We start from the raw sequence: 115,041 nt of genomic DNA, 5'->3' as shown, positions 1-115,041 counted from the left end.
ACGGCTGGATCTACGGTATTGAAGATGGCTTGCTGCGTAATCTGAACGTAACCCGCGACCACCTCGAGTCTGTAGACAATATTTACAGTCTCAATCCCACCGCCTTCACGCGTGAAGACTGAGCGGGATGTAACGCTTTCATTCCGACGGGCTCTCTGAGTCGTTGAGTGGGATCAAAAAGCAGTGACTAGCTGCTGTGAATAGCTGCTGTGAATAGCAAGGGGAGCCAATGTGGCTCCCCTTGTTGTTTCCTGCTACCGATTAACGGTTAGCCCAGGTACCGTTGAAGTCCTGGCACAGACGAGACTGCTCAGTGGTCTTGACTGACTTGGAGCGGATATCCAGTGCCAGTGTCTGGCACTGAGTGCGGACACCGATGCTCTTTTCGCGCACGACGTCGGCGGAAAAGTTGAAGAAGGTTACATCTTTGCTGGCCAGAGTACCGGAGAAGGTATCCAGATCGGTCGCGCTGGCTGACTGCGGATAGGGAGTCGGTGCGACCAGCGGGGCATACATATAGCCTACCAGTACACCGTTGCGGCCAACGGCAATCCAGTCGGTGTCAGTTTTACCCAGCGCGGTGAACGTAGTGCCCAGCAGCAGGGTGGCGGCGACAGATGCATCAGTGCTTGGTGCGGTACGGATATTGACGCCACTGGTGGATTTCACCCAGTACGGGATGTTCAGCAGGGTTAATGAATCGACGGGGGTTACTTCAGGCAGGAAGCGCAGCGTCGCGGGTACCAGATTGGCTTCGGCTGATTGAGGCGCGATAGAAACCGAGGTTTTGTTGCGACGGGTTTTCCATGAAGTGGTCTTGCCTTGCAGCAGGACTTTCTGTGTGGCCAGCGCCAGCGCCTGACGATCCTGATCATTGATGTCACCCAGTGACGAGGCGATCGAGCCGGTGCTGTAGTTGGTAGTCAGGGCATCCAGGGTTTGATTGGTCACCTGATCATACTGGGCGCCGACGACGAACTTGGGTCCATTGTCTTCCGACGCGGCGGCAGCCTTATTGTTCTTCTGCTGTTGTCCGGCACAACCGGCCAGCAGGATGGAGGTGGTTAAAGCGGCAACAAGATAGCGGGCTTGCATGCAATACTCCTCTGCATTGGTAAATGTCAGAGAAGAGTCGCGCTTCCATGCAAAGGCGAGGAGGAACCGTCTTCCCTGACGGATTGAGTAACATAACCGGGGCGAAAGTATACCATCAGATACATAATGTTAAATAAGTTTGTTGGCTGTGATGGAGATATATTTTTCTTTACCTTGTGTGTTCGTGCGCGTTTATCACGTTACCTGTCCGGCTCGATGCCTTTCTGGCGGTAATAATCTGTCCACGGAAGCTGCGACGTTTACCAGAGATGACTCTAGCGTTGTTGCCATGCGCCACTGGCAGTCTGACAGACGCGCATATGCTTGATTTTCTTTGCCAGCGGAGTGCTGATGCCAAACTCTAACGTCTGGCAGCCCATGCTCATTTTGACGGTCGTTTGTTGCACCTGCTCATCCTTGAAGTGAAACTCCTGGGTATCGTCTTTCTCCAGCGTGCCCGTCAGGGCATCCAGATCTGTTTCCGCTGTAGACAGCGGGTAAGACACCAAGCCCGCCAGATCAGCCGAAATATAACCCACCAGGACACCATCCCGGCCAATGGCCAGCCAGTGTTCAGGGGTTTCTCCCAAGGCATCGAACGTCGCTCCCAGACGCAGAATGGTAATCACTCGTGCATCCGTCGTGGGGGCACTACGAATATTGGCCCCATCACCAGAGTTGGCCCAGAACGGTACGTTCAGCAGCGTCAGCTCCGTCGGCGGGGTGACGCCCTCAACATGGCGGAGTGTGGCACTGCTGTCATATTGACTGTCGAGCAGATGCTCTACGGCGACTCGGATGTCTTTGCGCTTGTTGATCCACACTGCGGGCTGACGCTGCTGCACTACACGCAGCGTGACCTGAGCCAGTGCCAGCTGATCGCCTGAGCTTGCTCCCTTGAGTAGGTCGGCGAACTCCTTCTCCTGAAAGAGCGTATTGAAATGGCTGACGGTCAGTTCTGCGGCTTTGCCATAGTCGGTACCCAGGGTGAAGGGAGGGAACTCAGGCTGTGCCTCTGGCACATCGGGAAAATGGGAGCGAACGGCCTGTGGCGGCTTGGCACTCTCGACTTCCTGTGGTTGTTGTGGTTGTGGGATTGTGGTGCTTTTTTTTGCTGCACAGCCTGCGAGTAATAGGGCGATGAGTACGACTGTGCTTTTCTTCCAGCACTTCTGCATCTGGTGTGTCCTCTGATAGGGCGATGGCTGCTGGCTGTGCGGTATGGCTGTGTGATACAGCCGGACACTGGCAGAACTGGCAGCTGTCTTCTCAGCTAAGTGGCTATCCATAGGAGTCAGCAACTGTTCATAGGCGCCAGTCACTGGCCCCAGTTGATGGGTATGACCATCGCGTCGGTGCAGCAGTATTGCTGCAAACTGCGCTTTTATCCAGAAAAGCCCCTGAAATGTCTGCGGCTGGCGATAGATTCCTATCTCTCCGCCTGATCTTTAGTCAGCGCTAGAAATGGTCTGGTTCCCTTTGGCTTGCTGGTGCTGACGGGGTCATAACTCAGGAGGGGAGAATCAGAGCGGGGAGGCTAATGGCGGGCAGATTCAAATCGGGAAGTGCCTGCCTCTTGCTCGAAAAGGCAGGCAACCCGCTTAGCGTGTAAATAGGTTCTGCGCGGTACTTACCATCGAACTACTTACTGCCGAACGACCTTGTCTCCCGGCTCGAATTCGGTGGTATCAATAGTGCCGCGGGCATGCAGGAAGTCCTTTAACGCAGCCGCGTCGACAATGCCGGTGTTGACGAAGTCGGCCCGCTGATCAAGCACAGGGTACTTATCGCCACCGGAGGCGGAGAAGCTGTTGATGGACAATCGGTACATCTCATTATCCTGCACCTCACGACGCCCTTTGCCGTACACCACGACATCACTGACGGCACCATTGGCGTATTTGAAGCTGACACCACCAAACTGGGCAAAGGCCCCTGAATCCACCGGCATGGCAGCGATGGTTGCCAGGTAGCCTTTCAGCTCCTTGCCTGTCATTTCCACAAAGCACACGGCGTTGGCAAAGGGTTGTACCTTGAGCACATCCTTGTAGGTGATCTGCCCTGCTTCGATACTGTCGCGTACCCCGCCGGAGTTGACGATACCGAGATCGGCGTTGGCGGCATTCATCTGTGCCACCGCAATCAGTTCGCCAAGGTTGGTGGGATGGAAGCGCACATCTTTGCGATCACCATCCAGGGTGCCATTGCTGCTGGCGACGACGGCACTCAGCTCCTTCTGTCCTTTTTCCTGATAGGGCGTCAGGAACGCCAGCATGGCCGGATCTTCCTGAATACGTTCGCCCACCAGTACGCGCTTGCTTTCGCCATCAACCTTGACCTTTTTCGTCATGTTGATAGGGATGAGCTGATAGCGGTCCAGCGTCAGTTTGCCATCCTTGAAGGTGAAGTCAGCACGACCGACATATTTTCCCCATTCATGGGCTTGCACAATGATGGTGCCGTTCTGCGTGTCAGGAACGCAGGGATCGCCCGGCTGGAAGGCTGCATTGGAGACATTCTCTGCCTGCATGCACACCGGATCCTGCGAATGTCCACCAACCACCAGATCAATACCGGGCACTTGTCGCGCCAGACTGACATCACCCGGTGCATTGATGCCGTGCTGGGCATTGTCGTAGTGGCCCATATGGGTTGCAGCAATGACGATATCGGCCTGCTTGTGCAGGGAAGGCACCAGTTTGGCTGCCTCTGCGATGGGGTTGCGGAAGTCGATGCCGTTAAGATATTCCGGGTTGCCGATCTTGGCTGTGTCTTCCGTGGTCAGTCCCATGACCGCAATCTTGATGCCCTGTACATCGAAGATGTGATAGGGATCAAACAGGCGTTTACCGCTGGCATGGTCATAAATATTGGCGGACAGCAGCGGGAAGCCTGCCCAGTTTTGCTGCTGGCGCAGGACGTTCAGCGGGTTGTCAAACTCGTGGTTGCCAATGGCCATGGCGTCATAACCCAGCATTTTCATGCCTTTGAAGTCTGGCTCGGCGTCCTGCAGGTCAGACTCGGGGACGCCGGTATTGATGTCGCCACCCGACAGTAGCAGCACGCTGCCACCTTCAGCCGCTACTTCCTGACGAATCTGGTCGATCAGTGTTTTCCGTGCTGCCATACCGTATTCTTCATGGTCATTGCGCCAGAAGTGGCCATGGTGATCGTTGGTATGTAGGATGGTCAGGTGGTAGGTCTTGCCAGCGGTGTAGGCAGGATGGTACTGGACACTGGAGCAGGCACTGAGGGCCAGCACGGTGCTGACCGCCAGAGCGGCAAAAGAAAGGCGACGAATCGGCATGGGCGTTCCTTGTGTATGCGGGGGAATTCGTAGTGATGGTGAAATAGTTGATAAAGATTGCAATATTTGTGCAGGTTATCAACCGGGAGGATGGTTTTTCCTTGTAAAGACCGCGTAGCCATGTCGCTTAATGGGCTTTATGGAAGAGCAGAAAAGATTTTAATCCTGAGCGAAGCTGTTAAGATTTCGCCCCACATTGGGCGCCGTTGAATCGGAAGAGCAGGGCTCTTCTTCGTCAAACTGTGCTGGACGATCCATCACCGGGTAAGGCCTGAGCTGAGGTTGACTCCCGCTCGCTCTGGCAGGCGCCGACAAAGACTTTCGGCAGTGAAGCTATCATGATCAAGAAGTTAGTTTGTCTGGCGCTGGCTCTGGGAGTCAGTGGCTGTGATCTCAAACCGCAATCTTTGCTGGGCTCTTCCTCATCGGGTGAGGCCGTACCGCAGAGCACTGATGGCAATGTACAGCCACGTATCAATCAGGATGATTTCATCAACCACGCGGTGGATGCCGTGGTGCCACTTAAAGTGGGTAACAGCTGGAGCTATGTGGTCAATGGTGACCCGGCCAGGCTGGTCAGCTCAAAGGTAGAGAAGATCCAGATGCTCAATGGTCAGCCCTGGTACTACTATGATGTGCTGGGCGCAGGGCACTGGGTGCGTGGCAATGCGGATGGTTCACTGGATGAAGCCGTGGACTTTTATCAGGCGCCTGCACTGACCGAAGCGAAGCCACGTACCGAACAGAACCTCGTTGCACCCGACGGACAGCAGCGCGATTACCAGAATGAAGGCGGCTGGATTAACTATCAGCACTGCAAGTTGCCGTTAAAAGTCCCTGCTGGGGTTTTTGACTGCGATATGTATACCTTCAAGACGGGTATCAATGAGAAGCGGATAGAGTTCTATGCCAAGGGTGTTGGTCTGGTGAAGGTCGAGATTCAGCGTCTGCAGGGCATAGAAACCTATGCGTTGCAGCAATATCAGGTCAAATGAGCCTTGGCTCAACAAGAGCGATACGAAAGCAATGAATGAGTCACAAGACGGCTTGCCGTTCGCCGGGGAGGCTGATCGCACCCTGTTGCAGCACAAGATCAATCTGGAGACGGCACAGATCAGCTGGAAGGAAGTTGAACGCTTTTTTGCCAGTGGTGATCTGGTGTCGGTTGCTGCAGAGCTCGATCTGGTGGCAGTGGCGCTGGCTTTTGCTGAAGACCGTGCTGAACAGATTCAGGGCTGGCTGCGTCAGGGGCTGGTCGGTAAGACTACGGTACCGCAAGCCTTACACTGGCATGAGCATAATGCCTCATTGTGGGCAGTGGTCGTCAAACCCTGGGTTCTGGTTCAGGAAAACGCGACGGTATAAAGGCTGTCCTGCGTAGCAGAGCGCGCCAGGTTATCCGCGATGTTCTGTTCACACCATGTCTACTTTCTACACTTTGCCAAGCCGACGCTGAGGCGTCGGAGATCAGGAGAACGGGTTGGATCGTATATTGCTCACTCCCTACCTCAGCATTGCCGAAGACGAACTGGACTTTCAGGCGATACGCTCACAAGGCGCGGGTGGCCAGAACGTCAACAAAGTTTCCAGCGCAGTACAGATGCGCTTTGATATCCGGGCGTCTTCGTTACCGGAGGAGTGCAAGCAGCGATTGCTGTGTGTTCGCGATGATCGCCTCAGTAAGGATGGTGTCTTCATCATCAAGGCACAGGCCTATCGCAGCCAGCTGCAAAACAAGCAGGCAGCGGTTGAGCGCTTGCGTGATGTCGTGGGACATGCACTGGCGCCACAGCGTCCTCGCGTTGCTACCAAGCCCAGCTATTCTTCCCGACAGAAGCGGATGGAGCATAAGCGTCAGCGCAGTGATGTTAAATCCATGCGGCGGACGCCGCTGTTCTGAACCACTGAGCTGCAGGGCTGCTGCTCGCTGTGTGGCAAGAAGCCACCGTCTGCCGTCTGCTTTCACCATTATCCGGCCATCAGTGGCCCTTGCTATTGTGACGCTGCGGCGTTGCCTTCACTGTTTTCCGAGTTTGTCGTCATGTCGCCACGGATTGGTGCTGCCCGGTTAGTGTGAGATTGCACTTTTACTGTTGTTGGCTGGTAGCTGTCTGTGAATCGATTTGTACTGGATAACCTCCATCTTCCCGAAGTGTCGGAGCTATCACGGGCTGAACTGATCAGTGCGCTCAGTCACGCGCTGGATATGACCGAAGGTCAGCCTCCGGGTCACTGTATGCGCGTATGCTGGATCGGTATGCATATTGGTGAAAAGCTCGGCCTCAGTGATGAACAGATGTGGGAGCTGTATTACACCCTGCTGCTCAAGGACCTGGGCTGCAGCAGTAATGCTGCCCGTATCTGTGAGCTGTATCTGACCGATGATCTGGCTTTCAAGCGTGAGTACAAGTGGGTGAATGGCGGGCTGCCACAGGTGGTCAATTTCGTCCTTAAGCACACCGGACTGGAAGCCGGGCTGGCAGAGCGTTTCCGCCGCGTGCTGGATATTTTTCAGAACGGTGAGGACTACTCCCAGGAACTGATTCGTACCCGCTGTGAGCGCGGTGCTGCCATCGCCCGTCAGCTACGCTTCAGTGACGGAGTGGCGGAGGGTATTCACAGTCTGGATGAACACTGGAATGGTAAAGGTAAGCCTGCCGGGCTCAGTGGCGACGAGATACCGTTGTATGCCCGCATCGCCCTGGTATGTCAGGTGGTTGACGTGTTCTTTCTGGTCTCTGGGCCAAAGGCGGCGCTGCGTGAAGCGCGCTTGCGCACTGGGCTGTGGTTTGATCCTGCGGTGGTGGTGGCGCTTGAGCAGGTTGCCGTAAGGCCCGGCTTCTGGGAGGTGCTGACGCATCCGCAACTGCAGGACTTCGTTGTTAGTCTGGAGCCGGCGCAACACTGGCTGCCGCTGGATGATGATTACATGGATGAGATTGCGGCGGCCTTTGGTCAGGTGGTGGACTCAAAAAGTCCTTACACGGCCGGTCACAGTGAGCGTGTCGGTCTGTATACCGATCTGGTCGCTGAGGAAATGGGCTACTCCATGCCGGTACGGCGCTGGCTCAAACGCGGTGCACTGCTTCATGATGTCGGAAAGCTCGGCGTCAGCAATACGGTTCTGGATAAACCGGGCAAACTGGATCCGCAGGAGTGGGAAGCGGTAAAGATGCACGCTACCTATTCCGAGCAGATTCTTTCGAGGATCAAAGCCTTTTCCGCACTGGCCAAAGTGGCTGCTGCTCATCATGAGCGGCTGGACGGGACAGGCTACCCGCGTGGCCTGAAGGCGGATGAAATTACTCCCTTTACCCGCATTATCACCACGGCGGATATCTTTGATGCGATCTCCTCGGCACGTCCCTACCATGAACCGACATCGACACCCAAAACCCTTTCGATCATGGCGCAGATGCGCGGAACGGCTCTTGATCCCAACTGTTATGCCGCGTTAGAAGCCGCACTGGCACGTATTCCCGGCCCCATCGGCACAGCGGCGGCGGATTAGTTTCTGCTGTATTGACTGTCAGAGTATGGCCTTTTGAACCTGTACACGTTCTGACGGTGACTTTGATAGCATCCCCGCGTACCCTCTGGAGCATTGCGATCAATATGGAGGACAGCGCAGTGCATCACCCCGTTTTGATTCACCCGGGCTTTGGCAACTCTGATGAGCCTCACTGGCAAAGTCGCTGGCAGCAATTATTTCCTTACTGGCAGCGTGTCGAGCAGGATGACTGGCTCCATCCGGATTGCAACCAATGGGTTGCGCGGCTGGATGAGACCCTGGCCATCATGGGTGAGGATACTGTTGTTGTCGCACACAGTCTGGGATGTCTCACACTGGCGCACTGGGCCAGCCAGAGCAAACATCGCATTCGTGCTGCGCTGCTGGTGGCGGTACCTGATCCGGCCATGCCTGCCTATCCTCCTTCCGCGAAGGGATTTACGCCCCTGCCAGCAGCGGTATTACCGTTTCCCTCGCTGGTGGTCACCAGCCTGAATGACCCGTACGGCAGCCCCGAGTTTGCTCACCAGCAGGCGCTGGCCTGGGGGAGCGGTCTGGTTGAGGTTGGGGCATTAGGTCATATCAATGGTGAAAGCGGGCTGGGTGACTGGCAAGAAGGTATTGATTTACTTGAAAATTTGCTGCAGCGACAGCAAATAGACACCTCTTTCGCAGGTTAGGGCAAACGCCTGTCAGCCTGCTCGCAGCACTGCAGAACCTTGGAAACTGTGACGATGTTCACTCTGATTTTTGCCGCCTACAGTGGCACAGGGAAAACCACTTTGCTGGAGCAGGTGGTGCGTATTCTTTGCCAGCGTGGTTACCGCATCGGCGTGGTCAAACATTCCCACCATGATCTTGAACTGGATAAGCCGGGCAAAGACAGCTATCGCCTGCGTAAGGCCGGAGCGGTGCAGGGGGTACTGGTGACCCCCTGGCGTTCGGTAGTATTTCATGAAAATGCTGAAAAGCAGGAAGCCGAGTTGCAGCAGCAACTGGCCCTGCTTGATATGTCGGTGCTGGATATGGTGCTGGTGGAAGGCTTTCGCCATGCGCCCTGGCCAAAAATTGAGCTGCATCGATGCGCACTCGGCAAGCCATTTCTGCATAGTCAGGATGAGTACGTGCAGGCGCTGGTATGGGACGGTGGTTGCGACGCCCAGCTTGCCCTGCCACAGCTGGATATTAACCAGCCACAACAGGTCGCCGACTATGTTGAAAAGTGCTGGCGTGATTACCAAGAATCTAGGCAGGCGAGCACGCCCGGTCTGGACTGACGTGCGGTATCAGGCGTTTTGTCCTGAATTGCCGAGTTCTTTGCTGCGCCCGGCCGCTGCAGGACGGGCAAAGGTCGGAATCGACAAACTGGCAGGATGCGACACCTGATTTACTGCGCGTGTCCCTCTGCTGTAAATGGCGATCATGTTTATCGCCCTCCCTACGTTTATTGTTGTGAAGTCGTGGTTGGGACACTGCACTTCTTGAGTGGTAAGCAGGTAACTATGTCTACAGAGTCTAAGAGGTCTACAGAGTCTAAGAGGTCTGCAGAGTCTACAGGCGACTTCAATAATGCCTCACCGGTCTTGCATCCAGCGTCCTCCTCTGGCGGCGCCACTTCGTCTGCGGATATGCCGTCGCTGATCGACAACTTTGGCCGGCGTGTCAGCTATCTGCGGCTGTCGGTCACTGATCGTTGTGACTTTCGCTGCATCTACTGCATGAACGAAGACACCACATTCCTGCGTCGGGCACAGATTCTGAGCCTGGAAGAGCTGGCGGATGTCGGGCACAATTTTGTGGCCATGGGGGTGAAGAAGATTCGCCTGACCGGTGGTGAGCCACTGGTACGCCCCAACGTGATGTGGCTGATTCAGCAGCTGGGGCAGCTGCCGGGGCTGGAAGAGCTGACGCTGACGACCAATGGCTCGCAGCTTGTCCGTTATGCCAGCGAGCTGAAGGCTGCCGGGGTGAAGCGCCTCAATATCAGCCTGGATACCCTCAAGCCGGAACGCTTCGTTGACATGACCCGCCGTGACAAGCTGCAGCAGGTGCTGTCGGGTATCGAAGCAGCACTGGATGCCGGGTTTGAGCGCATCAAGCTCAATACCGTGGTGTTACAGGGCAAGAACGTCGATGAACTGGATGATCTGCTGAACTACGCCACTGCGCGGGGCATGGACATCAGCTTTATTGAAGAAATGCCGCTTGGTGAAGTGCGCACCCGTGATCTGCAGCACACTTATCTGGGCAACGACGCTTTGCTGGAGCAGTTGCAACAGCGTTATGGTCTGGTGGCCTCGGCGGAAACGACCGGCGGCCCTTCACGTTACTATCGCATTCCCGGGCAGCGCAGCCGCGTCGGCTTTATCTCGCCCCATAGCCATAACTTCTGCAGCACCTGTAATCGTGTGCGGGTGACGGTGGAAGGGCGCCTGTTACTTTGCCTTGGTAATGAGCACTCGGTGGATTTGAAGTCTGTGCTGCGCCGCTATCCCGGCGATGATCAGCGTCTGCGCCAGACCCTGATGGAGGCGATGGCGATCAAACCGGAGCGTCATCATTTTTCTCTCAGCGACGAGCCGCAGGTGCTGCGTTTTATGAATATGACAGGCGGCTGATCCGGCAAGACTGCCACCACTACGATCCTGACAGGGTGTTGTTCGTTGTTGTTACGACAGCCTTATCCCTTTTATAACCCCCGATTTATGGGACATACCATGGCCTTCAGTACTGATCTCACCCCCCTCAATATCGCCGTGCTGACGGTGTCCGATACGCGCACCGCGGCCAATGACACCTCGGGTGATGCGCTGGTCGCCGGCTTGCAGGAGGCCGGTCACATGCTGGCAACCCGCGCTATTGTGAAAGATGACGTGTATCAGATGCGTGCGGTGGTTTCGCAGTGGATCGCTGATGCTGATATTCATGCGGTGCTGATTACCGGCGGCACTGGTTTTACTGCCCGTGACTCGACACCGGAAGCCATGAAGCCGCTGTTCGACAAGACCATTGAAGGTTTTGGTGAGTTGTTCCGGCAGATTTCCTACAGTGAAATCGGCACGTCCACCATCCAGAGCCGTGCGCTGGCAGGGGTTGCCAACCGTACCCTGATTTTTTGCATGCCCGGCTCGACCGGCGCCTGCCGGACTGCCTGGAACAGCATTATTCGCGAACAGCTCGACAGCCGGCACCGGCCTTGTAACTTTGTCGAAATGGTCAAGCCCGTAGCGAAAGAGATCGGGGGGAAGGCATGAGCGACAGCTGTGCGCGCGAACCCCTGAAAACCATTGATGACGTGCTGGCGACATTGCTGGCGCGTGCTCTGCCGTTGACGCCGATCGAAACTCTGCCTCTGCATCAGGCGCTGGGTAAGGTACTGGCCAAAGGGATTATCAGCCCCATGTCAGTACCTCCTGCCGACAACAGCGCAATGGACGGTTATGCCCTGCGCGCTGCAGATCTCGGTGCTGATGGCGTGCTGCCGGTCAGCCAGCGTATCCCGGCCGGTAGTGTGCCCGAACCGCTGCAACCCGGCACGGCCGTCCGTATTTTCACCGGTGCGGTGGTGCCAGCCGGCGCGGATTGCGTGGTGATGCAGGAAGACTGCCGTGCCATCGTGAATGAGCCGGGCAAGGACTCTGTGCATATCCAGATTCAGCCAGTGTCCGGTCAGCATGTGCGCAAGGCCGGTCAGGATATCCAGCACGGTGCCGTGTTGTTTGATCCGGGGGTGCGTCTGGGGGCCAGCCATCTCGGTGTGCTGGCCTCTGTCGGGATTGCCGAAGTGACCGTGTTTCGCCCGCTGCGGGTGGCCATACTGACCACCGGAGATGAACTGATTGCGCCGGGGCAGCCACTGCAACCCGGGCAGATCTACAACTCCAATGCCTTCATGCTGGAGGCGCTGCTGCGTGGGCTGGGGCTGGATGTGATCAATCTCGGCATTGTTCCTGACCGGCTGGCGCTGACCACACAGGCGCTGCAGGATGCGGCCGCTTCGGCAGATGTCATCATGACTACCGGCGGGGTGTCGGTAGGCGAAGAAGATCATGTGCGTCAGGCCGTCAATGAACTGGGCCAGCTACTGGTCTGGAAACTGGCAATCAAGCCGGGCAAACCTTTTGCTTTCGGCAGCGTAGGAGACACGCCCTTTATCGGCTTGCCGGGCAACCCTGCTTCTGTGCTGGTAACGTTCTCTCTGCTGGCTCGTCCCTACCTGCTGCGCTCCATGGGGCAGGAGCAGGTTGCAGCGCCGCGTTTTGAAGTCAGGGCCGGCTACTCACTCAAGAGCGCCGGGCGGCGCACCGAATACGTTCGTGCTGTATTGCAGACAACGGATCAGGGGATCGTCGCCATGCCGGTGGGTAACCAGAGTTCAGGTGTATTGTCGACGGCGAGTGCGGCCAGCGGCTTGCTGGAGATTCCCGCTGGCAAGGTATTTGCCGCGGGAGAGGTGCTGCAGTTTATTCCTTTTCACGGTGTACTGAGCTGAGAACGAGTTCACGTTCTCCGCTCAGATAAGTGTTCTGTGGTGGATGTTTTCTATGTCACAACTTACTCATCTTGATAGTCAGGGCCATGCCCACATGGTGGACGTGACCGATAAGTCTGTCAGTCAACGTGAAGCCAGAGCCGAAGCCGTGGTCAGCATGTCAGCCGAATGCATGGCCCTGCTGGTCGATGGCAAACATCCCAAAGGGGATGTGTTTGCAGTGGCCCGTATTGCTGGCATTCAGGCGGCCAAACGGACCTGGGAACTGATTCCGCTCTGCCATCCCCTGATGCTCACTTCCGTCAAGGTCGAGCTGCAGGCGCTGCCCGAGCAGCAGCGGGTGCGTATCGAAACCCGTGCCAAACTGGCAGGACAGACCGGGGTGGAAATGGAGGCGCTGACAGCGGCCAGCGTGGCGGCTCTGACTCTGTACGACATGTGTAAAGCGGTCGACAAAGGCATGGTGATTGAACACATCAGGCTACTGGAAAAAAGCGGTGGAAAGTCTGGTCACTGGCAGGTAAGCGCGCAGGAGGAACAGGCATGATCAAGGTGCTATTTTTTGCCCGATTGCGTGAAGAGCTGGGGATTGAAGGTTTGCAATGGCCATGGCAGGCCGGGATGACGCTGGCGGAGTTGCTGTCGCAGTTACAGGGACAGGGTGAGCCCTGGGCCAGTTGTCTGGCCCAGCCCAATCTGCTGGCGGCCGTCAATCAGGCCATTGTCGACTCTCAGGAGCCGGTGGACGATGGTGACGAAGTGGCGTTCTTCCCACCGGTGACGGGGGGCTGAGATATGAAGCAGGGGAGCATTCCACCGCAACGCGCCCGGGTTCAGTCTTCACCGCTGGATCTGCAAGGGCTGTTACAGCAGTTTCAGCCGCACGATGGGCAGTCTGACGAGTATCCGACAGGTGCCATCGTCAGTTTCAGCGGGTTAGTGCGTGATTTTAATGAGCGCCCCGAAGTGACAGCTCTGACGCTTGAACACTATCCGGGCATGACCGAGAAGGTACTGCATCAGCTGCTGCTGGAAGCGCAAACGCGCTGGCAGCTGCAGGATGCGCTGGTGGTGCACCGGGTAGGCAGAATGCTGCCCGGAGACACCATTGTGTTTGTCGCCGTTGCCAGCAGCCATCGTAAGGATGCCTTTGCCGCCTGTGAGTACATCATGGATATGCTGAAAACCCGTGCGCCGTTCTGGAAAAAAGAAGAAACCGGCAACGACAGTTACTGGGTGGATGCGCGAGAGAGTGATGCCGAGGCCGCTGCTGCGTGGCTAAAAGACCACGATGGGCACTGACAGTAAAATTTTGTAATTTTTCCCTGCTTCTTATTTATACCGCCGAATTTCTTCTATACCGTGATGGCTTTAACCAGCAGCCGTTGCTGCTCTTCCGGCACGGCGCCAGCGCTGGCTGGCGGCACTGCCGGGTCAAATCTGGAATGAATAAAGCAGTAGCAAAGGATAGGGGAAAAAGTGAAGTGAATAACAAGCGTATTGCGTTACCTGCGCTAGTGATCCTGTCATCACTGGGGTTGGCAGCCTGTGCCCCCTCACCAACCCGCGTCAGCAAAGCGGACGTCGAACCCCCGCCCAAGGTGGTGAACAAGTCCAAACCCGTAGGTATTCCTGATGTCGCGCTGCAATCTGCACCCGATGCCACTCCGATGCCCGCCCCCGAGCTGTCTGCTTCGACCTCCACAATCTCTGCAACCACCGAGGCCAGCACTGATATGAGCCAGGCGAGTTCCAGCAGTGCTGAAGCGGCTGCGGCATCCGTCATGCAGAACTCTATCGTGGCCAATGACAGCGTAGCTCACAACCCGAACGCAGCACCGGTCATGACGGCTGATATGACCAGCACTGCCGAAGCGCCTGCAGAAGCCAATGCAGTGCCTGCAGTAGAAAACAACGCTATGGCTGATGCGAATGCTGCACCTGCCACCCCTCCTGCAGCGGACAAACCCGCTTCGCCACAAGCTGCCATCGAGCTGAGCTACCAGTCTCTGCTGAAGACGGTGGAAGGCTGGCGTGCTGCCTGGTCCAGTCAGGATGTGGACAGTTACCTGTCGTTCTATTCTCCTGATTTCGCCCCGGACAACATGAGTCGCAAGAGCTGGGAGCAGCAGCGCCGGCAGAAAATTTCAGCACCGAAGTGGATCAAGGTTGAACTGGGAGAGCCTCAGGTGGCTATCGTCGACAGCCGGGCCATTATCCGCTTCGAGCAGAACTATTCGGCCAGTGGCTATCAGGACAAGGTCGTGAAGGAGCTGGAGATGGATAAAGAAAACGGCGAGTGGAAAATCGTCAAGGAGACGTCGCTGTAACCCGGCACTCCTCAGCTGCCACATGTGGCATCGCCTTGTACAAGGCGTCTGACAGATAAAGAAATGCCCGGCTAGTGCCGGGCATTTTGCTTCTTAACGTGCTGATAGTTAAGACAATCGGTAGTAACAGAACCTGTTAAGTGCGGGCATTATATAGCCGCATCAAAAAAACAGTTAGTCCCAATATCATGCTACTCGAGGACAGGCGACAGTATGTCGTGGCTCACCCTGCAAGGTGGGTCGCTGTTCTGCACAGCTGGCCACCGCAATCGGGCAGCGGGTACGGAACACGCAGCCTGAAGGCGGATTGATCGGCGATGGCAGATCGCCTTCCAGTAGCTGGATAGTCTTGTTGCGCTCGATATCCGGATCGGGAATCGGCACCGCTGACATCAGGGCTTTGGTGTAAGGGTGTTTGGGGTCGGCATAGAGAGCCTTGCCCTGACCCAGTTCCACCTGATTGCCCAGATACATCACCATGACGCGGTCACTGATGTGCTTCACCACCGACAGATCATGGGCGATGAAGATCAGCGACAGCCCCATTTCCTTCTGCAGCGATTTCAGCAGATTGACCACCTGTGCCTGAATGGACACGTCCAGCGCCGATACCGGCTCGTCACAGATCACCAGCTTGGGTTCAACGATCAGTGCACGGGCAATGCCGATACGCTGGCACTGACCACCGGAGAACTCGTGGGGGTAGCGGTTGATGACGTTAGGCAGCAAACCGACCTTCATCATCATGGCCTTCACCTTGTCAGTGACTTCCTGCTTGCTGAGCCTGGGATAGAAAGTGCGCAGTGGCTCGGCAATGATGTCACCGATGGTCATGCGCGGATTCAACGAGGCCAGCGGATCCTGGAAGATCATCTGGATATCCTTGCGGATTTCCCGCCAACCGTGATGATCCAGCTCCAGCAGCTCCTGTCCCTGCCATTTGATGCTGCCCGCACGGGACTTCACCAGACCGATCAGCGCCCGGGCAAAGGTTGATTTGCCACAGCCTGACTCGCCCACCACGCCGAGTGTTTCGCCGGGATAGAGGTCGAGGCTGACGCCGTCCACCGCTTTCAGGGCGAGTGAGGGCGCCCATGGCCACAGGCTGCTGGTTTTGATATCGAAGTGCACCTTCAGATCGCGCACTTGCAGAATAGGTTGAGTGCTCATCAGGCTTGCTCCTCGGCCAGCCAGTGACAGGCACGCTGACGCTGGTCGCTGGTAGTAATAAGTTCCGGTTCCGTGTGACGGCAGATATCACTGACGTGCTGACAGCGCTCCTGGAACGGACAGCCCTGTGGCAGTTTGAGCAGGTTGGGTGGATTCCCCGGAATGGTCGGCAGTGCCGCCATGTCATCGGCGTCCAGACGCGGAATAGCTGACAGCAAACCCTGGGTGTAGGGATGGCTCGGGCGATAGAAAATATCGCGCGCAGTGCCGTATTCCATGGTGCGCCCGGCATACATCACCAGTACCTTGTCACAGATTCCGGCCACGACGCCCAGATCGTGAGTGATCATGATAATGGCGGTGTTGAAGTCGCGTTGCAGCTCAGACAGCAGCGTCATGATCTGCGCCTGCACGGTGACGTCCAGCGCGGTCGTGGGCTCATCGGCAATCAGCAGCTGTGGACGGCATAGCAGCGCCATGGCAATCATCACGCGCTGACGCATCCCGCCGGAGAACTCGTGCGGGAACATCTTCATGCGCTTGCGTGCTTCAGGCATTTTCACCGCGTCCAGCATGCGCACGGATTCTTCAAAGGCGTCCGCTTTAGTCATGCCTTTGTGCAGCATCAGCACTTCCATCAGCTGCTCACCGACCCGCATATAGGGGTTGAGGGAGGTCATGGGGTCCTGAAAGATCATGGCGATCTTTTCCGAACGGATCCTGTTCAGCTCTTTCTCGCTCAGGCCAACGATGGACTTGCCGTCAAAAACAGCTTCGCCGCTGACCTTGCCGTTTTTGGCCAGCAGGCCCATCAGCGCAAAGGCGGTCTGACTCTTTCCCGAGCCGGATTCGCCGACGATACCGAGGGTCTGGCCCGCCTCCAGAGAAAAGTTCAGCTTATTGACGGCAGTGACGGTGCCATCAGGCGTAGAGAAGTGAACTTCCAGATTCTTGATAGATAACAAACTCATCGCAGGCTCCTTACCGGTCTTTCGGGTCAAGGGCATCACGCAGACCATCGCCCACGAAGTTGAAGCAGAACAGGGTGGTTACCAGGAAACCGGCCGGGAACAGCAGTTGCCAGGGGGCCACCTCCATGGTTTTGGAGCCTTCATTGAGCAATGCTCCCCAGCTGGTCATGGGCTCCTGCACACCCAGACCCAGATAACTGAGGAAGGATTCGAACAGAATCATGCTCGGCACCAGCAGGGTGGCGTACACCACCACGATACCGAGCACGTTGGGCACGATATGCCGGGTGATGATGGCCCAGGTGCTGACGCCACAGACGTGCGCCGCCTCGATGAACTCTTTGCTCTTCAGGCTGAGAGTCTGACCGCGCACGATACGGGCCATATCCAGCCAGGACACCGCACCGATAGCGATGAAGATCAGCATGATGTTACGGCCGAAGAAGGTCACCAGCAGAATGACGAAGAACATGAACGGGAAGGAGTTCAGAATCTCCAGTGTGCGCATCATGAAGGAATCGGTACGACCGCCGATGAAGCCTGCCATGGCGCCGTACAGAGTGCCGATCACAATGGCGACCAGCGCGCCCAGCACGCCGACCATCAGGGAAATCTGACCGCCCACCAGCGTGCGCACGAACAGATCACGGCCCAGGCTGTCAGTACCGAAAAAGTGGCCGCTGGAGGCATCCGGGGCGATCTGCATGGCGTTCCAGTCGATGTCGTCGTAGGTGAAGTCACCCAGCTGACTGCCGAACAGGCACAGCAGGATGATCACGGAGAGGGTGATCAGACTGATCATCGCCGCTTTGTTGTGCATGAAGCGACGGCGGGCGTCCTGCCACAGACTGCGCCCTTCCACTTCGGCAGGAGCTTCCTGCAGTTGGGTAGCAAAGCGGGAAACGGCTTCGCTGTTGGGTTTGTTAGTAATCATAGGCTGACTCAGTAACGAATTTTGGGATCGATATAGGCGTACATAATGTCGACGATGGCGTTGAACATGATGGTCAGTGCGCCGATCAGGACAGTAATGCCCAGTACCATGGAGTAGTCACGGTTGAGTGAGCCGTTGACGAACAGCTGGCCAATGCCAGGCAGCCCAAAAATGGTTTCGATCACCACAGAGCCTGTGATGATGCCGACAAACGCCGGGCCAAGATAAGAGATAACGGGCAGCAGGGCAGGCTTCAGCGCATGACGCCAGATGATGTAGCCTGCGGGCAACCCTTTGGCGCGCGCCGTGCGGATAAAGTTGGAGTGCATGATTTCAATCATGCTGCCGCGCATGATGCGGGCGATAGACGAAACATAATGAGCCGCCATAGCCAGCACGGGCAACAACATGTACATCCATTCACCGCCATTCCATCCGCCTGCAGGCAGCCAGTGCAGATGCACAGCGAAGATCAGTACCAGCAGGGGGGCCAGCACAAAACTGGGAATCACCACGCCGGTCATGGCCAGTGACATCACACCATAATCAACCCAGGTGTTTTGCTTCAGAGCCGCGACGACGCCGAACAGCACACCCAGCACAACGGCGGTAAGAAATGCCCACAAACCAATTTCGGCCGATACCGGGAAGCTCTGACCAACCAGCTCATTGACGGAAAAATCCTTGTATTTGAACGAAGGGCCAAGATCGCCCTGTAACAGCCCGCCCAGATAGTGGAAAAACTGGACGTAGAGAGGCTGATCAAGCCCGTATTTGGCCTCGATGTTGGCCAGAATCTCCGGCGGCAGCGAACGCTCACCGGTAAAGGGGCTGCCGGGGGCCGCATGCATCAGCACGAAGGACACCAGAATCAGCACCAGCAGGGTAGGGATGGCTTCAATTAAGCGCTTGAATACAAATTTTAGCATTGGCAAATACCTGACCTTGCAGCGAGGCCGTCGTCCCTGAGGCACCTCCCTTGTGACTGGGGAGGTGTGACGGATTTATCCAGTCCCGCTACACAAAATAGAAAATCACAAAAGCAAATACCGGCGGGCTCGTGAGAGCCGCCGGTATGCCTTCAGGTGTCAGCCCTTAGTGTTTAGCTACGTACATGTCCTTGAAGTAGAAAATATCTTCAGGGTTAGCGGCGGGATAGCCGCCAATGTAGGGTTTAACCAGACGGGTAGTGGAGTACTGATAGATGGGGGCAACAGGCATGTCGCGGTCCAGCAGAGTGGCGGCCTTGTTGTACATCTCGTTACGCTTGGTCTCGTCGACTACGCTTTTTGAGTCGGCCATCAGCATGTCGTACTCGGGGTTGGAGTAACGTGCATAGTTGTTGCCATTTTTAGTGGTCAGCAGATCCAGCATGGTGGAGGCTTCGTTGTAGTCGCCTACCCAGCCGGCACGCGCGACCTGGAAGTCACCTGCACGCTCGGTGGCCAGATAGGTTTTCCATTCCTGGTTAACCAGGCTGACATTCACACCCAGAGACTGTTTCCACATGGCGGCCACGGCGATGGCGATCTTCTTGTGGTTGTCGCTGGTGTTGTACAGCAGTTCAAAGCTCAACGGATGATCAGGGCCGTAGCCCGCTTCTTTCATCAGTTTCTTGGCTTCTTCAACACGTTCTTTCTGAGTCAGTTTGGCCCAGGCAGGAACGACAGGAGTGAAGCCGGCGGTGATATCGGGAACAAAGGCATAGGCAGGGATTTCACCCTGGCCGGTGATCTTGTCGGTAATGACATCACGGTCGATGGCAAAGCTCAGCGCCTTGCGGATGCGAGCGTCATCGAAGGGAGCCTTCTTGTTGTTGAAGCTGTAGTAGTAGGTGCCGACCTGACCTGTAGTGTGGATCTGATCAGGAATATCTTTCTTCAGCTGACGGAAGTGCTCGATGGCAATCGGGGTGCTGCCGTTGGTGATGTCGATTTCACCTGCTTTGTAACGTGACAGCTCAGAGTTTTCTGACTCGATGGGCAGCACGGTGATCTGGTTGACCACGGTGTCTTTGTTATCCCAGTAGTTGGGGTTGCGCTTCAGCACAATGCGCTCGTTGACCACCCAGTCAGTCAGGGTGTAGGCACCGTTACCCACAAAGTGATCAGGGCTGGTCCACTTCTCGCCCCACTGGTCAATGACTTTCTTGTTGGCAGGCACCATGGTGGTGTGGCCAAGCATGCGGATGAAGTAGGGAATAGGCTTATCGAGTACGACCTGCAGAGTGTGGTCGTCCAGTGCTTTTACGCCGAGCTGATCAGGTGACTTCTTGCCGTTGATGATGTCGCTGGCATTGGCCATGGTGGTCATTTCGATATACCAGGAGTAGGGCGATGCGGTTTTGGGATCTACCGCACGCTGCCAGGCAAATACGAAGTCGCCAGCGGTGACGGGGTCGCCATTGGACCACTTGGCATCATCACGCAGGTGGAAAGTGAATACGGTGTTGTTGTCGTTAACGTCCCAAGAGGTCGCTACGCCGGGGAGAATGTTGCCCTTGTCGTCCTGAATCACCAGACCTTCAAACAGGTTGCGTGCAATCCTGGACTCGGGGGTGCCTTCCATTTTCTGTGGATCAAGGGTGGCAGGTTCAGCGCCGTTGTTAAAGACGATTTCCTGCTTGGCAGCCAGTTCGGTACCTGCAGGTACCTTTGCAGCCATCACGGGAGCCGCTACGCCGGCTGCGAGAAGGATGGCCAATGCCAGGCTGGTTTTCTTATGCATACATAATCTCCGGTTTATAACTCAGGACATGGGATCACCATGTCGATCAAACAGAGGCGGGCGGTTAGTTATTGAATGCCGGTCACCCTGTTCACGAGTGTTTAATATTTTTTGACAACTGGCCTATCAGGACTTGCGAGCTAACCAAGTTGCTCGGCCAAGCAAAAGATCAGGGAAGGCAAAAGCATATTATATGCCAGCTGTATATCATGGCCTGTATGTGCTTTTTTTATAGTTTATAAAGCAATGTGCTAGGTTAGGCCGAGGGAAGGATAACGATATGTAACCTGTAGTGTTGAATATATAACGAGTGGTTTGGTTTTTTATTCATCAGTTCGCGGTATTTAGTGGCTCTTTTTCAGCTAGTTTGTTGATTATATTTAACGAAAAAGGCTGTGTAGTGAGCCAGGATCCCACTTCAGTCTGATCGCCGGCTGGTTGCCTGTGAATACCTTGCGTCTTGATTTGGTTACGAAATAGGCGAATGTGAATCACAAAAATTACACATTGTGAGTATTGGGACGTGCCAGAAATGCCTCTGAAGTGTGTGAAAAATAAAATTAAAGTCGCTTATGGAGAAGTTAAAGGAAAGGTGTGGTTGATCCGGCCTCCTGCCAAATTAATTTATGCTCTAGTTTGGTGCGTTGTTGGAAGTATGCCTGTTACGTCTTTATCGTTCTGCAGGAGAAGGTGCTACCAGAGGTGACAGTTCTCATTTGAAATGCTGGCATATTATTGTTGAGCAATGTCGTTATATAGCTGACAGCAGTTGTCAAGACCTGTGCCGCCCCTCGCCGTAGGCTCCCGTTAGCAGGGCACGGCCTGATACAGATCAGACCGTGCTACTTGATGATCATCAGCTGTAACGGAACTGACCTACCTCGGTATTGACGGAGCTGGCCTGCTCCATCACAGCCTGACTGGCCTGGGCCACCGAATGGGCATCGCTGTTACTCTGTTCTGCTAGCTCGGCCAGAGTATGGATACTGCCGGTTATCTCCTGTGCCACAGCAGCCTGCTCTTCGGCGGCACTGGCAATCAACGTGTTCATTTCCGCCATGCGGGCCATGTTATGGCTGATGACCTCCAGCTGCTGGACGGCCTTATCCGCACCGCTCATGGTGTGCTCCAGCCGTGTCAGGCTCTGTTCCATCACCTGACTGGTTGCATCTGAGCCCTGCTGCAGGTTGGCAATCACCTGCTGAATCTCATTGGTTGAGGTTTGGGTACGTTGTGCCAGTGCACGCACTTCGTCTGCCACCACGGCAAACCCACGCCCCTGTTCGCCAGCTCGGGCGGCCTCGATCGCTGCATTGAGTGCGAGCAGATTGGTCTGCTCCGAAATGGTGCGAATAACATCCACAATCGAGCCTATGCCCTGACTCTGGCGCTTGAGGTCGTCCACTGATGTCGCTGTCGAACGGATGTCACCGCTCAGGTGCTGCAAGGCTTGCTGCATGTTGCGAATGTCGGTGCTGCCCTGCGCAGCAGCACGATCCGCTTCCACCGACAGCTGGCTGGCCTGTTCGGCATGACGGGCCACGCCATGAACGGTCTGGGCCATCTCTTCGATAGCGGTGGCCACCTGCTCGGTTTCCTGCTGCTGTTGCTGAATCTGCTGGTGAGAGCCCTGAGCCGTGGATGCCAGCTGGGAGGAGGCTCCACCCATGGAATGGGCGATGTGTGCCAGTCGGCTGATACTGACCTGCAGTTTATCGACAAACTGGTTGAAGGCACTGGCCAGCCGGGTGAGTTCATCCTTGCCTGCGACGGGAAGGCGCTTGCGCAGGTCACCTTCCCCGCGGGCGATATCTTCCAGCATGGCGGAGGTCGCATTGAGGGGCGCGACAATGGAGCGGGCGATGCCCTGACTCAGCAAGACGCCAACGACGACCAGCAATACCACCAGAATCAGGGTGGTGGTGCGTGTAGTGTCGATAACAGTGGTGGTTTGCTGCTGCTGTTCCTGTTTCAGGCTGAGCAGATCATCCTGCAGTGTGCTGGCAGCGTCGTGCAGTGTGTTGCCAGCCGCATCACGTTTACCATAGGCCTCTGCCAGTTGCTCGAACGTCTGAATGTAGGTCTTGCTGTTCTGGTTGATGGTCTGGGCGATCTTGCGACTCTCCTCATCGCCCAGCTCCAGTGCCAGCTTTGCCGAGGTTTCATCGAGCAGCGCGCCGCTGCTGCTGACTACGGTTTTGGCCTCGTCACCCTGGCCCAGCAGAAAGTTCTTTTCGCCAATACGTGCCTGGTAGATCAGCTGAATCAGGTTATTGGTTTCATCAATCTGCCCCAGAATCTTTTGCATGGCAGAGGCGTCGCTGTTTTCTGACTGCATGTCCTGATACTGCATTTCCAGCTCAACGATCAGATCCAGTCCAGCCTCTCTGACCTTCTCGGCGGCTGTCAGCATGGTTTGCTGCGTCTGCTCCAGTGATTGCATTGCCGTGGTAATGCTGTCCAGTGCCTGACTGTACTGATCGACTTGCTCGGTCAGCTGTTGCAGCCGCCCATTCTGGCTGTTGTCCGCTGTATTGCTGCGCGACAGCTCCTGACGCAGGGCATCAATCTGGCTGGCGATACCTTGCTTGCCTTCATCATCAGGCTGCTTCAGATAGGTGCGTTCACTGGTGCGAATGGCCTGCATATCAGAATTGATCTGATCGAAGTGCAGATTCTGGTTGAGGTTGGTGTCGATCAGTTGCAGGTTCCAGGTGCTCAGTCCACCAAGAATCAGGGTGGCGACGATAAGGGTGCTGAACCCCAGCCACAAACGCCCCTGAATGGAAAATAGCCGCATGCATGCTCTCCGGTCTGGCATGAGTCACGAGTTCATCACTCTTCCGGGTGCTGGCGAGGCACAGGCTGGCGGGAGGATGAACAGGTCGTTGGGTATGAAAATTCAAGCAGGGCGGATGCTAAGTCAGCATTGTGATGATTGTGAGTCAGCAAGAGCCAGCACTGCGCTTTATTGGCGCACCGTGCCATTTCATAGTGCTGATCCAGTACACCATTTTGCCGCGCGGATGCCGGTAGAACGGACGAAGCATGCCCAGAGGTATGAAATTCAACCGAGTGTATCAGATTCAGGCAGGGGCGCTTGCAGAAACTGTGCCTGAAGCTGGTCTGCCGGCATGGGGCGGGCCAGCAGATAACCCTGTACCAGATGGCAACCATAGTTTTTGAGAATCTCAAGGGTGTGTTCGTCTTCACACCCTTCTGCCAGCACCCGGATATCAAGTGCATTGGCCATGGATACCATGGCCATCACCAGTGCATCGGCTTCCGGCGTTTTACCCAGTTCCTGCACGAAGCTCTGATCGATTTTGAGAAGGTCGGCCCTGATCTTCTTGATGTACGAAAGTGAAGAATAGCCCTTGCCGAAGTCATCAATGGCCAGACGGATACCCTGATCAACGAGGGAGTTGAGCTGGGCTTTGAGGGTAGGGTTGTCATCGATAAAGATGCTTTCGGTCACTTCAATGGTGACCAGCTCTCTGGCGATGTCGTAATGCTCCAGCAGCTTGATCAGGCGGCTGTAATAGCCAGCATCACCCAGTTCGTGCACGGAAGCGTTGATAGACAGCACACCGGGCTCGAAACCCTGATCCAGCCAGTGGCGTAGTTGCTGCAGACTGGTTTCCTGCACGTAGTGGCCAAGGGACTGAATCAGTCCGGCACTTTCGGCAATGGGAATAAAATCCGCGGGAGAGATGAGCCCGGCTTCGGAGTGATTCCAGCGAATCAGCACTTCCAGACCATAGAGTTGCAGGGTGTCGAGACTGAACTGCGGCTGGTAGACCAGATGCAGCTGGCGCTGCTCCAGCGCACGGCGCAGTTCGGTTTCTATCCAGAAGCGATATTCCGTCTGACGCCCCATTTCACTGGTAAAGAAGGTGAAGGTGTTTTTGCCTGATGCTTTCGATTCATACAGTGCGGTATCTGCACTCTTCAGCAGATCCTGAACCTGCGTGCCGTCTTCCGGGTAGACGCTGACGCCAATACTGGTCGTCAGTGACAGAGGGCCAGTGGACAGGACCACTGGCGTAGTCAGTGCTTCACGCAAGCGGCGGATCAGTGGCAGCAGATGATCCGTCTGGAAGACCTGGGGAACCACCACCACAAACTCATCGCCACCAATACGACACAGCGTCTCGTTGGCACGCAGGGTGTCGGCCAGTCGGGTGGATATCTGCATCAGCACTTCGTCGCCGACATTGTGGCCCAGACTGTCGTTGATGGCCTTGAAGTTATCGAGATCCATCAGGATGAAGGCCAGATGATGCTGATTGCGACTGGCGGACTGTAGCGCCTGTTCGGCGCGTTGCTGGAACGTGTAGCGATTGGCCAGCCCTGTCAGCGGATCCCGGTGTGCGAGGTAATCCAGGCGCTGGGCATTGAGAATCTGGTCTGTTTCATCGAAAAAGACCCCCTCAATCCAGCCCACACCGGTTTCGTTGTCGATCATGCCCTGTCCCTGATTGAGCACCCAGCGCACGTTGCCATCAAGGTCGGTGACCCGGTGACTGAAGGAGAAAGACTCATTGGCATCGGCGGCGTGGCACAGGGTATCGCGCACCAGAATCCAGTCTGCAGGGTGGATGATGCTTTTCAGATTGGGCTGTTTGACCGGTGAGGACTTGGGCAGGGTTTCGCTGCCGATGATGTGCCGGAGGCCTGCGGAAACGAAGCTGACCTCCAGATCCTGATTAGCCTGCACGCGGAATACGGCCCCGGGGATATTGGCCACCAGCACTTCCATACTGCGTTCGCTGCGCTGCAGCTGCTTTTGCATGGTCTGAGTGGCGGTGACATCCAGCAGGATACCGACGGCGCGGCTGCCGGGGGCCTGTTCATCCTGTTCATCCAGTCGGCCACGCAGCAGCAGGGTTTTTTCTGGTACATCGTTGGTGATCACCAGACATTCACAGATGTGTTTGCTGTTGGGAATCTTGATGGAAAAGAAGCGACGCAGGTGGGCGTGGTCTGTATCCCTGATGCCTTCGAGCACTTCATCCAGCTGCAGGCGCAGGGCAATGGTCCTGAGCGACAGGGTATCGGCCAGTGTGCCGTTGATTTCCAGCAGTTCGGTGCGGTAGTCATAAACCCAGATGCCGACGTTACTGAAGTTGGTGATCCATTGCTGGGTTTTGGCGAAACGCGCCAGATGTTTCTCTACCTGAATACGTGTCTGATATTCACGGTCCAGTGAGCTGCGTACTTTGGCAATCTGATAGCGCAGTAGGCCCACCCACAGCAGCATCAGCAGTATGGCTATCAGAATGGCAGCGATGACTGCCAGAATGCTCTGGAAGTTTTCTTCGTAGTAATCCCGGAACCACGTGTTATACAGGTTATCGAACTCACCGGACGCCTTGACCTTATCCAGCCCGGTGTTGATGGCGTTGAGCAGTTCGGTATTCCCTTTCGCCACGGCAAAGACATAGGGGTGAGAGCTGATTTCACTGCCGGTCAGTACAACGTTACTGAAATCTCCCTTGTGGATCATGTAACCAGCAGTCTGGAAGGTGACGTAGCCGTAGGCATAACGGTTTTCATTCACCATGCGCAGAACGTCCCATTCTGAGGGAGCCTTGATCAGCTGCGCATGAGGAAGATTTTGTAGCAGGCTACTTTCACCGTAAGAGCCTGCCTGAACCACGACTTCGCGATCACCGAGAGACGATGGACCCTGCATCGAAGGGGAGTTGACGTTGCGAACCAGAATATAGGAGGTGATGGTAATCGGGTCAGACAGCAGATAGTTGTCGCGGCGTTCAGGAGAGGCATAAACCGCAATGATCTGTGCATCGCCACGATTGAACTCATCCAGCACCAGATGCCATTCGCCCAGTCTGCTTCTTATATTGAGTTTGCTTTCTCTGGCGATAGCCTGCAGCAGATCAATATTGAAGCCAGCGGGCTGACCATCCTGAGTCAGATACTCGTAAGGGGGGAAGCGGGCATCGCCAACGGCAAGGAGCTCTTGATCAGGTGCAGCCGAGGCAGTCTGGGCACATTGCCAGAGCCATAGCAGCACTAACAGCCATAACCTTCTATATCTGCCTGACTTCATACTGACCATCTACAAGCCTCTACCGGGGTCTGGTCGCGGCGCTAGCGAGCGTTTGCTCATCCATCAACGAGAAAGTTTATCGGTCAGGCGCTTACGCCCTGCCAATTAGCATAGGAGATGAGCGGCTGGATTTCGACCTGAGCCATACCATCTCACAGGCGCCACGTGAGAGCTGACGCGATAGCAGAGAAAGGCAGTGAGTGAACAGGGTTTGATTACTGAGAGAAGTATAGATGCGATTTTTACAGAGTCATGTTTCTGTAAAGTGAAGTTTGCAGTTAGTCAGGATCAGCGCTGGCTTTTGCCGGTCGAGCCAAGACGCTGAACACGTCATCTGATAACTAATCAACAGCAGGTAAATACGGCAGTATCAGCATCCAGCCACTCAGTGTCAGCAGTGAGACGAGGGTACTGATAACGATCACCGACGAGACCACGCTGACCTGACGTTCATACTTCAGCGCAAAAACACTGACCATGGCGGCAGCCGGTAACGCGCTTGCCAGTACCACGCCCTCCATCCAGAGACGGGGCAAAGGCCATATCAGTGATGCCAGCAAAAGTGCGAGCAGGGGGTGCACCAGCAGTTTGATACTGCTGATCAGCAGGATGGGCTTCAGCTGACCGCGCACACTTTGGCCATACAGACTGAGCCCCATGGTGAACAGAGCGACCGGAGCGGTGGCTTGTGCCAGCAGCGTCATCAAACCTGACAGGGCTTCCGGCTTGGGCAGGCCACAGGCTGACCAGAGCATCCCCAGCAGAGGGGGCATGAACAGTGGATTCTTCACAAACAGCCGGACGAGCAGTGTTCTGATCCGGGTAGGTTCAGGCTGGGTAAGGTGATCCAGCAACGCCATGCCCAGACCCATAAAAAGAATATTGAACGTCAGCGATGAGACGATGACAGGCAGGGTGCCATGGCTACCGTACAGCAGGGTAAACAGCGGTACGCCCATATAAATAGTATTGGGATTGAGCCCGCTCAGGCTGAGCAGCATTCGATCAGCAGGGTGCTGGATGTTCCAGAAGCGCTTTGCCAGCCACCAGACCAGAGCGCCGCTGAGTAACGATGCGACCAGCGTAATGGCAATAAAGCGGAAGTTGAGAATTTCTGTCAGAGCGACTGAGGCGGTTGACCAGAAGAACAGAGGCGGCAGGCAGATGTACAGGATAAAGGGGTTGAAAACCTGTATGGACTGGCTGTCGAACAGCCTGATATGGCGAGTGAACAGGCCAAGGCCGATCAGGACGAAAATAGGAATAAGGGTGTTGACCAGGACCATGGCTCACTCTCTTGCGGGCGTCTGCTGCGTTGCGGCAGTCTAGCAGAGATGCCCTGCGCACTGGAGCGGCCATCGCTAGCTCAACGGAGTGTTGTCTCGGAGCCAAACAACAACAGGAGCACCAGGCTCCTGTTGTTTATACACACTGTTGGCTTGCAGCTTGCAGCTTGCAGCTTGCAGTTAGGCCAGTTCGCTGATGGCGCTGTCAGCTGCTGACAACGCTTTGCTCTTGGACTCATCGCCCATGGCCAGACCTTCAGCGTAGACGAACTCTACGTCGGTCATGCCCAGGAAGCCCAGCGTGGTCTGCAGGTAAGGGGTCTGGCTGTCTGCAGAGGTACCCTGATACATGCCACCACGAGCGGCCAGTACATACACTTTCTTGCCAGTGATCAGGCCTACCGGGCCGGTCTCAGTGTATTTGAATGTCACGCCAGCGCGGGCAATACGGTCAACCCAGGCTTTGAACTGGGAAGAAATACCGAAGTTGTACAGTGGCATACCGATAACGATAACGTCGCTGTCCTGTACTTCTTTGATCAGGTTGTCTGACAGTGCAGCCACTTCCTGCTGCTCTGCAGTACGCTGGTCAGCGGGAGTCATCCACGCACCCATTTCAGCCAGTGTCAGGTGAGGCAGGGCTTCAGCAACCAGATCACGCTTGGTGACGCTGGAGCCAGCATTCTGTGCCTGATACTTTTGCAGGAACAGGTTGACCAGCTGAGTGGAGTTACCGTTGTCGCCCATCAGGCTGTTATAGAGTGCAAGTACTTTAGCCATTGTGAAGCTCCTTGATGTCCTGTTGCGGATTCAGTGGTTGCGATAGGTGCCATTGTGCACAGCCTGTTTGAACATGAATATCAAAAATAGTTGGCGAACCTGTTCAGAAAATCTGATTGAGTTGTCATCAGATGGTCAACGAGTTTCATGGCTGAGTCATCCTGTCGGGCTAATCTGTTCGGCAGGCTGTCACCTGGCGGGTATTAACGATGCGGAAAACTGGCAAAGGAGAATGATAGTGCAGACCCTTATACTGCCTGATGGTGAGCCGATTGATGTGCTGGTGCAGGGGCAAGGCACGCCACTGGTGCTGTTACACGGCTGGACCTCCGGCCCGCATATCTGGATGCCCTTTATTGATGATCTGGCTGCTGAACATCAGGTCATTGCGTGGCGCGCCCGCGGACACCGCCCGGCACCCTTGCAGACAGCCACGGCGATGAGCCTGGATCAGCTGGTGGATGATCTGCATTTCATGCTTGAACACTTTCAGATTCGTCATCCTGTCATTGTCGGCCATTCCATGGGTGCGATGCTGCTGTGGCACTACATCCGCCGTTTTGGCAGCGATCATTTGCGTGGTGTGGTGTTTATTGATCAGTCACCCTGCTTGCTGAAAAAAGGGGACTGGCCGTTTGCTATCTATGGCCACTTCGATGAGGCTCAGAATCAGGCGTTGCAGGCCGAGATGCAGCAGGATTTTGCTGAGGCGGCACTGCATCTGGCGGCAAGGGGGCTTAATCCTCGTATTACCGCAGCCATTGAACAGGACCATCCGCTGATTCAGCAGCTGCGCACGTACCTGAGTACGCTCTATGCACCAGCACTGATTCAGCTATGGCAGGACATGACCCGGCAGGACTGGCGTGATGTGCCCCCAACCATCAGCGTGCCAGTCGCACTGCTGTACGGAGGGAAAAGCCAGTTTTATCCCGTTGGAGTGGTGAAATATCTTTGCGAGCAGATGCCGCAGGCGCAGGCAACCGTTTTCGCCGAGGCGGACCATTCACCGCAGTTGTCGGCGCCCGATGAATTTCGTGCTGCGCTGCTCAGTGCCCTTTGTACAATGTAAACCAACGAATTTTTTGATGAGTGACTGGGTAAAAACACAAAAGCCGGGAAGATTCCCGGCTTTTGCTTACTACTGGCTGAGTCTCTGAGGCTAGAGTCGGCCTTCCTCCACGCCATGGCATGCAATCAGACGACCTTGCAGGCTTTGCAGCGGCGGTACCTCGCTCTTGCAACGATCCTGCACGAACTGGCAGCGGCCATGGAAAGGACAGCCAGCGGGCGGATTCAACGGTGAAGGCAGTTCGCCCAGCAGTTTCACCTTCTCAATCCGCTTGCTCGGGTCCAGTCGTGGGGTAGATGACAGCAGAGCGCGGGTATATGGATGGCGCGGATCATCAAAGATCGTCGCTGTTGGCCCTTTCTCCACGACCTTGCCCAGATACATCACCATCACTTCATCAGCAATATGCTCCACCACTGACAGATCGTGAGAGATGAAGATATAGCTGAGGCCCAGTTCATCCTGCAGATCCATCATCAGGTTCAGCACCTGTGCCTGAACCGACACGTCCAGTGCCGACACGGGCTCGTCAGCTACCACCACACTGGGGTTGAGCATCAGGCCACGGGCAATGGCGATACGCTGACGCTGGCCACCGGAGAACATGTGCGGATAGCGCTGATAATGTTCTTCCTTCAGGCCCACCTTGCGCATGATGGCCAGCGCCTTTTCCTTGCGCTCAGCCTTGGTCAGTGAGGTGTTGATCACCAGTGGTTCTTCCAGAATGGCACCAATTTTCTGACGCGGGTTCAGCGAGCCATAAGGGTTCTGGAAAATGATCTGGATTTTCTGCCGCAGTTGCGCCAGCTCCTGCTTGCTGGCACCGCTGACATCCTTGCCATCCAGCATCAGCTGACCTGCGGTGGGCTGCTCGATCAGCGTCAGCAGTTTGGCCAGTGTCGACTTGCCACAACCTGATTCGCCGACCACGGCCAGCGTCTTGCCCCGCTCGACACGGAAGGAAACGCCGTCCAGTGCTTTGACCGTGGCGTGAGGTTTAAACGGGCCCTGACGTACGTCGTAATGACGTTTCAGATCGCGGGCTTCCAACAGGATCGGTTCGCTCATACTGCCGGGCTCCCCTCATCATTCAGCGGATAAAAACATTTCACCATGCGTGCGCTGTTACCCGGATAGGGCTGCAGGCCTGGTTCTTCCTTACGGCAGCGATCAGTGGCATAGGGGCAACGCGGGTTGAGCAGACAGCCCTGCGGGCGGTCATGCTTGCCGGGCACTACGCCGGGTAACGCCTGCAACCGTGAGTCGCCGGCAGAGTGCTCTGGCAGAGAGCGCAGCAACGCCTGGGTGTAGGGGTGGCGCGGGGTGACGAACAGCTGATCGGCAGGGGCCATTTCGACGATCTGACCGGCATACATCACCACAATACGGTTGGCGACTTCAGCCACTAGTGCCAGATCATGCGTAATCAGGATCAGGCCCATGCCCCGGGCTTTCTGCAGATTCACCAGCAGATCAATGATCTGTGCCTGAATGGTGACATCCAGCGCGGTGGTCGGTTCATCCGCAATCAGCAGCCGTGGATTGCAGGCGATGGCCATGGCAATCATCATGCGCTGGCTCATACCGCCAGACAGCTGGTGGGGGTAGTTGTCAAAACGGCTTTCTGGTGCCGGAATACCGACCTGCTTGAGCAGCTCAATAGCACGTGCTTTCAACTCTTTCTTGCTGCCTCCACCATGCACTTTCAGGGCTTCGACTATCTGGTAGCCGACGGTGAAGCAGGGGTTCAGGCTGGTCATCGGGTCCTGAAAGATCATGGCGATATCATCACCGGTGATCTTGCGGCGGGCTTTGGCTGACAGGCTGAGCAGGTCACTGCCATCGAATGTCAGCTCATCGGCCTTGACCTTACCCGGGTAGTCGATAAGACCCATGACCGACAGGGAGCTGACGCTCTTGCCTGAGCCAGACTCACCGACGATACCGAGCACTTCGCCCTCATCCACGGTGTAACTGATACGGTCAACGGCGCGGAAAGGGTTATCACCCTCACCGAAGGTGACCGTGAGGTTCTTGATGCTGAGTAATGCCACGGTGCCTCCTTAGTGCTTCAGCTTGGGATCAAGGGCATCACGGAGACCGTCGCCCATCAGGTTGAATGCCAGTACGGTCAGCAGGATCATCAGGCCGGGGAAGGTCACAACCCACCAGGCACGTTGAACGAACTGCAGCGCATCAGCCAGCATGGAACCCCACTCCGGAGTAGGAGGCTGGGCACCCAGACCCAGGAAGCCAAGGGCCGCCATGTCCAGTACCGCACTGGAGAAGCCCAGTGTTGCCTGTACGATGAGCGGTGGTAAGCAGTTGGGAAGCAAAGTGATGAACATCAGGCGCAGCGGGCCAGCGCCCACGACACGGGCAGAGGTCACGTAGTCCCGGCTGATTTCCGCCAGAGCGGCGGCACGAGTCAGGCGAACATAGTGCGGCAGTGACACGATGGCAATCGCCAGTGAGGAGTTGAGCAGGCTTGGGCCAAGAATGGCGACGATGGCGATGGCCAGCAGCAGGCTCGGCAAAGCCAGCATGATATCGACCAGACGCATGATGGCCACTTCCACAACACCGCGGAAATAGGCGGCCAGCAGGCCCAGCACGATGCCGACCGACAGTGACAGTACGACTACTGAACAGCCGATCATCAATGACAGGCGCGCGCCATAAATCAGGCGGGTAAGAATATCGCGGCCGACATCATCGGTGCCTAGGATAAATTCCCAGCTGCCGCCTTCCTGCCAGACTGGCGGTTGCAGCAGGGCATTGCGGAATTGTTCAAACGGCGAATGCGGGGCGACCAGCTCTGCCAGGCAGGCGACCACCATAATGGCGACAATAAACCACAGACCGACCAGGGCACCCTTGTTGGTCCGGAAATAGCTCCAGAACTCACGCAGGGGTGAGGGTGGCTGATTGGCCTGAACAGTGTTTCTAGTCAGGGTGGATTCACTCATCAGCTGTACCCTTCGTTACTTGTTATGGCGGATGCGCGGGTTGACCACGCCATACAGAATGTCCACCAGCAGATTCACCAGAATGATCAGGGTGGCAACGATAAGAATGCCGCCCTGAACCACGGGATAGTCGCGGCGGTGGATGGCTTCGATCAGCCATTTGCCGACGCCGGGCCAGGCGAAGATGGTTTCCGTCAGGATCGCACCTGCCAGCAAAGTGCCGACTTGCAAGCCGATAACGGTGATTACGGGGATGAGGGCATTACGCAACGCGTGGATAAAAATGACGCGTTTGGGGGCCAGCCCCTTGGCACGGGCGGTACGAATATAGTCTTCACCCAGTACTTCCAGCATGGAGGAGCGGGTCATACGTGCAATAACCGCCAGCGGAATGGTGCCGAGCACAATACTGGGCAATATCAGGTGGCTGAGGGTGGAGAGGAACGCACCCTTGTCGTCCGACAGCAGGGAGTCAATCAGCATAAAACCGGTGACATCATCGACCCAGTAGGTCACATCAATCCTGCCGGAAACAGGCGTCCAGCCAAGATTGACCGAGAACACCAGCATCAATAGCAGTGCCCACCAGAAAATAGGCATTGAATATCCGGTGAGGGAAATCGTCATTACAGAATGGTCGAAGACCGAGCCGCGTTTGACTGCAGCCAGAATGCCGGCAGGCAAACCAATGATGATGGCAAACAGCGTGGCGCAGAGTGACAGTTCAACAGTGGCGGGGAACAGGGTCAAAAACTCATGCAGCACCGGTTCACGGGTACTGATCGAGGTGCCCAGATTGCCTCGCAGAACATCGGCAATGTAATGCATGTATTGCACCAGAATGGGCTGGTCCAGGCCCATTTGCGCCATCAGCATGGCGTGGCGGGCAGGGTCAACACCACGCTCACCGGCAAGCAGTTCGATCGGATCACCCGGAATCAGGCGGATCAGAAAAAAGGTCAGGAGGGTAATCCCGATAAAGGTCGGCACCACTAGAAGCAGGCGCCTGAATATGAATTGCAGCATAGTTACATCCGACGATTGCAGAAGAGCCCGCCTTCTATCACTGCGGTAGCAGCAACATCAGGCAGGCTTTTCCTGTACTAACCTGTTGGCGGATCCCAGATAAAAAAAGGCATGGCTTGCACAAGCCATGCCTTCCTTTGCCTGGTAGTGGATTACTCTACGCTGACGCCGTAGAAGATGTGTCCGCCAAACGGGTCGATCTTATAGTCTTTAACTTCCTTACGGACGGGTTCAAAGACTACGGAGTGCGCGATGGTTGCCCATGGCGCTTCACGCTTGAATACTACCTGAGCCTGTTTGTACAGTTCAGTACGTTTGGCCTGATCGGAGACCTGTTTGGCCTGATTGATCAGGTCGTCAAACTCCTGATTACACCACTGGGCACGGTTTGAGCCGCCGACAGCGGCACAACCCAGCAGTACGCTCAGGAAGTTATCGGGGTCACCATTGTCACCGGTCCAGCCCAGCATGAACGCATCCTGCTCACCTTCTTTGGTGCGCTTCAGATACTCCCCCCACTCATAGCTGACAATCTTGGCTTTAACGCCAATTTTGGCCCAGTCTGCCTGGATCATTTCTGCCATACGACGGGCGTTGGGGTTGTAAGGACGCTGTACTGGCATAGCCCAGATAGTGGTCTCGAAGCCGTCAGGATAGCCCGCTTCGGCCAGCATTTTCTTGGCCTGTTCGGGATCATACGGATCGTCAACGGTATCTTCGTTGTAAGACCAGATGGTAGGGGGCAGCGGGTTCTTGGCTACCTGACCAGCACCCTGATATACCGCCTCCAGAATGGCTGACTTGTTGATCGCGGCATTCAGCGCCTTACGCACTTCAGTTTTGGCCATGGGGCCTTTCTTGGTGTTGTAACCCAGATAACCCACGTTCAGACCCGCCTGAGTCATCAGGTTGATATTGGCGTCTTTCTTCATTTCCGCCAGATCAGCCGGGTTGGGATAAGGCATGACCTGACACTCACCCGCTTTCAGCTTGGCGTAACGCACAGAGGCATCGGGGGTGATGGAGAAGATCAGCTTGTCGATCTTGGGCGCGCCCTGCCAGTAGTCCTTGTTGCCTACGTAGCGAATGACGGAGTCTTTCTGATACTGAACAAACTGGAAGGGGCCAGTACCGATAGGATCCATATCGATCTTCTCGGGAGTGCCCGCTTTCATCATGTTGTCGGCATATTCCTTGGACATGATGGAGGCGAAGTCCATGGCGATGTCAGCCAGGAAGGGGGCTTCCGGATGAGTCAGGGTGAACTTGACGGTATAGTCGTCCACCTTCTCGATGCTTTTCAGCAGGTTACCCATGTCCATGGCATCGAAGTATTCATAAGTGCCGTTGGAAACGCTGTGGAACGGATCATCCTTCTTCCACTGACGGTTGAAGGAAAACAATACGTCGTCGGCGTTGAAATCACGGGTTGGCTTGAACAGCTTGGATGTATGGAATTTCACACCTTTGCGCAGATGGAAGGTATATACCGTGCCATCTTCGGAGATGTCCCAGCTTTCAGCGAGGCCTGGAACGATAGTGGTAGTACCGCGCTCGAACTCGACCAGTTTGTCGAAGATGTTCTTGGAAGTGGCGTCGAAGGTAGTACCAGAGGTGTAGAACTGCGGGTTGAAGCCTTCTGGGCTTCCTTCCGAGCAATAGACCAGGGTTGAAGCCTGAGCTGCCGTGGCCATGGCGGCGGCCAGAGCGGTGGCGGCGAAAACGGCTAAACCTCGCTTCATTGTAATACTCCTTAGCTAAACAGGATCTCTGTCAGTAGTGGTTAAGGATGTTGGTTTTTATCAGGCATGCCGAAGGTATGCGTTGTTTTTATTTGACTTTCGCGTTTGAGATCACGAGCAAGTTGAGGATACTAGACACAGTGATCTGCTTTTGTAAACACTTAAGCGAAAAGGATTCACATACATTGAAAAAAACAGGTCGCACCCAGAAACAAGTGCAGTTAAGGGTTTAGATGCAAAATGCCTATCTTGCAAGGTAGTTTTCCAGTCGGTTTGATTCTGCTGGGGTTGGGTATTTTTCTTGCCGGCTGGCTGGTAGCCAGCGCGATTGCCCGCCGTCAGTTTGTGCTGCAGCGCAATGCCTGGGAGCAGCAATGGCAAACGGCTTCTGAACGTTTTCAGGAGGATCAGCACCGTTCCCAGCAACAACTGAGTGAGTTCAGAGAAGAGCGCCAGGCGTTGCAACTTTCGCTTGAGCGGCACAGGCAGGAATTGCGCGACAAGGGGGAGCGGATCATTGCCCTGCAGAGTGATCGCCAGCGGTTGGGTGATCGCCTTGACGAGCTGCGAGAGCGCTTTGACGATGCCGAGGTACAACTGCGTGAGGTGCAGGAGGAAAAGCATCGTGCTGACACCGAACTGGCCCAGTCGCGCGAACGGCTGCTGCATTTCCAGCAGACCCAGCAGGAGCTGACGCAGCTTCGTCAGCATCACGAGCAGCGGCTGCAGCAGCTGACCGATGCGGAAGCAACCATTCGTGAGCTGAATACCCGTATGACCGCAGAGCAACGCCAGCATGAGGAAAAGCTGGCTCTGCTACAGCGTGCTGAAGAACAGCTTAAACAGCAGTTTGAGAATCTCGCACAGCGTATCTTCCACTCCAGTGCCGAGCGATTTACACAGCAGAACAAATCCCAGCTGGATGGATTGATCGCTCCTCTGAAAGAGCAGTTGGGAGAGTTCAAGCGTCAGGTGCAGGATACCTATGAAAAAGAGGCGTTCGAGCGACGCACTCTGCGCCATGAAATAGGTACGCTGAAAGAGTTGAATCAGCGTATGAGTGAAGAAGCGCTGAACCTGACGCGTGCTCTGAAGGGCGATAAAAAGCTGCAGGGCAACTGGGGGGAGATGATTCTGTCCCGTGTGCTATCGGAGTCCGGGTTACGAGAGGGGCATGAATATCACACGCAGGTCGCGCTGAAGAGTATTGATGGTAAAGGTTATCAGCCTGATGTAATCGTCCATCTGCCAGACGAGAAAGACATCATTATCGATGCCAAAGTGTCTCTGGTTGATTACGAAACCTACCACAGCAGCGAGGACGAGCTGATTCGGCAGGAGGCGCTGAGGCGGCACTGTCAGGCGCTGCGCAATCATATCAGAGGCCTGGGGGCCAAGGACTATCAGAACCTCAAGGGAATCCGCACGCTGGACTACGTGCTGATGTTCATTCCCATTGAAGCGGCCTTTCTCACCGCCATTGAGCATGACCCCGATCTGTTCCAGTTCGGGCTGGAGAACAACATTCTATTGGTCAGTCCAACTAACCTGTTGGTAGTGCTGAGAACCATCAATCACATCTGGCAATACGAGAAGCAGAACCGCAACGCGCAGATTATTGCCGCACAAGCCGCTGATTTATATGACAAGTTGCGTGGTTTTGCAGAAGACATGTTGCGTCTGGGGCAGGAGCTTAACCAGAGTCAGGCGGCGTATCAGAAAGCCATGAACAAGTTTTCCGAAGGGCGGGGCAATCTGGTCAGCCGTGCACAGCGTTTCGTTGAGCTGGGTGCCAAGCCCAGCAAACTGATGCCGGTAGAGCTGCTTGATATGGCGGAGATGCAGTTTGATGACGATGCTGAGGTGGCGGGCATCACTGAGGCAGATGCGGGCTCTGACCTGAATTGAGAGGCTTTAGATGCTGCCTGCCTGTCAGCAGGCAGCATAAGGATGCTGACCGCTTATTCTGTTTCTTCTTTATATACCGTCATGCCACGCGCTTTATAGTTGGCCAGAGCGCCCGGGTGGTCCAGCGTGCAGGTGTGCACCCATACCCGATGGGCGCCCAGTGACCAGGCGGACTCAATCGCATGGCTGAGGAAGTAACCACCCAGCCCTGCGCCTGTGAAGGTGTCGACCAAACCAAAATAGCCAATCTCTACATCACCTTCAGCCTGTACATGTAGCTCATAGTAACCGGCAATGGCGCCGTTCTTATAGGCGACCCAGGTGTGTACGTTGCACTCCTCCAGGTACTGTTGCCACTGCCTTTCGCTCCAGACCAGTTTGTCGGTCCATTGCCATGGCTTGCCCACCAATGAGTACAGGAAGGAGTTAAATGCAGGCTGTGGAATGCCAACCTTCTCTACCCGGAAATCCTGAGCCGGGTTGCTCTTGCTGCGTAACTGAGACGGCTCACGCATTTCCAGATAATAGGTGGTTACTACGGAGGTACTGGTGTCAGTCATGGCGTTTCCTGAAGGTTTTTCGATCACTGTGGAACAACTGCGGGTGCAATAGTTTGAAAAGGTGATCAGCAGTTAAAAACAGTAAAGTGTGTAACAGCCTAACTCAAAGTAATGAGCTGACTCATGAGTAGTTCTCCTGAGCTGCCAGATATTTGATGATAACAGCAGCATTGGGTGGTCCTTGAGCGGACTGCTGACAACCGGGAGCGACTGCGGCTACCTGCTTTGTAGTGATGTATTACCAATTTTCATGGTAAGACCAATTTTATGTTCTGTTGTTATGGGAGTGTCCGCAGGGAATGACTGCTTCAACCTTGCTATTGATTGGCGCGATGATGATTACCCTCAGTATCTTGCTGAGTCCGTTGTCAAACCGCCTCGGTGTGCCGGTGCTATTGCTGTTTCTCGTCGTCGGCATGCTGTCGGGAGAGGAAGGGCCGGGCGGAATTCAGTTTAACGACGTCAACACCTCTTTTCTGGTCGGTAACCTCGCCCTGGCCATTATTCTGCTGGATGGCGGGATGCGCACCCGGGTTGCGACATTCCGCGTTGGGCTCAAGCCTGCACTGATGCTGGCCACCTTTGGGGTTGTCATCACAGCTGTCATTACGGGTCTGGTAGCGATGTGGGTGTTTCATCTGTCGCTACTGTCAGGGCTTCTGATTGGTACCATGGTGTCGTCTACCGATGCCGCTGTCGTGTTCGCCTTATTGCAGGGCAAGGGGCTCAATTTAAACGAGCGTGTCGGCGCCACGCTGGAAATTGAGTCAGGCAGTAACGACCCTATGGCGATCTTTCTCACTATGCTGCTGATCAGTCTGATTGGTGAAGCGGGGCATGTGGGATGGTTTGATTCCGCCCTGTTGCTGATCAAGCAGTTTGGCATCGGTGTGGTTGCCGGTGCAGCTGCCGGGTATGTGCTTGCCTGGCTGATCATGAATGTCACGCTGACTCTGGCGTTGTACCCGCTATTGGTCACGGCGTTCGGTCTGGTGGTGTTTTCTGCGACCAATGAACTGGGGGGGAGCGGTTTCCTCGCGATCTATCTGTGTGGGGTGGTGGTAGGTAATCGTAAGCTGAAAGTGCTGCAAGACATTCTGCATGTGCATGATGGGCTGGCGTGGCTGGCTCAGCTGGTGCTTTTCCTGATACTCGGTCTGCTGGTGACGCCATCCAATCTGCTGGTTGTGGCGCCGGGAGCACTGCTGATTGCCCTGGTGCTGACATTCTTTGCGCGACCGTTGTCGGTGTGGCTTGGCTTGCTGCCATTCCACTTTCGCTGGCGGGAGGTGGTATTCATCTCCTGGGTGGGCTTGCGTGGCGCTGTACCTATTGTGCTGGCGCTGTTTCCCTTCATGGCGGGAGTGCAGGAAGCCTACCTGATGTTCAACGTGGCCTTTGTGGTCGTGCTGTTCTCGCTGATTATTCAGGGCTCCTCTCTGTCTACCGTAGCGCGCTGGCTGAAGCTGGAGGTGCCTGCTGCTTATCAGGCCGAGCGGGTTTATCCTCTGGATCTGAAAGAAGCAGGTGATTTTGAGCTCTATGTGTTCAGGTTGCGTGGCAAACGCTGGCAGACGCCCCGGTTTCTGCGTGATCTGGCGCTGCCCAAGGCCACAGGCGTAGCGGCTGTGTTTCGTGATGGACGATACCTGCCTGTGGCACCTGAGCTTGCGGTGAAGGAGGAAGATCTTCTGGCTCTGGTGGCGCAGGAAAATGATCTGCCTAAGTTGAGTGAGCGCCTGACGGCAGAGCAGAAGTCGCAATATCTACAGGAGCTGGATTTCTTCGGTGAGTTCCTGCTCAACGGAGATGCTCGTCTGTCAGATGTTCAGCAGGCTTATGGCGTGACCGTGCCAGATGCTGATCCTGCCATGACGCTGTCTGAATGTATTATTAGCCGATTCCATGGGCATCCTGTCGTGGGGGATAAGTTGGAGCTGGGGTCTGTCACCCTTATTGTTAAAGGGGTGAGTGGTGATCAGGTGACCTCGGTTGGTCTGAAGCTAAACGCATTTTAAGGGAAAGGAAGAGCGAATGTTGTTCAGATGGCGCTGGTTATGGCTTGGATGTCTTGGTGTAGCAACCCTGGCTCAGGCCGATGGTGAGATCTTGCACAAGCGCAATGCGGATTTTGCACAGCCCGGTACCTTTGACAAGGGTTCTGTCGGTTACTGGAATCAAAAGCGTCTGGTGGATGGCGAGGCCTTCGTGATCAGACGTAATGTGCATGGAGAGCCGTGGGCAGGTTGCTTCTCTATCTCTCCATCCGACCCGAAAATCTCAGACGGCCTCAGGGCGGAACTTCGTGACCTCTACGTCGCGTCGCCTGACGAGGCCATTCAATATCGTTTTAATACCTATGTTCCGGCTGCGCCCGTGTTTGATGGCTTGCCGCGTCTGGTGCTGGCGCAGTGGCATGATCGTAAAGAGGATGGCGAGCGAGCCCAGCGTCCTCCGTTATCGCTGCGTGTTATCGATGGCCAGTTAAAGCTGATGGTATGGAACGATGAGGTCTGGAAGCAGCAGGGGCCAAACGGTGATGGTCTGGTTATCTATAGTCAGCCGGTCGGCAGCAAGCCCATGTGGCTGGAGCAGGTCTACAAAGTACGCTGGAGTGCGAATGGCAATGGGCGAGTAGAAGTGTGGTGGAATGGGCATCGTGTAGCCGATTATCGGGGGGCCATTGGTTATGGCGATGACAGCTTCGGGCCCTACTTTAAGTTTGGTGTATATACCACGCACGCGTTGGCGCGGCAGGTCGATATCTGTCATAGCGACTATCAACGTTCCCGCTGGAATTAGTATTCGCTGTAACAGGCATATCGCTCAAAACACCCATGAAAAAGCGGCTCGAAAGCCGCTTTTTGTTTTCTGAACAGGTACCTGAAGTGCTGTTACTGTGACAGTACTTCTCGTGGGCACAGTACTTTCAGGGTATTGGTGCCACCCTGTTGCCACATGATATTGCCTTTGGTGAGGATGATGACGTCATCCATGGCAATCAGCCCTTTACGGACCAGCATTTCACAGACCTCACGTAGAATCTGTTCTTCTGACAGGTCTTTGGCATCGTAGAACAGTGGCTTGACGCCACGGTACAGCGCCATTTTCTGCAGAGGACGCAGATTATGCGACAGGGCATAAATGGGCAGACCTGAGCTGATGCGCGACATCCAGTGTGGAGTAGAGCCTGATTCTGTCAGGCTGACGATAGCTTTCACTCCCTGCAGATGGTTAGCCATGTACATGGCTGACATGGCGATTGCTTCATCCTTACGTTTGAAGGTGCCATCCATACGATGCTTGGACTTGTAGGCGCTCGGGTGTTGTTCAGCACCCAGGCACGCACGCGCCATGGCTTGTACGGTTTCCACAGGGTAGGCGCCTGCTGCTGTTTCAGCAGACAGCATCACTGCGTCGGTGCCGTCCAGAACGGCGTTGGCGACGTCCATAACCTCTGCCCGGGTAGGCATTGGGCTCTGGATCATCGACTCCATCATCTGGGTGGCAGTGATCACCATGCGGTCCAGTGTGCGGGCACGAGAGATAAGGTGCTTCTGTACACCGACCAGACGAGCGTCGCCAATCTCAACGCCGAGATCACCACGAGCCACCATGACTGCATCGGAAGCAATGATGATCTGATCCAGTACGTTGTAGTCATTGACGGCATCGGCGCGCTCGATCTTGGCAACAATTCCTGCTTCACTGCCTGCAGACTGCAGCAGACGACGTGCTTCTTCTATATCACCTGCGCAGCGCGGGAAAGAGACGGCAACGTAATCCAGATCCAGCTCGGCAGCCAGAACGATATCGCGACGGTCTTTGTCGGTCAGAGCAGGAGCGGACAGGCCACCACCTTCACGGTTGATGCCCTTGTTGTTGGAGAGCTTGCCGCCTACCTCGACCTTGCAGTGCATGGCCGTACCTTCAATATGTTCTACCCGCAGTACGACGCGGCCATCGTCCAGCAGCAGGCGGTCGCCCTTGCGGCAGTCTTCAGCCAGTTCCTTGTAGTCAACGCCTACACGGGTTGCGTCGCCAGCGTCACGGTCGAGGCTGGTATCAAGGATGAAGTCCTGATTCACCTTCAGGGTGACAGGGCCATCCTTGAAGCGGGCTACTCGAATTTTCGGGCCCTGCAAGTCACCCAGAATGGCAACATGGCAGTCAAGCTCTGCAGCGGTCTTGCGAACCAGCTCCGCACGCTGGCGGTGTTCGTCAGGGCTGCCATGAGAGAAGTTCAAGCGGACAACATTGACGCCAGCGCTGATCAGCTGACGCAGGACGTCAGGGCTTTCACTGGCTGGGCCTAAGGTGGCAACTATTTTGGTACGGCGCATAAGTCCACTCTCTATTAGCTAATAGGCTTACTTGGCTGACATCAGAGCCAGAGTGTTGTCCAGCATCCGGTTGGAGAAGCCCCACTCGTTGTCGTACCAGGCCAACACCTTCACCAGATTGCCGTTGACGCGGGTCTGGGTGGCGTCGAAGGAAGAAGAACGGGGGCAGTGATTGAAGTCGATGGATACCAGAGGCAGCTCATTGTACCCCAGTACGCCAAGTTTACCCATTTCACCAGCGGCGGCTTCACGGATGATGCTGTTGATCTCATCCTTGGAAGTGTCACGCTTGGCTACAAACGTCAGGTCAACAACAGAGACGTTGATAGTGGGAACACGCACGGCGAAGCCATCAAGACGGCCTTTCAGCTCGGGCAGTACCAGACCTACTGCAGCGGCAGCCCCTGTTTTGGTGGGGATCATGGACTGAGTGGCTGAACGGGCGCGATAGATGTCAGAGTGATAAACATCACTCAGATTCTGGTCATTAGTGTAGGCGTGGATGGTCGTCATCAGGCCGTTCTCGATGCCGATGGTATTATTCAGCGCTTTGGCAACAGGAGCCAGACAGTTGGTGGTGCAGGAGGCGTTGGAGATGATGGTGTGTTCAGCGGTCAGAATGTCATGGTTAACGCCGTAAACTACGGTCGCATCGACATCTGTACCGGGGGCGGAAATGATCACTTTCTTCGCGCCCGCCTGCAGGTGCAGTGCAGCTTTTTCGCGAGAAGTGAACAGGCCGGTGCATTCATAGACGACATCGATGTTCAGTTCGCCCCATTTCAGTTTGGCGGGGTCACGTTCTGAAGAGATAGTGATCGCATCGCCATTAACATACAGCGTGCTGCCTTCAGCCCTGACTTCACCCGCAAAGCGGCCATGAACAGAGTCAAACTGGGTCAGATGGGCATTGATCTTGGCGTCGCCCAGGTCGTTGATGGCCACAACCTGAATGCGATCACGATAGCCGTTCTCGTACAGTGCGCGCAGCACATTACGACCAATACGACCATAACCGTTGATAGCTACTCGAATAGTCACAACTTATTCCTCGCAAGGTAGAACTTAATGCTTTAATTATTTGTAAGAACATTACATCAATGGGGGTAAATTTTCTACAATCGAGGCAGACTCAAGTCAATTTTTTTAGTAATATTACCAAAAACGCTCTGGGCAAGAACAAAACAGGAGCATGTATGCACCCAATTCTGGCGGAAGTGACCGAACGTATTCGTCAACGTAGTGAGGCCAGCCGCTCCGCTTATATAAAGGCTATGAAACAGGCTGAGCAGAAGGGGCCATATCGTGGCACTCTCGGTTGCGGCAATCTGGCGCATGGTTTTGCTGCCTGCGCTCAAACTGATAAGCAGACGCTGAAATTGATGAATCAGGCTAACGTAGCCATTGTTTCGTCATATAACGACATGTTGTCTGCGCATCAGCCTTTGCAATCATTTCCCGAGATCATTAAGCAGGCGGCTCATGAAATGGGCTCCGTTGCACAGTTTGCTGGCGGTGTGCCTGCCATGTGTGACGGCGTGACTCAGGGCGAGCCGGGCATGGAATTGTCGCTGTTTTCACGCGATGTCATTGCCATGTCTACCGCCATTGCGCTCTCTCACAACATGTTTGATAGCGCTCTGTATCTGGGTGTGTGTGACAAGATTATTCCCGGGTTGGTGATCGGTGCGCTTCGGTTTGGTCATCTGCCAGGTCTGTTTGTACCGGCAGGTCCGATGGTGTCGGGGATGCCAAACAAGGAAAAGGCCCGTATTCGCCAGTTATTTGCCGAAGGGAAAGTAGGCAGGGATGAGTTGCTCGAGGCCGAATCTCAGTCTTATCACAGCCCGGGTACCTGTACTTTTTATGGCACCGCTAACTCCAATCAGATGCTGATGGAGATCATGGGGCTGCATTTGCCAGGTGCTGCCTTCGTTAATCCAGGGACGCCGATGCGTGATGCGCTGACAGCGGAAGCGGCACGTCAGGCTGTGCGCAATAGTCATGTGGGTGGCAAGTTCCGTCCTCTTTATGACATCGTCGATGAGAAAGCCATTGTCAATGCCATGGTTGCGCTGATGGCTACTGGCGGTTCAACCAACCATACGCTGCACCTGGTCGCTATGGCTGCGGCTGCCGGTATTTGCATTGACTGGCAGGATTTCTCTGATCTTTCTGCCGTGACACCTCTGCTGTGTCGTATCTATCCCAATGGTCAGGCTGACGTGAATCACTTCCACGCTGCAGGTGGTGTTGGCTTCTTGGTGCGTGAGTTGCTGGATGCCGGTCTGTTGCATGAAGACGTTAAAACCGTGGTGGGTGATAGCTTACGAGACTACGCGAACGAGCCGTTCCTTGATGGTGGTCAGGTTAGTTGGCGCGCGGCGCCTGTGAATAGCCTTGATGAAGCGGTATTGCGTCCGGCGAGTCGTCCCTTCAATGACGAGGGGGGGCTGAAGCTGTTGCAGGGAAATCTGGGGCGTGGCGTCATCAAAGTCTCTGCTGTTGCGGATGAACACCAGATCGTCGAAGCGCCTGCCAGGGTGTTTCATGATCAGACTGAATTGGCAGCTGCCTTTAAAAAGGGTGAGCTGGAGTGCGACTTTGTCGCAGTAGTGCGTTTCCAGGGGCCGGCTGCCTGTGGCATGCCTGAGTTGCACAAGATGACACCTTACCTTGGTGTGCTTCAGGACAAAGGGTTCAAAGTGGCTCTGGTAACCGATGGTCGTATGTCGGGAGCATCTGGGAAGGTACCTGCGGCGATACATGTATGCCCTGAAGCGGTGCATGGTGGCCCGCTGGCTAAAGTGCGTGATGGCGATATGGTGCGTCTGAACGCCAAGACCGGTGAGTTGCAAGTGCTGGTCGGTGACGCTGAGTGGGCCGGTCGTGAACTGGTGGAAGTCGGTGAAGTATCTCATCAGGGTATGGGACGTGAGCTGTTTGCCATGATGCGTCAGGTGGTGAATGGCGCAGAACAAGGTGCCACCGTTTTCGGTCAGCTGGAGGCATATCGCCATGAGTGATTGGGCTCTTGTGGGGGATGTCGGTGGGACCAATGCACGATTCGCGCTCGTGCATCCCGGTAGCGTTGAGCTGTATCACATCAAAGTGCTGCCTTGTGCCGAGTTTGACAATCTGGATGGTGCGGTGCGGGCATATCTGCAGCAAGTAGGTGTAACCGTTCAGGAGGCCTGTATTGCTTTTGCCTGCCCGGTGCATGGCGATGAAGTAAAGATGACCAACAACCACTGGCGTTTCAGTAAGTCGTCCATGCAGGTATCGCTTGGGTTGCAGACACTGAAGTGCATTAACGACTTCACGGCGATGGCGTTGGGTATGCCGCAAGTGCCAGACAGTGATGTAATCGCTGTCGGTTCTGGTGACAGTCTGCATGGTCGCCCTCGTCTGGTGATCGGGCCGGGAACGGGTCTTGGGGTGTCGGCGCTGGTATCCAATGGTAATGACTGGATTCCTCTGGCCGCTGAAGGTGGGCACGTGAACTGGGCTCCGACGTCGGAGTGGGAAATTCAGTTGTGGCTGCACTTCAGGAAGCATTTCAGCCGAATCTCTGCTGAGCGACTGCTGAGTGGTGCGGGTCTGTTGCTGCTGTATCAGGGTTATTGTGCGCTGAGAGGGCTGGAAGAGCGCTGTATCACGCCAGCTGACGTCACTAACGGGGCTTTGCAGGATGGCGATGAGCTCTGTCTGGAGGTGCTGAATCACTTCTGTGGCATCCTCGGCGAGGTGGCAGGTGACGCAGCGCTGACCATTGGTGCTCTCGGTGGCGTGTATATCTGCGGCGGCATTGTGCCGCGTTTTCCAGAGTTGTTTCTGGTAAGTCCGTTCCGTCAGCAGTTTGAAGAGAAAGGCCGTTTCAAGGATTACATGAAAGCAATCCCGGTGTGGCTGGTGAATGCTGAATATCCAGGGTTATTGGGTGCGGCTGCCGGGCTGGCTAACGCTGCAGTGCATTAATTCATCTCTGTTCAATTTTTAACGTGTGTTGACTGGTGGGGAGGGATCCCCGTGTGCCTTGTGCCGAGAGTGAAGCTCTCGGCTTTTTTTTGTCTGCTGTTTGTGTGTCAGTTTGCACTGGGAGTAGGGCAAAACTGACTGAACTGGTCAAAGTTTCGATGTTTGATAACGGCTGAAAACTTGTTGCTCTGGGCGTACTGGCAGAGCTCTTCCGGGTTTACTTCGCTATCTGCGAACTCGACAAGAACAACAGGCTTGTTTTGCGAGGCAAACTGCGTGTAGGCATCGCAACCGTTCCCACTGTAGCAACCCTGAGCAACAGCAAAATCAAAGTCATCGACAAGGATGCCCACCAATTGTGGTGAATCGCGCATGCCGACCAGTAAATGGTGCTGATGTGCCAGTCTGGCCAGATGCAGATTGAAGCTGATCTGGTCGGCTTGAGTCACAGGGAAGCCAGAGTCCTGCTGGTATACGTCGAGATTGGTAAGTTCAACACCCTGATAGCCCTGATCAGCACATTGCTGCATGCGAGCGTCGAGGATGGGAGTCAGGCTGTCTGTGGCGCGAATATCAAGCCACTTTTCACCTTCCCAGCCCGCTGCATCGTTGCCAAGAATGTCATCGGGGAATTGGTCGGCATCTGGTCGCCACTCTTGCCATGTGCCAGCACTGATAGTGCACACCAGCATGGAATTGCGTTGCTTTAGCAGGCTCAGATCGCTGGCAGCAAGGTTTTGAAAATCCAGATCATAGACATCTGCTTCGGGGCTGTTGGCGTAGTCCCCCGAGCTTTGTAATTGCCAGTGCAATATGGGGTTGGGAAAGGAGGCTGCGGAGGCATTAAAGGTTAATGCAAGCAGTATGGCAGGCAGTACGGTATGCCTCAGGTAACTCATAGCAGTTCAATGCCCACAGTAGGAGGCCGAAAGGTGGTGCAAGGATAAACCGCCTAATCAAAAAAGGCGATCGGGATGCGGCAATTGGCGTGACTGGGTAAGATGCTGACGGCTTTACCGTTGATAACGAAAACTTTCTGGCTGGCAAGGTAATCGATGATGACAAACGCAGCGCCACTGGCGGGCATATTCGGTTGTGATGGCGTAACGCTGAGTGCCGATGAAATGGCTTTCTTTCGGGATATTAACCCGCTGGGGCTGATTCTGTTCAGGCGCAACTGTGAAAGCCGTGATCAGCTGAAACGGCTGACAGATTCCTTCCGTGAAGCGGTAGGTAGGGCAGATGCGCCTATTTTGATTGATGAGGAAGGTGGGCGTGTACAGCGACTGCAGCCACCAGAGTGGGTGGCACATCCTGCGGCGCGTGAGCTTGGGGTGGTAGCGGAGAAAAATCTGGAGCGTGGTGTGCGAGCGGCCTATATCAATGCCCAGCTGATAGCGCATGAACTGGTGCAGTTAGGGATTAATGTTGATGCAGCGCCGGTACTGGATTTGCTGGTTGATGGTGCTAATGAAGTGATTGGCTCGCGCGCTTTTTCAAAGGATCCGGAGCTGGTGGCTGCGATGGGGCGTGCCGCATGCGAAGGCTTTCTGAGTGCAGGGGTTCTGCCGATTATCAAACACATGCCTGGGCATGGTCGTGCCAATGCGGACAGTCACATTGCGCTGCCGACTATTGATGTGGATGGAGATACCCTGCTGGCGACAGACATGGTGCCGTTTCGTCGGCTGAACGATATGCCCTGGGCGATGACTGCACATATTGTCTATCCGCAGCTGGATGCTGAGCGGCCTTGTACTCAGTCGCCAATCCTGATTGGTCATTGGTTGCGTGAGCGGATCGGCTTTGGCGGTGTGATTATTACGGACTGCATTCATATGAATGCCCTGGAAGGGACGCATGCTGAGCGGGCTGCCAGGTCGGTAGCTGCAGGTGTCGATCTGGTGCTGAATTCCCATGGCCCTGTAAGCGATATGTATGAAGTGGCCAAGGTGTTGCCAGTACTTGAAGGCATGGTTAAGCAGCGCGTTGAGCGATCTTTGCAGATGATGCAGAAGGGTGAGGAGCTTGATGTGCAGATGTTGATGAAGGAGCGAGAGGATCTGCTAAAAGCGGGGAGATAATCTGGGATCGTGAGCGAGGTTACCGGCCTGCCGATAAGTTTAAGAGCACCCGAAAGCCCTCAGTCCGGTAACCTACTCACAGGGCAGACTTTACTCCTCACAATGTGTGTAGGCAAGATTTTGTTGGTAATTTTAGTAAATTTTTTGCCTGTCTCTAGTGTTTATATAGGCTTGTTTTGGCTTTATAGTGTGCACTCTTCGTTATTTTGTTGTTAATAAAACTACAAATGACAACTGACAAACCTTCTTCGGTGAGTCGAGCTGTCACTTCACCCCATTTTGGAAGTGCGCAAGAGGAAACTCTAAATGAAGTTGAACATGACCCCAGCCTGGCAGGCGTTGCAAGCCCATCGCGATGCGACCAGAGATCTGAACCTGAATACGCTGTTTGCTCAGAATCCGGATCGTTTCGAGCGCTTTTCGCTGGGGCTGAATGGCTTAATGTTCGACTTCTCCAAACAGCTGGTGACCGAGGAAACCCTTCGGCGCCTGGTAGCTTTGGCAAGACAGCAAAACCTTCAGGGGCGTATTGAGGATCTGTTCGGTGGTAAAAAGCTGAACATCACTGAAGATCGCCCGGCTCTGCATACTTTGCTGCGTGACCGGTCCATCTATTCCGTCAATGAAGAAGGGGAAACGGTCAGCCATCAGGTACAGCGTGTACTGGATCAGATGCGTCCTTTCGTTGACAAGGTTCGCTCCGGTCAGTTCAAGGGCTTTACGGGCGAAGCCATTCGCGATTTCGTCCATATTGGCGTGGGTGGTTCCGATCTGGGCCCTAACCTGGCCTGTCTGGCACTGGAAAGCGGTGAGCCGGGCCCTATCAACATGCATTTTGTTTCTGCGATGGATGGGGTACAGATTGTTGATAGTCTCAAACATCTTGATCCTGCGACGACGGCATTCATCATTACTTCCAAGACCTTCACCACCATCGATACCATGGCTAATGCTGATCGTGCCAAGGCGTGGCTGCTGGCTGCCTGCCCTGATGCCGAGAAGGCATGCCGCCAGCTGATCGGTATTTCGGTCAACAAGCAGGCGATGTCGGCTTATGGCGTTGCCAGCAGCCAGCAGTTTGAGTTCTGGCATTGGGTGGGGGGACGTTACTCCCTGTGGTCGTCCGTGGGGTTGTCAGTCGCACTGTATCTGGGCATGCACACCTTTGAGGGATTGCTGCATGGTGCCTTCATTGCCGACCAGCATTTCCGTACTGCTCCGCTGGAGCAGAACATACCGGTCATCATGGCATTGCTGCATGTATGGTATCTGAACTTCTGTAAGTGTGGCTCTCGCGTAGTGTTGCCTTACACCAGTTGCCTGAAGTATTTGCCAGACTATCTGCAGCAGCTGGAAATGGAGTCTTGCGGTAAAAGCGTGAGCAACGATGGTGAATGGCTGGATGTAGAAACCTCTGCGGTTATCTGGGGCGAGTTTGGCCCGAATGGTCAGCATGCTTTCTATCAGTCGTTGCATCAGGGCAATCAGATGGTGCCGGCAGACTTCATCATGGTGTGCAAACCTCCCCGTGCAGACAACTACGATCAGCATCTGCTGTCGGTTGCCAACTGTGTGGCTCAGTCACAGGCCCTGATGACGGGTAAATCTGAGGAGGACGTCCGTGCGCAGTTACAGCGTGAGGGGTTGGATGAAGAACATATCGAGCGTCTGTTACCACACCGCATGTATCCCGGCAATCGTCCCAGTTCAACTATCGTACTGGATGAGTTGAGCCCGAAAAATCTGGGTATGCTGCTGGCGTTATATGAGCACAAAGTCTTTACCCAGAGCATGATCTGGAATATCAATCCCTTCGACCAGTGGGGCGTGGAGCTGGGCAAGCAGTTGTCCAAACGTATGTACGATGAGCTGCAAAGTGGTGATACATCCACCCACTATGATGGTTCGACCAAGGGCTTGATGAATATCTTCCGTACTCACAGCCGCTGATAGCATAAACAGGCCGAGGTTGTGCTCCTCGGCCTGCAAGTATGCAGTTGTGAGTAATACCAAAACAATGATCTTTCCAACTGAGATACATGCCATGCAGTTACCCGAATGGATTACAAGTGAGCGCTGGGGGGAGCATACCCTGCTTCGCGTCAACACGGCGTGGAGTACGTTCTGCATCAGCCTGTATGGTGCCCATGCGTTGAGCTATGTGCCATGTGGCCAGAAAGATCTGTTGTGGTGGTCAACCAGGGCTTTCGCGCAGAAAGGTAAGCCGATTCGAGGTGGTGTGCCTTTATGCTGGCCTGGCTTTGCTGAAAATACTGAGCCATTTCACGGTACTGCGCGTTTACAGGACTGGATCCTGGTTGAGGCAGAAATGACAGAGGACTATGCCCGACTATTACTGGAACCTACGCTCAAACATGAAGTGTTGCAGGTTAGTCTTGAGGTGCTGGTCAGTGATCGGCTTGCACTGCGTCTGCACTCTCAGAACCTTGGTTCCGAAGTGATGGAGTTAACCCAGGCGCTGCATACGTATCTGCAGGTATCTGCATGGAATGACATTGCCCTGACGGGGTTGGATGGCTGTTTGTTCGTCGATAAGTTGAATGCCGGTAGTGAAGGAGTGCAGGCTGGGGTGCTTCATCCTCAGGAAGGAATAGATCGCATCTATGTTCACTCCGGTGCGGTGAAAGTCCTTGATCCGGGGTTAAATCGTGTCATTTGGGTACGCAAGGCTGCCAGCGGTTCGACAGTGGTTTGGCATCCCGCAGAAAAAGCAGCCACCATTGCAGATATGGATTCAGCAGAAGCTGAGCACTTTATTTGCGTTGAAGCGGCTAATACGCATAAAGACAAGGTGAGCTTGCTGCCGGGCGACAGCTGGGGTCTGGAGACCGTGCTGAGTGCTGAGCCGCTGCATGCCTGAAACTGAGGTGAAGCGGACTGCGTCTGCCATTTAGGTTTATTAAAGATACGGCCTCAACTGAGGCCGTATCTTTAGGTGCTTTAGGTGAAAGTTACAGTCGTGTGGTGACGAAGCTACCTGGTGCAGCTTCCAAAGGCGGGTAGCTGCTATTCCCTGGGCTGTCTGGTGCTTCGATCTGCTTGCCTGCCCGACGCTTCAGCCATTGTTGCCAGTGCCCCCACCAGCTACCCGGCTCCTGTGTCGCATTTGCCAGCCATTCATCGGCAGTGTCAGGCAGATTGTTGTTGGTCCAGTAATGGCGGCGGTTTTTGCTGATGGGGTTAATGACGCCTGCCACATGGCCACTCGCACCCAGTACAAACTCAGGCTGGCCGCCAAAGTGACGGGCTCCTTTGTAGGTTGATTTCCAGGGGGCTATATGGTCTTCCGCTGTAGAGAGAAAGTAGCAGGGGATGGATATCTTGCTCAGATCCACAGGCTCGCCGCATAGTGTTAGCGCATCTGGTTGTATAAGGCAGTTTTCCAGATAGAGCTTGCGCAGGTAGAAGCTGTACATGCTGGCTGGAAGGTTAGTCGGGTCGCTGTTCCAGTACAAAATATCAAAAGGCGGCGGCTGCTTGCCTTTCAGGTAGTTGTTCACCACGTAAGACCAGATAAGGTCATTGGCTCGCAGCATGTTGAAGGTAGTGGAAAGGTCTTTACCTGACAGATACCCCGCGCCGTTAACTTTTTCAATGAGCGCCTCTACCTGTTCTGGGCTGATAAAGACGCCCAGCTCCCCGGGTTCGCTAAATTCAGTCAGGGTTGTGAGAAAGGTCGCTGACCCCACACGTCGGTCCTTCTTTTTCTCCATGACAGCCAGCGCAGAGGCTAGCAGCGTGCCGCCAATGCACCAGGCAACCGCATTCACTTTCGCCTGAGAGCCATGAATGTTCTGAACGACTTCAAGTGCTTTGAATACACCCTCTTGCAGGTAGTCATCCCAGTTCAGATGGCTTTGTGCTGCTGTGGGGTTACACCAGGAGACAAGGAAGGTGTGCTGGCCGCTATCGACACAGAATTTGACAAAGGAGTTGTCTGGCTGAAGGTCCAGAATGTAGTACTTGTTGATGCAGGGCGGAATGATCAGTGTGGGGCGCTCGTAAACCTTTTCGGTAGAGGGGGCATACTCAATCAGTTGCATCAGCTCATTCTGGAATACTACCTTGCCGGGAGTGACGGCAATGTTTTCTCCCAGAGTGAACGCTTGTTCGTCGGTCATGCTGATGCGACCTTTTTCAAGGTCGCTAAGTAAGTTTTCCAAACCATCAATCAGGCTTTGCCCCTTGGTTTCCACAGCTAGTTGCATGATTTCCGGGTTGGTCATAAAGAAGTTGCTGGGAGAGATGGCATCAAGAAATTGTCGGGTATAGAACTTCAGCGTCTGCTTCTGCTTGCTGTCCATCTCCGCCTTGTCGGTCATTTCCTCGAACAGGCTGGTCATCAGCAAGTAAGACTGTTTGATGGAGTCAAATACGGGATGTTCATTCCATTGTTTATCCTGAAAGCGTTTGTCGCTGGCGCTGCCGGAAGTGGTTGTATCTTTCTTGCCGGTCATGGCCTGATGCCAGAGGTTGAGCTGTTTTTGTTGATACTCGACCAGCGTCTTCCACCATCTGCCCGGATCGTCCATGGAGCTTTGCAGAAAGTGCTGCCATGACTCGTAGTACTGTTTGAGGATTTCGTCCTGACCCGAGCCGAGGAGCTGCTGGATCTGCTTACGACTTTGCTCGCTGAAGTTTTGTAACCAAACCTCATTCAGCGTATCTGGCCAGGGGGTTTTGGGAGTGGAAGCCGGCATAAACAGTCCTCTGTTATGAATGCTGCATCTATATAAGCATTCCGATTATAAATTGGCCAGATTTGAGAAGGCTGGGCTGCATGAATCCTGGCCTATACCCAAATGGGTATTGTCATAGGGTCTCCCTTTGTTCACCAATAGGACGATGACAGGGCCTGCACGAGACGAAAGCCAATAAAGTGACTTACAAGAAAATTTATTTGTCATATCGAGTATAAAAAATGTTTTTGGCTGAGGTGAGAATCCTGTTATAAACGCCAAAATTTCATCTCTAAACAAGGGAGTTAGCATATGTCCAAGTGGGTAAAAACAATCATCGCCAGTGCGGTATTGGCTACCAGTGCTGCGGCAGTGGCAGCAGAAGAGCCGGTGCTTCACATCTATAACTGGTCTGACTACATTGCTGAAGACACTATCGCTAACTTTGAAAAGGCCACCGGCATCAAAGTGGTGTATGACCTTTATGACAGTAACGAAGTGCTGGATGCCAAGCTATTGTCTGGTAACAGTGGTTTTGATCTGGTTGTGCCTTCTGATTTCTATCTTGGGCGTCAGATAGCGGCAGGCATTTACCAGCCTCTGAAAAAAGACGCACTGAGTAACTATGGCAATCTGGATCCTCAGCTGATGAAGATCATGCAGTCAGTGGATAAAGACAATGCTCATGCCGTGCCCTACATGTGGGGAACCAATGGTATCGGTTACAACGCCGAGAAAGTGAAGGCTGCTTTGGGTGAGAACGCTCCGGTAGATTCCTGGGATCTGGTTTTCAAGCCGGAAAACATGGAGAAATTGGCAGGTTGTGGTGTAGCCTTCCTGGACTCTCCCAAGGAAGTGATGGCGACTGCCCTGAATTACATGGGTAAAAATCCTAACTCCGAAGATCCCAAAGACTATGAAGCCGCCAAGGAAATGCTGCTGAAAGTACGCCCTTATATTCGCTACTTCCACTCGTCTCAATACATTAATGATCTTGCAAACGGCGACATCTGCGTAGCCGTTGGCTATTCAGGCGACATTTTGCAGGCCGCTGATCGTGCTACAGAAGCCGCCAATGGTGTCAAAGTGGAGTATCGCATTCCAAAAGAAGGCGCACAGATGTGGGTTGACTCCATGGCCATTCCTGCTGATGCCAAGCACCCAGAAAATGCCCACAAATTTATCAACTTCATTCTGCAGCCTGACGTAGTGGCAGGTATCTCCAACTATGTGATGTATGCCAACCCCAACGCCAAGGCTACTGAGCTGGTTGATGATGCGGTCAAGAGCAACCCAGGCATTTACCCATCTGATGATGTGAAAGCCAAGCTGTTTATGGTCACACCTGCCTCAGCCAAGCTGGAGCGTGTTATCACTCGTGCCTGGACGACTGTTCAGACTAACCAGTAAGGTTAGCGAACGTCTGGCACGTTAAACTACACCCCGGTAACGGGGTGTAGTTGTTTTGGAGGTGGGTGTATGAAGCTTTATCTGTATGGTACTGAGGGATGTCATCTTTGCCATCTGGCAGAGCAGACAGTGGCAGCGTTGAAAGGGGAGTTTGATCTGCAGGTTCAGCAGGTGGATGTTTCTGCGACCGATGACTTGATGGGGCGCTATGGTATTCGCATTCCTGTGGTACGAGTGGACAAGCGCATAGATGATCTGGGCTGGCCCTTCGATGCTGCTGTATTGCAACGATACCTGTCTGGTGAAGTCATCGTTCCACATAATCCGCAAGAGGCGTTTAATCCTTTTGCATAACAGGTAGCCGGAACAGTCGTTGGGCGTTGGCAGTGGTGCGGATAGCAATTTCCTCTATTGGTTCTGATCGCAACCGAGCTACTTGCTGTAATACCTCTGGCAAAAATGCTGGTTCATTACGCCCGCTTTTGGGCTTCGGGCGCAGTGTCCGGGGTACCAGATACGGTGCATCCGTTTCCAGCAGGAGCTGATCCAAAGGGATATCCTTGATGAGCTGCTGCAATTCCTGACCACGGCGTTCGTCACACACCCAGCCAGTAATGCCAATAGCCAGACCAAGATCCAGGTATGCATACAAAGCTTGTCTGGTACCCGTAAAGCAGTGCTGTACACCGCCGGGAATGTCATCTCTATGTTCTTTGAGAATGGCTAGCTGGCGTTCGAATGCATCGCGTTCATGCAGGAATACTGGCTTTTGTACGTGAGATGCAATTTCCAGCTGGGCATGAAAAGCGCTTTCCTGAAGTATGCGAGGTGAAAAGTCGCGATGGAAGTCCAGCCCTGTTTCGCCGACGGCGACCACCCGGTCAGCTTTGGCCAAAGAGCTCAGCTCTGCAATGGCGATGGCTGACGCATCTTTTGCATCGTGCGGATGAATGCCCGCAGTGCAGTACAGCAGCGAAGCATTGCCATGCACTGTACACAACTCCAGTGCCTGTTGGCTGGATACCAGAGATGTGCCAGTTATGATCAGAGTATCGACACCCGCTTGAGCGGCGCGTGCGAGAACTTCGGCTTGATCTCTATCAAAGGCAGCGTTGGTGAGGTTTACGCCAATATCAATCAGTTTCATGGCGACTCCGCAATTAAGTGAATCTTGACGATTAACTGGGCTATACTCTGACCAGCACTTTAGCTGGGCTGGGGTGCTTTAGATGTACAGACCACAAAGTGCCTGACGCCATATATTGAGCGAATCCAGGCGTAGTGAAAGGGCTGGGATGATAGCAGGCTTTGCAGAGGACAAGTAGGCATGGCCGGTATTCTGGATACTGTTGATCAGCGAACGCAGCTTGTGGGTGAGAACCGACTTGAGCTGCTTATGTTTAAAATGCAGACAAGGCAACTTTTTGCGTTGAACGTATTCAAGGTGCAGGAAGTCATGCAGCTGCCGCGTTTAACAAAAATGCCGCAAAGTCACCCTGTTGTGTGCGGGGTTGCCAGTTTGCGTGGTCAGGCTGTCACTGTTATTGATTTGAGTGCTGCTATTGGCTTGCGGCCAATTGATACGACTAAACCATGTAACCTGATCGTCACCGAATACAATCGTACGGTGCAGGGGTTTCTGGTTGGCAGTGTAGATCGAATCATCAACCTCAGTTGGAATTTGATCATGCCTCCGCCTGCAACGGCAGGGCGAGGTCACTATCTTACAGCCGTCACCCGGCTTGAGGACAACCAGCTGGTTGAGATTATTGATGTTGAGAAAGTGCTGGCCGAGATTGTCAGCTACTCATCAGAAATCTCAGCGGAAGTACTGGATGTAGAAGTGGTCAAGATGGCCAGGGGGATGAAGGTCTTGGTAGTGGATGACTCCTCCACGGCCCGCGCACAGACTGAAGGGATACTCACTAGCTTGGGAATAGAGGTGATCGAAGCAACGGATGGTGCGCGTGCCATACAGATGCTTAAGAAGTGGGCAGATGATGGGCATCATGTGCCTGATGAGTTGTTGATGATTATCACTGATGCTGAAATGCCCGAGATGGACGGCTATCGCTTGACTCGGGAGATTCGGGAAGACCCTCGCTTAAGAGACTTGTATATTGTTCTTAATACTTCATTAAGTGGTAGTTTCAATAAGAGTATGGTTCAGAAAGTGGGATGTGATGAGTTCATCTCTAAGTTCCAGCCGGACTTGATGGCTAGCATCGTGCAAGAGCGCATCAGGACACTGATGAACAACAGCTGATAGTTTCAGCTTCGCGGCGAAATGAGTCTGAGAATACAAAAGGGAGCCTTGACTCCCTTTTGCGTTTTCGCAGCAGCATCTGCTTCAGAGTGGGCTCTTGGCGACAGTGGCGTCAGGCCCTAAATGGCGCTCTTGCGGTTTGATCAACTCTTCAGGGATGCCTAGTTTTTTCTGATAGATAACGGCATAAGTAAGCACGTTTTGTACGTACTTGCGAGTTTCGTTGAAGGGGATGGTTTCTACCCATACATCTGCGGGTAGGTGCCCACGCTCATTTAGCCAGCGCTTAACGCGCGATGGACCTGCGTTATAGGCAGCAGTGGCTAGTATGCGATTGCCAGAGAATGTGTTCTTAACTTCCAGCAGGTAGTGGGTGCCAAGCTGAATATTGATCTCAGGCTTGTAGAGGTCATCAGCGGCGAAGGTGCCAAGGTTGAAGTTCTTGGCTGTGTGCTGTGCCGTCGCTGGCATCAGTTGCATCAGTCCTCGCGCTCCTACAGGTGAGCGAGCATCATTGCGAAATGCACTCTCTTGGCGGGAGATCGCCATCACCCAGTCAGGATCCAGGTTGAGTGCCTTGGCTGAGGGGACGAAGACATTGCTGTAAGCCATGGGGAAGCGAATCTGGGTATCATCCCAGTATTTGGCTTTTGCCATCGTGAAGATGGAAACAAAGTGCCATTGCCATTGAGCGGCCAGACGTGCAGCCGCTACCTTTTCATCCTGTGTCATGTGATCAAGAGCATTGAACCACTCGCGTCTGGATTGCCAGTCCTGCCCTAAAATGTTCAGTTCAATTGCGCGCATCACGGCTGGCATTGACATAACATCACGCTGGCGTTGGCTGCTGATGGGTAGAGGCTGATGATTTAGCTGATAGGGTTGTTTGAGCGTCTGGGCTGCGAGATAGCCGTAGAAACTCCTTTCTTTGGCTAGTGCAGCCAGTGCCTGATTGGCAATGGTGGCATTTTGGCCAGTTTGCAGATCAGCACGAGCACGCCAGTAACGCCAGACCTCATCTTTTTGGATTTCGGTAGGTAGTGCGTTGACTAACTTCAGTACTTCCTGCCAGTTAGGTTGGGCTAGCCAATAACGCAGTACTTTCTCTGCATCATCGTCATCGTAAGGCCGCTGGTAACGCTGTCTGAATAGCTCGTATCGCTCAGGGGTTTGACTGGCAATGCGGCCGAGATAATAGTCGAAAGCGTCGTTCTTGTTTGCTTCATCTATATAGAGGAGCTTGGCTTTCTCGCCTGCCAGGCTGATGGCTACTTCTGGTTGTGAACGACCGTAACGCTTTAATGCATGGGCATAAATGATTGCCAGATCAGCACTGGGGCGCTTTTGTAGTGATCGGATGACCGGGAGAACAGTTTCCGGTTTTTGATAGTAGCCAAGCAGCTGTTTAGCCCTGGGTTGTTCACCTGCTGGGAGAAGCTTGTTTAGATAGGCAGCCAAACCATCATTATCTTTCTCCAGTGCGTGGGCGAAGCGAAGTTGGATCATCGCAGTCGTTTGCTTTCCTCGGCCTTTCCAGGCAGAAAATGCTTTATCACAGCTATCAGGTTGGCTGGTGCCTGTAAGCCAGAGTTGCTGGGTATATTCATCTGCCTGTTTGGTATCACCAACTGCATATAGGGCTGCCGCGCGAAAACACTTTAAGTTATCGTCAGCCCGCTCCTTGTCATAGGCCGCCAAATAGTTTTTCCATAGTCCTTTACCAGCAAGATAGCTCATCCAGCTGGAATAGAGGTTTCCTTGAAGAGGAAAGTCCGGATAGCGTTTCTGGAAGTTGGCAATTGCTTGTTGATTCAAGCCGGGTAGGGTGTACATCAGCTCGCGATAGGCGAGATACGGATACAGAGGATAGGTTTCCAGCTGATGAGTCAGTGAGCGTGCCTGTTCCACTTTGCCCTGGTCGAACAGCGACTGTGCCGTCTGGTATTTTTGTCTGAGTGTATTTAAATCAGCATTTTGAGAGGTGGCGAGAGCATTACTTACGCCTATACAGGTTAGCAAAGTGGTGAAGATGCTCGCGTGAAAGTGCTTGCGGGTTGGCATAAACATAATCTGGCATCCTTTAGGCCATGTCGTGATTGCCAGCATTGGCATGCAGCATTCCTAATATGACCCTGATCTCTGGTGCTTTCGCAGTTTCAAGGCTTTTTCGCGTCGACTACCTATGTCCTACTGGTCTCTGCGCATGCTTTATTAAACAGTTCTTCCCGTTTGTTTACTTTCAGCAGTGAGATGAGCTGGGACCGGCGCGTTGAGTGCTTTAGAATACCTGTCCGCAATTCTCATCGCAAAGGACATCTCCCTATGACTCTGCTCAGGCTCGACGCCGTCAATCTATCGTTCGGAACCGAGACGCTTCTGGACAACGTGACGTTGCACGTAGGTGAGGGAGAGCGTGTCTGTATTGTTGGGCGTAATGGTGCTGGTAAGTCTACCTTGTTGCGATTGATTCAAGGGAAGCAGCGCCAGGATAGTGGTGATATCTGGTTGCGACCAGGGGTCAGAGTAGGGGTCCTGGAACAGGAGTTGCCTGAAGGAGAGGAAGAGACAGTCGCTGAGATTGTGATGCGTGGAGCAGGGCAGACGCATCAGTTGTTGCAGGAATATCTGACATTGTCGGTTTCGGAAGATATTGATCTTAAGCGGTTGGAGATATTGCAGCATGAGTTGGAAGCTGTTGGTGCCTGGGGGCTGGAGCAGCGAGTAAAAACCATGCTGGAAAAGCTGGAGTTGCCTGCAGACAAAACCCTGTCAGAGCTGTCTGGTGGGTGGCGACGCAGGGTGATGCTCGCACGTGCCTTGGTTGCTGAACCAGAGATATTGCTACTTGATGAGCCAACTAACCATTTAGACCTGCTGGCTATTGACTGGCTGGAGTCATTACTGGGTGACTATAAAGGTGCATTGGTTTTTATTACTCACGATCGTGCTTTTTTGCAAAAGCTGGCTAATCGCATCTGGGAGCTGGATCGAGGTCATATATACGACTGGAGCGGTACCTACCGTGGGTTTCTAGAATATCGGGAGCAGCGTCTGGAGGAAGAGGCACGTCACAATGCCCTTTTTGACAAGAAACTGGCTCAGGAAGAGGTATGGATACGACAGGGTATTAAAGCTCGACGCACGCGTAATGAGGGTCGTGTACGTGCATTGCAAGCGCTTCGTCGTGAGCGTGCTGAGCGCAGGGAGCGTGTAGGTTCAGCGCGTATGGCTTTGGAAGAGGCGGGCGGTTCGGGCAAGCTGGTGTTCGAAGCTGAGTCTCTTGGATACTCCGTGGATGGTAAGTCCATCATTCAGAATCTCAATCTGAGAGTTATGCGCGGCGATCGGTTGGGCATTATTGGTGCTAACGGTGCGGGTAAGAGCACGCTGCTTAAATTGCTGCTCGGACAGCTAAGTGTCACCTCTGGAAGTCTCCAGCAAGGTACCAAATTGGAGGTCGCGTATTTTGACCAGTTACGCGACGCGCTCGACCTTAACCTCAGTCCGGTCGACAATTTGAGTGAAGGACGAGAGTTCATTCAGGTCCAAGGGCGTAGCAAGCATGTTATGGGGTATTTGAGCGATTTTCTGTTCACTCCTGAGCGAGCCCGAACTCCGATGCGAGCTCTTTCAGGGGGGGAGCGTAATCGTCTGTTACTTGCCAAACTCTTCAGTAAGCCTGCCAATTTGCTGGTAATGGACGAGCCTACCAATGACTTGGATATTGAAACATTAGAGTTGCTCGAAGAGATACTTACGGAGTACGAGGGAACCTTGCTGATCGTCAGCCATGATCGTGATTTCTTGGATCAGGTTGTTACTAGTACGCTGGTGTTGGATGGGTCTGGTGAAGTTAAGGAGTATGTCGGTGGTTTTGCTGACTGGTTGCGTCAGGGTGGAAGTCTGTCGCAGCTGAAGGGGCGTGATCAGGTGAAAGCTGAGACGGGAAATCCTAAAAAGAGCGCTGGCGAGAGTTTGAATGTCGTTGCCAAACAGGCTAAGCCGGTTCAACAAAAGCTGAGTTATAAATTGCAACGAGAGCTGGATGCTCTTCCAGAGAAAATTGAGCATCTGGAAGCTGAGCTCGAAAAGTTGCAGGAAATCATTGCGCAGCCAGAATTTTATCAAGGTCCGCAGGAACGGGTAGCGGGCACGCTTGCTTCTCTGACTGCGAAAGGGGAAGAGCTTGAGTCAGTCATGGAGCGCTGGGTGGAGCTGGAAGCTATGCAGGCCGGAGAAGGCTAAGCGTATCAGTAATGCGCTTAGCCTCTATAAGCTGGCTGCTTATATTGATCAGGACTTGGTTTTTTCATCACCAACGCGAACAGCTAGTACGTCGCACTTGGCTCCATGTAGCACACTGTTGGCAGTGGAGCCGAGTAACAAAGCTAACCCATGGCGACCGTGACTACCTACCACAATAAGGTCACATCCCAGAGTCTCGGCCTGACGATGAATCTCGGACTCGGTGTGGCCTGTTGCTACAACCAGGTTGCTAGGTGCCACGCTCATGTTGGCGGCAAAACTCTCCAGTCGTTTATGTGCGTGCTCTTCCAGTTGAGTCTGGATGTTGCTCAGATCCATGGGGACGTCGCCACCATAAGCAAAGCTGAGAGGCTCAATAACATGAATTATCGAAAGTTTGGCTCCGCTATTGCTGGCGATGGTGGCCGCCTTGGCTGCAACGAGATTGGCTTCTTCGGTCAGATCCACTGCCAGTAGAATGTGCTCATAGCTGCGAATGTAGTCGCTCATGATAGTAGGCTCCTAGTATTAATATCGTGGGAAGTTCTGCTCTTTGGCCAAACATAATACAGCTTCCCCTCTTATACCTTGTCTCAGGTCAGGCTCAAAGCGATGTCCGGCAAGCATGTCTCATTACTTAATATATAAGGCGAGAATGATCAGATGGCGACAATAGTAATTTTTGTGGTCGTTATGCTTTTAGTTGGCTCAGTATTTTGGATTATGCCCTCTGGGCGGCAGCGGCAGCAGATGCGGATACGTGAACGAGCACTTGCTGCAGGTGTGAGAGTCAAGATGTATCCACTTGAACTGCCTCGTGCGCCTGGTGAGTTACCTCAGCCAAAGCGTTTGATCCTGATGTACAGCGTTGCCCGAGAGCAAAAATCGGTTCAGCCTGAGTGGCAGTTACATCGTGCTGCGGGTCTTGAACCATTTGACCTCGCGCCTGGGTGGGTATGGAAAAAGCTACCCTCTCAGGACGCAGTTTTGGATTTGCATTCGATAGCGAACATAGTGAATGTGCTGCCAAAAAGCGTGGATGGAGTGATTAGTACTCCCTTGGAGTGTGCGCTGTACTGGAATGAAAAAAATGAACAAGAGCTCGACGCTATCGCTCAGTCACTGGACTCCTTGAAAAGACTTACTTCATAGCCCTTTTCGTCGGTTTGCTGTGCTCTTGCCTGTATTGAGCAGGATAAAAATAAACGCTGTTGATGAGTGTAAGATGTTGTATATCGAAACACTTGCTTAAGGATGCTGGACATATTATTCTTTTGCACAATTCTGATACCTTTTGCAGTGCAAAAGGAGAAGGCAGTAGATATGAAAGCTCAATTGTCGCGTTTGGTTAGGAAATAAGTCCAAACTCGATGTTGTGTGTGTCGTTTCGACAACATGTCTGTTTGGGGGTTATGTGTGTTTGGTAAGTAAATTTTTTACCAAATGCTGCCTCAGAATGATGTATTTTGTTGTAAACGGTTTGATTTGGAAGGCGTTATCCACTATCTTGTGCGAGGGCGTGTGTAACGCGACTACTAAATTAACAAAGCACGTTAATACTGAAGGGGAAATTGAATGAAGAAGTCAATTATCGCTCTGGCTGTAGCTGGCGCTCTGGCTGCACCCGCGGTCTCTATGGCTGATGCCACTCTGTACGGTCGTCTGCACTTCCAGATGAACTTTGACAAAAACAAAGACGTTGATATCCGTAATGCTGGTCATCGTCTTGGTGTCAAGGGTGAGTCTGAAATGGATAGCGGTTTGACCGCTTTCTATCAACTTGAAACTGAATATCAGAACGATCGTAGTGGTCAAACTTCTGATTCTAGTACTGTTGACGCTGCTCTGAAAGTTCGTCAGGCAAATGCTGGCGTTAAAGGTGAATTCGGTAAAGTCACTGTCGGTCGTTTTACTAATCCTCTGACTGACACCTACGTTGCTGACGTTGTTGAGCGTAACTCTGGTGTTTATGAGCAGTCTCCGTTCCGTGTTGGTAATGCAATCTCCTATACCACCCCTGATTTGAGTGGCTTCAACGGCTACGCTGCTATTATTGCTGATGGCTTGGGTGATGATGATACCAACAAAGATGCTGATGCTTACGTAGTTGGTGTTAACTACAAAGCTAACGGTTTGTACGCTGGTTTGGGATACATGGCATCTAACTACAAAGATGGTGCTGACTCATCCTCTACCGATGGTACTAACACTTTGGATATCAACAAGTCGCAAGATCTTTCCTTGGGCTTGTCTTACACCATCAACAACTTCTATGTAGGTTATAACTACGAGCAGAAGAAGTATGATGCAACTGTGACTACCCCTACTGCTGTTAGCGATGGTGATATCAAGGTAAAAGTGCATGATTTCATGGCTACTTATGCTATGGATAAGACCACTTTTGCATTGGGTTATGCTCAAGCCAAAGTTAGCGATACTGATTTCAAAGCCAATCGTACTTTGGTGGGTGTGTATCAGAATCTGGGTGGTGGTGCGGACGTATATGTTGAATACGCTGCTTACAACGGTGATGCAGAAGACGGTGCAACTACCACAACAGGTTTTGAAGCTGTGGGTAGCAATGCTGACAACGTAACCCTAGGTTACCGCGTGAAGTTCTAATAGCTTTATAAGCTAATCAAAAGCCCCGCTTATTGCGGGGCTTTTTGTTATCTGATCTAATGGTACCACTGTATTTATGTTTGTTTTAAAGGACTGGCCTCTGTGAATTACTTGTCTACGTTGGCGTTTGCTACAGCCTTGACTGTTAGTTCTGTGTCTGTTTGGGCAGAGGGGGTATCTAGTGCTGAGCCTGTAAATGCTCATGCACAGTCGCTTTCAAATAAAGATCCATTGGAAGGGCTTAACCGGGCTATTTTTAAATTCAATGATGGTCTTGATACCTATATCTTAAAGCCTGTTGCAAAGGGCTATCATGCAGTCACTCCTGATATCGTTGAATCTGGAGTAGGTAACTTCTTCAGTAACCTCGGTGAAATTAGCAATATTGCAAATAATTTATTGCAATTCAAAATTGATGCCGCGCTGCAAAGCTTTTCACGTTTGGTCTTTAATAGTACCTTCGGGCTGGCAGGCTTGATTGATGTGGCAACTCCTATGGGAATACCGGAGCACGAAGAAGACTTCGGGCAAACACTGGGGTACTGGGGGTTGGGTTCCGGGCCCTATTTGATGTTACCTGTATTTGGGCCAAGTACCCTGCGTGATACGGCAGGCCTTGCGTTTGACTACAATCTCAATCCTATAAACCAAATTGACGATGACAAGACAAGAATTGGGCTTGGCGTATTGAAGGTAGTTAACAAAAGAGCCAGCTTGCTTGACTCTGAGCGACTGATTGAGGGTGATAAATACTTGTTTATTCGTAATGCCTATCTACAGCGCCGTGACTATCTGATTCATGATGGTAATGTGACTGATCAGTTTGATGTCGATTTTTAACAACAGCTCCATTGTCTGGTAGCTGGACCAATGGCCAAGATAGACACCGATGTTTTGCTGATTGCTGGGCACTACCAGGCTACAGAGCAAATTGATGCGTTTCTAAAAAAGCAAGGCTACACAATTGCTTGGGTTGAGACGGCATCTGAGGTGCAAACGGCGTGTGAGAAAAACTCATTTAAGGTCGTGCTCTGTAGTTTGAATCTTCGGCAGGGCTATGGCTTGGATGTGCTCAGATATCTCATTGAGTTTTATCCAACCCTTCCCGTCGTCATGATGGCGCAGTCTGCTATTTTGCAGGATGTTTTGAATGCATTGCGCTCTGGGGCATGTGACTTCTTCATTCAGCCTCAGTATGACTTGCCTTCATTATTCAGATCCATACAAAAGAATATAAGGAAATATCGCGCATTGCTGGATAATGATGCGTACAGAAAAGCTCTTGAGGAGAATAATCTCCAGCTTCAGTTGAGTCTGAAAGAATTGGAGAACGATCAGAAGGCAGGTCGGCATGTCCAGCAGCGTCTGTTTCCAGTGTCTGGTCAAGAGCTTAACGGTTGCCATTTTTCCCACCAGTTAATCCCTTCCTTGTATCTGAGTGGGGACTTTATTGATTACATAGCGCTCACTCCTGAAGTAACATTCTTTTATCTGGCCGACATTTCAGGGCATGGGGCATCCTCGGCCTTTGTGACTGTATTGCTTAAGAATTTATCCGGAAGGTTTGTGAAAAGCTACCGTCGTAAAGCTGACTCTGATATTCTCTCGCCAGTTGTTATGTTGCAACGCATCAATCAAGAGCTTCTGGAGACGCCCCTGGGTAAGCACCTCACCATAGTTTTAGGGGTTATAGATCAGAGGCAGGGCACGCTTTGTTACTCTGTCGGTGGTCACTATCCATTGCCTATTTTTACTGACGAGAGTGGCGCGCGTTTTTTGTCTGGTGGGGGGATGCCGGTTGGTCTTTTTCCAGAGCCTCATTTTGAAGAGCATGTATTACCTTTACAAGATATAGGGAAGTGGTCTTTAACAGTTTTTAGCGATGGTATTCTTGAAGTGATGGAAGGTCGTCTGCAAGATAAAGAGCAGCGTTTGCTTGAGTTAGTGCAGTCTTGTGATCATGTACCAGAGCGAATTGTTAATGAATTGGATCTGACGGCGTTGGAACTGCCCGATGATATTGCATTACTGAGCGTTAGAAAGATCTAGATATGCATTCTGGAAAAATACTAGTTGCGAAGCAGAGCGGCGCATACATCCTTAAGTTTCAGGGAGATGTGCGTTTAACATTATGTGCCTCGCTGGATCATTTTCTTGAGTCGATGTTCAGTGATCCGGATTTTAAAACCGTATTAATCGATTTAACGGAAACAGAAGGAATCGATAGTACATCGCTTGGTCTACTAGCAAAAATTTCGGTAAAAATGCAGCAGCAGTTTCATTTGCTGCCTACTATTCTCTCTGTAAATGAAGACATTACGCGAATTCTTTTAAGCATGGGGTTTGATAAGGTCTTTATTCTTATTCGAGAATACAGCTCAGGTAATGCCTCATTGCTAAAAGAGGTGCCTGAGATACTTGGGTCTGAAGAGGATGTTAAAAACACGGTGTTAAATGCTCATAAAACACTGATGGATTTGAATGAACAAAATAGGGCAACATTTAGCGAGTTGGTAAGCTCCTTGGAAAATTGCCAATAGGACATGTTGCGTCCCTGCTCAAAGCGAACACCCTAGATATTCAGGTGTTCTATCGCCAATTCCAAGGTTTTAATGCTGGCAGTTGGCAAGTGTGCATTTTCACTTAGATACTGTCTAAACTTCCTTCCTCCTGGTTTGCCGTGAAACAGGCCGAGTATATGCCTTGAAATATGCCCAAGCTTTGCTCCTTTATCCAGCTGTGAGGATATGTATGGGAAAAAGGCTGTCAATGCCTGAGTTGCTGTTTGGCTCGCAGGTGCTTCAAGAAATATCTCTTCATCTATATTAAGAAGCATTGATGGATTGTAATAGGCTTCTCTGCCAATCATTACTCCATCAACATGATTTAGATGATTTTTGCTTTCCTGTATTGTTTTTATCCCGCCATTTATGATTATTTCTAGTTGAGGGAAGTCTTTTTTTAGTTGGTAAACGGTTGTGTAATCAAGAGTGGGGATTTCTCGATTCTCTTTTGGGCTGAGGCCTTTCAGGATTGCTTTTCGTGCATGAACTATAAATGTACTACATCCACTTTTGGCAACATGCTCTACAAAGTGATGTAATAGCTCATAGCTGTCTCGGTCATCAATACCTATTCTGTGCTTTACTGTCACAGGGACAGATACCGCGGATTGCATCTCTGCCAAGCATTCTGCCACCAATTCAGGATGGTCCATCAAGCATGCGCCGATCATATTGTTTTGCACTCGGTCGCTAGGACAGCCCACGTTTAGATTTATTTCATCGTAGCCATAGTCTTCACAGATAATCGCACATTCGCGTAAGGCTTTGGGGTTGCTGCCGCCGAGTTGTACTGCAATGGGGTGTTCCTCATTGGCAAATGACAGAAATCGATGCTTGTCACCATGCAGTATGGCACCAGTAGTGATCATCTCGGTGTACAGCAGAGTGTGTTTTGTCAGATGGCGCGCGAAATTGCGATAGTGGCTATCTGTAAGGTCCATCATTGGAGCTACACTAAAGCGACGATCCAGTATGGGCAGGGAGGTATTTTGAAAAGTTTGTTCGGTCATTAGTTCTGTGGCGCGATATTCGAAGTGAGGAGTATATCTACAATGTAGTTTACCGAAACTACAGCGTAGATGGTATCAAGTAGCGGAAGGGCTACGCCACCTGATAGGGAGGCGCAGCTATATAGAGGACTAGTTAGCTGTTTTAGATACCAAGTAGTCTTTGGATAGGTGGATCAGGTCTCCCATTATGCGCCCTGATTCTGTAAGCATTGGGTCATCTTTTTCGGTCGTCTCATTAAGCTTTTCTAATGCTTCATAATTAGGGAGAGCCGGCTCGCCTTTACGTTGACGTCTGATGTTTTCCTGATCCAGTTCCCAGGCTTCTGTTTTTGCTCTTTCCTCACGTAGAGCACTTGCAAACAGTGGAACGGTCGGCTGTTTTTTCGCTTCCTTCTGCTTTTTCATTAAGTTGACCATGTAGTCAAAGTCTGGATCATTGGCGGTTCTAGCCAAATGACGTTGTCTGAGTTCGTCAACGATAAAACCATAGTCTCCATAACTGGGGTAGCGTAGTGGACGCACTTTGTCCCAGGGGAGAGCATGATCAAGAGCGCTTTCGCCAATTTCTTCGTTGTCGATAATAGTCGGGAAACTGATATCGGGTACTACGCCTTTGTGCTGTGTGCTTTCGCCAGAGATTCTGTAGAACTTTGCTTGTGTCAGTTTCAGTTGGCCAGAGGGTAGAGGGAGAAGAGTTTGCACCGTCCCTTTGCCAAATGTCTGGCTTCCAACGATTAATGCTCGGCCATAGTCCTGCATGGCACCTGCAAATATTTCGGAAGCTGATGCACTCAAGCGATTGACCAGCACAATCATCGGGCCATCGTAGACTACCTTCGGATCTGAGTCGCCAAGGATATTGACTCGGCCCTGAGCATCCCGGATCTGAACAGTAGGACCCTGGCGAATGAATAAGCCGATCAGTTCGTTGGCTTCTCTAAGAGATCCTCCACCATTGTTTCGCAGATCCAAAACAAGTCCATCTATACTTTCCTGCTTGAGCTCATTCAGCAGCTTTTCTACATCGCGACTGGTGCTCTTGTAGTTTGGGTCACCTGCTTGTGCTGCCTGGAAGTCAAGATAGAAGGCTGGCAATGTAATCACGCCAACTTTCAGTGGGTGCTTTTTCCCTTCTTGGGGAATCTCCAGAACCTTTTTCTGAGCTGCCTGGTCTTCTAGTTTGACTTTGCTGCGAACGAGCCGGATCTCTTTGGTTTTTTTGTCAGTGCTTCCAGCCGGCATAATCTGCAGTCGAACTACGGTGTCTTTAGCGCCGCGAATCAAGTCGACCACTTCATCAAGACGCCAACCTACAACATCAGTCATTTCACCATCATCACCTTGAGCAACGCCCACTACCAGATCTGACGGTTTCAGCTGGCCAGACTTTTCTGCTGGGCCGCCTGGGACTAATCGAACGATTTTGGTCTGCTCATCCTCTGACTGAAGTACTGCACCTATCCCTTCAAGGGACAGGCTCATGTTGATGTTGAAGTTTTCTGATGTCTGAGGAGAGAAGTATTGGGTATGAGGGTCATGCAGTTCAGCAAAAGCATTCATGAAGATTTGGAAAGCATCTTCATTTTTTGTCTGCCGAAGGCGGGTAATTTGATTGGTAAAACGGCGCTCCAAAGTTTTAGCGGCTTCATCAGTACTTTTGTCTGCCAGCAGTAAGCTGAGCACGCTGCTCTTAAGCTGCTTGCGCCACAGATCGTTCAGCTCATTCTGATCTTTCGGCCATGGAGCATTCTTTCGATCAGTCTCCATGTATTCCTGCTTGGACAGTTCGTAGACGTCAGGTCCTTTGGCAAGAAGATCCAGCTGATAATTGAGGCGATCAATTCTTCGCTCTTGCGAAAGGTTGAAGACGTTGAAAGCATCCTCCAACTTGCCATCGAGTAGCTGATTATCAAGGTCATCCTTGAAAGAGGCCATCTTATCAATATCAGTTTGCAGAAATAGAGAGTGGCTGGGATCGAGTGCATTCTGATATCTGGCCAGCAACGCCTCAGACAATTTATCGTCCACTGGCAACATCTGATAATGATTGTTGGTAAGCGTATTAACGATAGTTTTGGTCAGGCTGGCATGCTGAGGATCAGGATGTAATGCATCCTTGGCTGCGTCATAGTTGAGTTCTGGATGAGATATGCTGGCATTGACGCCTGCGCTGGAGAGGGCAATGGCAAAGCCGACTAATAATGCAGACAGGCGAAGCATGAAGCGTTTCCTTTGCCTAAGAGTGTATGAGGTGAGACTACCAGAATAATGGATGGTTCCACAGCGTAAGATATTGGTATTGCGAACCAACAGTGATAGTAACATAGAATTATGAAGCTGGACGTCTGGAGCCGGGTGTCCTTGTTACAACTTATTCAAGGTAGTGTATGCAATCAGTAACTGTATTTAATGAGGGGCTTCTGGCATTTCTGCAGACATCTCCGACCCCCTATCATGCTGTAAAGAATATGCAGCAGCAGTTAAAGGAGAAGGGTTTTTCTCTATTAAATGAAGGTGAAGCCTGGGATTTGTATCCTGGCAGTTCTTATATGGTTACAAGGAATGGTTCTTCTATTATTGCCTGGACTATGCCTGAGCAGGCTCAGGCTCTGGAGGACGGTATACGCTTGGTTGGAGCGCATACTGACAGCCCGTGCCTAAAAGTTAAACCTCAGCCTGAGCTTAGTCGCTACGACTATATACAACTGGGTGTGGAGGTGTACGGCGGCGTGTTACTCAATCCTTGGTTTGATCGTGATCTTTCTCTTGCGGGGAAGGTAACGTATCGCACCGTGGATGGACGTTTGACGTCACATCTGATCAATATGCAACGCGCCGTTGCGGTCATTCCCAGTCTGGCGATCCACCTTGATCGTGAAGTTAATCAGAGCAAATCCGTTAACGCACAACGTGATTTGCCACCGATTCTCTGGCAGCGCAGTGATGATCCAGAAAAATTCGATGTACGAAGCTGGCTTAAGGCTTATCTGGAGCAGGAGGAGGGTGTTACCAGCATTGATCAGGTACTCGACTTTGACCTGTGTTTCTACGATACCCAGAAGGCTGCTCTGATTGGTATGAACGAAGATTTCATTGCAAGTGCAAGACTGGATAACCTGTTGAGCTGCTATGTTGCTATGCAGTCTTTGATAGAGGCTCCACTACCCGGCAGTATGATGATCTGCACCGATCATGAAGAGGTCGGTAGCGCGTCCACGTGTGGAGCCGAAGGCCCCTTTCTGAATGATGTACTGGCAAGGATGTTTCCAGGATCTGAAACGCGAACTCGTGTTATCAGCCAATCTTTGTTGATCTCCGCAGATAATGCCCATGGTATTCATCCTAACTATCCGGACAAGCATGATGCCAACCACGGGCCTGTTCTTAATAAAGGACCTGTTATCAAGATTAATAACAACCAGCGTTATGCGACAACCAGTGACAGTAGCGCTGTACTCCGGCAGTTAGCTATTTATGAAGAGGTACCAGTACAGGCATTTGTTGTGCGTAGTGACATGGCCTGTGGTTCAACTATAGGGCCCATCACCGCCACCCGTACTGGTATTCCGACTGTAGATGTAGGGGTGCCCACGTTTGCCATGCACTCTATTCGCGAGTTGGCTGGTGCAAAAGATGCCTGGTATTTGTACAAAATTCTGAGCCGCTTTTATGTGCAGCGCCCTTACGTGGTCTGATTTGTTATCAAACATGCAGCTGTATAGCTAATTTACACATAATAAAGGCCGGAAATTATCCGGCCTTTAGTTTTATCGCGAGATATTTAGTAAGGCTCGCAGAGTTAACATCACTCTTATTCAAGCAACGCACGCAGCATCCAGGCTGTTTTTTCATGCAATGCCATACGACCTACTAGCAAGTCTGCACTGGCTTCATCGGCTGCTTCCTGAGCAACAGGCAAAATTTGGCGACAAGTGCGAACCACGGTTTCGTGTCCCAATACCAGCAGTTTGGTCATTTCTTTGGCGTCAGTGACATTGTCGCGCTCTTCGAGCTTGGTGAGCTTGCTGAACTCTTTGTATGTGCCTGGGGCGCGCATGCCCAGTGCTCTGATCCGCTCGGCAATTTCATCTACTGCGGTCGCCATTTCTGTGTACTGTTCTTCAAACATCAGGTGCAGAGTACGAAACTGAGGGCCTGTCACGTTCCAGTGAAAGTTATGTGTCTGCAGATAAAGGGTGTAGGTATCTGCCAGTAGGCTGGCCAGTCCACCAGCAATGGCTTCACGGTCGTTATCACTGATTCCAATGTTAATTTTTTCCATCTTGTCCATATTTTCCTCCAGGGAGTGATGGTTGCTTGCCTTTAGTCTCACGTGTTGCGACGAAAAGCGGAAGTTGGCTGTTACTAAGGTTCTAATAGCAAAAAATAATAGCCCTGTATGCTTTGGGTGCATTGCTGCTACGCAACATATGGCCTAGTTTCTACAAACGTCTCAGATATTTCAGCTGCGAGTAGCTTGCCAGGGTGTGACGCTATGATCCTAACATCACAAGAAACACATGACCGCATTGCCCATATCGTTCTGCAGGGGTTTGACCGGTATCGTTCTAAGTTCCGCAAAATCACTTCCGGTGCCCGCGCCAGGTTTGAGAACGCGGATTGGTACGCAGCTCAGAAAGCGGCTGCAGACCGAATTAATCTTTATGATCTGGCAGTCAGTGATGTGGTCGACCTCATTCAATGTAGTGTCAGTTCATCAATACTCAAGCCTGATAACTGGCCTATGGTCAAGCAGTGTTACATTCAGCAAATAACGGGACGTACTGATTACGAGTTAGCAGAGACATTCTTCAACTCCATTTACTGTCGCCTTTTTAAGCATCTGGTCATGGAGCATGAGGGGATGTTTATCCATACTTCCTTGCCTGGTGTGAAGTCTAAGACTGGTATTCCCATTACCAATATCTATGCTTTAGGAGGTGAGGGGCTGGTAGGGTTATTAGATGAGATATTGGATGATCATATCTTTACCCTTCCCTGGGAGAATAAGCGCAGAGATATTCGCAACATAATTAAACACCTTGAACTCACTTTACCTCGTGCCGTATGGCGCAGTAATCAAGTCAAGGTTGAGGTATTGAACTCCGTCTTTTATCGCAACAAGGCATCCTATCTGGTTGGTCGAATAGAGTCCGAAGGAATGATCATTCCCTTTGTGCTGGCGATCATGAATAACGAAAAAGGGCGGGTATATATCGATACGCTGCTTATGGATCGTGATGATGTCAGTATTTTGTTCAGCTTTACGCGATCATATTTTCTGGTTGATGTTCCGGTGCCTGCAGAATACGTCCGTTTTTTACAGGCGCTAATGCCGTCCAAGAGCGAAGCGGAGCTGTACTCCTCCATTGGCTTTTTCAAACATGGGAAAACCGAGTTTTACCGCGAGTTCTTGCGTCACCTTGACACCTCTGCTGATGAGTTTGTCAGTGCTCCTGGTATCAAGGGAATGGTGATGGCGGTATTTACGCTACCTTCGTATCCCGTGGTCTTCAAGATAATCAAGGACTACTTTGCGCCACCTAAAGAGGTTAGCAGAGTTACTGTGATGGAGAAGTACGAGCTGGTTAAACGTCATGATCGTGTTGGGCGCATGGCAGATACACAAGAGTTTTCTAACTTCGTTTTTCCTCGTCATCGCTTTGCGGACAGCCTGTTGCAGGAGTTGCAGGAAGTCGCTGCATCAAACCTGATTATCGATGAATATACGGTAACTATTCGTCATTTATATACTGAACGAAGAATGACGCCTCTGAATCTCTATTTGCAAAGCTGCACTGAGAAACAGTGTCTGGATGTTTTAGATGAGTACGGTAATGCACTCAAACAGCTTGCAGCGGCAAATATTTTCGCTGGTGATATGTTACTCAAAAATTTTGGCGTGACACGGCATGGGCGAGTCGTGTTCTATGACTACGATGAAATCAGCTATCTCACCGAGGTCAATTTCCGGGCTATTCCCGAAGCCGCTTATCCAGAGCAGGAAATGTCAGGAGAGCCCTGGTACTCGGTTGGGCCAAATGACGTCTTTCCGGAAGAGTTCCCCCGTTTCCTGTTTGCGGATGTGCGTATCAGGAAGTTGTTTAACGACATGCATGGCAACCTTTTTACTCCAGAGTATTGGCAGGGGTTGCAAGCCGCTATACGGGAGGGAAGGGTAATGAGTGTCTATCCTTATCGTCGTAAAAAGCGTTTTCCACGCAACGAGCTGGCTGCCTCAGAGCAGTTGGAGTAAGGGCAGTTGTTGTATGCAGGTCAGCCGCATTAGCTGACCTGCATTGATTCATCAATGCCCGGTCGGCCAGTGCTCTTCGCCTGCCTCGGTGTCGGTTTGATTGACGTCGGCGCGAGGATCAAGCTCAGCAGTGACGGGTGAGTTCGGCGGTACGGTAATGAAGTTCTGATGTTCTGCGAGCGGGACCGGCGCACGCACTCTCTTGCGCCAGAGCAGAAAGCCTGCAAGCACGCCACTGACGATACAAAAGTAGATGAACAAGCCTTTCGGCCCAAATACGCTCATTGCGACCGGCGCAAGTAATGGCCCAATCACTGCGCCGATACTATAGGACAGTAACAAGCCCTGGTTGGCACTGATGACCTGATCAGGTGCCAGTTCATCACAGGCGTGGCTCAGGCTCATCGGATAGAGTGAAAATGCCAGACCGCCAAACAGGAAGATCAGACCCGCTTGAGTGTAATAGCTGCCTTTCTCCGTACCAAACACCAGAGTCAGACTGGCAATCGTCAGGCAACAGCACAGAATCGTCAGGACCACTCGCCGGTCCATCTTGTCCGAGAGTCGTCCGACGGGGTACTGCAATGTCATCCCACCAAGAATAAGAACTGCCATCAAGTTAGCCACCTGATTCAGTGAGTGGCCGGTATCAGTGAAAAACAGGGGCATAAGACCGTAGATGCTGCCCAGCACCATACCGGACGTAAAACTGCCAAACGCGCCTGAAGGCGTCAGTTTGACCAGTTTGAAGAAGCTTATGCCCTGCGTGATTTCCAGTGTCGGTGAGGCAACCCGGGTAAGAGACAGTGGTACCACCGACAAGGAAGCCGCCATGGCCGTCATGGCAAATGGGACCAGAATCATCGGGTCAATATATTTCAATAACAGTTGGGCGACGGCCAGGGCTCCATAAAGCAGGATCATATAGAACGCCAGAATTTGACCGCGAGTCTGGGGGCTGCTGGATACCAGCATCCAGGACTCGATCACGACAAACAGGCCACTGGTCGCAATACCACCGATAAAGCGCAAGCCGGTCCAGATGGTGGGGTCAATAAATAGCCCGTGGAGAATGGCTAGCGTTGCCAGAATCGAAGCATAAGCGGCATAGGCGCGAATGTGGCCTACGCGGACAATAATGCGAGCGTTGAAGAACGAGCCGGTAAATAGTCCGGCAAAGTACGCTGCAGAGACCATGCCGATAGCCTGGGGATCTACATGCTCTGCAGACAAACGAAGGGTCAATAGAGTCGTTAGGAGACCATGACCGAGAGTGAATATGACTAGGCTGAAAAGCGGCGGGATTACGCCCGTCAACGACGCGAGTGCCATGACATGCTTCTTGTGAATAGAAGAGGGAAAGGGTCACGCTTTATTGCGTGATAGGACATTACAAGGCGGCACTATAGAGTAAATTTTGAGCATTTCAAGCGTCCTGCAGGGCAACCTTGCAGATAAATAATGATGGCGAATATTAGACTTTCTACTGGGTGTTTTGAGTACGGCTGATGCTTGTGCGGTAGCGTCATAAGCCCATGCATACTGCGCATTGCATAGGCTGAAAAGTGAGCGCTGGAAGGGAAAATTAGGCTGTTATAAGCAGTTTGTTGGTTTGGGCAGGCCCGCGAGCTTTGCTGCTAACTTGGCTGGGCTTTCAGAGAACAGCGTCATCAGATACATACTGTTGCCTTTCTCTTTACCCAGTTTTAGTGCAACAGCTTTGACAAAGGGGCGAGTGGCAGGGGATATGCCATATTCTGTGTAAAACTCTCTCAATAAAAAGAGAACCTCCCAGTGTGCTTCAGTCAACTTAATGCCTGCGGAATGCGCCAACGTATTGGCGGCCTCAGTGGACCAGTCGTCGAGATTGATTAAATAGCCTTCAGGGTCAGTAGCAAGCGTTGTCATAGTGAGGTTAGTGGGGTTACCAGCTAATCGATTGAGCATGCTGTTCGGTCAATGTGACAAAGCCAGCATCGTCAATAATCTGAATGTGTGGTGCCAGATAGGCGTTAATGGCACGTGCTTCAATATCGCGAGAGAGTGCAAATACAGCAAGGCTTTGTGGCCAGTACGCATAGCTGGCCAGTGCCGAGAGGACACCATCGGCCATAAGCAATACTGCGTCCTGCTGCGGGTCTATCAGGGCGCGACATTGCTCAAGACTGGCATCTGGAGTCGCTTTATTGATGATATGTAGCATAACTGTCTACTTGAGGTCATTTTGGTGTTGATGCTGGGGGCATTATAGATCACTCCCGTTGAGCCAGCAGTATCTGTAGGCGTGCATCCATTATCTGGCAGAACTGTTTTACTGGCTGATAGCGTTTTCCTGTCTTCACCTTTCTACAGCTGAGGTGATGGCTAAAGAGGAGTGTCATGTTTTTAAAGGGCTGGCCTAGAAGCAAAACACCTGCTGTGCTGTAGCCAGTTGTTGACGTATTTGCTTGCTGTCGACAGCAGTACACTTGATGGCAAGTGCATCTTCAGCGATACCTCTGGTCTGGAGGCTGGTTCGGTCAACATAGACATTTTCTATGTCGTACATGTCCAGTGCCTGCAGCATCTTTGAGGTATCTTTGGCAGCCAGCTGCACAGCCTTCTGCTCCGGAAGTAGCTGCAGTACACCATCACCCATAAAATACAGGCTGACTTCTTGGCCGAAGGCTGCAGCAGCCAGCGCGGCCTCAAGGCCTTCGCGTGCATGCTGCTTCGAATAGGGGGGGTGGCGCAATAGGAAGGCAAGGTGCATAGGGACTACTCGTTGCTAATATCGTAATGCTGTTGAGGTGCTGGCATCAGCCCTGGAAAGTAACCAAGCGGTCAACATCCAGTGCAGCATCTACCAACGTACCCAAACCCGCTAACGTAAAGCCCGTTGCCAGCATTTCTACGGGGGGTCTGCCATGTCGCAGAGCTTCTGCTGCTGACAATATTCCTCTTCGTTGTGCAGCGGCAATACAGAGCACCAGCTCTGTATTGCCTGCTAACGCCAAAGCCTGCCAGTCGCCAAGGAGATTGCTTTCATCCTGAGCGCTGATTTGCAGTCCGTTACCTAACTGTACACCGGCACCATAGAAAAATACGCGAAGCAGATGATGTCCCCGCTCAAGCAGAGCCTGGCTGAAATACAGTGCAGAACGCGCCGCCTGGGAGTCCAGGGGCGCGCCATTTACCAGTAGAGCATACTTCATTATCAGTCGTCGCTGCTGAACGCACCAACCAGTTGCAGCAGAGCTGTAAACAGGTTGAGGATGTTCAGAAACTGGCTGACAGTCATCAGCACATAGTTGGTTTCACCGCTGTGAATCATGTTGCTGGTGTCATACAGAATGAAACCGGAGAACACGATAACCGCTGCCGCTGCAATGGCCAGCTGCAAGCCAGGCATGTGCAGGAACATATTTGCGATGCCTGCGCCAACGACCGCCAGAATACCCACCAGCAGGAATCCGCGCATAAAGCTGAAGTCCTTGCGAGTGGTGAGTGCATAGGCAGACAGGCCAGCAAAGATGATTCCAGTCAGGCCCAGCGCGGTCATGATGATTTCACCGCCGTTGGCCATCGCTAGGTACATGTTGAGCACTGGGCCAAGCGTGAAGCCCGCAAAGCCAGTGAAGGCAAAGGTCAGTGGCAATGCGATGACGGAGTTGCGCTGCCACTGAATGGCAAACAACAAGCCAATCATGATGACCAGATTAAGCAAGGGGTGCAGGCCAACCTGCATTGAAGTGGAAATTGCTGCGCAAACGGCACTGAACACCAGTGTCATTGACAGCAGGGTGTAGGTGTTACGAATCGCCTTGTTGGCAACCGGCGTTGACAACACTTGCGAGTGGGGAACGGATCTAATAGGCATAGACTCTCCTTGGATCGCTCGAATCTGTGTGGCGACGAATTGGCGAAGCCAACCGCGCACTAGGGTAAAACTGAGTTATGGCAGCTAGTTTTTAACTGTGCGCCGTAGTTGATGCAAGTAGATTGAGGCGTTGACAGGGAATTTCAAAGCCCTCACCATCCGCCGCCTGCCATTCTCAGGGGGATTTCATGGCTACTCAGCTACCCATTCTTTATCGCGATGAGGCCATGGTTGCTGTCTATAAGCCAGCTGACATGCTGGTGCATCGATCTTTTCGTTCACCGGGCGAGACAGAGTTTGTGCTGCAAACAGTGCGTAACCAATTGTGTCAGCATGTGTTTCCGGTGCATCGGCTGGACCGGCCAACGGCTGGCGTTATGGTGTTTGCATTCAATTCTGAGGTAGCACGTCTGCTTACTGAGCAATTCACCGCAGGGGAGGTCAGCAAGCATTATCTGGCTGTAACACGGGGGCATGTTGGTGAAGCTGGCTATATTGATCATCCACTGACGGTGGAAGATGACGACTATGACGACCCCCGAACCAGCAAGAATAAGGAGCCGCAAGAAGCCAAAACCAGTTATTCGCCGCTGGCTCAGGTGACATTGCCTATTCCTGTTGGTCGATACCCGGAAGCGCGTTACAGCCTTGTGCATCTGCAGCCTCATACAGGCCGACAACACCAGTTGCGCCGCCACATGAAGCACATATTTCACCCTATTGTTGGCGATACGACTCATGGTGAGGGGCGCCATAACAGGCTGTTCAGAGATCATTTCAACTGGCACAGGCTGGCGTTACTTGCCATCGGCATGCGTCTGTCACACCCGTTGACAGGCATACCGTTGAGTCTAACAACACTGCCAGATGAAGACGCAATGACGCTTTTTTCAAAATTGGGCTGGAATTTTCCCGCGTTAATGCCGATTAATTAACTATCGGTGCAGTTGCAGGTGACTTTGCTGTGATGCTACCGGTAAGGTAACCAGACGGTTATCCGCTTTTATTCGTTGAGAGATGAGTGAGTAGACGTGTTAGTAGGAGTGAGTGCGAGATAGAAGAAAATCATCAAGGTCTGTAATTCTGCATTTCCTCTAGGGGTTCCCTACAGGAAGGTTGTTGCAACAGACCTCCAGCGGAGGAAATGTTATGCAATACCGTCAGGCGAAATACGCGATTGGGCAGATTGTACAGCACAGATACCTCGGCTACCGAGGCGTCATCGTGGATGTTGATTATGCCTATGCACTGGATCAGGCCGTGCTGAATGAGGTCAATGCCAATTTGAGTAATGAGGGCAAACCTCCTTTGGAAGCTGATCAGCCTTTCTATGTGATTCTATCCGGCGATACTCAGGACCACTTGTACATATCGGAGGTCAATCTCAGGGATTACGATGATTTCCTTGATGTTGATCATGAGGAAATTCCACAGTACTTCCAGAGCGTTGAACAAGGACATTACGTACCCAAGTTCTCTGTGCACTGACCATTTTGTGGAGGAGTTGATCAAGCGGTGTGATGAGTTTGGATATCTGTGCGAGGCATACAAGCGATAAATCATCTGTGTTGATCATGTTGAATTAAGGCCTGTAAGTCGGGTTGATAAAGCTCCAGCCCCAGGTTCTGACAGGTTAGATTGCACAAAAGCCCGGTTGTCCGGGCTTTTGTATTTACAGTGCTACGACATATTTGCAGCCAGGGCGGTATGTCTCAGCTGTGCAGTTTCAAGAAATCTTCGCTCAGATAGAGCTCGTCGTTGCTGTTAACCAGAATGCCACGCTTGACCACGTTACGAGCGATTTCCTGCGCTTCGGTCAGCGAGTGCATTTCATAGGTGCCACACTGATATTCGTTCAGCTCGGGAATATCCTGCATGGTTTGAACCTGAGTAACGTCTTCCATGGCGGCTTTCCAGGCATCCGCTACCTGCTGCTCACTGGGCGTGCCGATCAGGCTCATATAGAAACCTGTTCTGCAGCCCATTGGTGAAATGTCGATAATTTCAACATGCTCACCATTCAGGTGATCACGCATAAAGCCGGCGAACAAATGCTCCAGCGTATGGATACCTTTTTCCGACAGGATTTCTTTGTTGGGCAGGCAGAAACGCAGATCGAAAACCGTGATGTTGTCACCCTTGGGGGTCTTCATCGACTTGGCTACGCGTACCGCGGGAGCGTTCATGCGGGTGTGGTCGACGCGGAAGCTGTCTAAAAGAGGCATATGCAATCCATCCAGGCTGAGTAAAGTTGATCGGCGCAGTATATACCAGCAGCCTTGCATGATGCATTGGGCTGGTCGGCACCATTTGCTAAGATGCGGGTTTTCTCCAACATCATTCTTTCAGGATAGTGATATGACTGCCGAGTTGAGCGGAATCAAGAGCCAGGTGCGCCCGAAGGTCGCGGTGATCGGGGCGATGGAAGAGGAGGTGGAGCTGCTACGTAGCCTGCTCGAACAGCGCGATACCCAGACCTATGCCGGTTACGAGTTCTCCACCGGGGTATTGAATGGCGTGGACGTGGTGCTGCTCAAGTCTGGGATTGGCAAAGTAAACGCGGCCATGTCTACCACGCTGGTACTGGAGCGTCACCGCCCTGATTATGTCATCAATACTGGTTCTGCCGGGGGCTTTGACAGCAGTCTGAATGTGGGTGATGTGGTCGTCTCATCGGCGGTCTATCACCATGATGTGGACGTCACCATCTTCGGTTATGCACCTGGTCAGGTACCAGGCTTGCCTGCTCAGTTCATGCCTGATGATAAGCTGGTGGCACTGGCCAAAACGGCAATCGCCAGTGTGAACGCTGCCGAGCAGCAAATCGTCGAAGGTGAAATTGCGACTGGTGATAGTTTTATGAATGATCCAGAGCGCGTGGCTAGAACCCGAGCAACCTTTCCGCACATGAAGGCGGTGGAGATGGAAGCCGCTGCTATTGCTCAGGTATGCCATCAGTTTAGTACCCCTTTCCTGATCATCCGCTCTCTGTCGGATATTGCAGGCAAGGAGTCCAATATCAGCTTTGAGCAGTATCTGCCCAAAGCGGCCAGGCATTCTGCACAGATGGTCACTGCGCTGTTGGCTTCGTTGTCGGCTGACAACAGCTAAGAGCGCATTGTCCTTAATTTTTCCGCATCAGCAGGAAGTGCTGTGAGGGGGCGTCAGTAGAGCTTGCCTCCAGTATTTCCTGCTGACGGAGTTTTGATGCCCTGCATGTATCCTTCAGGGTGTCGCTGTCCCTTCTACCAGTCCCTTGATCTTGTTGACGGTCTCTGGCGCATCCCAGGGGCGGATTCCCGTGATGTTTTCCACTACCTGACCCTGCGGATTTACTAGCCAGCTGCTGGGTAGGCCACTCAGGTTGAGTGCGGATAACAGGCTGTTATCCGGATCACTCATAACTGGCATATCGGGATGCCAGGCCATCTTTTGCCAGAATGCGGACAGTTGTTCAGGTTGGTCGCCAAGATTAATGGCAACGACTGCGAACGGGATATCTTTATGCAGAGCGGTATAGAGATGATCTAACGCCGGTAATTCCTGTACGCAGGGTGGGCACCACGTGGCCCAGAAGTTTATCAGCAGCCATTTACCCTGAAGTGCTGACCAGTCGGGCTGCTCACCCTTTTCAGTGACTACTGCGGAGGCGGTAATGTCGTTCAGATCCGCTGCCAGAGCAGAGACCGGTTGCAAGGAGAGCACACTCATGAACATGCTCAGGGCGATACGAACTGGCCAGGACATCAAGCTAAGACCTCTAACGTGGGGCAGAAGTAAATTTGAAGTGGGCAATAGGATATGTGATACATAAGTCCTCATTCAAATTGTAGGCTGTATCTTCATCTGCTCGGTTGAGTGCGGGCAGGTCGGCTGAACTCTTCCCCATCTGTAATTAATCCTAGGGAGTAAGCATAACGATGAACGTCGCTTTTATCGGGCTGGGTGTAATGGGTTATCCCATGGCTGGGCATTTGCAGAAGGCTGGTCACCAGGTGGCGGTTTATAACAGAACGCAAAGCAAGGCTGAGGCATGGGTGGAAACCTATGGTGGTACGCTAGGCGTCACCCCTGCCGCCGCAGCAGAGGGTGCAGATATCGTGTTCTGTTGTGTGGGTAATGATAACGACCTGCGTGAAGTCATTCTGGGCGAGCAGGGCGCGCTTAAAGGTTTGAAGGCAGGTGCCATTCTGGTCGACCACACAACCGCCTCGGCAGAGGTTGCTCGTGAGTTGTATCAGGCAGCCCAGCAGCAGAGCAGTTATTTTCTTGATGCCCCTGTTTCAGGCGGTCAGGCTGGGGCAGAAAACGGTGTACTGACGGTGATGGTGGGGGGTGACCAGGAGGTATTTGACAGGGCTGAGCCCGTGATTCGCTGTTTTGCCCGTCAGGCTCGTCTGCTAGGAAACGTCGGTGCCGGACAGCTAGCCAAAATGGTCAATCAGATATGCATTGCCGGTATTGTTCAGGGACTATCGGAAGGTTTGCATTTTGCCAAGACGGTAGGTCTGGATGCTGAGGCTGTGGTTGAGGTCATCAGCAAAGGGGCTGCTCAGTCGTGGCAGATGGAAAATCGCTCCAAGACCATGCTGGAAGATAAATTCGATTACGGCTTTGCTGTTGACTGGATGCGCAAGGATCTTTCCATTGCACTCAATGAGGCGCGTAAACAGGGGGCTCATCTGCCGCTGACCGCGTTGGTGGATCAATTCTATGCGGAAGTGCAGAGTCTGGGTGGCGGGCGCTGGGATACATCCAGCCTGATCAAACGGCTGGATGCGTTCAAACAGCGTTGATCAGAGTGCCTGTGCACAGGCTTGTTGTCGCCAGAGCCGAGGCACAATAAAACCTCGGCTTTGCTCCTGCCAGCTCTGTTCTACCTGGCTGAAGCAAACGATCTGGACTGGTCGCGATAAATCGGCACATCGCTTCTGCAGCTGCCCTATATCAAGTAGTACCTCTGCGCTGGGAGATGCTCCCGCCATCCACATTGCATGGCTTAACACCCGATATCGCCGTTGGTGACAGGCGAGTTTATCCAGATCATGTTCTGCAGCCCACCAGCCCCGACGATGGTGTGGAGCGATTTCACTGTCGATAGTCTGGGACCAGTGGCTTTCACTCGATGGATAAAACAACTGGCCAGGAACGATGGCAATGGAGCGGTTGATGGGTGGGAAGCCCCTTTCCTTCAGCAGTGCGGTAGCCAAAGGACTGTGTGCGACAGGAAGCTGTTTCCCTAAAAGGTGGCGCCACTTACGTTGCAAGGTATCGTGCTGAGCGGGGCCTACAAAGGCATCCAAGCCTTGTTGTTGCCGCTCGGGCACGTACAGGTACCATTTCACCGCTAACTCAATGTGAAGGCACAAACCATCCCTGCGAAGCAGAACAAAATCCAGCTCACCCAGCGTACGTCGTTCATACCTCAGCGTCAGGGGGTGGAGCAAACGCTCAACATCCGGATGGTGGGCGAGATAATGATGCAAAAGTTGCTCAGCATAGAGCCCGAGTCTGGCCGGAGCGGGTGACGCCGGTAGTGAGGGCGGTGTATAGGCAGGGAGCCATTCAGAGAGGGTTGAGCAGTGGGGGCCTGTCATCAGCGACGGGCAGTCCAGCAGCCACTTCAGGTCTGCCATTCTGCCCGGCATGGTGGGATGGTGAGTATCGGTCAGGGCGGGAGGCTGTTCAGTCATCATCCAGCATTAAGTGCAGCAGACGACGCATCTCATTGACGTCAAAGGGTTTGTCACAGATGGCGTCCACGCCTGCCTGACGAATGGCACTAAGGCGCGACTGGCTCTGTTCAGACGTAATCATCAATACCGGAATGTGGCTCAGTTGCGGATCTTCACGCATACCGCTGATCAGCTCGGCACCATCCATTTCAGGCATGTTGTAATCCGTTACGACCATGTCGGCAGGCACTTCACTCAGTAGTGCCAGGGCTTCTGCCCCGTTGCCCGCTTCGTGAACATGCTTGATTCCCATGTTGTGCAGCAGGCGGGCGATATGATTGCGCGACAGCGTGCTGTCATCTACCACCATGACGTGCAGCTCTGCCACATCGTAATGGCTAAACAGCAATTCATCTGCGCTGAAGAAGTCGAGGGTGGCCTGAAGCGCCTTGCGTAACGCATCGATGGTGAATGGCTTGGGCAGGATGGCAATGGCGCCCGCCTGCCGAATGGGATCAAGATGTTCGACTTTCTGCTCGCTGGATATCAGCATGAACGCTACATCATCAGTGCCAGGTAGCGTCTTGATCCTGGCAATCAGCTCTGTGCCTGTGCCGGAAGGTAGATAGAGTGCGCTGATCACCAGATCAGGAGGATAACGTTCAATGTGCTGGAGCGCTTCGGGAAGGTCCGCTACTGATTCAATATCATTGCATCCTGCCTTGCGCAGGGCGTCGCAGATAAGCTTGCGCTGCAGGGCGGAGGGCTCAATAAGCAGTATCGCCAGCTGAGAAAAATCGAGTTCATGAACCATAAACGGAATCCAGTAGCCTTGTTGCTTCTTAGTGACGGCGTTCCGTAGCCCTTTACAACTTTAACTCCGGTCTGCACTGATACAGGCACAAAGCGTTGCACGAGTGAAGTGATAGGAAATCTGTTAAAGTCTGCGTGCATTCATCTTAGACACAGCGTGTCCTATTTGGCCAGTGGCATGTCAGAAACAGATATCAATCAGATCCTCGTGAATGGCGCCAGCATCTCCTTGCAGAATCTCAAGCGCGCCCGCAGTTATGAAAGCCTGCTGTTTTACTACGCAGAGATCAGCGTATACCTCGAGGTCTCGTTGTCCGAAGGGGCGGGGATCTCTGACTGGTCGCGAGCCACCCTCTCTTCGTTATTTGCCGAAGCAGCGGAAGAGTTCATGCAGCGCAAACGAAGCTATAGTCCGGCCTCGTCAGTCAGCGGGACCAGATGACTCAATGCTCACACTGCTGCGGTGCGTAAGCTCAGTGCCGTGGCTGGATATAAAGAAGTATGACGGTAAATCACTCACTACCATCTGATCTCCCCGACAACGTGACTGAACCCATGTCACTGGATCAGGCACCACAGCGCCTGGATGTAACGTCACTGCTGGCCAATATGCCTCGCAAGCCCGGCGTCTATCAGATGCTTGATCAGGCTGATCAGATCCTCTACGTGGGCAAGGCGGCAGATCTGAAGTCCAGGGTCAGTAGCTATTTTCGTAACACTGGCCTGTCGCCGAAGACGCAATCGCTGGTCAAGCGTATTGCCCGTGTGCAGTTCACCGTTACCAACAGTGAAACGGAAGCGCTGTTACTCGAACAGAATCTCATCAAGAAGTATCGACCGCAGTACAACATCCTGCTGCGTGATGATAAGTCCTATCCGTACATCTACCTGTCGACGGTGGAAGATTATCCGGCTATTCGCTTTCACCGCGGACCGCAGCGGCGGAAAGGGCGCTATTTCGGACCTTTTCCCAGCAGCAGTGCCGTACGCGACAGCCTGCAGTTGATGCAGAAGGTGTTCCGGCTGCGTACCTGTGAAGATTCGGTGTTCAACAACCGCTCACGTCCTTGTCTGCAGTATCAGATCAAACGCTGTACTGCGCCCTGTGTGGAATACATCAGTACTGAAGACTACGACCGTGATCTGCAGCATGCCGTCATGTTCCTTGAAGGGCGCAACCGCACTTTGATGGAAGAGCTGCAGCAGGATATGGAAAAGGCCTCGGCGTCATTGGCTTTCGAGCAGGCTGCCAGCTATCGCGATCAGATCATCAGCCTGCAGAAAGTGCAGGAACAGCAATATGTTGATGGCCAGACCGGTGATGCCGATGTGTTTGCGGCCGATGTGCGCCCGGGCGGTGGCTGTGTACATGTGCTTTACGTCAGGCAGGGGCGCATACTGGGCTCGCGTACCTACTACCCGCAGTTAAGCGTGGAGGCCACTGAGCCGGAGTTGCTGTCTGCTTTCCTGCCGCAGTTCTATCTCAGTACCTCGGGCCGGGAATACCCTCGCGAAGTGTTGCTCAGCCATTTGCCTGAAGACGCTGATGTCATTGCTGATGCATTGCAGGAGCAAGTGGGGCGGCGTATTTCTCTGAGTTGCCCGCAGCGTGGTGACAAAACGCAATGGTTGAAGCTGGCACTGACCAATGCGCAGGAGAACCTCGCCGCTTATCTGGCTGGCAAAGACAACATGCTGCAGCGCTTTGTTGCGTTGCAGGAGGCCATGGGGCTGGATGAGTTGCCACAGCGGGTGGAATGTTTTGATATCAGCCACAGTTTTGGCGAAGCAACGGTCGCATCATGCGTGGTATTTAATCCCCAGGGGGCAGCTAAAAGTGCCTATCGGCGTTTCAACATTGAAGGTGTCGAGGCCGGTGATGACTATGCAGCCATGCACCAGGCACTGAGTCGTCGCTATGGGCGCCTTACGAAGGAAGGTGAGCGATTGCCTGATGTGTTGTTGGTCGATGGTGGCAAAGGGCAAATGACCCAGGCACGTGAGGTGCTGGCTGAGCTGGGCATTGAATCCATGCAACTGCTGGGGGTAGCCAAGGGACCAACTCGTAAGCCGGGGCTGGAAACCTTGTGGCTGGAGGGGGAGAATGCGCCGCTGGTACTGGATCGCGCTTCACCGGCGTTGCACCTGATCCAGCAGATTCGCGACGAAGCTCACCGTTTTGCCATCACTGGGCATCGTGCCCGACGTGATAAGGCCAGACGCGTGTCCACACTGGAAGATATTGCCGGGGTGGGGCCAAAGCGGCGGCAAGCGCTTTACCGACATTTTGGCGGCATCCAGGGGGTGCGTCACGCCAGTATTGCAGAACTATGCAAAGTGGATGGGATCAGTCAGCAGCTGGCCCAGGATATCTACGATCACCTGCACCCGGGAGGGGTTGAAACGCAGCATGATTCTTAATCTGCCCAATTTACTGACGGCATTTCGGGTTGTTCTGATCCCGGTGATTGTTGTCGTGTTCTATTTGCCATTCAGCTGGGCTCCGTGGGTCAGCGCCTTGATCTTCATGCTGGCTGGGGCCACTGACTGGTTTGATGGCTACCTTGCCCGTAAGTGGAATCAGGCCACCCCCTTTGGCGCCTTCCTTGACCCAGTAGCGGACAAGCTGATGGTCGCCGTCATTCTGGTGATGCTGGTGGAGTCTTATGCCACGCCCTGGGTCACACTTCCTGCCTGCGTCATTATCGGGCGGGAAATTCTTATCTCGGCCTTGCGAGAGTGGATGGCGGAGTTGGGCAAGCGTGCCAGTGTGGCCGTGTCTTTTATCGGGAAGATCAAGACGACGGCACAAATGGGGGCACTGATTGTGTTGCTGGCATTTCTGCCAGGGTCGTGGGAAAGCTGGGTGGGGATTGCCGGGTTATATATAGCAACACTACTTACCCTGTGGTCGATGCTGATCTATATGAAGGCTGCCTGGCCAATGTTGATGGGTAAGGCTTAAAACGGATGCCGCCTGTGTGATGCTTATCGCACAGGCTTGGGACTGGCTTCGGTAAGTCGTTATCACACAAGAAAATTTTCTGAGAAATGAGTGTTGACAGTGAGGGGCAGATCTCTATAATACGCCCCCGAAGCGCAACAAACTGCTTCATGCGGGAATAGCTCAGTTGGTAGAGCACGACCTTGCCAAGGTCGGGGTCGCGAGTTCGAGTCTCGTTTCCCGCTCCAACTTCTAACGAGGTTGATCTTCAGGAATAGGCCAAGAAATTGGTCATGCTATCCGAGGCTGGATGGCAGAGTGGTCATGCAGCGGACTGCAACTCCGTGAACGCCGGTTCGATTCCGACTCCAGCCTCCAATTCTTCATCGATGGTAAAGCTTGTAACGCATAACATTGCGTATGATATGCAAGCATCCTTGCCTGGATGGTGAAATAGGTAGACACAAGAGACTTAAAATCTCTCGACCTTTAGGTCGTACCGGTTCGATTCCGGTTCCAGGCACCATATCTCATCATCGATACTATCTTCTATATCTCTCGTTCTAATGCTGATAAGTGATTTTTTTTGGTTTTTGATCGGCGCGAGAGTGAACCAGTTCCCTCAGTATTTGTTTGCCTACCTTGGTAGGCTTTCTTTTTTTCTCTGATTTTTTCCGCAATTCCCAAATCTGAGTTAAAACCTTTCCGCCATTTTTCTTTGCAATTGCGAAGGGGGGGGTTAGTTTCTGTTTATTGTCGCTCAAGGCCTGATTCTCTTATTCATTTTGCTGCCTTAAACGACAAAACCCTCACAAGGAGGGTTTTTTGCGAGTCTCTGTTTACACACTGACGGCTATGGTCAGGAGACCACCTACACAGACCGCGACCAGAACAAGCAAAAACAATAATTTATTGGCAATCGCCTGTTCATGCTGTGCCTCTTCTGCCGTAAAAGCCGGCAGTGTATTTCCTATACGCATGGGCCACTCCTTCGAAAATGACATCCGGGCAGGCCGGAGCGAATTGTGCCCGAACAGCTGGGTCAGAAGGAGAGTAGTCGAATTTGTAGATTGTATGCAAATGCGACATAGGTCGCATGAGGCGGGTTCAATTGGCAGCAGGCCTCCGCGAGCCAGCCTTTCCTTCCTCTAATAACTGGCATCCAGCGAGAGTGTTCTGCGGCGCTGGCGTAAGAACATAGCCAGCTGACGGCGGCTGACTTCGATGGCTCCCAAACGTAATGCCGCTGCCTTCTTTGCGATAGGAATATCGTAGTGGCTGTGGTGAGTCCCTGGCTTCTGGTGCCAGCAGCGCTCCATTCCCAATGACGTGGCCATGGCATGCAGCTCCTCTTCAGAGTCGGCGACCATATGGCACATCAGCGTATCGCGAAAGGGAATATTGGCACTGTCTACATAAACACTCATGACTACCAGCCCATACTCGGGTCGTGGGGATGCACATCTATAACGTTGCCTGTAGCAAGCTGCAACTTACCGCGTTGGTTCAGTTGTCATAAATATTTTTTACAGCCTTAACAATACTGCAAAAGAACTATGGCGACTGGCTGGGTGGATTGTGAAACGGTGACTATACTCTTTGGCGCTGTTGTCTCTGGATAGGGAAGCGTGCTTCCCAGATGTGCCAGGAGTGTCGTTCCAGTTCGATATTGGTATGCATGAGTGGAGTGTGTGGAGGTCGCAGTGTGCCTTGCCGAAATGACATCAAGCAGATCCAGAAAATACGCTCTGGCTACACCTCTGAGTGGGCGAAGCGCCATAGATCGTGAGATTGCTGTGCATCGTATCTGTGCCGCAGAGTTGAAAATGGCTGGCAACTTCAGTAAGGCGATTGAGAGTGCTGCCAGGGCATTTGAGCTCATCAAGCTGTCCACCACCAACTACAGCCCTGCGGTGTTATTTGAATATCCGCTGGCACTCACACGGGCAGGCAACGTGCAGGAAGCGCTGCAGGCCGCCCAGATTATTGTGGATAACGCTGCCAGTGACTTCTTCAAGCAAGGTCATTACCACTCTGATTTAACCTATGCCACCTTGCTGCATCACTTCCTTATTCAGGCGAATGACAAGCTTGCTGCATTAGCTGAGCAACTGCAGCAGCCTGCGATAGTCCAGCAGGCAAGATCTGCTGCCGCATTTCACCGACAGGCGTTTAACGATGCCGATCAGCCACGAGCAGAACAGGCTGACGCTGCCATGACATCGGCTGAAGACGAGGTCGATCTGTTGGTGTACTGGGATGCTACGGCTGACTATGCTGCGGCAAAGGCCAGGTCACAATGGACCCGTTTTGTGTGCTGGTCAGCCTGGGGGTTGTCGGCTTTTGCCTTGCTGGTGACCGGGATTGTCCTGGCCGGTGGGTTATGACGTCACAGACCGCAGGTAGTGCGAGAGTGAGAAGGAGGTTCCCATTGTACCTCCTTCGTATACGTCACTGACTCAGAGGATCTCGTCTGGTGAACCTTTGCTCAGCTTCACCGCTTTCTCTGAGCCCTTGCGCAGGCGAATGTTCAGCAGCTCCACCAGCACACTGAAAGCCATGGCGAAATAGATATAGCCCTTGGGAATGTGCATATCCAGGCCTTCGCCGAATAACGCCATCCCCACCAGAATCAGAAAACTGAGAGCCAGCATCTTGATAGTCGGGTTGGCATCGACGAAATCGCCAATCGCCTTGGATGCCAGCATCATCACCACGACTGCAATCATAATGGCAATCACCATGACCGGAACATGATCAGCCAGGCCCACGGCCGTAATCACCGAGTCTAATGAAAAAACGATATCAATAATGGCGATTTGAATGACCACCAGCAGAAAGCCTGCCTGGCTTCTGGAGGGCGAGTCGCCTTCGTCAGCTTCATTCAGCGAGTTGTGAATCTCGTGTGTGCTTTTCCAGATCAGGAACAAGCCGCCGAGGATCAGGATAATATCTCGCCCGGAGATTTCCTGTGCGAGGACGCTGAACAACGGAGTGGTCAGGCTCATTACCCAGCTGAGAGATAGCAGCAGCGCAATACGGGTCAGCATTGCCAGGCCCAGCCCAATGATGCGCCCTTGCTGGCGCTGCTCAGGAGGCAAGCGACCAACCAGAATGGAGAGGAAAATTATGTTGTCGATACCCAGAACAATTTCCAGGGCGACAAGAGTAAACAGTGAGACCCAGGCCTGGGGCTCCATAATCCATTCAAACATCGGGCAGGCTCTGCAATGAAAACCTCGCCATGCTACCCGAGCGGACCGGCGTCGGGTAGCTTCACTGCGTTACTTGTCTGTCGCCTTGTTGGGGAGCTACAGCTGATCTAACGCCTGTTGCAAGTCTGCAATCAGATCATCGGCATGTTCCAGCCCCACCGATATGCGAATCAGGCCATCGCTGATGCCGGCGGCATGACGCTCCTCTGCGGTGTAGGGCGAGTGTGTCATGCTGGCGGGATGCTGAATCAGCGACTCTGCATCACCCAGGCTGACTGCGATATGGAACAGGTGAGTGTGGTTGATAAAGCGTTCACCCTCTGCCAAACCGCCACGCAGCTCGAAAGCAATAACGCCGCCCGCAGCGCGCATCTGTGTGCCGATAAAACGATGGCCAGAATGACTGGCTAAGCCGGGATAGTGCACTTTTTCCACTTTAGGCTGCTGTTCGAGAAACTCTGCCACCTGCTGGGCATTCTGGCAGTGTCGTTCCATACGCACAGGCAGGGTTTTCAGGCCTCGAGTGATCAGCCAGGCATCGTGTGGGCTCATGGTGCCGCCAATGTCCTTCAGTGCTGTCAGCTTGATGTGACGGATCATCTCTGCCGAGCCGCAGATAATACCGGCGACCACATCGCCATGGCCGTTGAGGTACTTGGTAGCGCTATGCACGATCAGATCAAAACCAAATTGTGCTGGTTGCTGCAGCAGAGGGGTGAGGAACGTATTGTCGCAGATGGCCAGCAGATTGTGGCTGCGTGCAAAGTGGCCGACAAAGGCCAGATCAACCACGACCAGATTGGGGTTGATGGGGCTTTCCAGAAAAATGGCTTTGGTGTTGCGGCGTAGTGCTCCCTCAATCGCCTGATGGTTGGTCATGTCAATGAAACTGACTTCAATGCCGAAGCGCGTCAGCATATGGCTGATGAGGGCAAAGCTGCAGCCGTAGAGCGCATCGGAAGCAATCAGGTGATCTCCTGCAGACAGATTGGCCAGCAGGCAGGCGGACACGGCAGCCATCCCTGTTGCAGTAGCTGCCGCGTCTTCAGTGCCTTCCAGCGCTGCCACACGTTGTTCCAGCTGCCGCGTCGTGGGGTTGCCCAGGCGACTGTAAATGTAGCCATCCTCCTCCCCGGCAAAACGCGCCGCACCCTGAGCAGCGGAATCAAAGATAAAAGTCGAGGTTTGATACAGAGGGGTGGCAAGAGAGCCAAACTGCTCGTCATTGATGCGACCAGCGTGGATGGCCAGCGTCTCTGGATGCAGGTGGGGTAGGTGTGCGGTGCTGTGGTGCTTGGACATGATGTGCCTATTGTTTTTGTTGTAACCAGAGTGCTTTCAGCAAGGGTCGTACCTCTTTTTAAAAATTATTTAAAATCAAATAGTTATGAGTTTTTTTGGGGAAAGGTAAGTGAGGTTGTATTAGAGGTGAGACAGCAAAGGTGCTGAAACAGATGAAATTGGCTGGATGTGGGTGAAAAACGTGTTTCTGATTTGATACATGTATTAAATATGTGACACTCTTGGCCAGCAGTCTCAATGGCCAGAGTTAAAAAAACAATGAAACTCGACATTCAAGCCGAAGATCGCCTGGGCATGGCGTTGGAAATTCTCAGGGTGCTGGCGCAAAACCAGTGCAATATTCAGGCGCTGGAAGTGATTCCCTGTCACGCCTTTGTTTCCTGCGATGCGCAACCGGACCAATGGCTCCAGCTGCAGCAGCAGATGCTGGTGCTGCCCGGTGTGCAGGCGGTCCGTCAGATCGATCTGTTGCCCAGTGAGCGACGTCGTCAGCATCTGGACATGCTGCTGTCGCGCTTGCCTGATCCGATCATTGATCTGGATAGTGAAGGTGACATTCTGCATTTGAACGCAGCGGCGGCCGATGCGTTTGGAGCCGCCAGAGAGCAGCTGGAGCAGATACCTGTCAGCCGGGTCATCGGCAATGCCGGTATGGGTCTGGACCTGGAAGCACTGCTGCGGCAGGACGGCGCAACCGTGGAAGTGCTCCCTGAAGGCGGTACTTATCTGCTGGATATCCAGCCGGTGATCAGCCACGGGCAGCTGAACGGTGCCGTCATGGTCCTTCGCAGCCCGCAACGTATCGGCCAGCAACTGTCATCGGTTAAGGCGACGCACGGTGAGGGCATCGATACTATCATTGGCATTTCACCTGCCATGCTGGCGTTGCAGCGACAGACGCTGAAGTTTGCTGCACTGGATCTGCCTGTCATGATTCTGGGAGAGACGGGCACGGGAAAAGAGCTGCTTGCCCGCGCCCTGCATGAGGCCGGTCCGCGCGCCAGTGCGCCATTTCTTGCCATCAACTGCGCAACCCTGGCGGAAAACCTGCTGGAAAGCGAACTGTTCGGCTACGCGGCGGGGGCCTTTTCCGGAGCGCAGAGGGGAGGGAAGCCGGGGTTGTTCGAGCTGGCCGACAAGGGCACGATTTTTCTTGATGAAATCGGGGAAATGTCCCCCTATCTGCAGGCCAAGTTACTGCGCTTTCTGCAGGATCTGCGTTTTCGTCGCATCGGTGGAACCAGCGAACTCAGGGTGGATGTGCGCATTCTCTGCGCTACCCATCGTGATCTTGAGGCTATGGCGGATTCCTGCGAGTTTCGTGCTGATCTGTTTTATCGCCTCAATGTGCTCAATTTACATTTGCCCCCCTTGCGACAACGGCGGGAAGACATTCCTCTGCTGGCCGATTACTTTCTGCGTCGCGCCGCAGAGCAGCTGAACTGTAGCAAGCCAACTCTGAGCCGTGAGGCACTGCGACAACTGTGCGAAGCGCCCTGGCCCGGTAACATTCGTCAGCTGCAGAACGTGATATTTCGCTCGGCGGCGTTGCTGGAGCAACAGGATCAGCCTGCCAGTCAGGTGGAAATAGATATTGCCCAGCTGGCCATGGGTGGCCTGGAAGGGCGTCGCCTGACACATGGCGATGAGCCACCTGCGGATTCCGAGGTGTATGCAGCTATGCCGCCCCTGCCGGACGTTTCGAGTAAAGGTGGGGCTGGTGCGGAGCGTGAACTGGAGGCTGTGCAGGGGCTGGATCAGGCATTGGAGGCCTACGAGGCTAGGCTACTGGCCAACCTGTGGCCTTTGTACCCTTCAACGCGGCGTCTGGCACAACGGCTGCAGACTTCCCATGCCAAGATTGCCCGCAAGCTGAAGCGTTACGATATTCGTTGACGCTTCAGCTTGGGTGACCGTCAGAACGCTGAGCGAATCCAGCGGCAGACGTGACGAGTCAGCATCGACTCGTTCAGGGTGTAGAGGTGGAAGAAGTTGACACCTTCCGTATGCAAACGAGTGATCTGGTGACTGAGAATGTTCATGGCCAGCAGACGATGATCGATGTCTTCAGCTTCCACGCCTTCAAACATCTTGTGCAGAAACTCCGGGACTGAGGTCTGGCAGCGTGCGGCGAAGGCGGTCATTTTCTTGAAGTTCAGTACGGGCAGCAGGCCTGGCACGACTTCAGCCTTGATGCCGGCAGCAGCAACCCGGTCGCGATAACGCAGGAAGACCTCAGGGTCGAAGAAGAACTGGGTGATGATGCGGTTGGCACCGGCATCGGACTTCTTCTTCAGATACTCCAGCTCCTTGTCCATCGAGCTGGAGTCAGGGTGGCCCTCAGGGTAGCCGGCTACCGAAATGTCGAAATCCGCTACTTCCTTCAGCGCGGCTACCAGCTCATCGGCATAGGCAAAGCCGTCAGTACGCGGGGTGTAACGCTCCTGACCGGGCATGTCACCACGCAGGGCGACAATGTGACGGATATTGCTCTGCCAGTAGTCCCTGGCCAGTTGCAGCAGCTCCTCACGGCTACCGCTGACGCAGGTCATGTGCGCGGCGACCGGGCAATGCGCCTGTTGCGCCATCACCAGTGCCACCTCTTTGGTGGTGTCGCCAGGGGCGTTGCCACCCGCGCCACAGGTCACGGAGATAAATTCAGGCTTGAAGGGGGCCAGCTCCTGGCTGGCTTTCCACAGCGAAAGAGTTGTTGCAGCAGTTTTGGGAGGAAATACTTCCAGACTGAAATTTGGCTTACTCATGGTTGACGGGCTCCCAAAATAAATCGGCACAGGTTTGGGGATATTCTTCAGGTCTGCCGGGTAGAGTACTCCGACGTTCCCTTTATTGTGTAGGGCATCTTAGAACAAAGGTATCAGGTCAGTAAATTTCATTATTCTCAGGAGTTCTATGAAGGGCATTAAAGTTGCCCCTGAACAGACTGAATGATCAGGCATTTTTTACGCTAATTTTACGCGACAGAATTGGCGTGTAGCCCTACTGTGAGTGGGAGTTCTGGCAGACCTGGCGAGCCTTTCCGGCTGTGGTGGATGCCTGTAGTGAATATTTCCATGCCTGCCTGAGACCTATGCTGCGACGCGCTCGTTTTTACACCGTTCTTCACCTCTGCGGATTTCTCATCATTATTTACAGCCTGTCGATGCTGGTACCTGCCCTGATGGGGCTGCTGTACGGTGAGAGTGATCTGTATGCGTTCCTCAAGACCTTTGCTGGTGCCTTTAGTTGTGGCCTGTTGCTGTGGGGGCTGACGTCGCGCTATCGCGGTGATCTGAAGACCCGTGATGGCTTTCTGGTCGTGGTGTTGTTCTGGTGTGTGTTTTCCAGCGTCAGCGCCTTGCCGTTCTGGTTTGATCAGCGCCTGCAGCTCTCCGTGACCGATGCCTTGTTTGAAGGGATTTCCGGGATTACCACGACGGGCGCATCCATCCTCGACAACATCGATGACCAGCCCAAATCCATTCTGTATTACCGCGCGCAGCTCAACTTTCTCGGCGGGCTTGGCATTATCGTGCTGGCCATTGCCATTCTGCCCATGCTGGGGATTGGCGGCGCCAAGCTGTATCAGGGCGAACTACCGGGCCCCTTGAAGGAGGAGCGCCTGACTCCGCGACTGGCCGACACCGCCAAACATCTGTGGATGATTTACTCCGGCCTGGCTCTGGCCGGAACCCTGGCTTTCCGGCTGGCAGGCATGGACTGGTTTGATGCGCTCTGCCATAGCCTGTCGACGGTTTCACTGGGAGGCTTCTCGACCCATGGCGACAGTCTGGGCTATTACCACAGCGATGCCATTGAGTGTGTGGCCGGGGTGCTGTCCATTCTCGCTGCGGTCAACTTCGCACTTTATTTTGTGGTGTTACGGCGGCGCAGCCTGCTGCCTGTCCTGCGTGATGCAGAGTTCCGCTTTTTTGCCCTGATCGTCACCTTAGTAGTGGGTTACACCTGTTTTTCGCTCTACCACTCCGGCCTGTTCAACGGGCGCGAAGCACTGGTACATGGTTTCTTTCAGGCTGTTTCGGTAATGACTGACAACGGGCTCGGCAGTGCCGGCTTTCCCGACTGGTCACAGGACACGGTGCTCCTGCTGTTTGGCGCCAGCTTTTTTGGTGGCTGTGTGGGGTCGACCTGTGGTGGCATCAAGGCGCTGCGTTTTCTGATTCTGCGCAGGCAAAGCAGCCATGAAATCCGCCAGCTTATCCATCCCGGTGCCGTCTATGTTGCCAAGGTCGGCGGGCGTGCCATCTCCGAGCGGGTGATCAAGTCGGTCTGGGGGCTGTTTTTCCTCTATATCTTTTTCACCTGCCTGTTTACCTGGGCACTGGTGGTGGCTGGCAATGACGTGATGACTGCCTTTGGCACGGTGGCGGCCTGCATCAACAATATGGGGATTGGTTACGGTGCCACCGCAGCCGGTTTTGGTGGCCTCAATGACGTGAGCAAGTGGCTGATGTGCGCCGCCATGCTTTTTGGCCGGCTGGAGATATTCCCGCTGATCGTCGTCTTCTCCCGCACATTCTGGCGCTACTGACGAGGGTGGAGCGGTATGTCTGAAGGGGCAGAGCATCTTCAGCAGGGGGTAAGAGTCGTCTATTTTTTGTACAAAATGACGCTGCCATTCAGTACCTCGTCTGCAAAAAATCAGGTAGAATGCGCGCCTCTCCAAAACCGTGATAGAAGAGCTTCCATACCAACATGAGTGCTACAAATCCCAAGGTCGGATTCATTAGTCTCGGCTGTCCCAAGGCCCTCGTCGATTCTGAGCGGATCCTGACCCAGCTGAGAACCGAAGGCTACGAAGTTGTGCCGACGTATCAGGACGCCGACCTGGTGGTAGTCAACACCTGTGGCTTTATCGATGCAGCCAAGGCTGAGTCCCTTGATGCTATCGGCGAGGCCATCAAAGAGAATGGCAAGGTCATCGTCACCGGTTGCATGGGTGGCAAGGAAGAAGATATCCGCAAAGTACATCCGTCTGTACTGAGCGTGAGCGGTCCGCAGCAGTATGAGCAGGTGGTTAACGCCGTGCATGAATACCTGCCCCCCAAACAGGATCACAACCCCTTTATCGATCTGGTGCCACCACAGGGCATCAAACTGACACCACGTCATTATTCCTATCTGAAGATTTCCGAAGGCTGCAACCATCGCTGCACTTTCTGCATCATTCCATCACTGCGCGGTGATCTGGTCAGCCGTCCGGTGGGTGATGTGCTGGATGAAGCGGAGCGTCTGGTCAAGGCGGGCGTCAAGGAGCTGCTGGTGGTGTCTCAGGACACATCTGCTTACGGTGTTGATCTGAAGTACCGTACCGGTTTCTGGCAGGGCCGTCCGGTCAAGACCCGCATGACTGAGCTCTGCGAAGCGCTGGGCAGCATGGGCGTATGGGTACGCCTGCATTATGTCTATCCCTATCCCTCCGTGGATTCTGTCATTCCGCTCATGGCAGAAGGCAAGATCCTGCCTTATCTGGATATTCCCTTCCAGCATGCCAGCCCGCGTGTACTGAAGGCGATGAAGCGCCCGGCAGCGGCAGAGAAAACGCTGGAGCGTATCCAGGCCTGGCGCAGTATCTGCCCGGATATCACCCTGCGCAGCACCTTTATCGTTGGCTTTCCCGGCGAGACCGAAGCCGAGTTTCAGGAGCTGCTCGACTTCCTTGACGAAGCACAGCTGGACCGTGTTGGCGCCTTTGCCTACTCACCCGTAGAGGGTGCGGTGGCCAATGACATCGCACCGCTGATTCCTGAAGAAGTGCAACAGGAACGTCTGGCACGCTTTATGGAAAAGCAGGCTGAAATCAGCACCCGCAAGCTGGCCGCAAAAATCGGTCGTGAAGTGGATGTATTGATTGATGAAGTCGTGGAAGAAGGCGCTGTGGGTCGTACCAAGGCTGATGCTCCTGACATCGACGGTCAGATCTTCCTTGATGGCGCCACACATCTGCAGCCCGGCCAGTTCGTTAAGGCAGTGGTCGAAGATGCCGATGAGCACGATCTGTGGGGCTCCCTGCGTTAAGAGCGTCAGTTACGATCCGGCTACACGGGATCGTGAGCACGAGCTGAATACCTTCGTAAGTCATAGTGAAAAGGGCGACCATGGGTTTGCCCTTTTTTGTATTTAAAGCAATAGACTTTGTCGTTTTAGGCATCATTACTGCACTGGTCATCCCGGACAGATGGTTTACCATGGTTCTACTTATTATCTGTTTGGTTAAAAAATGATCCACAGCTGAGCCCCGAAGGGGCAGAGTGAGGCAGTGTACGTTATGACGAATCCCAGTCACCCCCATGTACTTGACCGGCTGCTGATGGAAAGCGGCGGTGTCGAAGCCATGGTTGCGCGTGACTCGCCGGGGCATCGCATCCTCACCGAGCAGGAGCGTGAAGTGTCGTTACAGGCCACGCTGGCCAGCAGGCCTGCAGGCGATGTGTGGCTCTTTGCCTACGGCTCACTGATCTGGAATCCGACGATCCACCATGCTGAAAAACGCGTGGGTACCATTCATGACTGGCATCGCTCCTTTTGCCTGTCAGTAACGGCAGGGCGTGGTTCACCATCTCAGCCGGGACTGGTGCTGGCGCTTGATCATGGTGGCAGCTGTACTGGTGTGGCCTATCGACTGGAGCCGCAACTGGCCGAGCCGGAGCTGCGCATGCTCTGGCGGCGGGAAATGGTATCGGGAGCCTATATTCCCCGCTGGTTGCCTGTTGCTGATGTGGCGGGTAACTGCTTTGGCCACGCACTGGCGTTCACCATTGATCATGCAGGTCAGCAATATGCCGGTGATCTGTGTGAGAGTGAGATCGTGCGTCGGCTGTCGCTGGCTGCGGGGGCGCTGGGCTCAGCCGCAGACTATCTGTTCCACACCTGCGAAGGGCTTCGGCAAAGCGGTATCAATGACGGAGAGCTGGAGCAGCTGGCCTGTCAGGTGCGCCGTTGTCAGCAGGGGCAGTAATAGCGTTTGTGGAAAAACCAAAGGGGGCCATGGCCCCCTTTGGTTTTTGGCTGTCTGAGCAGGCTTGATGCGGTTCAGACGGGATGCGCAGTCACAGCATTTCCCGCAGACGTGCTCTTACCAGATCAATCGCTACCCGATTGCGCGCACCCCCCGGAACGATGAGATGGGCATGTTCCTTGGAGGGGTTGATGTACTTCATGAACATCGGCCGTACGGTGGCCTGATATTGCTCCAGAACGGAATCCAGCGTTCGTCCACGCTCATTCACATCCCGTTGCAGGCGGCGCAGCAGGCAGACGTCCAGCGGGGTATCCATATAGATACGAGTGTGCATCAGGTTACGCAGGCGGGCATCGGTGAAGATCAGGATACCTTCAAGGATGATGATCTTGCAGGCAGGCAGCGGCTGCACTTCGGCGGCGCGGGTATGCAGCTTGTAGTCGTAGACCGGCACGTTGACCGGCTCGCCCTGCAGCGCCTGCTGCAGTTGGGTCAGAAGCAAATCGTGATCAAAGGCATCGGGGTGGTCGTAGTTGGTCTTGACCCGCTCCTCCATGGCCAGATGAGTCTGGTCTTTGTAGTAACTGTCTTCACGAAGAATGGTGATCTGTGCCGAGCCGAACTCATGCAGCAGTGCATCTGAAAAAGAACTCTTGCCTGATCCCGAGGCGCCCGCAATTCCAATAATGACCGTGTTGCTAGTAGGCATAGTGAAGCAGCTGAATGAAGGAGGATAAATACAGGGTAGACCGGAAATGCCGATCTGCCACACACCTGAACTGACGTTGCCGCTTCCGCGACTGGCTGCACAAGGGCAGCATGCATCAGTCTGAACAAAAAGGTGGGCGGCAACCAACTGAAGGGGGTGTCGGCTGCCGCCGCGGGTTATCGTTTGTGCTATTCCTGATCAATCGCGCCCATGGCGGTGATATTGAAGCCTGCATCCACATAGGTGATTTCACCGGTGATGCCCGAGGCAAGATCGGAACAGAGGAAGGCGGCCACGTTACCCACTTCGGAAGTGGTCACGTTACGACGCAGGGGAGTGCGCTTCTCGTTGTAATCAAGCATCTTGCGGAAGCTCTTAATACCGGATGCCGCCAGTGTGCGGATTGGACCAGCAGAGATACCGTTAACGCGGATGCCTTCAGGGCCAAGGCTGGTTGCCAGATAGCGCACATTGGCTTCGAGGCTGGCCTTGGCCAGACCCATGACATTGTAGTTGGGCATGGTGCGAACCGCGCCCAGATAACTCAGTGTCAGCAGGGCACCATTACGGCCTTGCAGCAGTGGGCGGGCTTCCCGTGCCAGAGCGGTGAAACTGTAGGAGCTTACATCGTGAGCGATGCGGAAGGCATCGCGACTGGTGGCATCGGTAAAGTCGCCATCCAGTGCTTCACCGGGGGCGAACGCCACGGCGTGGACAACGCCATCAAGATAATCCCAGTGCTGACGCAGCAGGGTAAAGGCTTCGGCAATCTGCTCATCACTGGCGACATCCAGCGGGAACACCAGATTCGATCCCCACTGTTCGGCAAAGCCAATCACCCGCTCTTTAAGCTTGTCGTTCTGATAGGTGAAAGCCAGTTCTGCACCTTGCTGGTGCATGGCTTCAGCAATGCCATAGGCGATTGACATCTTGCTGGCGACACCAACGATCAGGAAGCGTTTACCTTGCAGAAAACCCATGTTGCTACCTTAGTCACGAAGAACGCAAAAGGCCGGGTTTGACGTCGGTATCTCTCCTGAACCACAGAGAATGCTGATGTCTGCTACCGCTCTACCCACAGCCGCCAAGGCCCGCATGGCGCGGGCAGAATTGGCGAAGTATAGCGGAAGTTGCCGATATTGGCGACCGTAGCGTCAGACTAAGGTTGTAGGGAGAGGCTTCGGCTAATCATCAAAGGACCCGCATTTAACATGGAGGAAAGGCGTTGGTGCCACTAAAGTTTCCTGTTTATATGTCCTGTGTGTACGCAATTGCAGCACATGGACTGCGTTGTTAGCAGGAGGATAAATGGCAAAGAATGAGCACGACCAGCGCTACTGGCTGATAGAGCTACTGGCCTACTGGGAAGGGCGCGTCAACGTTAGCTATCTGGAGCGCGAATTTCATCTGTCGCGCCAGCAGGCCAGTAAAGTACTCGGTAGTTACCGGGAGCAGCTGCCTGACAATCTCGACTATTCCTATACGCACAAAGCCTATCTCCCCTCTGTCACCTTTACTTCTCGCTTTATCAGCGGTGAGGCTGACGAGTACCTGCAATGGCTGCAGGGTATTCCACGTCATCACCTGCAGGTGGCGCCGCAATATATTGCCGCAGACACTCAGGCCCATCGTGCATGCGCTGACCTTTGGCCTCGCGGCCGACATCGACTATGCCTCCGTCACCAATACCACCGAGGAGCGCATTATTGCCCCCCACGCGCTGGTGCTGGCCGCAGGGCGCTGGCATGCGCGGGCATGGTGCCTGGCACGGCAGGAATATCGGGACTTTGTGCTGGCCCGTACCCGTTCGGCCAGTGTCGACGATAGCCGAGAGATTCCCTCGCCACAGCATGATCATGCCTGGCACACCTGGGTAGAGCTGGTTTTTGCGCCAGACAGCCGGTTGGCACCAGAGCGGCAGCGGGCACTAGAGCAGGAATACGGCATGAGCGACGGCAGGCTGATCATCCGCGAACGTGCCGCTCTGGCCAATTACCTGATCAAACAGATGGGGGTCAATATCAAGTTCCTCGATGCCCTGCCTGAGGCTCAGCAACTGGTGCTTGTCAATAAACGCGACATTGAGCAGTGGCTGTATTGAACGGCTTGAGGGCGCGAAGACGCAGGTAATGTCAATTTAGTTGACCTGTATTAATTCACATATCGGTGAATAGCCCAGGATGTGGAATGGTGGACGTGGACAGGGCAGAGGACGTGACACATGAGCATCGATATTGCGTTGATTTTCCGCTACTGGGGCAAGGCCCGAAAGCCGGATGAACAGGGAACAGAACCATACCACTTGCTGCCTTATCACAGTCTGGATGTAGCCGCCTGCGGCTGGGTGTTGTTGTCTGACGAGTTCCCCTGGTGCCAGCGCTGGGCGGCGCAGCTGGGTATCCCGGCTGAGCAGTTACGCCGTATTTTTGTCTTCTTTCTCTGCTTGCATGATCTCGGAAAGTTTGCCCGGGCTTTTCAGGGGCTACGCCCCGATATTCTTCGTGCGCTTGCCAATGCAGAGGCCAGTTACTCTTACGCTAACGTGCGTCATGACTCACTGGGCTATCAGCTGTGGCGTGACCGCGATAATGGCATTCAGGCGCTGTTGGCGGAGCTGCTTGATGTGCCGGTGGAGCACGTCCGCGTCAGCAATCAGCTCGATAGCTGGTTTGAAATTGTCACGGGCCACCATGGCCAGCCGCCACAGCGAACAGCACTACATCTGCCGAATTACTTTCATCAGGATGATCGGGAGGCTGCATCCGTCTTTGTAAGACAAATGTGGCAACACTGGTTATTACCTGAAGATACGGCGTTGCTGCTGGATAAAGCGGTAGGGAAGACACTTAAAGCCTGCTCATGGCAGTTGGCCGGATTAGCCGTGCTGGCGGACTGGCAGGGCTCTAACCGGGCGTTTTTTCACTACTACACCACGCCCATGGCGCTCGACCAGTACTGGCATGACGTCGCACTGCCCGCCGCCACTCAGGCGATTGCTCATGCGGGTATCACGCCTGCACAGCCAGAGCCTTTTGTCGGCATCGAGCAGCTCTTCCCCTTTATCCAGACCCCTACACCGTTGCAGCACCATGCCATTCAGGTACCGATTCCCGATGAACCGCAGTTATTTATTCTGGAAGACGTGACAGGGGCGGGTAAAACCGAAGCCGCAATGGTGCTGGTGCATCGGCTGATCAGTGCCGGGCTGGCCGATGGGCTTTATGTCGGCCTGCCGACTATGGCCACCGCTAATGCCATGTATCGCCGCATGGCTGCATGCTACCAGCGCCTCTACCAGTCAGGACAACAGCCTTCACTGATTCTGGCCCACGGTGCCCGCCATCTATCAGAAGACTTTATGCAGTCCGTAACAGGGCAGCCTAAGGACCTTAGCTACACGCAGGATGAGCAGAGTGCCTCGGCCTATTGCAACAGCTGGCTGGCCGATAGCCGTAAAAAGGCACTGCTGGCCGATATCGGTGTCGGCACGATTGATCAGGCCCTGCTCGGCATCAGTCACTGCGCTTACTGGGATTGGGGCGCAAGGTGCTGCTGGTCGATGAAGTACACGCCTACGATAGCTATATGCAAACGTTACTGGCCTGTCTGCTGGAGGCCCACGCCCGTCAGGGGGGCAGCGTTATTTTGCTGTCGGCCACCTTGCCGCAGCAGATGAAAAACAAGCTGGTGGCCAGCTACGCCAAAGGACGAGCCTTACCGGTCCCTGCTCTGACAGCGATGGCCTATCCGCTCGCCACCCATTTCCCCGCAGAGCACGGTCAGCAGGAAGTACCGCTGGCGACCCGTCAGGAGGTGCAGCGTGAAGTGCAGGTGTTGCGTCTGGAAGATGAAGCCGCGGTCTGTGCGTTGATTCTTGCCGCGGTACAGCAGGGCAAGTGTGTTTGCTGGATACGCAACACCGTCGACAGTGCTCGAACGAGTTATCAACAACTGCAGACCCTCGTGCGCCAGTCGTGCGGCAGTGCAGAGCGTGTGCATCTGTTTCATAGCCGCTTTGCCATGACTGACCGCCAGCGCATTGAAAACAGTGTGCTCGACTGGTTTGGCAATCACAGCGATGAGCAGCAACGCAGGGGGCGTGTGCTGATCAGTACTCAGGTGGTGGAGCAATCACTGGACCTCGACTTTGATGTGCTGATTTCAGACCTCGCGCCTATTGATTTGCTGCTGCAGCGGGCAGGGCGACTGCACCGCCATGTGCGGGACAACAAAGGCAACCGGCTTAACACCCAGACCAAGGATCAGCGCGGCCCAGCGCTGCTTTATGTGATGTCACCGTCACCCGAGCAACAGGTGGATGAGCGCTGGCTGCAGTCGCAGTCAGGCACACTGGCCGTTTATCAGGACCTCGGGCAGTTATGGCGCTCAGCCAGCGTGCTGTTTCAACAGGGCGGTTATCGCATGCCGGAGGATGCCCGTTATCTGATCGAAGCGGTGTATTCCCCACAAACAGCCATCGCAACCCCCGAGGCTATCGACAACGCATCGGTTAAGGCGGAAGGCGAGCGCCGCTGTCATGCCAGTATGGGGGACTTTAATCAACTGAAGCTGGAGGCAGGCTATAGCCGCAAAAGCAGTGATGCCTGGGGGGAAGAGGTCAATATTCCCACACGACTGAGTGATCACACCTGCTCAGTCGTGCTGGTCAAGCGGAATGAGGCGGGCCAGTGGCGGCCCTACGCCGATCACCCAGAACACGGCTGGGAGCTCAGTGCGTTACAGATGCGCGACAAGCTCTGGCAGGAGGCGGAGAAGGCAATTCCCGCTGATCTCAAGACTCAAATGGAACAACTACGAGAGGCTTGCCCGGTACTCAGGTGGTATCAGCTGATGCCGCTGGTCGGGGAGCTGGCCACCTGGTACGACGCCGGATGCGGTTGGACTGCTAATAAAGGAGAAACGCGATGAACCTGATCCATGATCCGTGGATACCGGCCCTCCGTCAGGATGGCAGCTATTGTCGAATCGCCCCCTGGCAAATTGCCGAAACCGACAACCCAGTGGTGGAGCTGGCGGCTCCTCGCGCCGATTTTCAGGGTGGGCTGTACCAGTTTCTGATTGGCTTGCTGCAATGTGTCTGCGCACCGGAGGATGGTGAGGCCTGGGCGGAGTGGTATCAGTCGCCACCGGATGCAGCAACGCTGGCACAGCAGTTTAGTGTACTGGCGACGGCCTTTGAGCTGACGAGTGAGGCAGGTAGACCGGCTTTTCTACAGGATCTGACGCTGGAGGACGGTGAGCAGAAAGACATCGCCGGGCTGTTGATCGAAGCGCCCGGTGGTAAAACCCTGAAGGACAATCTCGACTTTTTTATCAAAGGCGGGCGTGTCAATGCGATCTGTCCTGCCTGTGCGGCGCAGGCGCTTTTTACCCTGCACACCAATGCCCCATCGGGTGGGGTGGGCCATCGTGTCGGCCTGCGCGGCGGTGGCCCGTTGACCACCTTACTGCAACCTGTTGGCCAGCACACGCTCTGGCATGCGCTGTGGCTGAACGTGCTGGAGCAGCGTCACGATCTGTACTGTCACGACAATCCGCTGACGGCAGCTATCTTCCCCTGGCTTACGCCTACCCGATTATCTGACAAGGGCGGGCAAAGCACTTTGCCTGGCGATGTTCATCCCTTGCAGATGTACTGGGGAATGCCGCGTCGTATTCGTTTGCAGCCTGCATCGACCGAGGGGCGTTGTGACCTGTGTGGTGATCACAGTGACACACTGGTCAGCCATTATCTGACCCGCAACTACGGCACCAATTATGAAGGGCCCTGGCGCCATCCGCTGACACCTTATCGTCTCGATAAGAAGAACGAAGCGCCCCCGTTGTCTCTCAAAGGGCAAAAAGGTGGGCTGAGTTACCGCCACTGGCTGGGGCTCACCATTGAAGACAAGGATAACGGCGATACGGCGGCCAGCGTGGTGCAGTCACTGGTACAGGACAAGGAAATGTACCTGGACAGCGGCGTACAAATGCAGCTCTGGTGCTTCGGTTATGACATGGACAACATGAAGGCCCGCTGCTGGTACGACCATACCCTGCCGGTATTTGTGTTGCCCGCCGCCCAGATTACGGCGCTGCAGCGTTGGGTCGAAGCCTTGTTGATGCCTGCCAAAGAAGCATCGCCTTTGCTGCGCAAAGCGATCAGGGAAGCATGGTATCGCAGCCCGGAAAACGCCGGTGGTGATGTCAGTTTTATCGATACCGAGTTCTGGCAAACCACCGAAAACCGTTTCTATCAGTCTGTACAGCAGCTGGTCATCGCGGTGCAGTCACAAGAACGCCTGCCTGCAGACGTCGCTACCTCGTGGTGGAAAACACTGCAGCACACACTGGAGCAGTTGTTTGATCAGTACGCCCTGCATACCCGCGTGGAAGATCTCGACTTGCGGCGGGTCATCACCGCCAGAGCCTATCTGCTCGGCAAATTTCACTCACTCAAAACTGTTAAAGCCCTGAAATCGGACAACCAGCGCACTCAGGAGGTCACCCATGGCTGAGCTTTCATCGAATGAGCTTGCATCTAAAGAGCCCTATTACAACCTGCACGGCGCTGAGCCTGCAGGGCTGATGAGGTGGTGGCAATCACTGGATGACAACCGTGGCGTGCGTGCGCGTTTGCGTCGGGTAGACCGTCCCGATGATGCTCTGCTGACGGACAGCTTTTTTCAGTTTCTCAGTATGATGCCGCAGCGCTGGGCGCACCCCTCCCACCTCTATGCCAGTGCGCTGGTGGCCACTGCGCTGGCACAGGTGAGACAGCACAACAGCAGTCAGCGTTTCGCTGCACAGCTGGGTAGTGGTGACAACGATCGCCCGGTGATGAGTGAATTGCGTTTCAAGCAGCTAATCAAAAGCCGTACCCCGGAAGAGTTCTTCCGCCGCCTGCTGCGCGCCATTCGTTTACTGAATAACAGCGTCAATATTCTCTCGCTGACCGAAGGCATTCTGCACTGGTATGAGGAGTACCTGCAGGGGCCTGACCGTGATCCGATCAAACGCCTGAGCGTGAAATGGGCGCAGGACTACTACCTGCCACGTAAAAAACCGACCACAGACACTGCCGCCTGAGGCAAAGGAGTACTGCCATGAACCGTTTTATTCAGATTCACCTGCTGACATCCTACCCACCTGCCAACCTGAACCGTGATGATCAGGGTCGCCCCAAAACCGCGAAAATGGGCGGCGCCGATCGCCTGCGGGTATCGTCCCAGAGCTTGAAGCGCCACTGGCGTACCTCCGAACTGTTTCAGCAGGCGCTGGCCGGGCATCTGGGAACACGCACCAAAATGCTGGGTGAGGGGGCTTATAACAAACTGCTGGCGGGCGGCATCAAAGAAAAGGATGCGTTGGAATGGGCAAAAGCCATTGCCGGCGTCTTTGGTAAAAATAAAAAAGCCGACAAAAAAGAGCCTCTCAATGAGCTGGAAATTGAACAGCTAGTGCATGTCAGCCCTCAGGAGCAGGCGCAGATCAACCAGCTGGTACAGACGCTGATCGAACACCAGCGCGCACCCGAAGAGGGAGAGCTGAACCTGCTACGGGAAGCCAACACGGCGGTCGATATTGCCCTGTTTGGTCGCATGCTGGCCTCCAAACCCGCGTTCAATGTCGAGGCGGCCTGTCAGGTGGCTCATGCCTTGTCAGTGCATCCGGTAGTGATTGAGGACGATTACTTTACCGCTGTCGATGATCTGAATGATGGTCGTGAAGACGCGGGCTCCTCCCATATCGGCGAAACCGGCTTTGCTGCCGGTCTGTTCTACTCCTACCTGTGTATCAACCGCGAACAGCTGATCGACAATCTGGCGGGTGATGTGGCACTGGCTGACCGCGCCATTGCTGCTCTGATCGAAGCGGCTGTCAAAGTGCCGCCGTCAGGCAAACAAAACAGCTTTGCGCATCAGGGGTATGCCAGTTATGTGCTTGCAGAGGTGGGCAATCAGCAACCGCGCTCTCTGTCCGTGGCCTATCTCAAACCAATTGAGGTAGGAGGTAAGGTCGATACCGACTATCTGACACAGGCGGTCGCTGCCATTCGCCATCAGTATCGCGGCTTTGATCAGGCCTATGGTCAATGCGCCGAGCGCCGTTATGAGCTGGTAGTGGGGGATGAGGTCAGCGGTTCGCTGCCTGAGTTGCTGGCTTTTGTGGCGGATACCAGCCACTGACAGGAGGTTGGTATGGACTATCTGGTTTTCCGCCTCTACGGGCCTATGGCCAGTTGGGGCGATATCGCCGTCGGGGAGTCGCGTCACAGCCACAACGGGCCAACCAAGGCCGCGGTGCTGGGTCTGGTGGCTGCGGCGCTCGGCATCAAACGCGAAGAAGAGGCGACCCACTTAGCGCTCAATCAGCACTATATGCTAGCTACGGCGGTGAAGTGCAAAGGGCAGCTGCTGCGGGATTACCACACCGTGCAAGCCCCTGACTCGGTGGGAAAGTTTCGTTACCGGACGCGGCGCGACGAACTGGTCGCAGGGCGTGAGCGGCTGGGCACGGTGTTGTCCAGCCGTGAGTACCGCATGGATGCGCTGGCCTGGGTGGCCTTGCGTATGAGCTCGCCTGACGCCCAGGCGCCGTTTACGCTGGCACATATGGCCGATGCACTGCTGCAGCCCAAATACAGCCTCTACCTTGGGCGCAAATCCTGTCCTCTGGCGGCGCCGCTGCAACCGCAGCTGATACAGGCGGAGGGGTTCCAAGGGGCATTTCAGCAATATCAGCCGGGTTCACTGCTGTTTTCTTCGGAACCTGACCACCAGCAGGCGGCCGCTGCCCGTTATCTCGCCACCGATGCGCTGGTGGAATACAGCTGGGAAGGCGAGTTGGCGGACTTCAGTGTCGAGCCGACGACAGATACCCGTACCCTGATGACTGTTATCCAGCATGACCAGTTGCTGTCACGCCAGCGCTGGCAGTTTGCTCCGCGCAAAGTGCTGCGCTTGTATCTTACGGAGGGCCGCTAAATGTATCTGTCACGAGTGATGCTCAAGCCCGACATCATCAACAATACGCAGTTAAGCCGTGTGCTGGCGGATCGTACCTATGGCGTACATCGCCTGCTGTGGGATCTGTTTGATCAGCCTGAACGCGACTTTCTCTACCGCGAAGAGGTGGCCAGAGAACAAGTCGCCCAGCCCGGTGTTAAGGGAGAGCCGGTGTATTACCTGCTTTCTCCTCAACCGCCTAAGACAGACTCACCACTGTTCGAGGTGCAGAGCAAACCTTTTCGCCCGGATTTCACTGCCGGGCAGCATCTGTCTTTCCGCTTGCGCGCTAACCCGGTCGTCACAAGGGACAGGCAGCGCCATGATCTGGTCATGGACGAACAGCGACGATTCCTCCAGCGTCTGTGTGAGGCGCAGGGGCTGGCCGAGCATGGTGGTAAAGCCGACATGCGCAAGCGTCTGCTGGAAACCCCTCACCCCGGCGCCCTGCATGACTGGCTGAGTAGCTACCTCAGCCAGACCCGCTACTTTGCCGAAAGTGGGCGACGCCATACCCTCCATACGCTGCTGGATCTGGCGATGCAGGAGGCCATTGCCCAGCGCCTGATGCACTGGCTGACGCAGAACCCCTCAAGGCAGGGCATCTTCACGCTGGCAGAACGTGTGATCGAAGACGACTTTACCGATGACGTTCGCACTGTTCCGGCGTTTGAGTGGCAGGCGTATAACGCCCATCCAATACCGGAGAAAGCGCCGTCCGCCGCGCAGCTTGCCCATAGCAAGCACAAGGCGCGCTTCTTATCGGTGGATATGAGTGGCGAGCTGATCGTGACCGACCCCCAGCGTTTTACCGCGCTGTTGCAGCAGGGGATCGGCGCTGCGAAAGGCTTTGGCTGTGGGTTAATGCTGGTCAAGCCCGTGCATTACTGAACGTTGGGAGCGTGTTATGGCCTTTGTCCCGCTCAACCCCATCCCGCTGAAAGACCGGGTGTCGCTGGTGTTTCTGCAGTACGGCCAGATAGACGTGATCGACGGTGCCTTTGTGCTGATCGATGCCACCGGGGTGCGCACCCATATCCCGGTGGGTTCAGTGGCCTGCATCATGCTGGAGCCGGGCACCCGGGTGTCTCACGCTGCCATCAAGCTGGCCGCGACGGTGGGGACGTTACTGGTCTGGGTGGGGGAAGCGGGAGTCCGGTTGTATGCCGCGGGTCAGCCCGGCGGTGCCCGTTCTGACCGCTTGCTGTATCAGGCCAAACTGGCACTGGATGACGAACTGCGGCTCAAGGTGGTGCGCAAAATGTTCGAGCTGCGCTTTGGTGAACCGGCCCCCAGCCGCCGTTCGGTAGAACAGCTCCGCGGCATTGAAGGTGCCCGGGTGCGGGAGACCTACAAACTGTTAGCGCAGCGCTTTGGCGTCGAGTGGAAGGGGCGCAACTACGACCCTAACGACTGGGCGCGGGGCGACATCGTCAACCAGTGCATCAGCGCCGCCACCTCCTGCCTGTATGGCATTACCGAAGCGGCCGTGCTGGCGGCGGGTTATGCCCCCGCCATTGGCTTTGTCCACAGTGGCAAGCCGCTGTCGTTTGTCTACGACATGGCTGACATCATCAAGTTCGACACGGTGGTACCCAAAGCCTTCGAAATTGCCGCTAAGCGCCCACAAAAGCCTGATCAGGAGGTGCGCCTGGCCTGTCGCGATATATTTCGCTCCTCACAGGTGCTGGGCAAGCTGATCCCGCTGATTGAAGAAGTACTGGCCGCCGGAGACATCGAGCCGCCAGCGGCACCGGCGGATGCTCAGCCTCCCGCCATTCCTGAACCCACGCCGTCCGGCGATGCCGGGCACCGGAGCCACCGATGAGCATGCTGGTGGTCGTCACTGAAAACGTACCGCCACGGCTGCGCGGGCGCCTGGCTGTGTGGCTGCTGGAGGTCAGGGCCGGGGTCTATGTCGGCGAGACCTCCCGGCGCATCCGGGAGATGATCTGGGAACAGGTGAATGCGCTGGCCGAGCAGGGCAATGTGGTGATGGCCTGGGCTACCAATACCGAGTCAGGGTTCGACTTTCAAACCTATGGCAGCAACCGGCGGATGCCGGTGGATTGGGACGGGCTGCGTCTGGTGTCTTTTCTACCTGTTTAAAATCAATAGGTTAGCGCTCTTTAACAAGATGGGAAAATGATCAAAAAACTGGTGGAAATTTTGAAGGTGAAAAAGACCTTTAAAAACAATAGTATCCATCAAGTGCGTTCCCCGCGCCCGCGGGGCTAAACCGGTTGAATATAATTGGGAAGGGATCTTATGTGGGCGTTCCCCGCGCCCGCGGGGCTAAACCGGCAAACTTGGTTGCAGCAACTGACAATCTGATCGCGTTCCCCGCGCCCGCGGGGCTAAACCGTTTCATGTCTCGGTCAATGGTGCGGTTATCACGCGTTCCCCGCGCCCGCGGGGCTAAACCGGCCGATAATCTCGGCGACTCCGGCGAATCGTTGCGTTCCCCGCGCCCGCGGGGCTAAACCGGGAATAATGGGTCTGTTGTTTTTCTCTTCAGTGCGTTCCCCGCGCCCGCGGGGCTAAACCGTGAAAAAGGTCTCGAAGAATTAACAAGAGAAGGCGTTCCCCGCGCCCGCGGGGCTAAACCGTAAGCTTCACTCTTGCATCCTCCAAAGGTTGTGCGTTCCCCGCGCCCGCGGGGCTAAACCGGAAGAGATCCATGTTTGTCGTAACCCGGCGCCGCGTTCCCCGCGCCCGCGGGGCTAAACCGCTCATGAACAGGCGCTGCCGATTATCTCGTCAGCGTTCCCCGCGCCCGCGGGGCTAAACCGTAGACGCGATAGACGGTTGATGAATAACATATGCGTTCCCCGCGCCCGCGGGGCTAAACCGCAGTTTCATTCTCATTCTCCATCAGCGTTTGCGCGTTCCCCGCGCCCGCGGGGCTAAACCGTCCTCGTCCCAATCCTCGGGCGACCCATTTACGCGTTCCCCGCGCCCGCGGGGCTAAACCGTGGTAGATATTTGAGTTGTTGCCCTTTGGCCCGCGTTCCCCGCGCCCGCGGGGCTAAACCGTTCGTGTTTTGCATCGTCTTCGGGCATTGCCCGCGTTCCCCGCGCCCGCGGGGCTAAACCGTCAACAGTTTTAGATGATTTCATTTCCAGCCAGCGTTCCCCGCGCCCGCGGGGCTAAACCGTAACAACTGTCCACCTAGTCTGATCAGACTAGGCGTTCCCCGCGCCCGCGGGGCTAAACCGCGAACTCAAGGAGGGTAGTAAAGTTGCGTGGAGCGTTCCCCGCGCCCGCGGGGCTAAACCGTGAGTTCAGCAGTGCCTGAAATATCAGGTAGGTGCGTTCCCCGCGCCCGCGGGGCTAAACCGGCAGGCGGCTCGTAGCGCCTTTTCCAGATACTGCGTTCCCCGCGCCCGCGGGGCTAAACCGCCGAGCGTCAGCGTATTGCTGCTGAAGAGCGCGCGTTCCCCGCGCCCGCGGGGCTAAACCGGCATCCATTTCTTTGCCGTCACGCAGTACTCGGCGTTCCCCGCGCCCGCGGGGCTAAACCGTGTCGAGGCTGGAAGTGGCATTGATGGGTACGGCGTTCCCCGCGCCCGCGGGGCTAAACCGAATATCCAAACGTGTTGTTGCACATGCTGTCAGCGTTCCCCGCGCCCGCGGGGCTAAACCGACTGCATATAATACGTACACAAATACTCAGTAGCGTTCCCCGCGCCCGCGGGGCTAAACCGCGCTTCAGGTGAATATGCCTAAGCTTAATCATGCGTTCCCCGCGCCCGCGGGGCTAAACCGAGATTAATAGGGTTGAGAAATTCGCCATAAAGGCGTTCCCCGCGCCCGCGGGGCTAAACCGGCTGCCAGCATCGTCAATGGGGATGGGTTTTAGCGTTCCCCGCGCCCGCGGGGCTAAACCGTGCAGTGGCGGCTGCATCAGTCGGCGGCGGCTGCGTTCCCCGCGCCCGCGGGGCTAAACCGTTGTCCGATAATGCCAATGATAATGGCGAATGCGCGTTCCCCGCGCCCGCGGGGCTAAACCGCGTTGCCAGCATTCATCAGATGCTGGCCGACCGCGTTCCCCGCGCCCGCGGGGCTAAACCGCCAAACGTACTGATAAGTGTCATTTCATCGACGTGTTCCCCGCACCCGCGGGGTTTACTGGCTCTTGGCTGTCGTGGTTTCCATGCTCTGTTTCGGCACCGGGAACCAGTAACCCACGACGACCAGCAGCAGACCGACGCCGATAAAGGACACTACCCGTGCCAGCGTGCCTGTGCCATGCAGATCAACAAGATAGAGCTTGGCCAGCACCACCACCAGCAGACCGGCACCGGCATACCACACCGGGCGCGAGGCCAGCTTGCGATTGCCGACGATGGCCAGCGCCAGACCACAGAAGCACCAGAGTATCGACAGCCAGGCCTGGGCGGCGGAGCTGGCAAACAGCCCCCACAGGGTATAGGGCACATCCAGCCAGTGGTGCAGGGTACGCAGGCCGATGGCTGACAACTGCGCCAGCCCGATCAGGCCGACCACCAGCCAGCCACCGACACTGAGGCGTTCTAGTTGCAGCTGGCTGCGGGCCAGACAGAGCACCGCGGCCGCCGCCATCAACAGCAGATCAAGAGGGTTCAGCAGCGGGATGGACGGCCAGGGTGGCAGATCACCGGGCAGAATCAGCGTCAGTAGTGAGCCTGCAACCAGCACCAGTGCCGATGCCTGTAGCAGCCAGCCGTATCCACGCTGATGGCGCGCGAAGGGCCAGCCGTGGTAGTAGGTCATTTTCAGCAGAGCGATCATCCAGGGCAGTAGTGCGAGGCACAGACCCCAGTCTGCGCTGCCCAGACGATGGCTGGCCTGCCAGTAGATTTCCTGACTGACGACCGCTGTCCACAGCAGCCCCAGCCAGGCGTGCAGTGCGTCTGCTCCACGCGGTGGCTGATCGGCGAACAGGGGCTGGTCATGCCACCACAGGGCCAGATAAAACGCGCCAAGCCACAGCCAGCTCCAGCCTTGTCCGGCAGCGAAGCCCAGATGCTGATATTCGGCCATCTGGCATACCAGAGTGGCGCTGCCCAACCCCAGCCAGATGGCCGGTGCCGCAGTAAACAGCGACCAGCGGGTGATGCTGTGCAGGATGCTGGTGATCAGCAGTGACAATGTCCAGAACGCCATCCAGCCCGGTTGCCAGCGGTAGTCATAAGGGCTGCCCTCTATGCCATTGTTGAAGATCAGCGGCACTGCCTCACAACCCAAATGCAGCCACCAGCCCAGGCTCCAGACGGCCAGCGCGTAACGCAGCAGTTGCGAGATGGAGTCAATGGCCGGCAGTTGCAGCAGGCGTTTGCCCAGTGCACTCATGGCCTGTGTCTGATGCGGTAACCAGCCCATGCTGAGCAGTGCAGCAGCGACCAGCAGCACATGGCCAGGCAGAGTCGGATCAAGCAGGGAAGTTGGTGACTGATACAGGCTGGCGTCGGCAAAGTAATAGCCGCTGATCAGTTGCACCAGAATGCCCCAGTAGCCCAGTAACGGACGCTGGGTACGATGGCTGATCCACACACAGCCAGCGCCTTCCAGCGCATAGATGGCACCGGTCCAGAAGTCGCTGGCGGCATAGGCGATGGCCAGGGTCGCCAGCATCAGCGTCAGCGCGGCATAGGTATCCTGCAGCAGGGGCAATTGCTGACGCGCGTGCAGCCAGAAGGCCATCAGTGCGTAGACGCTGGCCATGGCCAGCGTGGCCAGTGGCAAACCGTAGTCGAGATCGTTCAGCAGCAGATAATTCAGCCCGGCGCAGACCGTCGGTGTGCCGAACAGCAGTGTGGCATCCAGATAATCACGGAAGCGCGGTGCCCGTCGCAGGCCATAAAGCAGGCTGAGGACGGCATAGTGGAGGAAGTACAGGGCGACAAACACGCCGGTGGACAGCTGGTCGGCCGGGCTGTACCCGTGGGCCATCCACATCCCCAGTAGCGTGAAGCAGAAGACAAAACCAATCAGATTGAGCAGACGCCAGGCCTTGAACCAGGCCATTGCCAGCAGGCCGAGGTTCAGTACTTCGTAGTAGCTGAACAGACCGATATGGTTACCGCTGTCACTGGAGGCCAGCAGGGGGGCCAGATAGCCGCCGAGCGAGCCCAGAACTGCGAGGATCAGGCTGTTCTGACGGACCGCCAGAAAACTGGCAAACAGCACAACGCCAAACATCGCAGCGAAGGTCACACTGGCTGGGAGCAGGCCGTAGAAGCGGTAGGTGGCAAACAGGGTAATGAACAGCAGGCCAAAACCCCCGCCCTGCAGCAGGGTACTGTAGTGGCTGTCACGATGGCGCATGCGCCAGCCCACGCCGATCAGGACTGCACCCAGCAGCATTACACCCAGCAGGCGCAGTTCTATGGGTAGCAGGTTGTTGTCAGCGGCATACTTGATCAGGTAGCTGACGCCGAAGAACAGCACAATGATGCCGGTAAGGACAGGCCAGTTGTCCTGAGTAAAGTGACCTTTGCCCAGCGCCAGCAATTTGTCGAACAGGCTTGACGGGGCCTGAGCCGCGAGCGGCTGCAGTGATTCTGTGCTGACTGCACGCTGAGTCTCAGCCGGTGCCTGTCGCCCCCAGGGGGACGGCTGCGCGCTGGTGTTGTGTGTATCCGCTTGAGCTGTGGACTCCTTGGCCGGTGATTGCGGCGGACGGATGGAATCGCTTATCGGACTGACGGTGCTGGCGGTAGAGGCTGGCTGTTCAGCTGTCGATACGGACGCTTTAGCTGTGGTAGCGGAGGAGGTGGGTTGCTGCTGGCTCTGGCTGCGCTGTGCCAGCTGGTGCTGCACGTCCCATAGCTGCTGCTCCAGGCGGTTGACCTTGCGCATCAGCAGGGGCACGCCAATCAGGCTGAACCCCAGAGCCAGCAGCAGGCCAAGGCCAAGCAGCATCATTAACGACTCCATTCGTTGCTCCTGTGGAGTAAATAGGTAAGGTAAGGAGTTTACTCTGCAGCCAGTGATTCAGCGAATGGGGAGTTGACCGGGTGGGGTAAAGTTCTGGTCAGCAATATCAACAGAATGCGTCGATAGTCATGGCTCAGCAGCGTCAGATAACACAGTGTCAGGTGAAGTAAATGGCTAAGGG

107 protein-coding genes, 3 tRNA genes, 1 pseudogene and 1 CRISPR repeat array (2 of these 112 running past the window's edge) are annotated in these 115,041 nt (G+C 54.0%); of the genes and pseudogenes, 64 read left to right on the top strand and 47 right to left on the bottom strand.

The annotated features are described in order from the left end of the window. Nucleotides 1-122: the end of a carbonate dehydratase gene (can, locus tag QCD60_RS29070; RefSeq protein ID WP_104155243.1), read on the top strand. 532 nt of this gene lie to the left of the window's left edge; only the last 122 of its 654 coding nucleotides appear in the window; its start codon lies beyond the left edge, outside the window; its stop codon occupies nt 120-122. Between the two features lie 139 nt (nt 123-261). Here the strand turns inward: can and QCD60_RS29065 are convergent, their stop codons facing one another. The 3 genes from QCD60_RS29065 to ushA form a co-directional block, all read right to left on the bottom strand. Beyond that, nucleotides 262-1,095 carry an SH3 domain-containing protein gene (locus QCD60_RS29065; protein ID WP_279790850.1) on the bottom strand — a complete coding sequence of 278 codons (834 nt, stop codon included), beginning with the start codon at nt 1,093-1,095 and terminating at the stop codon, nt 262-264. A gap of 275 nt (nt 1,096-1,370) precedes the next feature. Then, nucleotides 1,371-2,273 carry an SH3 domain-containing protein gene (locus QCD60_RS29060; RefSeq protein WP_279790848.1) on the bottom strand — a complete coding sequence of 301 codons (903 nt, stop codon included), beginning with the start codon at nt 2,271-2,273 and terminating at the stop codon, nt 1,371-1,373. Nucleotides 2,274-2,740: 467 nt separating this feature from the next. Continuing rightward, nucleotides 2,741-4,402 (bottom strand): bifunctional UDP-sugar hydrolase/5'-nucleotidase UshA, encoded by a 1,662-nt coding sequence (gene ushA, locus QCD60_RS29055; protein WP_279790846.1) that lies wholly within the window; start codon nt 4,400-4,402, stop codon nt 2,741-2,743. 338 nt (nt 4,403-4,740) lie between these two features. Here ushA and QCD60_RS29050 point away from each other — a divergent pair, with 338 nt between their 5' ends. The 6 genes from QCD60_RS29050 to mobB all read left to right on the top strand — a co-directional run bounded on the left by QCD60_RS29050 (nt 4,741) and on the right by mobB (nt 9,190). After that, the gene (locus QCD60_RS29050) at nt 4,741-5,397 is read left to right on the top strand and encodes a hypothetical protein (RefSeq protein WP_279790844.1); all 657 of its coding nucleotides are present in this window, start codon (nt 4,741-4,743) and stop codon (nt 5,395-5,397) included. Between the two features lie 31 nt (nt 5,398-5,428). Continuing rightward, the gene (locus QCD60_RS29045) at nt 5,429-5,767 is read left to right on the top strand and encodes a DUF2288 domain-containing protein (protein WP_279790842.1); all 339 of its coding nucleotides are present in this window, start codon (nt 5,429-5,431) and stop codon (nt 5,765-5,767) included. 115 nt (nt 5,768-5,882) lie between these two features. Next, nucleotides 5,883-6,302, top strand: a complete 420-nt coding sequence (gene arfB / locus QCD60_RS29040; protein ID WP_279790840.1) for an alternative ribosome rescue aminoacyl-tRNA hydrolase ArfB — start codon at nt 5,883-5,885, stop codon at nt 6,300-6,302. A 213-nt stretch (nt 6,303-6,515) separates the two neighbouring features. Further along, on the top strand, nt 6,516-7,913 hold the full coding sequence (locus QCD60_RS29035; protein WP_279790838.1) for an HD-GYP domain-containing protein: 1,398 nt from the start codon (nt 6,516-6,518) through the stop codon (nt 7,911-7,913). Between the two features lie 119 nt (nt 7,914-8,032). Continuing rightward, the gene (locus QCD60_RS29030; protein WP_279790836.1) at nt 8,033-8,593 is read left to right on the top strand and encodes an alpha/beta fold hydrolase; all 561 of its coding nucleotides are present in this window, start codon (nt 8,033-8,035) and stop codon (nt 8,591-8,593) included. 54 nt (nt 8,594-8,647) lie between these two features. Continuing rightward, entirely contained in the window at nt 8,648-9,190 is a 543-nt protein-coding gene (mobB, locus tag QCD60_RS29025; protein ID WP_279790834.1) for a molybdopterin-guanine dinucleotide biosynthesis protein B, read from the top strand. A gap of 9 nt (nt 9,191-9,199) precedes the next feature. Here the strand turns inward: mobB and QCD60_RS29020 are convergent, their stop codons facing one another. Next, nucleotides 9,200-9,337, bottom strand: a complete 138-nt coding sequence (locus QCD60_RS29020) for a hypothetical protein (protein WP_279790833.1) — start codon at nt 9,335-9,337, stop codon at nt 9,200-9,202. Between the two features lie 204 nt (nt 9,338-9,541). On the opposite strand from QCD60_RS29020, the gene moaA reads away from it, so the two are divergent. From moaA to QCD60_RS28985, 7 genes are all read left to right on the top strand, one after another. Beyond that, complete coding sequence (gene moaA, locus QCD60_RS29015) at nt 9,542-10,531, top strand: GTP 3',8-cyclase MoaA (protein ID WP_279791096.1); 990 nt, start codon at nt 9,542-9,544, stop codon at nt 10,529-10,531. Between the two features lie 99 nt (nt 10,532-10,630). Next, a complete protein-coding gene (gene moaB / locus QCD60_RS29010; RefSeq protein ID WP_279790831.1) occupies nt 10,631-11,167 on the top strand; it encodes a molybdenum cofactor biosynthesis protein B in 537 nt (178 codons plus the stop codon). Beyond that, entirely contained in the window at nt 11,164-12,405 is a 1,242-nt protein-coding gene (glp, locus tag QCD60_RS29005; RefSeq protein WP_279790829.1) for a gephyrin-like molybdotransferase Glp, read from the top strand. Before moaB ends, glp begins: the two co-directional genes overlap by 4 nt. Nucleotides 12,406-12,457: 52 nt before the next feature. Continuing rightward, nucleotides 12,458-12,952: a cyclic pyranopterin monophosphate synthase MoaC gene (moaC, locus tag QCD60_RS29000; RefSeq protein ID WP_279790827.1), complete on the top strand. Its 495-nt coding sequence runs from the start codon at nt 12,458-12,460 to the stop codon at nt 12,950-12,952. Next, nucleotides 12,949-13,197: a molybdopterin converting factor subunit 1 gene (gene moaD / locus QCD60_RS28995; RefSeq protein ID WP_279790825.1), complete on the top strand. Its 249-nt coding sequence runs from the start codon at nt 12,949-12,951 to the stop codon at nt 13,195-13,197. Before moaC ends, moaD begins: the two co-directional genes overlap by 4 nt. Nucleotides 13,198-13,200: 3 nt before the next feature. Continuing rightward, nucleotides 13,201-13,707, top strand: coding sequence for a molybdenum cofactor biosynthesis protein MoaE (locus QCD60_RS28990; RefSeq protein WP_279790823.1), 507 nt, complete (start codon nt 13,201-13,203; stop codon nt 13,705-13,707). 182 nt (nt 13,708-13,889) lie between these two features. Then, a complete protein-coding gene (locus QCD60_RS28985) occupies nt 13,890-14,735 on the top strand; it encodes a nuclear transport factor 2 family protein (RefSeq protein WP_279790821.1) in 846 nt (281 codons plus the stop codon). 186 nt (nt 14,736-14,921) lie between these two features. Here the strand turns inward: QCD60_RS28985 and oppF are convergent, their stop codons facing one another. The 9 genes from oppF to QCD60_RS28940 all read right to left on the bottom strand — a co-directional run bounded on the left by oppF (nt 14,922) and on the right by QCD60_RS28940 (nt 28,679). After that, nucleotides 14,922-15,905, bottom strand: coding sequence for a murein tripeptide/oligopeptide ABC transporter ATP binding protein OppF (oppF, locus tag QCD60_RS28980; RefSeq protein ID WP_104153923.1), 984 nt, complete (start codon nt 15,903-15,905; stop codon nt 14,922-14,924). Further along, complete coding sequence (gene oppD, locus QCD60_RS28975) at nt 15,905-16,876, bottom strand: oligopeptide ABC transporter ATP-binding protein OppD (RefSeq protein WP_104153922.1); 972 nt, start codon at nt 16,874-16,876, stop codon at nt 15,905-15,907. The genes oppF and oppD overlap by 1 nt, the downstream gene beginning before the upstream one ends. A 10-nt stretch (nt 16,877-16,886) precedes the next feature. Next, nucleotides 16,887-17,810, bottom strand: a complete 924-nt coding sequence (gene oppC, locus QCD60_RS28970; RefSeq protein WP_279790817.1) for an oligopeptide ABC transporter permease OppC — start codon at nt 17,808-17,810, stop codon at nt 16,887-16,889. Between the two features lie 8 nt (nt 17,811-17,818). Beyond that, nucleotides 17,819-18,739: an oligopeptide ABC transporter permease OppB gene (gene oppB, locus QCD60_RS28965; protein WP_279790815.1), complete on the bottom strand. Its 921-nt coding sequence runs from the start codon at nt 18,737-18,739 to the stop codon at nt 17,819-17,821. Between the two features lie 166 nt (nt 18,740-18,905). Continuing rightward, nucleotides 18,906-20,537: an ABC transporter substrate-binding protein gene (locus QCD60_RS28960; RefSeq protein ID WP_279790813.1), complete on the bottom strand. Its 1,632-nt coding sequence runs from the start codon at nt 20,535-20,537 to the stop codon at nt 18,906-18,908. Nucleotides 20,538-21,393: 856 nt separating this feature from the next. Beyond that, nucleotides 21,394-23,337 (bottom strand): methyl-accepting chemotaxis protein, encoded by a 1,944-nt coding sequence (locus tag QCD60_RS28955; protein WP_279790811.1) that lies wholly within the window; start codon nt 23,335-23,337, stop codon nt 21,394-21,396. Between the two features lie 267 nt (nt 23,338-23,604). Beyond that, on the bottom strand, nt 23,605-26,577 hold the full coding sequence (locus QCD60_RS28950) for an EAL domain-containing protein (RefSeq protein WP_279790809.1): 2,973 nt from the start codon (nt 26,575-26,577) through the stop codon (nt 23,605-23,607). A gap of 377 nt (nt 26,578-26,954) precedes the next feature. Then, nucleotides 26,955-27,899, bottom strand: coding sequence for an AEC family transporter (locus QCD60_RS28945; RefSeq protein ID WP_279790807.1), 945 nt, complete (start codon nt 27,897-27,899; stop codon nt 26,955-26,957). 180 nt (nt 27,900-28,079) lie between these two features. Beyond that, on the bottom strand, nt 28,080-28,679 hold the full coding sequence (locus QCD60_RS28940; RefSeq protein ID WP_279790805.1) for an FMN-dependent NADH-azoreductase: 600 nt from the start codon (nt 28,677-28,679) through the stop codon (nt 28,080-28,082). 238 nt (nt 28,680-28,917) lie between these two features. On the opposite strand from QCD60_RS28940, the gene QCD60_RS28935 reads away from it, so the two are divergent. After that, on the top strand, nt 28,918-29,751 hold the full coding sequence (locus QCD60_RS28935; protein WP_279790803.1) for an alpha/beta hydrolase: 834 nt from the start codon (nt 28,918-28,920) through the stop codon (nt 29,749-29,751). 90 nt (nt 29,752-29,841) lie between these two features. Here QCD60_RS28935 and QCD60_RS28930 read toward each other — a convergent pair whose 3' ends face one another. From QCD60_RS28930 to QCD60_RS28910, 5 genes are all read right to left on the bottom strand, one after another. Next, complete coding sequence (locus tag QCD60_RS28930; RefSeq protein ID WP_104153913.1) at nt 29,842-30,819, bottom strand: peptide ABC transporter ATP-binding protein; 978 nt, start codon at nt 30,817-30,819, stop codon at nt 29,842-29,844. Further along, nucleotides 30,816-31,805, bottom strand: coding sequence for a dipeptide ABC transporter ATP-binding protein (gene dppD / locus QCD60_RS28925; RefSeq protein ID WP_279790799.1), 990 nt, complete (start codon nt 31,803-31,805; stop codon nt 30,816-30,818). The genes QCD60_RS28930 and dppD overlap by 4 nt, the downstream gene beginning before the upstream one ends. A 9-nt stretch (nt 31,806-31,814) precedes the next feature. Beyond that, complete coding sequence (gene dppC / locus QCD60_RS28920; protein ID WP_104153911.1) at nt 31,815-32,720, bottom strand: dipeptide ABC transporter permease DppC; 906 nt, start codon at nt 32,718-32,720, stop codon at nt 31,815-31,817. Between the two features lie 15 nt (nt 32,721-32,735). Beyond that, nucleotides 32,736-33,746, bottom strand: a complete 1,011-nt coding sequence (locus tag QCD60_RS28915) for an ABC transporter permease subunit (protein ID WP_104153910.1) — start codon at nt 33,744-33,746, stop codon at nt 32,736-32,738. Nucleotides 33,747-33,898: 152 nt separating this feature from the next. Continuing rightward, nucleotides 33,899-35,488 carry an ABC transporter substrate-binding protein gene (locus tag QCD60_RS28910; RefSeq protein WP_279790795.1) on the bottom strand — a complete coding sequence of 530 codons (1,590 nt, stop codon included), beginning with the start codon at nt 35,486-35,488 and terminating at the stop codon, nt 33,899-33,901. Between the two features lie 240 nt (nt 35,489-35,728). Between QCD60_RS28910 and rmuC the strand changes: the two genes are divergently transcribed. Then, nucleotides 35,729-37,396, top strand: coding sequence for a DNA recombination protein RmuC (gene rmuC, locus QCD60_RS28905; protein ID WP_279790793.1), 1,668 nt, complete (start codon nt 35,729-35,731; stop codon nt 37,394-37,396). A gap of 53 nt (nt 37,397-37,449) precedes the next feature. On the opposite strand, the gene QCD60_RS28900 is transcribed toward rmuC, so the two are convergent. Further along, nucleotides 37,450-37,956 carry a GNAT family N-acetyltransferase gene (locus QCD60_RS28900; RefSeq protein WP_279790791.1) on the bottom strand — a complete coding sequence of 169 codons (507 nt, stop codon included), beginning with the start codon at nt 37,954-37,956 and terminating at the stop codon, nt 37,450-37,452. Between the two features lie 299 nt (nt 37,957-38,255). Here QCD60_RS28900 and QCD60_RS28895 point away from each other — a divergent pair, with 299 nt between their 5' ends. Together QCD60_RS28895 and QCD60_RS28890 are read left to right on the top strand one after the other, a co-directional pair. Next, nucleotides 38,256-39,974 (top strand): potassium/proton antiporter, encoded by a 1,719-nt coding sequence (locus QCD60_RS28895; protein WP_279790789.1) that lies wholly within the window; start codon nt 38,256-38,258, stop codon nt 39,972-39,974. Nucleotides 39,975-39,990: 16 nt separating this feature from the next. After that, nucleotides 39,991-40,758, top strand: coding sequence for a heparin lyase I family protein (locus QCD60_RS28890; protein WP_279790786.1), 768 nt, complete (start codon nt 39,991-39,993; stop codon nt 40,756-40,758). 92 nt (nt 40,759-40,850) lie between these two features. Here the strand turns inward: QCD60_RS28890 and pyk are convergent, their stop codons facing one another. Together pyk and gap are read right to left on the bottom strand one after the other, a co-directional pair. Then, nucleotides 40,851-42,299 (bottom strand): pyruvate kinase, encoded by a 1,449-nt coding sequence (gene pyk / locus QCD60_RS28885; protein WP_104153903.1) that lies wholly within the window; start codon nt 42,297-42,299, stop codon nt 40,851-40,853. Between the two features lie 27 nt (nt 42,300-42,326). Next, complete coding sequence (gene gap / locus QCD60_RS28880; protein ID WP_279790782.1) at nt 42,327-43,340, bottom strand: type I glyceraldehyde-3-phosphate dehydrogenase; 1,014 nt, start codon at nt 43,338-43,340, stop codon at nt 42,327-42,329. 155 nt (nt 43,341-43,495) lie between these two features. Between gap and edd the strand changes: the two genes are divergently transcribed. Further along, nucleotides 43,496-45,325 (top strand): phosphogluconate dehydratase, encoded by a 1,830-nt coding sequence (gene edd, locus QCD60_RS28875; RefSeq protein WP_279790780.1) that lies wholly within the window; start codon nt 43,496-43,498, stop codon nt 45,323-45,325. Beyond that, complete coding sequence (glk, locus tag QCD60_RS28870; protein ID WP_279790778.1) at nt 45,318-46,277, top strand: glucokinase; 960 nt, start codon at nt 45,318-45,320, stop codon at nt 46,275-46,277. Before edd ends, glk begins: the two co-directional genes overlap by 8 nt. Before the next feature lie 107 nt (nt 46,278-46,384). Here the strand turns inward: glk and QCD60_RS28865 are convergent, their stop codons facing one another. Continuing rightward, a complete protein-coding gene (locus QCD60_RS28865; protein ID WP_279790775.1) occupies nt 46,385-47,176 on the bottom strand; it encodes an endo alpha-1,4 polygalactosaminidase in 792 nt (263 codons plus the stop codon). Nucleotides 47,177-47,332: 156 nt separating this feature from the next. Between QCD60_RS28865 and nagZ the strand changes: the two genes are divergently transcribed. The 3 genes from nagZ (at nt 47,333) to QCD60_RS28850 (ending at nt 51,242) form a co-directional block, all read left to right on the top strand. After that, nucleotides 47,333-48,361 (top strand): beta-N-acetylhexosaminidase, encoded by a 1,029-nt coding sequence (nagZ, locus tag QCD60_RS28860; RefSeq protein WP_279790773.1) that lies wholly within the window; start codon nt 47,333-47,335, stop codon nt 48,359-48,361. A gap of 306 nt (nt 48,362-48,667) precedes the next feature. Continuing rightward, nucleotides 48,668-50,311: a glucose-6-phosphate isomerase gene (gene pgi / locus QCD60_RS28855; protein WP_104153898.1), complete on the top strand. Its 1,644-nt coding sequence runs from the start codon at nt 48,668-48,670 to the stop codon at nt 50,309-50,311. A gap of 94 nt (nt 50,312-50,405) precedes the next feature. Further along, complete coding sequence (locus tag QCD60_RS28850) at nt 50,406-51,242, top strand: hypothetical protein (RefSeq protein ID WP_279790771.1); 837 nt, start codon at nt 50,406-50,408, stop codon at nt 51,240-51,242. Between the two features lie 91 nt (nt 51,243-51,333). Here the strand turns inward: QCD60_RS28850 and phaC are convergent, their stop codons facing one another. Next, nucleotides 51,334-53,082 (bottom strand): class I poly(R)-hydroxyalkanoic acid synthase, encoded by a 1,749-nt coding sequence (gene phaC / locus QCD60_RS28845; protein WP_279790769.1) that lies wholly within the window; start codon nt 53,080-53,082, stop codon nt 51,334-51,336. Between the two features lie 291 nt (nt 53,083-53,373). Between phaC and QCD60_RS28840 the strand changes: the two genes are divergently transcribed. Together QCD60_RS28840 and QCD60_RS28835 are read left to right on the top strand one after the other, a co-directional pair. Further along, nucleotides 53,374-54,471, top strand: a complete 1,098-nt coding sequence (locus QCD60_RS28840; RefSeq protein ID WP_104153895.1) for a polyamine ABC transporter substrate-binding protein — start codon at nt 53,374-53,376, stop codon at nt 54,469-54,471. 69 nt (nt 54,472-54,540) lie between these two features. After that, nucleotides 54,541-54,825: a glutaredoxin family protein gene (locus QCD60_RS28835; RefSeq protein ID WP_279790766.1), complete on the top strand. Its 285-nt coding sequence runs from the start codon at nt 54,541-54,543 to the stop codon at nt 54,823-54,825. On the opposite strand, the gene QCD60_RS28830 is transcribed toward QCD60_RS28835, so the two are convergent. After that, a complete protein-coding gene (locus QCD60_RS28830; protein WP_279790764.1) occupies nt 54,809-55,618 on the bottom strand; it encodes a TatD family hydrolase in 810 nt (269 codons plus the stop codon). The genes QCD60_RS28835 and QCD60_RS28830 overlap by 17 nt on opposite strands. A 180-nt stretch (nt 55,619-55,798) precedes the next feature. Here QCD60_RS28830 and QCD60_RS28825 point away from each other — a divergent pair, with 180 nt between their 5' ends. Further along, complete coding sequence (locus tag QCD60_RS28825) at nt 55,799-56,737, top strand: chemotaxis protein CheV (RefSeq protein ID WP_104153892.1); 939 nt, start codon at nt 55,799-55,801, stop codon at nt 56,735-56,737. Between the two features lie 84 nt (nt 56,738-56,821). Here QCD60_RS28825 and QCD60_RS28820 read toward each other — a convergent pair whose 3' ends face one another. Beyond that, nucleotides 56,822-58,804: a transglycosylase SLT domain-containing protein gene (locus QCD60_RS28820; protein ID WP_279790761.1), complete on the bottom strand. Its 1,983-nt coding sequence runs from the start codon at nt 58,802-58,804 to the stop codon at nt 56,822-56,824. A 255-nt stretch (nt 58,805-59,059) separates the two neighbouring features. Here QCD60_RS28820 and QCD60_RS28815 point away from each other — a divergent pair, with 255 nt between their 5' ends. After that, nucleotides 59,060-60,982: an ATP-binding cassette domain-containing protein gene (locus QCD60_RS28815; RefSeq protein ID WP_279790758.1), complete on the top strand. Its 1,923-nt coding sequence runs from the start codon at nt 59,060-59,062 to the stop codon at nt 60,980-60,982. Between the two features lie 48 nt (nt 60,983-61,030). Here QCD60_RS28815 and QCD60_RS28810 read toward each other — a convergent pair whose 3' ends face one another. Beyond that, on the bottom strand, nt 61,031-61,492 hold the full coding sequence (locus QCD60_RS28810; RefSeq protein WP_104153889.1) for a universal stress protein: 462 nt from the start codon (nt 61,490-61,492) through the stop codon (nt 61,031-61,033). Between the two features lie 153 nt (nt 61,493-61,645). Here QCD60_RS28810 and QCD60_RS28805 point away from each other — a divergent pair, with 153 nt between their 5' ends. From QCD60_RS28805 to QCD60_RS28785, 5 genes are all read left to right on the top strand, one after another. Next, complete coding sequence (locus QCD60_RS28805) at nt 61,646-62,134, top strand: hypothetical protein (RefSeq protein WP_279790754.1); 489 nt, start codon at nt 61,646-61,648, stop codon at nt 62,132-62,134. A gap of 423 nt (nt 62,135-62,557) precedes the next feature. Next, nucleotides 62,558-63,604: a porin gene (locus tag QCD60_RS28800; RefSeq protein WP_279790751.1), complete on the top strand. Its 1,047-nt coding sequence runs from the start codon at nt 62,558-62,560 to the stop codon at nt 63,602-63,604. A 102-nt stretch (nt 63,605-63,706) separates the two neighbouring features. Next, a complete protein-coding gene (locus QCD60_RS28795; protein WP_279790749.1) occupies nt 63,707-64,444 on the top strand; it encodes a VacJ family lipoprotein in 738 nt (245 codons plus the stop codon). A 30-nt stretch (nt 64,445-64,474) separates the two neighbouring features. Continuing rightward, nucleotides 64,475-65,653, top strand: a complete 1,179-nt coding sequence (locus QCD60_RS28790; RefSeq protein WP_279790746.1) for a SpoIIE family protein phosphatase — start codon at nt 64,475-64,477, stop codon at nt 65,651-65,653. A gap of 2 nt (nt 65,654-65,655) precedes the next feature. Continuing rightward, nucleotides 65,656-66,144 carry an STAS domain-containing protein gene (locus QCD60_RS28785; RefSeq protein ID WP_279790744.1) on the top strand — a complete coding sequence of 163 codons (489 nt, stop codon included), beginning with the start codon at nt 65,656-65,658 and terminating at the stop codon, nt 66,142-66,144. A gap of 32 nt (nt 66,145-66,176) precedes the next feature. Here QCD60_RS28785 and dusA read toward each other — a convergent pair whose 3' ends face one another. Further along, nucleotides 66,177-67,178, bottom strand: a complete 1,002-nt coding sequence (gene dusA, locus QCD60_RS28780) for a tRNA dihydrouridine(20/20a) synthase DusA (protein WP_279790742.1) — start codon at nt 67,176-67,178, stop codon at nt 66,177-66,179. Between the two features lie 129 nt (nt 67,179-67,307). Further along, entirely contained in the window at nt 67,308-69,398 is a 2,091-nt protein-coding gene (locus QCD60_RS28775) for a carboxy terminal-processing peptidase (RefSeq protein WP_279790739.1), read from the bottom strand. Nucleotides 69,399-69,565: 167 nt separating this feature from the next. Here QCD60_RS28775 and QCD60_RS28770 point away from each other — a divergent pair, with 167 nt between their 5' ends. After that, entirely contained in the window at nt 69,566-70,873 is a 1,308-nt protein-coding gene (locus tag QCD60_RS28770; RefSeq protein WP_279790737.1) for a M18 family aminopeptidase, read from the top strand. A 116-nt stretch (nt 70,874-70,989) separates the two neighbouring features. Here the strand turns inward: QCD60_RS28770 and QCD60_RS28765 are convergent, their stop codons facing one another. After that, on the bottom strand, nt 70,990-71,469 hold the full coding sequence (locus QCD60_RS28765; protein WP_279305935.1) for a DNA starvation/stationary phase protection protein: 480 nt from the start codon (nt 71,467-71,469) through the stop codon (nt 70,990-70,992). A gap of 204 nt (nt 71,470-71,673) precedes the next feature. On the opposite strand from QCD60_RS28765, the gene aceK reads away from it, so the two are divergent. Continuing rightward, entirely contained in the window at nt 71,674-73,434 is a 1,761-nt protein-coding gene (gene aceK, locus QCD60_RS28760; RefSeq protein ID WP_279790735.1) for a bifunctional isocitrate dehydrogenase kinase/phosphatase, read from the top strand. A gap of 51 nt (nt 73,435-73,485) precedes the next feature. Here the strand turns inward: aceK and QCD60_RS28755 are convergent, their stop codons facing one another. The 6 genes from QCD60_RS28755 to QCD60_RS28730 form a co-directional block, all read right to left on the bottom strand. Continuing rightward, a complete protein-coding gene (locus QCD60_RS28755) occupies nt 73,486-74,766 on the bottom strand; it encodes an MFS transporter (RefSeq protein ID WP_279790733.1) in 1,281 nt (426 codons plus the stop codon). 261 nt (nt 74,767-75,027) lie between these two features. Further along, the gene (locus QCD60_RS28750) at nt 75,028-75,381 is read right to left on the bottom strand and encodes a TusE/DsrC/DsvC family sulfur relay protein (protein WP_279790731.1); all 354 of its coding nucleotides are present in this window, start codon (nt 75,379-75,381) and stop codon (nt 75,028-75,030) included. Beyond that, nucleotides 75,359-75,637, bottom strand: a complete 279-nt coding sequence (tusB, locus tag QCD60_RS28745; protein WP_279790728.1) for a sulfurtransferase complex subunit TusB — start codon at nt 75,635-75,637, stop codon at nt 75,359-75,361. Before tusB ends, QCD60_RS28750 begins: the two co-directional genes overlap by 23 nt. Nucleotides 75,638-75,832: 195 nt before the next feature. Beyond that, nucleotides 75,833-76,186: a sulfurtransferase complex subunit TusC gene (tusC, locus tag QCD60_RS28740; RefSeq protein WP_279790726.1), complete on the bottom strand. Its 354-nt coding sequence runs from the start codon at nt 76,184-76,186 to the stop codon at nt 75,833-75,835. 46 nt (nt 76,187-76,232) lie between these two features. Then, nucleotides 76,233-76,628 (bottom strand): sulfurtransferase complex subunit TusD, encoded by a 396-nt coding sequence (gene tusD, locus QCD60_RS28735; protein ID WP_279790724.1) that lies wholly within the window; start codon nt 76,626-76,628, stop codon nt 76,233-76,235. Between the two features lie 2 nt (nt 76,629-76,630). Then, entirely contained in the window at nt 76,631-77,293 is a 663-nt protein-coding gene (locus tag QCD60_RS28730) for a Bax inhibitor-1/YccA family protein (protein WP_279790722.1), read from the bottom strand. Nucleotides 77,294-77,520: 227 nt separating this feature from the next. Here QCD60_RS28730 and QCD60_RS28725 point away from each other — a divergent pair, with 227 nt between their 5' ends. Together QCD60_RS28725 and hspQ are read left to right on the top strand one after the other, a co-directional pair. Next, nucleotides 77,521-78,228 (top strand): pseudouridine synthase, encoded by a 708-nt coding sequence (locus QCD60_RS28725; RefSeq protein WP_279790720.1) that lies wholly within the window; start codon nt 77,521-77,523, stop codon nt 78,226-78,228. Between the two features lie 214 nt (nt 78,229-78,442). After that, nucleotides 78,443-78,781, top strand: coding sequence for a heat shock protein HspQ (gene hspQ / locus QCD60_RS28720; RefSeq protein WP_104153873.1), 339 nt, complete (start codon nt 78,443-78,445; stop codon nt 78,779-78,781). A gap of 224 nt (nt 78,782-79,005) precedes the next feature. Here the strand turns inward: hspQ and luxS are convergent, their stop codons facing one another. Further along, complete coding sequence (gene luxS / locus QCD60_RS28715) at nt 79,006-79,518, bottom strand: S-ribosylhomocysteine lyase (protein WP_279790718.1); 513 nt, start codon at nt 79,516-79,518, stop codon at nt 79,006-79,008. Nucleotides 79,519-79,651: 133 nt separating this feature from the next. Here luxS and mtnN point away from each other — a divergent pair, with 133 nt between their 5' ends. Beyond that, entirely contained in the window at nt 79,652-80,404 is a 753-nt protein-coding gene (gene mtnN, locus QCD60_RS28710; protein WP_104153871.1) for a 5'-methylthioadenosine/S-adenosylhomocysteine nucleosidase, read from the top strand. Nucleotides 80,405-80,518: 114 nt separating this feature from the next. Here the strand turns inward: mtnN and QCD60_RS28705 are convergent, their stop codons facing one another. After that, entirely contained in the window at nt 80,519-81,040 is a 522-nt protein-coding gene (locus tag QCD60_RS28705) for a TlpA disulfide reductase family protein (RefSeq protein WP_279790714.1), read from the bottom strand. A gap of 173 nt (nt 81,041-81,213) precedes the next feature. Between QCD60_RS28705 and QCD60_RS28700 the strand changes: the two genes are divergently transcribed. Continuing rightward, a complete protein-coding gene (locus QCD60_RS28700; protein ID WP_279790712.1) occupies nt 81,214-82,089 on the top strand; it encodes an NAD(P)-dependent oxidoreductase in 876 nt (291 codons plus the stop codon). Here QCD60_RS28700 and QCD60_RS28695 read toward each other — a convergent pair whose 3' ends face one another. Next, a complete protein-coding gene (locus QCD60_RS28695) occupies nt 82,090-82,929 on the bottom strand; it encodes a DUF1853 family protein (RefSeq protein ID WP_279790710.1) in 840 nt (279 codons plus the stop codon). 49 nt (nt 82,930-82,978) lie between these two features. Continuing rightward, nucleotides 82,979-83,782, bottom strand: coding sequence for a response regulator (locus tag QCD60_RS28690; protein ID WP_104153867.1), 804 nt, complete (start codon nt 83,780-83,782; stop codon nt 82,979-82,981). 177 nt (nt 83,783-83,959) lie between these two features. Here QCD60_RS28690 and QCD60_RS28685 point away from each other — a divergent pair, with 177 nt between their 5' ends. The 6 genes from QCD60_RS28685 (at nt 83,960) to QCD60_RS28660 (ending at nt 87,251) form a co-directional block, all read left to right on the top strand. Beyond that, entirely contained in the window at nt 83,960-84,223 is a 264-nt protein-coding gene (locus QCD60_RS28685) for an excinuclease ABC subunit C (RefSeq protein ID WP_146074267.1), read from the top strand. A 59-nt stretch (nt 84,224-84,282) separates the two neighbouring features. After that, nucleotides 84,283-86,202, top strand: coding sequence for an excinuclease ABC subunit UvrC (gene uvrC / locus QCD60_RS28680; RefSeq protein ID WP_347950286.1), 1,920 nt, complete (start codon nt 84,283-84,285; stop codon nt 86,200-86,202). Continuing rightward, a complete protein-coding gene (gene pgsA / locus QCD60_RS28675; RefSeq protein ID WP_279790707.1) occupies nt 86,192-86,746 on the top strand; it encodes a CDP-diacylglycerol--glycerol-3-phosphate 3-phosphatidyltransferase in 555 nt (184 codons plus the stop codon). Before uvrC ends, pgsA begins: the two co-directional genes overlap by 11 nt. A gap of 151 nt (nt 86,747-86,897) precedes the next feature. Beyond that, nucleotides 86,898-86,973: transfer RNA gene (locus QCD60_RS28670), tRNA-Gly, on the top strand. Nucleotides 86,974-87,029: 56 nt separating this feature from the next. Then, a tRNA-Cys gene (locus tag QCD60_RS28665) sits at nt 87,030-87,103 on the top strand. 61 nt (nt 87,104-87,164) lie between these two features. Further along, nucleotides 87,165-87,251, top strand: a tRNA-Leu gene (locus tag QCD60_RS28660). 37 nt (nt 87,252-87,288) lie between these two features. On the opposite strand, the gene QCD60_RS28655 is transcribed toward QCD60_RS28660, so the two are convergent. The 3 genes from QCD60_RS28655 to QCD60_RS28645 form a co-directional block, all read right to left on the bottom strand. Further along, nucleotides 87,289-87,489, bottom strand: a complete 201-nt coding sequence (locus QCD60_RS28655; protein WP_279790705.1) for a hypothetical protein — start codon at nt 87,487-87,489, stop codon at nt 87,289-87,291. A 75-nt stretch (nt 87,490-87,564) separates the two neighbouring features. Further along, nucleotides 87,565-87,705 (bottom strand): hypothetical protein, encoded by a 141-nt coding sequence (locus QCD60_RS28650; protein WP_279790703.1) that lies wholly within the window; start codon nt 87,703-87,705, stop codon nt 87,565-87,567. Nucleotides 87,706-87,873: 168 nt separating this feature from the next. Beyond that, nucleotides 87,874-88,152, bottom strand: coding sequence for a DUF4031 domain-containing protein (locus QCD60_RS28645; RefSeq protein ID WP_279790701.1), 279 nt, complete (start codon nt 88,150-88,152; stop codon nt 87,874-87,876). A gap of 369 nt (nt 88,153-88,521) precedes the next feature. Here QCD60_RS28645 and QCD60_RS28640 point away from each other — a divergent pair, with 369 nt between their 5' ends. Then, nucleotides 88,522-89,112: a hypothetical protein gene (locus tag QCD60_RS28640; protein WP_279790699.1), complete on the top strand. Its 591-nt coding sequence runs from the start codon at nt 88,522-88,524 to the stop codon at nt 89,110-89,112. 72 nt (nt 89,113-89,184) lie between these two features. Here QCD60_RS28640 and QCD60_RS28635 read toward each other — a convergent pair whose 3' ends face one another. After that, entirely contained in the window at nt 89,185-89,940 is a 756-nt protein-coding gene (locus QCD60_RS28635) for a TerC family protein (RefSeq protein WP_279790697.1), read from the bottom strand. Nucleotides 89,941-90,036: 96 nt separating this feature from the next. Beyond that, entirely contained in the window at nt 90,037-91,242 is a 1,206-nt protein-coding gene (gene megL, locus QCD60_RS28630) for a methionine gamma-lyase (RefSeq protein WP_279790695.1), read from the bottom strand. Between the two features lie 237 nt (nt 91,243-91,479). Between megL and QCD60_RS28625 the strand changes: the two genes are divergently transcribed. Next, nucleotides 91,480-93,138, top strand: coding sequence for a sigma 54-interacting transcriptional regulator (locus QCD60_RS28625; RefSeq protein WP_279790692.1), 1,659 nt, complete (start codon nt 91,480-91,482; stop codon nt 93,136-93,138). A 20-nt stretch (nt 93,139-93,158) separates the two neighbouring features. On the opposite strand, the gene QCD60_RS28620 is transcribed toward QCD60_RS28625, so the two are convergent. After that, nucleotides 93,159-94,004, bottom strand: coding sequence for a methylenetetrahydrofolate reductase (locus QCD60_RS28620; RefSeq protein ID WP_279790690.1), 846 nt, complete (start codon nt 94,002-94,004; stop codon nt 93,159-93,161). Nucleotides 94,005-94,330: 326 nt separating this feature from the next. On the opposite strand from QCD60_RS28620, the gene QCD60_RS28615 reads away from it, so the two are divergent. From QCD60_RS28615 to QCD60_RS28605, 3 genes are all read left to right on the top strand, one after another. Next, a complete protein-coding gene (locus QCD60_RS28615; RefSeq protein ID WP_279790688.1) occupies nt 94,331-95,791 on the top strand; it encodes a TrkH family potassium uptake protein in 1,461 nt (486 codons plus the stop codon). Between the two features lie 164 nt (nt 95,792-95,955). Further along, nucleotides 95,956-97,278 carry a 30S ribosomal protein S12 methylthiotransferase RimO gene (gene rimO, locus QCD60_RS28610; RefSeq protein ID WP_110187728.1) on the top strand — a complete coding sequence of 441 codons (1,323 nt, stop codon included), beginning with the start codon at nt 95,956-95,958 and terminating at the stop codon, nt 97,276-97,278. Nucleotides 97,279-97,528: 250 nt separating this feature from the next. After that, a complete protein-coding gene (locus QCD60_RS28605; protein ID WP_279790685.1) occupies nt 97,529-98,218 on the top strand; it encodes a gamma-glutamylcyclotransferase in 690 nt (229 codons plus the stop codon). Nucleotides 98,219-98,309: 91 nt separating this feature from the next. Here the strand turns inward: QCD60_RS28605 and udk are convergent, their stop codons facing one another. Then, nucleotides 98,310-98,930: a uridine kinase gene (gene udk, locus QCD60_RS28600; protein WP_104153854.1), complete on the bottom strand. Its 621-nt coding sequence runs from the start codon at nt 98,928-98,930 to the stop codon at nt 98,310-98,312. A 188-nt stretch (nt 98,931-99,118) separates the two neighbouring features. Beyond that, nucleotides 99,119-99,910 (bottom strand): enoyl-ACP reductase, encoded by a 792-nt coding sequence (locus QCD60_RS28595; RefSeq protein WP_104153853.1) that lies wholly within the window; start codon nt 99,908-99,910, stop codon nt 99,119-99,121. Nucleotides 99,911-100,536: 626 nt separating this feature from the next. Between QCD60_RS28595 and QCD60_RS28590 the strand changes: the two genes are divergently transcribed. The 15 genes and pseudogenes from QCD60_RS28590 to QCD60_RS28520 all read left to right on the top strand — a co-directional run. Further along, on the top strand, nt 100,537-101,031 hold the full coding sequence (locus QCD60_RS28590) for a WYL domain-containing protein (protein WP_279790680.1): 495 nt from the start codon (nt 100,537-100,539) through the stop codon (nt 101,029-101,031). A gap of 120 nt (nt 101,032-101,151) precedes the next feature. Further along, nucleotides 101,152-101,838 (top strand): annotated as a pseudogene (locus QCD60_RS28585) (CRISPR-associated endonuclease Cas3''); the annotation flags it as partial. Between the two features lie 638 nt (nt 101,839-102,476). Further along, nucleotides 102,477-103,859: a CRISPR-associated helicase Cas3' gene (gene cas3 / locus QCD60_RS28580; RefSeq protein ID WP_279790678.1), complete on the top strand. Its 1,383-nt coding sequence runs from the start codon at nt 102,477-102,479 to the stop codon at nt 103,857-103,859. Then, nucleotides 103,856-105,448 (top strand): type I-E CRISPR-associated protein Cse1/CasA, encoded by a 1,593-nt coding sequence (gene casA, locus QCD60_RS28575; RefSeq protein ID WP_279790676.1) that lies wholly within the window; start codon nt 103,856-103,858, stop codon nt 105,446-105,448. The genes cas3 and casA overlap by 4 nt, the downstream gene beginning before the upstream one ends. Then, a complete protein-coding gene (gene casB / locus QCD60_RS28570; protein ID WP_279790674.1) occupies nt 105,441-106,019 on the top strand; it encodes a type I-E CRISPR-associated protein Cse2/CasB in 579 nt (192 codons plus the stop codon). The genes casA and casB overlap by 8 nt, the downstream gene beginning before the upstream one ends. A gap of 17 nt (nt 106,020-106,036) precedes the next feature. Further along, nucleotides 106,037-107,119, top strand: a complete 1,083-nt coding sequence (gene cas7e, locus QCD60_RS28565; RefSeq protein ID WP_279790671.1) for a type I-E CRISPR-associated protein Cas7/Cse4/CasC — start codon at nt 106,037-106,039, stop codon at nt 107,117-107,119. Between the two features lie 12 nt (nt 107,120-107,131). Further along, on the top strand, nt 107,132-107,917 hold the full coding sequence (gene cas5e / locus QCD60_RS28560) for a type I-E CRISPR-associated protein Cas5/CasD (RefSeq protein ID WP_279790669.1): 786 nt from the start codon (nt 107,132-107,134) through the stop codon (nt 107,915-107,917). Then, nucleotides 107,918-108,829: a type I-E CRISPR-associated protein Cas6/Cse3/CasE gene (gene cas6e, locus QCD60_RS28555; RefSeq protein ID WP_279790666.1), complete on the top strand. Its 912-nt coding sequence runs from the start codon at nt 107,918-107,920 to the stop codon at nt 108,827-108,829. It abuts the gene before it with no gap. Between the two features lie 16 nt (nt 108,830-108,845). Next, nucleotides 108,846-109,766 carry a type I-E CRISPR-associated endonuclease Cas1e gene (cas1e, locus tag QCD60_RS28550; RefSeq protein WP_279790664.1) on the top strand — a complete coding sequence of 307 codons (921 nt, stop codon included), beginning with the start codon at nt 108,846-108,848 and terminating at the stop codon, nt 109,764-109,766. After that, nucleotides 109,763-110,047 (top strand): type I-E CRISPR-associated endoribonuclease Cas2e, encoded by a 285-nt coding sequence (gene cas2e / locus QCD60_RS28545; RefSeq protein ID WP_279790662.1) that lies wholly within the window; start codon nt 109,763-109,765, stop codon nt 110,045-110,047. Before cas1e ends, cas2e begins: the two co-directional genes overlap by 4 nt. Before the next feature lie 104 nt (nt 110,048-110,151). Then, nucleotides 110,152-112,074: direct repeats of the CRISPR family, unit length 29 nt; unit sequence GCGTTCCCCGCGCCCGCGGGGCTAAACCG. A 116-nt stretch (nt 112,075-112,190) separates the two neighbouring features. After that, complete coding sequence (locus QCD60_RS28540; RefSeq protein ID WP_279790660.1) at nt 112,191-112,418, top strand: hypothetical protein; 228 nt, start codon at nt 112,191-112,193, stop codon at nt 112,416-112,418. 559 nt (nt 112,419-112,977) lie between these two features. Further along, a complete protein-coding gene (locus QCD60_RS28535) occupies nt 112,978-113,109 on the top strand; it encodes a hypothetical protein (protein WP_279790658.1) in 132 nt (43 codons plus the stop codon). 350 nt (nt 113,110-113,459) lie between these two features. Continuing rightward, the gene (locus QCD60_RS28530) at nt 113,460-113,888 is read left to right on the top strand and encodes a hypothetical protein (protein ID WP_279790656.1); all 429 of its coding nucleotides are present in this window, start codon (nt 113,460-113,462) and stop codon (nt 113,886-113,888) included. A 108-nt stretch (nt 113,889-113,996) separates the two neighbouring features. Then, nucleotides 113,997-114,317, top strand: coding sequence for a hypothetical protein (locus QCD60_RS28525; protein ID WP_279790654.1), 321 nt, complete (start codon nt 113,997-113,999; stop codon nt 114,315-114,317). Between the two features lie 713 nt (nt 114,318-115,030). Further along, a protein-coding gene (locus tag QCD60_RS28520) for a histidine phosphatase family protein (protein ID WP_279790652.1) crosses the window boundary here: on the top strand, nt 115,031-115,041 show its beginning. 625 nt of this gene lie beyond the right edge of the window; the window shows 11 of its 636 coding nt (coding positions 1-11); its start codon is at nt 115,031-115,033; its stop codon lies beyond the right edge, outside the window.

The organism is Pokkaliibacter sp. MBI-7 (assembly GCF_029846635.1).
Taxonomy (GTDB): Bacteria; Pseudomonadota; Gammaproteobacteria; order Pseudomonadales; family Balneatricaceae; genus Pokkaliibacter.
Note: the sequence above shows the minus strand (reverse complement) of the source record. Positions and strands in the feature narration are given on the sequence as shown.

Excerpts from the sequence above, each read along its gene's own strand:
- pgi (WP_104153898.1), top strand. The coding sequence starts at position 48,668 with ATGAAGTTGAACATGACCCCAGCCTGGCAGGCGTTGCAAGCCCATCGC.
- QCD60_RS28625 (WP_279790692.1), top strand. The coding sequence starts at position 91,480 with ATGGCCAGAGTTAAAAAAACAATGAAACTCGACATTCAAGCCGAAGAT.
- QCD60_RS28940 (WP_279790805.1), bottom strand. The coding sequence starts at position 28,679 with ATGGCTAAAGTACTTGCACTCTATAACAGCCTGATGGGCGACAACGGT.
- cas6e (WP_279790666.1), top strand. The coding sequence starts at position 107,918 with ATGTATCTGTCACGAGTGATGCTCAAGCCCGACATCATCAACAATACG.
- QCD60_RS28690 (WP_104153867.1), bottom strand. The coding sequence starts at position 83,782 with ATGGTTCATGAACTCGATTTTTCTCAGCTGGCGATACTGCTTATTGAG.
- QCD60_RS28725 (WP_279790720.1), top strand. The coding sequence starts at position 77,521 with ATGGTTGCTGTCTATAAGCCAGCTGACATGCTGGTGCATCGATCTTTT.
- nagZ (WP_279790773.1), top strand. The coding sequence starts at position 47,333 with ATGATGACAAACGCAGCGCCACTGGCGGGCATATTCGGTTGTGATGGC.
- QCD60_RS28620 (WP_279790690.1), bottom strand. The coding sequence starts at position 94,004 with ATGAGTAAGCCAAATTTCAGTCTGGAAGTATTTCCTCCCAAAACTGCT.
- QCD60_RS28650 (WP_279790703.1), bottom strand. The coding sequence starts at position 87,705 with ATGCGTATAGGAAATACACTGCCGGCTTTTACGGCAGAAGAGGCACAG.
- pyk (WP_104153903.1), bottom strand. The coding sequence starts at position 42,299 with ATGCGCCGTACCAAAATAGTTGCCACCTTAGGCCCAGCCAGTGAAAGC.
- QCD60_RS28835 (WP_279790766.1), top strand. The coding sequence starts at position 54,541 with ATGAAGCTTTATCTGTATGGTACTGAGGGATGTCATCTTTGCCATCTG.
- QCD60_RS28960 (WP_279790813.1), bottom strand. The coding sequence starts at position 20,537 with ATGCATAAGAAAACCAGCCTGGCATTGGCCATCCTTCTCGCAGCCGGC.
- moaA (WP_279791096.1), top strand. The coding sequence starts at position 9,542 with ATGCCGTCGCTGATCGACAACTTTGGCCGGCGTGTCAGCTATCTGCGG.
- QCD60_RS28840 (WP_104153895.1), top strand. The coding sequence starts at position 53,374 with ATGTCCAAGTGGGTAAAAACAATCATCGCCAGTGCGGTATTGGCTACC.
- megL (WP_279790695.1), bottom strand. The coding sequence starts at position 91,242 with ATGTCCAAGCACCACAGCACCGCACACCTACCCCACCTGCATCCAGAG.
- cas1e (WP_279790664.1), top strand. The coding sequence starts at position 108,846 with ATGGCCTTTGTCCCGCTCAACCCCATCCCGCTGAAAGACCGGGTGTCG.
- QCD60_RS28930 (WP_104153913.1), bottom strand. The coding sequence starts at position 30,819 with ATGAGCGAACCGATCCTGTTGGAAGCCCGCGATCTGAAACGTCATTAC.
- QCD60_RS28605 (WP_279790685.1), top strand. The coding sequence starts at position 97,529 with ATGACGAATCCCAGTCACCCCCATGTACTTGACCGGCTGCTGATGGAA.
- QCD60_RS28900 (WP_279790791.1), bottom strand. The coding sequence starts at position 37,956 with ATGACTGACACCAGTACCTCCGTAGTAACCACCTATTATCTGGAAATG.
- moaB (WP_279790831.1), top strand. The coding sequence starts at position 10,631 with ATGGCCTTCAGTACTGATCTCACCCCCCTCAATATCGCCGTGCTGACG.
- oppC (WP_279790817.1), bottom strand. The coding sequence starts at position 17,810 with ATGATTACTAACAAACCCAACAGCGAAGCCGTTTCCCGCTTTGCTACC.
- QCD60_RS28915 (WP_104153910.1), bottom strand. The coding sequence starts at position 33,746 with ATGCTGCAATTCATATTCAGGCGCCTGCTTCTAGTGGTGCCGACCTTT.
- QCD60_RS28635 (WP_279790697.1), bottom strand. The coding sequence starts at position 89,940 with ATGTTTGAATGGATTATGGAGCCCCAGGCCTGGGTCTCACTGTTTACT.
- QCD60_RS28790 (WP_279790746.1), top strand. The coding sequence starts at position 64,475 with ATGGCCAAGATAGACACCGATGTTTTGCTGATTGCTGGGCACTACCAG.
- QCD60_RS28540 (WP_279790660.1), top strand. The coding sequence starts at position 112,191 with ATGCAGATCAACAAGATAGAGCTTGGCCAGCACCACCACCAGCAGACC.
- phaC (WP_279790769.1), bottom strand. The coding sequence starts at position 53,082 with ATGCCGGCTTCCACTCCCAAAACCCCCTGGCCAGATACGCTGAATGAG.
- pgsA (WP_279790707.1), top strand. The coding sequence starts at position 86,192 with ATGATTCTTAATCTGCCCAATTTACTGACGGCATTTCGGGTTGTTCTG.
- tusC (WP_279790726.1), bottom strand. The coding sequence starts at position 76,186 with ATGCACCTTGCCTTCCTATTGCGCCACCCCCCCTATTCGAAGCAGCAT.
- rimO (WP_110187728.1), top strand. The coding sequence starts at position 95,956 with ATGAGTGCTACAAATCCCAAGGTCGGATTCATTAGTCTCGGCTGTCCC.
- cas2e (WP_279790662.1), top strand. The coding sequence starts at position 109,763 with ATGAGCATGCTGGTGGTCGTCACTGAAAACGTACCGCCACGGCTGCGC.
- QCD60_RS29020 (WP_279790833.1), bottom strand. The coding sequence starts at position 9,337 with ATGATCGCCATTTACAGCAGAGGGACACGCGCAGTAAATCAGGTGTCG.
- dppC (WP_104153911.1), bottom strand. The coding sequence starts at position 32,720 with ATGAGTGAATCCACCCTGACTAGAAACACTGTTCAGGCCAATCAGCCA.
- QCD60_RS28865 (WP_279790775.1), bottom strand. The coding sequence starts at position 47,176 with ATGAGTTACCTGAGGCATACCGTACTGCCTGCCATACTGCTTGCATTA.
- rmuC (WP_279790793.1), top strand. The coding sequence starts at position 35,729 with ATGCCTATCTTGCAAGGTAGTTTTCCAGTCGGTTTGATTCTGCTGGGG.
- edd (WP_279790780.1), top strand. The coding sequence starts at position 43,496 with ATGCACCCAATTCTGGCGGAAGTGACCGAACGTATTCGTCAACGTAGT.
- QCD60_RS28990 (WP_279790823.1), top strand. The coding sequence starts at position 13,201 with ATGAAGCAGGGGAGCATTCCACCGCAACGCGCCCGGGTTCAGTCTTCA.
- QCD60_RS28820 (WP_279790761.1), bottom strand. The coding sequence starts at position 58,804 with ATGTTTATGCCAACCCGCAAGCACTTTCACGCGAGCATCTTCACCACT.
- QCD60_RS28530 (WP_279790656.1), top strand. The coding sequence starts at position 113,460 with ATGGCTGATCCACACACAGCCAGCGCCTTCCAGCGCATAGATGGCACC.
- QCD60_RS28775 (WP_279790739.1), bottom strand. The coding sequence starts at position 69,398 with ATGCTTCGCCTGTCTGCATTATTAGTCGGCTTTGCCATTGCCCTCTCC.
- udk (WP_104153854.1), bottom strand. The coding sequence starts at position 98,930 with ATGCCTACTAGCAACACGGTCATTATTGGAATTGCGGGCGCCTCGGGA.
- QCD60_RS28730 (WP_279790722.1), bottom strand. The coding sequence starts at position 77,293 with ATGCCTATTAGATCCGTTCCCCACTCGCAAGTGTTGTCAACGCCGGTT.
- QCD60_RS28525 (WP_279790654.1), top strand. The coding sequence starts at position 113,997 with ATGGTTACCGCTGTCACTGGAGGCCAGCAGGGGGGCCAGATAGCCGCC.
- oppB (WP_279790815.1), bottom strand. The coding sequence starts at position 18,739 with ATGCTAAAATTTGTATTCAAGCGCTTAATTGAAGCCATCCCTACCCTG.
- cas5e (WP_279790669.1), top strand. The coding sequence starts at position 107,132 with ATGGACTATCTGGTTTTCCGCCTCTACGGGCCTATGGCCAGTTGGGGC.
- ushA (WP_279790846.1), bottom strand. The coding sequence starts at position 4,402 with ATGCCGATTCGTCGCCTTTCTTTTGCCGCTCTGGCGGTCAGCACCGTG.
- glp (WP_279790829.1), top strand. The coding sequence starts at position 11,164 with ATGAGCGACAGCTGTGCGCGCGAACCCCTGAAAACCATTGATGACGTG.
- QCD60_RS29065 (WP_279790850.1), bottom strand. The coding sequence starts at position 1,095 with ATGCAAGCCCGCTATCTTGTTGCCGCTTTAACCACCTCCATCCTGCTG.
- QCD60_RS28805 (WP_279790754.1), top strand. The coding sequence starts at position 61,646 with ATGGCGACAATAGTAATTTTTGTGGTCGTTATGCTTTTAGTTGGCTCA.
- QCD60_RS28700 (WP_279790712.1), top strand. The coding sequence starts at position 81,214 with ATGAACGTCGCTTTTATCGGGCTGGGTGTAATGGGTTATCCCATGGCT.
- hspQ (WP_104153873.1), top strand. The coding sequence starts at position 78,443 with ATGCAATACCGTCAGGCGAAATACGCGATTGGGCAGATTGTACAGCAC.
- QCD60_RS28615 (WP_279790688.1), top strand. The coding sequence starts at position 94,331 with ATGCTGCGACGCGCTCGTTTTTACACCGTTCTTCACCTCTGCGGATTT.
- QCD60_RS28945 (WP_279790807.1), bottom strand. The coding sequence starts at position 27,899 with ATGGTCCTGGTCAACACCCTTATTCCTATTTTCGTCCTGATCGGCCTT.
- moaC (WP_279790827.1), top strand. The coding sequence starts at position 12,458 with ATGTCACAACTTACTCATCTTGATAGTCAGGGCCATGCCCACATGGTG.
- QCD60_RS28895 (WP_279790789.1), top strand. The coding sequence starts at position 38,256 with ATGACTGCTTCAACCTTGCTATTGATTGGCGCGATGATGATTACCCTC.
- QCD60_RS28825 (WP_104153892.1), top strand. The coding sequence starts at position 55,799 with ATGGCCGGTATTCTGGATACTGTTGATCAGCGAACGCAGCTTGTGGGT.
- QCD60_RS29045 (WP_279790842.1), top strand. The coding sequence starts at position 5,429 with ATGAATGAGTCACAAGACGGCTTGCCGTTCGCCGGGGAGGCTGATCGC.
- QCD60_RS29060 (WP_279790848.1), bottom strand. The coding sequence starts at position 2,273 with ATGCAGAAGTGCTGGAAGAAAAGCACAGTCGTACTCATCGCCCTATTA.
- cas7e (WP_279790671.1), top strand. The coding sequence starts at position 106,037 with ATGAACCGTTTTATTCAGATTCACCTGCTGACATCCTACCCACCTGCC.
- QCD60_RS29050 (WP_279790844.1), top strand. The coding sequence starts at position 4,741 with ATGATCAAGAAGTTAGTTTGTCTGGCGCTGGCTCTGGGAGTCAGTGGC.
- QCD60_RS28695 (WP_279790710.1), bottom strand. The coding sequence starts at position 82,929 with ATGGCAGACCTGAAGTGGCTGCTGGACTGCCCGTCGCTGATGACAGGC.
- QCD60_RS28810 (WP_104153889.1), bottom strand. The coding sequence starts at position 61,492 with ATGAGCGACTACATTCGCAGCTATGAGCACATTCTACTGGCAGTGGAT.
- QCD60_RS28645 (WP_279790701.1), bottom strand. The coding sequence starts at position 88,152 with ATGAGTGTTTATGTAGACAGTGCCAATATTCCCTTTCGCGATACGCTG.
- oppD (WP_104153922.1), bottom strand. The coding sequence starts at position 16,876 with ATGAGTTTGTTATCTATCAAGAATCTGGAAGTTCACTTCTCTACGCCT.
- luxS (WP_279790718.1), bottom strand. The coding sequence starts at position 79,518 with ATGCCTCTTTTAGACAGCTTCCGCGTCGACCACACCCGCATGAACGCT.
- casB (WP_279790674.1), top strand. The coding sequence starts at position 105,441 with ATGGCTGAGCTTTCATCGAATGAGCTTGCATCTAAAGAGCCCTATTAC.
- dusA (WP_279790742.1), bottom strand. The coding sequence starts at position 67,178 with ATGACCGAACAAACTTTTCAAAATACCTCCCTGCCCATACTGGATCGT.
- aceK (WP_279790735.1), top strand. The coding sequence starts at position 71,674 with ATGATCCTAACATCACAAGAAACACATGACCGCATTGCCCATATCGTT.
- mtnN (WP_104153871.1), top strand. The coding sequence starts at position 79,652 with ATGACTGCCGAGTTGAGCGGAATCAAGAGCCAGGTGCGCCCGAAGGTC.
- casA (WP_279790676.1), top strand. The coding sequence starts at position 103,856 with ATGAACCTGATCCATGATCCGTGGATACCGGCCCTCCGTCAGGATGGC.
- tusB (WP_279790728.1), bottom strand. The coding sequence starts at position 75,637 with ATGCTACATATCATCAATAAAGCGACTCCAGATGCCAGTCTTGAGCAA.
- QCD60_RS28685 (WP_146074267.1), top strand. The coding sequence starts at position 83,960 with ATGTCAGAAACAGATATCAATCAGATCCTCGTGAATGGCGCCAGCATC.
- oppF (WP_104153923.1), bottom strand. The coding sequence starts at position 15,905 with ATGAGCACTCAACCTATTCTGCAAGTGCGCGATCTGAAGGTGCACTTC.
- uvrC (WP_347950286.1), top strand. The coding sequence starts at position 84,283 with ATGACGGTAAATCACTCACTACCATCTGATCTCCCCGACAACGTGACT.
- QCD60_RS28750 (WP_279790731.1), bottom strand. The coding sequence starts at position 75,381 with ATGCTCAATCGATTAGCTGGTAACCCCACTAACCTCACTATGACAACG.
- QCD60_RS28705 (WP_279790714.1), bottom strand. The coding sequence starts at position 81,040 with ATGTCCTGGCCAGTTCGTATCGCCCTGAGCATGTTCATGAGTGTGCTC.
- QCD60_RS28785 (WP_279790744.1), top strand. The coding sequence starts at position 65,656 with ATGCATTCTGGAAAAATACTAGTTGCGAAGCAGAGCGGCGCATACATC.
- QCD60_RS28800 (WP_279790751.1), top strand. The coding sequence starts at position 62,558 with ATGAAGAAGTCAATTATCGCTCTGGCTGTAGCTGGCGCTCTGGCTGCA.
- QCD60_RS28815 (WP_279790758.1), top strand. The coding sequence starts at position 59,060 with ATGACTCTGCTCAGGCTCGACGCCGTCAATCTATCGTTCGGAACCGAG.
- QCD60_RS28955 (WP_279790811.1), bottom strand. The coding sequence starts at position 23,337 with ATGCGGCTATTTTCCATTCAGGGGCGTTTGTGGCTGGGGTTCAGCACC.
- QCD60_RS28765 (WP_279305935.1), bottom strand. The coding sequence starts at position 71,469 with ATGGACAAGATGGAAAAAATTAACATTGGAATCAGTGATAACGACCGT.
- QCD60_RS28830 (WP_279790764.1), bottom strand. The coding sequence starts at position 55,618 with ATGAAACTGATTGATATTGGCGTAAACCTCACCAACGCTGCCTTTGAT.
- QCD60_RS28850 (WP_279790771.1), top strand. The coding sequence starts at position 50,406 with ATGCAGTTACCCGAATGGATTACAAGTGAGCGCTGGGGGGAGCATACC.
- mobB (WP_279790834.1), top strand. The coding sequence starts at position 8,648 with ATGTTCACTCTGATTTTTGCCGCCTACAGTGGCACAGGGAAAACCACT.
- moaD (WP_279790825.1), top strand. The coding sequence starts at position 12,949 with ATGATCAAGGTGCTATTTTTTGCCCGATTGCGTGAAGAGCTGGGGATT.
- glk (WP_279790778.1), top strand. The coding sequence starts at position 45,318 with ATGAGTGATTGGGCTCTTGTGGGGGATGTCGGTGGGACCAATGCACGA.
- QCD60_RS28910 (WP_279790795.1), bottom strand. The coding sequence starts at position 35,488 with ATGAAGCGAGGTTTAGCCGTTTTCGCCGCCACCGCTCTGGCCGCCGCC.
- QCD60_RS28770 (WP_279790737.1), top strand. The coding sequence starts at position 69,566 with ATGCAATCAGTAACTGTATTTAATGAGGGGCTTCTGGCATTTCTGCAG.
- QCD60_RS28755 (WP_279790733.1), bottom strand. The coding sequence starts at position 74,766 with ATGGCACTCGCGTCGTTGACGGGCGTAATCCCGCCGCTTTTCAGCCTA.
- QCD60_RS28890 (WP_279790786.1), top strand. The coding sequence starts at position 39,991 with ATGTTGTTCAGATGGCGCTGGTTATGGCTTGGATGTCTTGGTGTAGCA.
- QCD60_RS28595 (WP_104153853.1), bottom strand. The coding sequence starts at position 99,910 with ATGGGTTTTCTGCAAGGTAAACGCTTCCTGATCGTTGGTGTCGCCAGC.
- tusD (WP_279790724.1), bottom strand. The coding sequence starts at position 76,628 with ATGAAGTATGCTCTACTGGTAAATGGCGCGCCCCTGGACTCCCAGGCG.